Source organism: Arthrobacter sp. UCD-GKA (genome assembly GCF_001863355.1).
GTDB lineage: Bacteria > Actinomycetota > Actinomycetes > Actinomycetales > Micrococcaceae > Paeniglutamicibacter.
Window position 1 is genome coordinate 115,344 of the sequence record NZ_MOLR01000008.1, and the last position, 115,343, is coordinate 230,686.

96 protein-coding genes and 1 tRNA gene (2 of these 97 cut by a window edge) are annotated in these 115,343 nt (G+C 68.2%); 57 read left to right on the forward strand and 40 right to left on the reverse strand.

From position 1 onward, the window contains the following. Positions 1 to 553, forward strand: the 3' portion of a protein-coding gene (locus BLJ79_RS22970; protein ID WP_139194890.1) for a hypothetical protein. 164 nt of this gene lie to the left of the window's left edge; the window shows 553 of its 717 coding nt (coding positions 165-717); its start codon lies beyond the left edge, outside the window; it ends in the stop codon at positions 551 to 553. Between the two features lie 138 nt (positions 554 to 691). On the opposite strand, the gene BLJ79_RS22485 is transcribed toward BLJ79_RS22970, so the two are convergent. From BLJ79_RS22485 to BLJ79_RS14645, 4 genes are all read right to left on the reverse strand, one after another. Beyond that, positions 692 to 3,448, reverse strand: coding sequence for a WecB/TagA/CpsF family glycosyltransferase (locus BLJ79_RS22485; protein WP_175475487.1), 2,757 nt, complete (start codon positions 3,446 to 3,448; stop codon positions 692 to 694). Between the two features lie 74 nt (positions 3,449 to 3,522). After that, entirely contained in the window at positions 3,523 to 3,978 is a 456-nt protein-coding gene (locus BLJ79_RS14635; protein WP_071215497.1) for a VanZ family protein, read from the reverse strand. Next, the gene (locus tag BLJ79_RS14640; RefSeq protein WP_071215498.1) at positions 3,975 to 4,559 is read right to left on the reverse strand and encodes an acyltransferase; all 585 of its coding nucleotides are present in this window, start codon (positions 4,557 to 4,559) and stop codon (positions 3,975 to 3,977) included. Before BLJ79_RS14640 ends, BLJ79_RS14635 begins: the two co-directional genes overlap by 4 nt. A gap of 104 nt (positions 4,560 to 4,663) precedes the next feature. Beyond that, positions 4,664 to 5,329 (reverse strand): TetR/AcrR family transcriptional regulator, encoded by a 666-nt coding sequence (locus BLJ79_RS14645; RefSeq protein WP_071215499.1) that lies wholly within the window; start codon positions 5,327 to 5,329, stop codon positions 4,664 to 4,666. A 152-nt stretch (positions 5,330 to 5,481) separates the two neighbouring features. Here BLJ79_RS14645 and BLJ79_RS14650 point away from each other — a divergent pair. From BLJ79_RS14650 to sufU, 7 genes are all read left to right on the forward strand, one after another. Continuing rightward, positions 5,482 to 5,553: transfer RNA gene (locus BLJ79_RS14650), tRNA-Gln, on the forward strand. A 96-nt stretch (positions 5,554 to 5,649) separates the two neighbouring features. Then, positions 5,650 to 7,122, forward strand: coding sequence for a bifunctional UDP-N-acetylglucosamine diphosphorylase/glucosamine-1-phosphate N-acetyltransferase GlmU (gene glmU / locus BLJ79_RS14655; protein WP_071215500.1), 1,473 nt, complete (start codon positions 5,650 to 5,652; stop codon positions 7,120 to 7,122). A gap of 46 nt (positions 7,123 to 7,168) precedes the next feature. Beyond that, a complete protein-coding gene (locus tag BLJ79_RS14660; protein WP_071215501.1) occupies positions 7,169 to 8,149 on the forward strand; it encodes a ribose-phosphate diphosphokinase in 981 nt (326 codons plus the stop codon). Positions 8,150 to 8,457: 308 nt separating this feature from the next. Continuing rightward, positions 8,458 to 9,039 carry a 50S ribosomal protein L25/general stress protein Ctc gene (locus BLJ79_RS14665; protein WP_071215502.1) on the forward strand — a complete coding sequence of 194 codons (582 nt, stop codon included), beginning with the start codon at positions 8,458 to 8,460 and terminating at the stop codon, positions 9,037 to 9,039. A gap of 22 nt (positions 9,040 to 9,061) precedes the next feature. Further along, positions 9,062 to 9,646, forward strand: coding sequence for an aminoacyl-tRNA hydrolase (pth, locus tag BLJ79_RS14670; RefSeq protein ID WP_071215503.1), 585 nt, complete (start codon positions 9,062 to 9,064; stop codon positions 9,644 to 9,646). A 327-nt stretch (positions 9,647 to 9,973) separates the two neighbouring features. Further along, complete coding sequence (locus tag BLJ79_RS14675) at positions 9,974 to 11,317, forward strand: SufS family cysteine desulfurase (RefSeq protein WP_071215504.1); 1,344 nt, start codon at positions 9,974 to 9,976, stop codon at positions 11,315 to 11,317. Then, entirely contained in the window at positions 11,314 to 11,763 is a 450-nt protein-coding gene (gene sufU, locus BLJ79_RS14680) for a Fe-S cluster assembly sulfur transfer protein SufU (protein WP_071215505.1), read from the forward strand. Before BLJ79_RS14675 ends, sufU begins: the two co-directional genes overlap by 4 nt. 92 nt (positions 11,764 to 11,855) lie before the next feature. On the opposite strand, the gene nhaA is transcribed toward sufU, so the two are convergent. Both nhaA and BLJ79_RS14690 read right to left on the reverse strand, forming a co-directional pair. Beyond that, positions 11,856 to 13,208, reverse strand: coding sequence for a Na+/H+ antiporter NhaA (gene nhaA / locus BLJ79_RS14685; RefSeq protein ID WP_071215506.1), 1,353 nt, complete (start codon positions 13,206 to 13,208; stop codon positions 11,856 to 11,858). Positions 13,209 to 13,486: 278 nt separating this feature from the next. Continuing rightward, positions 13,487 to 13,984: a DUF2505 domain-containing protein gene (locus tag BLJ79_RS14690; RefSeq protein ID WP_071215507.1), complete on the reverse strand. Its 498-nt coding sequence runs from the start codon at positions 13,982 to 13,984 to the stop codon at positions 13,487 to 13,489. A gap of 173 nt (positions 13,985 to 14,157) precedes the next feature. Between BLJ79_RS14690 and mfd the strand changes: the two genes are divergently transcribed. Next, positions 14,158 to 17,772: a transcription-repair coupling factor gene (mfd, locus tag BLJ79_RS14695; protein WP_071215508.1), complete on the forward strand. Its 3,615-nt coding sequence runs from the start codon at positions 14,158 to 14,160 to the stop codon at positions 17,770 to 17,772. Between the two features lie 91 nt (positions 17,773 to 17,863). Here mfd and BLJ79_RS14700 read toward each other — a convergent pair whose 3' ends face one another. The 5 genes from BLJ79_RS14700 to BLJ79_RS14720 form a co-directional block, all read right to left on the reverse strand. Next, positions 17,864 to 18,301, reverse strand: a complete 438-nt coding sequence (locus BLJ79_RS14700; RefSeq protein WP_071215509.1) for a universal stress protein — start codon at positions 18,299 to 18,301, stop codon at positions 17,864 to 17,866. A 291-nt stretch (positions 18,302 to 18,592) separates the two neighbouring features. Next, a complete protein-coding gene (locus BLJ79_RS14705; protein WP_071215510.1) occupies positions 18,593 to 18,841 on the reverse strand; it encodes a hypothetical protein in 249 nt (82 codons plus the stop codon). Between the two features lie 51 nt (positions 18,842 to 18,892). Beyond that, entirely contained in the window at positions 18,893 to 19,576 is a 684-nt protein-coding gene (gene deoC / locus BLJ79_RS14710; RefSeq protein WP_071215511.1) for a deoxyribose-phosphate aldolase, read from the reverse strand. Between the two features lie 58 nt (positions 19,577 to 19,634). After that, entirely contained in the window at positions 19,635 to 21,380 is a 1,746-nt protein-coding gene (locus BLJ79_RS14715) for a phospho-sugar mutase (RefSeq protein WP_071215512.1), read from the reverse strand. A 53-nt stretch (positions 21,381 to 21,433) separates the two neighbouring features. Further along, the gene (locus BLJ79_RS14720) at positions 21,434 to 22,243 is read right to left on the reverse strand and encodes a purine-nucleoside phosphorylase (RefSeq protein WP_071215513.1); all 810 of its coding nucleotides are present in this window, start codon (positions 22,241 to 22,243) and stop codon (positions 21,434 to 21,436) included. A gap of 145 nt (positions 22,244 to 22,388) precedes the next feature. On the opposite strand from BLJ79_RS14720, the gene BLJ79_RS14725 reads away from it, so the two are divergent. Continuing rightward, on the forward strand, positions 22,389 to 23,795 hold the full coding sequence (locus BLJ79_RS14725; protein WP_071215514.1) for an NAD(P)H-quinone dehydrogenase: 1,407 nt from the start codon (positions 22,389 to 22,391) through the stop codon (positions 23,793 to 23,795). Between the two features lie 252 nt (positions 23,796 to 24,047). Beyond that, positions 24,048 to 25,445, forward strand: coding sequence for an MFS transporter (locus BLJ79_RS14730; protein WP_071215515.1), 1,398 nt, complete (start codon positions 24,048 to 24,050; stop codon positions 25,443 to 25,445). Positions 25,446 to 25,508: 63 nt separating this feature from the next. Here the strand turns inward: BLJ79_RS14730 and BLJ79_RS14735 are convergent, their stop codons facing one another. The 7 genes from BLJ79_RS14735 to BLJ79_RS14765 all read right to left on the reverse strand — a co-directional run bounded on the left by BLJ79_RS14735 (position 25,509) and on the right by BLJ79_RS14765 (position 35,064). Continuing rightward, positions 25,509 to 26,045 (reverse strand): DinB family protein, encoded by a 537-nt coding sequence (locus BLJ79_RS14735; RefSeq protein ID WP_217641915.1) that lies wholly within the window; start codon positions 26,043 to 26,045, stop codon positions 25,509 to 25,511. 177 nt (positions 26,046 to 26,222) lie between these two features. Next, positions 26,223 to 27,989 carry an acetyl/propionyl/methylcrotonyl-CoA carboxylase subunit alpha gene (locus tag BLJ79_RS14740; RefSeq protein ID WP_071215516.1) on the reverse strand — a complete coding sequence of 589 codons (1,767 nt, stop codon included), beginning with the start codon at positions 27,987 to 27,989 and terminating at the stop codon, positions 26,223 to 26,225. 211 nt (positions 27,990 to 28,200) lie between these two features. After that, positions 28,201 to 28,422, reverse strand: coding sequence for a hypothetical protein (locus BLJ79_RS14745; RefSeq protein WP_071215517.1), 222 nt, complete (start codon positions 28,420 to 28,422; stop codon positions 28,201 to 28,203). Between the two features lie 193 nt (positions 28,423 to 28,615). Further along, positions 28,616 to 29,329, reverse strand: a complete 714-nt coding sequence (locus BLJ79_RS14750; RefSeq protein ID WP_083411333.1) for a nucleoside triphosphate pyrophosphatase — start codon at positions 29,327 to 29,329, stop codon at positions 28,616 to 28,618. After that, positions 29,326 to 32,814, reverse strand: a complete 3,489-nt coding sequence (locus tag BLJ79_RS14755) for an MMPL family transporter (protein WP_071215518.1) — start codon at positions 32,812 to 32,814, stop codon at positions 29,326 to 29,328. The genes BLJ79_RS14750 and BLJ79_RS14755 overlap by 4 nt, the downstream gene beginning before the upstream one ends. Before the next feature lie 6 nt (positions 32,815 to 32,820). Then, complete coding sequence (locus BLJ79_RS14760; RefSeq protein ID WP_071215519.1) at positions 32,821 to 33,465, reverse strand: TetR/AcrR family transcriptional regulator; 645 nt, start codon at positions 33,463 to 33,465, stop codon at positions 32,821 to 32,823. Positions 33,466 to 33,666: 201 nt separating this feature from the next. Further along, positions 33,667 to 35,064, reverse strand: coding sequence for a dicarboxylate/amino acid:cation symporter (locus BLJ79_RS14765; RefSeq protein WP_071215520.1), 1,398 nt, complete (start codon positions 35,062 to 35,064; stop codon positions 33,667 to 33,669). Positions 35,065 to 35,298: 234 nt separating this feature from the next. On the opposite strand from BLJ79_RS14765, the gene BLJ79_RS23785 reads away from it, so the two are divergent. Next, positions 35,299 to 37,872: a helix-turn-helix transcriptional regulator gene (locus BLJ79_RS23785; protein WP_071215521.1), complete on the forward strand. Its 2,574-nt coding sequence runs from the start codon at positions 35,299 to 35,301 to the stop codon at positions 37,870 to 37,872. 517 nt (positions 37,873 to 38,389) lie between these two features. On the opposite strand, the gene BLJ79_RS14775 is transcribed toward BLJ79_RS23785, so the two are convergent. The 3 genes from BLJ79_RS14775 to BLJ79_RS14785 form a co-directional block, all read right to left on the reverse strand. Next, positions 38,390 to 40,057, reverse strand: coding sequence for a DUF885 domain-containing protein (locus tag BLJ79_RS14775; protein WP_071215522.1), 1,668 nt, complete (start codon positions 40,055 to 40,057; stop codon positions 38,390 to 38,392). Between the two features lie 226 nt (positions 40,058 to 40,283). Beyond that, a complete protein-coding gene (locus BLJ79_RS14780; protein ID WP_071215523.1) occupies positions 40,284 to 40,514 on the reverse strand; it encodes an acyl-CoA carboxylase subunit epsilon in 231 nt (76 codons plus the stop codon). After that, positions 40,511 to 42,124 carry an acyl-CoA carboxylase subunit beta gene (locus tag BLJ79_RS14785; RefSeq protein ID WP_071215524.1) on the reverse strand — a complete coding sequence of 538 codons (1,614 nt, stop codon included), beginning with the start codon at positions 42,122 to 42,124 and terminating at the stop codon, positions 40,511 to 40,513. The genes BLJ79_RS14780 and BLJ79_RS14785 overlap by 4 nt, the downstream gene beginning before the upstream one ends. A gap of 195 nt (positions 42,125 to 42,319) precedes the next feature. On the opposite strand from BLJ79_RS14785, the gene BLJ79_RS14790 reads away from it, so the two are divergent. The 7 genes from BLJ79_RS14790 (at position 42,320) to BLJ79_RS14820 (ending at position 51,125) form a co-directional block, all read left to right on the forward strand. Then, entirely contained in the window at positions 42,320 to 43,180 is an 861-nt protein-coding gene (locus tag BLJ79_RS14790) for an SDR family oxidoreductase (protein ID WP_071215525.1), read from the forward strand. 93 nt (positions 43,181 to 43,273) lie between these two features. Next, complete coding sequence (locus tag BLJ79_RS14795; protein ID WP_175475489.1) at positions 43,274 to 44,254, forward strand: biotin--[acetyl-CoA-carboxylase] ligase; 981 nt, start codon at positions 43,274 to 43,276, stop codon at positions 44,252 to 44,254. 226 nt (positions 44,255 to 44,480) lie between these two features. Further along, positions 44,481 to 45,110, forward strand: coding sequence for a hypothetical protein (locus BLJ79_RS14800; RefSeq protein ID WP_071215526.1), 630 nt, complete (start codon positions 44,481 to 44,483; stop codon positions 45,108 to 45,110). Continuing rightward, a complete protein-coding gene (locus BLJ79_RS14805) occupies positions 45,103 to 46,398 on the forward strand; it encodes an adenylate/guanylate cyclase domain-containing protein (RefSeq protein ID WP_071215527.1) in 1,296 nt (431 codons plus the stop codon). Before BLJ79_RS14800 ends, BLJ79_RS14805 begins: the two co-directional genes overlap by 8 nt. A 30-nt stretch (positions 46,399 to 46,428) precedes the next feature. Further along, a complete protein-coding gene (locus BLJ79_RS14810; protein WP_139194891.1) occupies positions 46,429 to 47,580 on the forward strand; it encodes a PP2C family protein-serine/threonine phosphatase in 1,152 nt (383 codons plus the stop codon). Between the two features lie 83 nt (positions 47,581 to 47,663). Next, complete coding sequence (ligA, locus tag BLJ79_RS14815) at positions 47,664 to 50,012, forward strand: NAD-dependent DNA ligase LigA (RefSeq protein WP_502686101.1); 2,349 nt, start codon at positions 47,664 to 47,666, stop codon at positions 50,010 to 50,012. Positions 50,013 to 50,096: 84 nt separating this feature from the next. Further along, positions 50,097 to 51,125, forward strand: a complete 1,029-nt coding sequence (locus tag BLJ79_RS14820; RefSeq protein ID WP_083411335.1) for an inositol monophosphatase family protein — start codon at positions 50,097 to 50,099, stop codon at positions 51,123 to 51,125. A 103-nt stretch (positions 51,126 to 51,228) separates the two neighbouring features. Here BLJ79_RS14820 and BLJ79_RS14825 read toward each other — a convergent pair whose 3' ends face one another. Then, positions 51,229 to 52,017 (reverse strand): glucosamine-6-phosphate deaminase, encoded by a 789-nt coding sequence (locus BLJ79_RS14825; RefSeq protein ID WP_071215529.1) that lies wholly within the window; start codon positions 52,015 to 52,017, stop codon positions 51,229 to 51,231. A gap of 70 nt (positions 52,018 to 52,087) precedes the next feature. Then, the gene (locus BLJ79_RS14830; protein ID WP_083411336.1) at positions 52,088 to 53,629 is read right to left on the reverse strand and encodes a glycoside hydrolase family 3 N-terminal domain-containing protein; all 1,542 of its coding nucleotides are present in this window, start codon (positions 53,627 to 53,629) and stop codon (positions 52,088 to 52,090) included. Between the two features lie 320 nt (positions 53,630 to 53,949). Between BLJ79_RS14830 and BLJ79_RS14835 the strand changes: the two genes are divergently transcribed. The 5 genes from BLJ79_RS14835 (at position 53,950) to gatB (ending at position 58,715) form a co-directional block, all read left to right on the forward strand. Next, a complete protein-coding gene (locus BLJ79_RS14835; RefSeq protein ID WP_071215530.1) occupies positions 53,950 to 54,474 on the forward strand; it encodes a GNAT family N-acetyltransferase in 525 nt (174 codons plus the stop codon). A 161-nt stretch (positions 54,475 to 54,635) separates the two neighbouring features. Beyond that, entirely contained in the window at positions 54,636 to 55,220 is a 585-nt protein-coding gene (locus BLJ79_RS14840) for a maltokinase N-terminal cap-like domain-containing protein (protein WP_071215531.1), read from the forward strand. 131 nt (positions 55,221 to 55,351) lie between these two features. Continuing rightward, entirely contained in the window at positions 55,352 to 55,648 is a 297-nt protein-coding gene (gene gatC, locus BLJ79_RS14845; RefSeq protein WP_071215532.1) for an Asp-tRNA(Asn)/Glu-tRNA(Gln) amidotransferase subunit GatC, read from the forward strand. A gap of 3 nt (positions 55,649 to 55,651) precedes the next feature. Then, positions 55,652 to 57,199 carry an Asp-tRNA(Asn)/Glu-tRNA(Gln) amidotransferase subunit GatA gene (gene gatA / locus BLJ79_RS14850; RefSeq protein WP_071215533.1) on the forward strand — a complete coding sequence of 516 codons (1,548 nt, stop codon included), beginning with the start codon at positions 55,652 to 55,654 and terminating at the stop codon, positions 57,197 to 57,199. A gap of 1 nt (position 57,200) precedes the next feature. Continuing rightward, a complete protein-coding gene (gene gatB, locus BLJ79_RS14855; RefSeq protein WP_286135432.1) occupies positions 57,201 to 58,715 on the forward strand; it encodes an Asp-tRNA(Asn)/Glu-tRNA(Gln) amidotransferase subunit GatB in 1,515 nt (504 codons plus the stop codon). Between the two features lie 124 nt (positions 58,716 to 58,839). Here the strand turns inward: gatB and BLJ79_RS14860 are convergent, their stop codons facing one another. Further along, positions 58,840 to 60,657, reverse strand: a complete 1,818-nt coding sequence (locus BLJ79_RS14860) for an HNH endonuclease signature motif containing protein (protein ID WP_071215534.1) — start codon at positions 60,655 to 60,657, stop codon at positions 58,840 to 58,842. Between the two features lie 108 nt (positions 60,658 to 60,765). On the opposite strand from BLJ79_RS14860, the gene BLJ79_RS14865 reads away from it, so the two are divergent. From BLJ79_RS14865 to BLJ79_RS14910, 10 genes are all read left to right on the forward strand, one after another. After that, positions 60,766 to 61,137 carry an ArsR/SmtB family transcription factor gene (locus BLJ79_RS14865; protein ID WP_217641916.1) on the forward strand — a complete coding sequence of 124 codons (372 nt, stop codon included), beginning with the start codon at positions 60,766 to 60,768 and terminating at the stop codon, positions 61,135 to 61,137. Next, positions 61,134 to 61,535, forward strand: coding sequence for a VOC family protein (locus tag BLJ79_RS14870; RefSeq protein WP_071215535.1), 402 nt, complete (start codon positions 61,134 to 61,136; stop codon positions 61,533 to 61,535). Before BLJ79_RS14865 ends, BLJ79_RS14870 begins: the two co-directional genes overlap by 4 nt. After that, positions 61,532 to 62,440 carry an aminoglycoside phosphotransferase family protein gene (locus tag BLJ79_RS14875; protein ID WP_071215536.1) on the forward strand — a complete coding sequence of 303 codons (909 nt, stop codon included), beginning with the start codon at positions 61,532 to 61,534 and terminating at the stop codon, positions 62,438 to 62,440. The genes BLJ79_RS14870 and BLJ79_RS14875 overlap by 4 nt, the downstream gene beginning before the upstream one ends. An 835-nt stretch (positions 62,441 to 63,275) precedes the next feature. Next, on the forward strand, positions 63,276 to 64,502 hold the full coding sequence (locus BLJ79_RS14880; protein WP_071215537.1) for an ROK family transcriptional regulator: 1,227 nt from the start codon (positions 63,276 to 63,278) through the stop codon (positions 64,500 to 64,502). A gap of 250 nt (positions 64,503 to 64,752) precedes the next feature. Then, the gene (locus BLJ79_RS14885) at positions 64,753 to 66,354 is read left to right on the forward strand and encodes a peptide ABC transporter substrate-binding protein (protein ID WP_071215538.1); all 1,602 of its coding nucleotides are present in this window, start codon (positions 64,753 to 64,755) and stop codon (positions 66,352 to 66,354) included. 114 nt (positions 66,355 to 66,468) lie between these two features. Continuing rightward, entirely contained in the window at positions 66,469 to 67,392 is a 924-nt protein-coding gene (locus BLJ79_RS14890) for an ABC transporter permease (protein WP_071215539.1), read from the forward strand. Continuing rightward, positions 67,389 to 68,372, forward strand: coding sequence for an ABC transporter permease (locus tag BLJ79_RS14895; protein WP_083411338.1), 984 nt, complete (start codon positions 67,389 to 67,391; stop codon positions 68,370 to 68,372). Before BLJ79_RS14890 ends, BLJ79_RS14895 begins: the two co-directional genes overlap by 4 nt. Position 68,373: 1 nt before the next feature. Further along, on the forward strand, positions 68,374 to 69,405 hold the full coding sequence (locus BLJ79_RS14900) for an ABC transporter ATP-binding protein (RefSeq protein WP_083411339.1): 1,032 nt from the start codon (positions 68,374 to 68,376) through the stop codon (positions 69,403 to 69,405). Beyond that, positions 69,392 to 70,459 (forward strand): ABC transporter ATP-binding protein, encoded by a 1,068-nt coding sequence (locus BLJ79_RS14905; RefSeq protein ID WP_286135433.1) that lies wholly within the window; start codon positions 69,392 to 69,394, stop codon positions 70,457 to 70,459. The genes BLJ79_RS14900 and BLJ79_RS14905 overlap by 14 nt, the downstream gene beginning before the upstream one ends. A gap of 132 nt (positions 70,460 to 70,591) precedes the next feature. Continuing rightward, positions 70,592 to 71,773, forward strand: coding sequence for a Gfo/Idh/MocA family protein (locus tag BLJ79_RS14910; RefSeq protein WP_071215541.1), 1,182 nt, complete (start codon positions 70,592 to 70,594; stop codon positions 71,771 to 71,773). Between the two features lie 130 nt (positions 71,774 to 71,903). On the opposite strand, the gene BLJ79_RS14915 is transcribed toward BLJ79_RS14910, so the two are convergent. After that, positions 71,904 to 72,812: a LysR family transcriptional regulator gene (locus tag BLJ79_RS14915; protein WP_071215542.1), complete on the reverse strand. Its 909-nt coding sequence runs from the start codon at positions 72,810 to 72,812 to the stop codon at positions 71,904 to 71,906. Between the two features lie 131 nt (positions 72,813 to 72,943). Here BLJ79_RS14915 and tdh point away from each other — a divergent pair, with 131 nt between their 5' ends. The 3 genes from tdh to BLJ79_RS14930 all read left to right on the forward strand — a co-directional run bounded on the left by tdh (position 72,944) and on the right by BLJ79_RS14930 (position 75,729). Then, complete coding sequence (gene tdh / locus BLJ79_RS14920) at positions 72,944 to 73,990, forward strand: L-threonine 3-dehydrogenase (RefSeq protein ID WP_071215543.1); 1,047 nt, start codon at positions 72,944 to 72,946, stop codon at positions 73,988 to 73,990. 49 nt (positions 73,991 to 74,039) lie between these two features. Continuing rightward, entirely contained in the window at positions 74,040 to 75,239 is a 1,200-nt protein-coding gene (locus BLJ79_RS14925; protein ID WP_071215544.1) for a glycine C-acetyltransferase, read from the forward strand. 259 nt (positions 75,240 to 75,498) lie between these two features. Next, on the forward strand, positions 75,499 to 75,729 hold the full coding sequence (locus BLJ79_RS14930) for a hypothetical protein (protein WP_139194892.1): 231 nt from the start codon (positions 75,499 to 75,501) through the stop codon (positions 75,727 to 75,729). A 147-nt stretch (positions 75,730 to 75,876) separates the two neighbouring features. Here BLJ79_RS14930 and BLJ79_RS14935 read toward each other — a convergent pair whose 3' ends face one another. Next, the gene (locus BLJ79_RS14935) at positions 75,877 to 76,137 is read right to left on the reverse strand and encodes a GlsB/YeaQ/YmgE family stress response membrane protein (RefSeq protein ID WP_071215546.1); all 261 of its coding nucleotides are present in this window, start codon (positions 76,135 to 76,137) and stop codon (positions 75,877 to 75,879) included. 774 nt (positions 76,138 to 76,911) lie between these two features. Between BLJ79_RS14935 and BLJ79_RS23790 the strand changes: the two genes are divergently transcribed. Further along, positions 76,912 to 77,385 (forward strand): hypothetical protein, encoded by a 474-nt coding sequence (locus BLJ79_RS23790; protein WP_286135434.1) that lies wholly within the window; start codon positions 76,912 to 76,914, stop codon positions 77,383 to 77,385. Between the two features lie 210 nt (positions 77,386 to 77,595). After that, a complete protein-coding gene (locus tag BLJ79_RS14945; RefSeq protein ID WP_071215745.1) occupies positions 77,596 to 77,820 on the forward strand; it encodes a helix-turn-helix domain-containing protein in 225 nt (74 codons plus the stop codon). An 89-nt stretch (positions 77,821 to 77,909) separates the two neighbouring features. Here the strand turns inward: BLJ79_RS14945 and BLJ79_RS14950 are convergent, their stop codons facing one another. Then, positions 77,910 to 78,572, reverse strand: a complete 663-nt coding sequence (locus BLJ79_RS14950; RefSeq protein WP_071215548.1) for a GntR family transcriptional regulator — start codon at positions 78,570 to 78,572, stop codon at positions 77,910 to 77,912. 169 nt (positions 78,573 to 78,741) lie between these two features. On the opposite strand from BLJ79_RS14950, the gene BLJ79_RS14955 reads away from it, so the two are divergent. The 9 genes from BLJ79_RS14955 to BLJ79_RS15005 all read left to right on the forward strand — a co-directional run bounded on the left by BLJ79_RS14955 (position 78,742) and on the right by BLJ79_RS15005 (position 87,901). Continuing rightward, positions 78,742 to 79,782, forward strand: a complete 1,041-nt coding sequence (locus BLJ79_RS14955) for a Rieske 2Fe-2S domain-containing protein (RefSeq protein ID WP_071215549.1) — start codon at positions 78,742 to 78,744, stop codon at positions 79,780 to 79,782. A gap of 5 nt (positions 79,783 to 79,787) precedes the next feature. Beyond that, positions 79,788 to 80,237: a hypothetical protein gene (locus BLJ79_RS14960; protein WP_071215550.1), complete on the forward strand. Its 450-nt coding sequence runs from the start codon at positions 79,788 to 79,790 to the stop codon at positions 80,235 to 80,237. Then, positions 80,234 to 81,277, forward strand: a complete 1,044-nt coding sequence (locus tag BLJ79_RS14965; protein WP_071215551.1) for a M14 family metallopeptidase — start codon at positions 80,234 to 80,236, stop codon at positions 81,275 to 81,277. Before BLJ79_RS14960 ends, BLJ79_RS14965 begins: the two co-directional genes overlap by 4 nt. 67 nt (positions 81,278 to 81,344) lie before the next feature. Next, a complete protein-coding gene (locus BLJ79_RS24070) occupies positions 81,345 to 83,126 on the forward strand; it encodes an ABC transporter substrate-binding protein/permease (RefSeq protein ID WP_502686102.1) in 1,782 nt (593 codons plus the stop codon). Further along, positions 83,123 to 83,926 carry an amino acid ABC transporter ATP-binding protein gene (locus BLJ79_RS14985; protein WP_071215555.1) on the forward strand — a complete coding sequence of 268 codons (804 nt, stop codon included), beginning with the start codon at positions 83,123 to 83,125 and terminating at the stop codon, positions 83,924 to 83,926. Before BLJ79_RS24070 ends, BLJ79_RS14985 begins: the two co-directional genes overlap by 4 nt. A gap of 45 nt (positions 83,927 to 83,971) precedes the next feature. After that, positions 83,972 to 84,943, forward strand: coding sequence for a PDR/VanB family oxidoreductase (locus tag BLJ79_RS14990; protein ID WP_071215556.1), 972 nt, complete (start codon positions 83,972 to 83,974; stop codon positions 84,941 to 84,943). Positions 84,944 to 85,285: 342 nt separating this feature from the next. Beyond that, complete coding sequence (locus tag BLJ79_RS14995) at positions 85,286 to 85,822, forward strand: ferritin (RefSeq protein ID WP_071215557.1); 537 nt, start codon at positions 85,286 to 85,288, stop codon at positions 85,820 to 85,822. Between the two features lie 361 nt (positions 85,823 to 86,183). Then, complete coding sequence (locus BLJ79_RS15000; protein WP_071215558.1) at positions 86,184 to 87,371, forward strand: TerC family protein; 1,188 nt, start codon at positions 86,184 to 86,186, stop codon at positions 87,369 to 87,371. Between the two features lie 44 nt (positions 87,372 to 87,415). Beyond that, complete coding sequence (locus tag BLJ79_RS15005; RefSeq protein ID WP_071215559.1) at positions 87,416 to 87,901, forward strand: universal stress protein; 486 nt, start codon at positions 87,416 to 87,418, stop codon at positions 87,899 to 87,901. Positions 87,902 to 87,974: 73 nt separating this feature from the next. Here BLJ79_RS15005 and BLJ79_RS15010 read toward each other — a convergent pair whose 3' ends face one another. The 5 genes from BLJ79_RS15010 to BLJ79_RS15030 all read right to left on the reverse strand — a co-directional run bounded on the left by BLJ79_RS15010 (position 87,975) and on the right by BLJ79_RS15030 (position 95,891). Further along, on the reverse strand, positions 87,975 to 90,719 hold the full coding sequence (locus BLJ79_RS15010) for an aminotransferase class I/II-fold pyridoxal phosphate-dependent enzyme (RefSeq protein ID WP_071215560.1): 2,745 nt from the start codon (positions 90,717 to 90,719) through the stop codon (positions 87,975 to 87,977). Positions 90,720 to 90,781: 62 nt separating this feature from the next. Continuing rightward, entirely contained in the window at positions 90,782 to 92,077 is a 1,296-nt protein-coding gene (locus BLJ79_RS15015) for a serine hydrolase domain-containing protein (protein ID WP_083411340.1), read from the reverse strand. A gap of 80 nt (positions 92,078 to 92,157) precedes the next feature. Continuing rightward, on the reverse strand, positions 92,158 to 94,152 hold the full coding sequence (locus BLJ79_RS15020) for a biotin carboxylase (RefSeq protein ID WP_286135435.1): 1,995 nt from the start codon (positions 94,150 to 94,152) through the stop codon (positions 92,158 to 92,160). Between the two features lie 173 nt (positions 94,153 to 94,325). Next, positions 94,326 to 94,796 carry a hypothetical protein gene (locus tag BLJ79_RS22975; protein WP_139194893.1) on the reverse strand — a complete coding sequence of 157 codons (471 nt, stop codon included), beginning with the start codon at positions 94,794 to 94,796 and terminating at the stop codon, positions 94,326 to 94,328. Positions 94,797 to 95,369: 573 nt separating this feature from the next. Beyond that, positions 95,370 to 95,891, reverse strand: coding sequence for a peroxiredoxin (locus BLJ79_RS15030; RefSeq protein ID WP_175475491.1), 522 nt, complete (start codon positions 95,889 to 95,891; stop codon positions 95,370 to 95,372). Positions 95,892 to 96,253: 362 nt separating this feature from the next. On the opposite strand from BLJ79_RS15030, the gene BLJ79_RS15035 reads away from it, so the two are divergent. From BLJ79_RS15035 to BLJ79_RS15045, 3 genes are read left to right on the forward strand one after another with little or no spacing between them, the layout of a single operon-like run. After that, the gene (locus BLJ79_RS15035; protein WP_175475492.1) at positions 96,254 to 97,246 is read left to right on the forward strand and encodes a pyridoxal-phosphate dependent enzyme; all 993 of its coding nucleotides are present in this window, start codon (positions 96,254 to 96,256) and stop codon (positions 97,244 to 97,246) included. Beyond that, a complete protein-coding gene (locus tag BLJ79_RS15040; protein WP_071215564.1) occupies positions 97,243 to 98,859 on the forward strand; it encodes an FAD/NAD(P)-binding protein in 1,617 nt (538 codons plus the stop codon). Before BLJ79_RS15035 ends, BLJ79_RS15040 begins: the two co-directional genes overlap by 4 nt. Further along, entirely contained in the window at positions 98,856 to 100,268 is a 1,413-nt protein-coding gene (locus BLJ79_RS15045) for an alanine racemase (protein ID WP_071215565.1), read from the forward strand. Before BLJ79_RS15040 ends, BLJ79_RS15045 begins: the two co-directional genes overlap by 4 nt. An 11-nt stretch (positions 100,269 to 100,279) precedes the next feature. Here BLJ79_RS15045 and BLJ79_RS15050 read toward each other — a convergent pair whose 3' ends face one another. The 3 genes from BLJ79_RS15050 to BLJ79_RS15060 form a co-directional block, all read right to left on the reverse strand. Further along, positions 100,280 to 100,678 (reverse strand): hypothetical protein, encoded by a 399-nt coding sequence (locus BLJ79_RS15050; protein ID WP_071215566.1) that lies wholly within the window; start codon positions 100,676 to 100,678, stop codon positions 100,280 to 100,282. Between the two features lie 72 nt (positions 100,679 to 100,750). Then, the gene (locus BLJ79_RS15055) at positions 100,751 to 101,365 is read right to left on the reverse strand and encodes a TetR/AcrR family transcriptional regulator (protein WP_071215567.1); all 615 of its coding nucleotides are present in this window, start codon (positions 101,363 to 101,365) and stop codon (positions 100,751 to 100,753) included. Further along, the gene (locus BLJ79_RS15060; protein WP_071215568.1) at positions 101,362 to 103,917 is read right to left on the reverse strand and encodes a PEP/pyruvate-binding domain-containing protein; all 2,556 of its coding nucleotides are present in this window, start codon (positions 103,915 to 103,917) and stop codon (positions 101,362 to 101,364) included. Before BLJ79_RS15060 ends, BLJ79_RS15055 begins: the two co-directional genes overlap by 4 nt. Positions 103,918 to 104,363: 446 nt before the next feature. On the opposite strand from BLJ79_RS15060, the gene BLJ79_RS15065 reads away from it, so the two are divergent. Beyond that, a complete protein-coding gene (locus BLJ79_RS15065; protein ID WP_071215569.1) occupies positions 104,364 to 104,627 on the forward strand; it encodes a hypothetical protein in 264 nt (87 codons plus the stop codon). A 63-nt stretch (positions 104,628 to 104,690) separates the two neighbouring features. Here the strand turns inward: BLJ79_RS15065 and BLJ79_RS15070 are convergent, their stop codons facing one another. From BLJ79_RS15070 to hutH, 4 genes are all read right to left on the reverse strand, one after another. Next, the gene (locus BLJ79_RS15070) at positions 104,691 to 105,296 is read right to left on the reverse strand and encodes a HutD/Ves family protein (RefSeq protein WP_071215570.1); all 606 of its coding nucleotides are present in this window, start codon (positions 105,294 to 105,296) and stop codon (positions 104,691 to 104,693) included. Between the two features lie 19 nt (positions 105,297 to 105,315). Continuing rightward, positions 105,316 to 105,972, reverse strand: a complete 657-nt coding sequence (locus tag BLJ79_RS15075; RefSeq protein WP_071215571.1) for a LysE family translocator — start codon at positions 105,970 to 105,972, stop codon at positions 105,316 to 105,318. A 70-nt stretch (positions 105,973 to 106,042) separates the two neighbouring features. Then, a complete protein-coding gene (locus BLJ79_RS23395; protein ID WP_071215572.1) occupies positions 106,043 to 106,465 on the reverse strand; it encodes a hypothetical protein in 423 nt (140 codons plus the stop codon). A 136-nt stretch (positions 106,466 to 106,601) separates the two neighbouring features. Then, positions 106,602 to 108,164, reverse strand: coding sequence for a histidine ammonia-lyase (gene hutH / locus BLJ79_RS15085; protein WP_071215573.1), 1,563 nt, complete (start codon positions 108,162 to 108,164; stop codon positions 106,602 to 106,604). Positions 108,165 to 108,304: 140 nt separating this feature from the next. On the opposite strand from hutH, the gene BLJ79_RS15090 reads away from it, so the two are divergent. The 5 genes from BLJ79_RS15090 (at position 108,305) to hutI (ending at position 114,477) form a co-directional block, all read left to right on the forward strand. Next, complete coding sequence (locus tag BLJ79_RS15090) at positions 108,305 to 109,006, forward strand: IclR family transcriptional regulator (protein ID WP_071215746.1); 702 nt, start codon at positions 108,305 to 108,307, stop codon at positions 109,004 to 109,006. Continuing rightward, entirely contained in the window at positions 109,003 to 110,682 is a 1,680-nt protein-coding gene (gene hutU, locus BLJ79_RS15095; RefSeq protein ID WP_071215574.1) for a urocanate hydratase, read from the forward strand. Before BLJ79_RS15090 ends, hutU begins: the two co-directional genes overlap by 4 nt. A 95-nt stretch (positions 110,683 to 110,777) precedes the next feature. Next, complete coding sequence (locus BLJ79_RS15100; RefSeq protein WP_286135438.1) at positions 110,778 to 112,049, forward strand: allantoate amidohydrolase; 1,272 nt, start codon at positions 110,778 to 110,780, stop codon at positions 112,047 to 112,049. Then, a complete protein-coding gene (locus BLJ79_RS15105) occupies positions 112,046 to 113,275 on the forward strand; it encodes a formimidoylglutamate deiminase (protein ID WP_071215576.1) in 1,230 nt (409 codons plus the stop codon). Before BLJ79_RS15100 ends, BLJ79_RS15105 begins: the two co-directional genes overlap by 4 nt. Continuing rightward, positions 113,272 to 114,477, forward strand: coding sequence for an imidazolonepropionase (gene hutI / locus BLJ79_RS15110; protein ID WP_071215577.1), 1,206 nt, complete (start codon positions 113,272 to 113,274; stop codon positions 114,475 to 114,477). The genes BLJ79_RS15105 and hutI overlap by 4 nt, the downstream gene beginning before the upstream one ends. 126 nt (positions 114,478 to 114,603) lie before the next feature. Here hutI and BLJ79_RS15115 read toward each other — a convergent pair whose 3' ends face one another. Then, positions 114,604 to 115,343, reverse strand: partial view of a glycosyltransferase gene (locus tag BLJ79_RS15115; RefSeq protein WP_071215578.1) — the 3' portion only. The gene runs 481 nt beyond the window's last position; 740 of the gene's 1,221 nt are visible here — the last part of the coding sequence; the start codon falls outside the window, past its right edge; the stop codon is at positions 114,604 to 114,606.

Genomic DNA, 115,343 nt, shown 5'->3' on the forward strand with positions numbered 1-115,343 from the left:
GCCACCACCGGCAGCCGTTGGCGGAAACACGCTGCGCGCAGATCCCGGGCGAACAGTCTATTACGCAGCAGTGGTGGAACGACGGTTCAACGGGGAGTCTCCGGAAAGTGTTCCTCGTCCGACCGACGCACCTCTTTATGGGACGGGGATTCGCAATGGATTTGCCGTGTATCTTCCGAACGCCGGGGGACAGTGGCAATCGAACTTCAACAAGCCCGTAATCAGGGTAGAAATCGTTGGTGAAGACAGCGCAGTTGTCCAGCTGGAGCTGGACCGCATCGTTCACAGAATTGAGGAACTGGCTGTGGAACCCCAGCAAACCATGGGCGTCAAGCCGGAAGCTTTCATCACAACGGAGATTTCGCCCGAAAGACCCACAATTGCGCACTTAGGTGTCAGGAACAGCCGGGCCGAAGTTGCGCTTCTCCTGCTCACCGTCGGGCTGGCCGTGGGAGTCGCGCATGTCGGCGACCGCCTCGGCGCATTTGCAAAACGTCAAAAGAGAGTCAGCGGCACGGCACCGATACCGCGTTTCGGTGCCCGGAGCATGTGAAGCGCACTTTTCAGACGGATCGCAGGCGACGCCCGTTTGGGCCCGTGCGCAGCCGATCCGCGGGGTCTTATCGGGTTTCTGGATTTTCAGTTGCCTGGCAACGACACGACGGAATTCCTTTGAAACATTGCCCCGGGGCTACGCCCGACTGCTCTCATCGCGCTCCCACGCGGCACGCGTTGAGCCGTCTGCGCCAGAAGAGAGGCGCCTCTGGTTGAGCCTGGCGCGAACCACAAACGACGCATAGACCATGGCATCGAATGCGCTCACGGGTCCGCGAACGGAGCCAATGAGCTGGCGTACGGTTCTCCTCGACCCGATGTCTCCGCTGCCCAGGAAAGTCGTCGGCACCGGTCCAACGGGATTCTTCGCGTTCGCCTGCTTCCGCACAAACTCCTGCTGTCCCCGGTAATTGCGTTGCAAGATCGCAAACAGGCTTTCGACAGTACGGGGGGGCACGACGCGAACCGGGGGAGTATGGAGAATCGCTTTCTCCCAGGACTCGAACTGCTGGTCAACGAAGAGATCATCGGCCGTCAAATCGGGGAACTTTCCGAATCTCGCATGTCCTGCCTCGGTCAACCCGTAGACACCGGCTCCCCACAGGGCCTGATTGGTCGCGGGGATTCTGCGTCGAGCCCGGTAGAACGATTTCACCGGGGCTGCTGCCTGCGAATCGTCGTATTCAAATGCAGGGCGAGCGGCCAGGACGTCGCTGTGCGCGAGTCTGTCCAAGACCATTTTCAGTGCCGTTGGAGTCATCTCGATGTCGGCATCCAGATAGATGCGGGGCCACCTGGTGGCAATCGCATCCGCTTCGTTCAATGCGGCAACCTTTGACGCTGCTTCGACCTCGATGACCCTGACACCAGCGAAGGACGAAGCAACCCGGAACGTATCGTCGGTGCACCCGTTGCAGGCGACAATGACCTCCACCGCCCCGGTCGACGCCAGCTCGGCCAGACACCCCAGGGTGCGTGCAATGACGGAGGCCTCGTTGTGGGCCGGGATGATGACGGTCCCGGAGGGGAAATCAGCGCTGGGTGACTGCTGGGCACCGGTGCTTGGCCGAGGCAGGCCGGCCCAGCTGTTCTCATCCAGCAAGGTTCTTAGGATCCCGCGCCGGCTGGGCTTGTAGGCGCGCAACGCCTCGGCCAGCAAGACCGCCGCGCGGAATCCGTTGGCGTAGCTTGTCCCGTGGTACTTGCGGATATAGCGGATGCGGTTGATCGACATCAACGCGTTCAAGGATGCGGACGAACCGGAGCCACCCATATGGTGGGTCATGCGCGCCGCGGGTTCGTACCAGATGCTCGCACCGCCTTCGCGGGCACGCCGGAAGTAGTCGACCTCTTCGGAATAGAGGAAAAACTGTTCGTCCCATGTACCCAGCCGTAGGACCAGCGATGACTCGATGAGCAACGCAGCCCCGGTGGCCCAGTCAATGCGGTGCGGATGCTGATAGCTCTCGGCATCGTAGTCCAGCTCGGACGCCCAACCGGGTCGGCCGGTGAACCTGGCTCCGAAAAGCGCGTCACCCACTGCCGTCGCGATGCTGGGTTCCCTGCGCAGCGACACGTAGGTCGCTCCGTCGGATTCCAGCAGCTGAGGCACGACGATTCCGGCACCCGAGCGGCGCATTCGATCCATGAGCATTGCGATTGCGTTGGGTTCGACGCGGAGGTCCGGGTTGAGAACCAGAACGGCTTCGCAGTCCCCGGCATGCCGCATCACGGCATTGAGGCCGCCGGCATATCCGAGGTTTCCTCCCGTGGAAACGGCCATGACGTCGTCATGTTTGGATAGTAGCTCGAGAGTCGCGTCGTTCGAGCCGTTGTCGGCGACCACGACGCGTAGGCACAAGCCTTTGGCTTGCTCCCGAAGACTCGACACCAGGTCCTCGACGGTGTCTTCATTGTTGTATGTGACGGCAAGAACGGCCACGTCGGCGTGTTCACCGAGTGCGACAAATCTCCCGGGAATCCCGGGCTCCCGGGAGAGGGACATCGGATCCTTGATGCTGCGTTCAGGGGTGTCCGAGTAGGGCTGAAATGCGGGTTTTGGTGCGGGCAGGAGCCGGCTTTCCTTCCTCAGCCGCAGAAGACTGGGTGGATCGTCCACCAGGTAGCGGCGAGCCAGCCGCCTGGGTTCAAGTGCCAAGCGCCAAGCCCACTCCATACCGTTTGCACTTGCCCAATTGGGTGCGCGTTGGATGCTTCCGGCAAGGAAATCCACGACTGCGCCAAAGGCCAAGAGGACGTTTGCGCCGGTGGCAAGGCCGTATTTGGCCATCCAGAGCTCTTGGCGCGGTTTGCCCAGCCCGACAACCAGTATCTGGGTGTGCGACGATCTGATGGACTCCGCCAACTCCAGCGAAGCGTGGTGGTCCACGAGATCCTTGCGGTCCGGTGCCCAATAACCGCTGACCTTGAGATTGGGGCGGTTTCTGGTGACGGTGCGGGAGAGAACCCGCTGAACCACGTAGGATCCGCCGAGGAAGCCGACGCTTAACCCTTCGTTCTCCGCCCGGTCCAGAAGTGGGCCGATGATGTCGCTGCCCGCGAGCCGGGGCCAGGTCTTTCCGGTCAACCGCGTTGCCTCGGCCACAAGCGGAGCGCCGTCAAGCAGAACTAGCCAATCATCTCCGTTGGTTCCGTGCTTCACCGACGGAGACGACTCCGAGGCAGGCATGCCCAGAGAGTAGTCCAGCGTGTCATACCAGCGCCCGAGGCGGCCGAATTGCGCAATATGATCCAGGTTGGCCGACACCACTGACAGCGGGCGATGGCCGGCATCTACCCGTTCGGAGGAACGCGCCCGTTCGGTGACCCGATCCAACGCGTCTTCAAGGTCCAGAAGGTCAACGATGACACCGACGAGATCGACCTGTTGCATTGCGCCCCCAAGGCAGTTCACGCTTGACCGGTACCCGGTACCGGTCCTCCCCATTTACTCCAATCTATGCGTTGTCAGGGGTAGTGAACAGGTGGCTTTGGGCCGATGCGTACTCTACTTTCCGTCAGGATCCACGTAAGTACCACGCCCAGGGCAGCCCCGAGTCCATTGCAGATGACATCGCGCACCGAACCGACCCGATTACTGAGAAAGACGAATTGGACCACTTCAACGATCAACGAGATGCTGACGCAGGCGAGCCACGAAGTGAGCCAGCGCCGATTCCTGAACCACAGCGGGACCAGTGCCCCCAGCGGCACGAAGAAGAGCACATTCGCGGCTGCCTCGACATGGCCGAACCGAATATCGTCTGTGAAGCCGTGCTGCTGCATCGAACGCAGGACTCCAGAAATGGCTTCCGGCAAGTGGAAATCCCCAATCTTGACGATGAAGGCGACGAACACCACTACAAGCAGGTAGGAAAGGATCAGAACGCTGACCCATCGTCGAGACGGCGTCCTCACGCTCATAGACGTTGCAGCCGGTCGTCGGATTCCAGATAGCGGGCCTTGGTCACGGGACATGTCCAGTGGCCGTCGTCAAAAGACAGGGGATGGCCGGCTTCGCCCACCCAGCCCACCCGCTTGGCGGGGACGCCGGCGACGATTGCGTAGTCGGGAACATCCTTGGTTACGACCGCGCCCGCGGCGATGGTCGCCCACTTGCCGATCCGAAGCGGTGCGATGCACACTGCCCGGGCGCCGATGGATGCCCCGGTCGCGATGCTCACCCCCACCATGTCCCAGTCGTCCCCTGACTTCAAGGAGCCGTCCGGGTTGATGGCGCGGGGGAACAAGTCGTTGGTCAGTACGACCGCGGGGCCGATGAAAACCCCGTCGGCCAGAACCGCCGGTTCATAAACCAGGGCATAATTCTGGATCTTGCATCGGTTACCCAAGCGAACACCGGGCCCGATGTATGCACCGCGGCCAACATTGCATTCGACACCCAGAACGGCATTTTCGCGAACCTGGGCCAGATGCCAAATATTGGTTCCGGCACCCAATGACGCGTCCGATGCGACGTCGGCACTCGGCTCAACATGAATCATTTCCATTCCCCCAAAGTCTGATTCGCTGCAGGACTCAGCTGCCTCTTTCCAACCATGGGCCAGAACGTAGCCGGGGTGCAAGAGCTTAGGGGGAATCGTGCCGCTTAGTTTTGTGCTGTCCCCTCGCCGAGGTGCTCGGTTTGGCCATCCCGCAAACCCGGTTCCTTGCGCAGTCCGGTCAAGCCGTACCAGGCAAGGTTCACCACGTGGGCGGCGACGGTCCGCTTGTCCGGGTGCCTGGCATCCAGCCACCACTGCGCCGTCATCGCGACCATCCCGACGAGCATCTGCGCGTAGATCGAGCCGTCCTCGGCGCTGAATCCCCGGTGGGTGAATTCGTCCGCCAGGATGTGCTCGACCTGTTCGGTCACCTTGGTCAACAACGTGGAGTACGTGCCTTCGGGCTGGGACGGCGGGGCGTCGCGCACCAGGATGCGGAAACCCTCCGTGCACTCCTCGATATAGGTCAGCATCGCCAGCGCCGCCTTTTCCAGGAGCACTCGCGAGGAGTCCTCCTCGCCGGAAAGCGACTCCGTGATCCGGTGCAGCAGCTCCCGGTATTCGTTGGTGACCACTTCCATGTAAAGCGCTTCTTTCGAGCCGAAGTGCTCATAAACCACGGGTTTCGACACGCCTGCGGCTCGGGCAATTTCCTCGATCGTGGTCCCGTCGACCCCTCGCATGGAGAAGAGATGGCGCGAAATGTCGATCAGCTGCAACCGGCGCTGTACTCCGGTCATGCGCGTGCGTGGGCGTGCGGTGGGGCTCATAGTGATCATGGTAACCACAGGTATGGCCTAAACGAGGCCTAGTCGCAGAGCTGTGACAAGTGGACTGACACGCACCTTTGTCCAAGTCGCATCCATGGCCCCAGTCGTGGCAGAATAGTTCACTGTGCCGGTGAGGCGAGCTCAACGCACATTCCGCCCTGGTGTAATGGCAGCACCCCAGCCTTTGGAGCTGTGGAGTATAGGTTCGAATCCTATGGGCGGAACACATCACCCATTGAATTTCCGGGAATTTTCCCGGGATAGAATGGTGAGGCCTGGCCCGGCCGGTCCGGCTAGCCAATGTACAGGGAGTACCAATCTTGAGCGTTCACGCCAACGCACCAGCCGCTGTCATCGTTCTCGCCGCAGGGGCGGGAACCCGAATGAAATCGGCAAAACCCAAGATCCTGCACSAACTCGGTGGCCGTTCCATGGTGGGGCACGCGCTGGCCGCGGCAGAGGGACTCCAGCCCCAAACGCTCGTTGCCGTGGTCCGCTTTGAGCGCGAACGCGTCGTTGAGCACCTTCTGCAGATCAAGCCCGATGTCATCATCGCCGACCAGGACGAAATCCCCGGCACCGGCCGAGCCGTGCAGCAGGGCCTCGAGAAGCTGGATCCGGCGCTCGAAGGCACCGTGGTGGTCACCTACGGCGACGTCCCGCTGCTGACCACCGAACTCCTTGGCGAACTCGTTGCCGCCCACGACCGCGAGGGCAACGCCGTCACCGTGCTCACGGCACTGCTTGAGGATGCCACCGGGTACGGCCGCATCCTGCGCGCCGAGGACGGGACCGTCACCGGCATCCGCGAGCACAAGGATGCCAGCGATTCCGAACGCGCCATCCGCGAAGTGAACTCCGGCATCTACGCCTTCGATGCGCAGGTGCTGCGCTCCGCACTGGCCGAGGTCACCACCGACAATGCGCAGGGCGAAATGTACCTGACCGACGTGTTGGGCATTGCCCGCTCCACCGGGGGACGGGTCGCGGCCGTCGTGACCGAGGATGCCTGGCAGGTCGAGGGCGCCAACGACCGCGTGCAGCTCGCCGCGCTCGGCAAGGAAATGAACCGCCGCATCCTGGAAAAGTGGATGCGCGCCGGGGTGAGTATCATTGATCCGGACAGCACCTGGATCGACGTCGACGTGGCCCTGTCCAACGACGTGACCATCAAGCCCGGGACCCAGCTCCACGGCAGCACCGCGATCGGCACCGACGCGGTCATCGGCCCCGACACCACCTTGGTCAACACTCATGTCGGCCGCGGAGCCAAGATCGTCCGCTCGGACGTCACCGACTCGTCCATTGCCGAAGGCTCGTCGGTCGGCCCCTTCGCCTACCTGCGGCCCAAGACCAACCTCGGCCCCGACGCCAAGATCGGCGCCTTCTACGAGACCAAGAACATCACGGTCGGCCGTGGGTCCAAGCTCTCGCACCTGGGCTACGCCGGGGATGCCGAAATCGGTGAATACACCAACATCGGTTGCGGCAACATCACCGCCAACTACGACGGCGTCAACAAGCACCGCACCGTCATCGGATCGCACGTGCGCACCGCCTCCAACACCGTGTTTGTCGCCCCGGTCACCATCGGGGACGGCGCCTACACCGGTGCCGGTGCCATCGTCCGCAAGAACGTTCCGGCCGGGGCCCTTGCCCTATCCGTGGCCCCGCAACGCAACACGGAGGGCTGGACGATCACCAAGCGTCCCGGTTCCGCCGCCGCGGAGGCCGCATTCAGGTCCGCACTGGATTCCGGCGCAGCCGCCGAGTCCGCGGACCAGGTCAAGTAACCCTCCACATCATTTCCGATCCCCGTCTGAGTGAGAAAGCGATCCCATGAGCGAACTAAGCTATAACGTCGATAAGAAGCTGGTGCTGGCTTCCGGGCGTGCCCACCCGGAGCTTGCCGAAGAGGTGGCCGCGGAGCTGGGCACCGAGCTGCTCCCGATGAGCGCCTACGACTTTGCCAACGGGGAGATCTACGTCCGCTCCGGCGAATCCGTCCGTGGCAAGGAAATCTTCGTCATCCAGGCACACCCGGCCCCGCTGAACAACTGGCTCATGGAACAGCTGATCATGGTCGACTCCATGAAGCGTGCCTCGGCCCGGCGCATCACCGTGGTGGCCCCGTTCTACCCCTACGCACGCCAGGACAAGAAGGGGCGCGGCCGCGAGCCGATCTCCGCCCGCCTGGTCGCCGACATGTTCAAGGTTGCCGGCGCGGACCGCATCATGAGCGTTGACCTGCACACCGCGCAGATCCAGGGCTTCTTTGACGGCCCGGTCGACCACCTCTTCGCCATCCCGCTGCTCGCGGACTACATCCGCGGAGTGGTCGGCGATGACCCGGTCACCGTGGTTTCCCCGGATACCGGTCGCGTCCGCGTGGCCGAGCAGTGGGCCGAGCGCCTCGGCGGCGCCCCGCTGGCCTTCGTGCACAAGTCCCGCGACCTGACCGTCCCGAACCAGGCGGTCTCCAAGACCGTCGTGGGCCAGGTCAAGGACCGCACCTGCGTGCTCATCGACGACATGATCGACACCGGCGGAACCATCGCCGGCGCCGTGAAGGTCCTCAAGGACGCCGGTGCCAAGGACGTCATCATTGCCGCCACGCACGCGGTGTTCTCCGACCCGGCCGCGCAGCGCCTGGCCGAGTCCGGTGCCCGCGAGGTCGTGGTCACCAACACCCTGCCGATCCCGGAATCCAAGCGATTCGAGACCCTGACCGTGCTTTCGATCGCACCCCTGCTGGCCCGCGCCATCAAGGAAGTCTTCGAGGACGGCTCGGTCACCAGCCTCTTTGACGGCGACGCCTAACCAGCTGCCCTTGCCGCGACGGCAAGTTGTCCTCGGGCCCCTGTGCTGCTCCGTTCCCGGAGCGGCGCAGGGGCCCGAGGCCGTTTGCGGCCCGGAGCGATGAACAACCGCCAATTTCTGTCAGAAGCCCGGTTCCTGCTAAAATACTTACTTGTGCCCAGGCGAGGGAACTCCATGCAAATGGAGGGCCGTTATCGACGAGGCTAGAAACGCACTTAGCGTCCTTCTCCTTCGCAGGAATCGGATGATGATGCTTCTAGGCCCGAGCGGGGCAGGAAACAATCAATCATCTTCCACAGGAGAACACCATGGCTAACACCATCAAGCTTGACGGCGAACTGCGCACCGACTTCGGTAAGGGTGCCGCACGCCAGGCACGCCGCGCCGGCAAGATCCCGGCAGTCATCTACGGCCACGGCACCGACCCGGTCCGCGTCCTGCTCCCGGTCGCCGCAACCACCCTTGCCGTTCGTGGCGCCAACGCCCTGCTGAACATCTCGGTCGAGGGCGAAGACACCATCACCCTGGTGAAGGACATCCAGCGCCACGCACTGCGCCAGACCGTCGACCACCTTGACCTGCTGATCGTCAAGAAGGGCGAAAAGGTCATCGTTGAGGTTTCCGTCCTCATCCAGGGCGACCTGACCGCCGGTTCCTCCCTGTCGCTTGACCACCCGGTCATCGCCGTCGAAGCAGAAGCCGTTGCACTGCCGGAGCACGTTGTTGCCAACATCGCCGGCCTGCCGGCAGGCACCCAGGTCCTCGCCTCGGACCTGCTCCTCCCGGAGGGCACCGCACTGGCCATCGAAGCCGACGTCGTCGTTGCAACCATCGACGCCGCAGCAGTCGAGTCCGAAGAGGATGCAGCGTCGGCAGCTTCCGCCGAGTAATCATCCTCATATTGGTTCTCGCATGACTAGAGAAACCTGGCTTGTAGCCGGGCTCGGCAACCCCGGGCCCGGCTACGCGCATAACAGGCACAATGTTGGCCAAATGGTCCTCGACGAACTGGCCTCCCGACTCGGGGGGAAGTTCAAGACGCACGCCTCCCGCGCCCAGATCCTCGAGGGGCGCATGGGAATCGGCGGCCCCCGTCTCGTCCTGGCAAAGCCGATGACCTACATGAACCTCTCGGGCGGCCCCGTGGCCAACCTGGCGAAGTTCTTCGGCATCGACCCCGCCCACGTCATTGCCGTGCACGACGAGATCGACATCCCCTTCGACACCGTCAAGCTCAAGCTCGGCGGGGGAGAGGGTGGGCACAACGGGCTGCGCGACATTTCCAAGGCCCTGGGCACCAAGGACTACCTGCGGGTGCGCGTGGGCGTGGGGCGGCCCCCGGGCCGCATGGAGACCGCGGACTACGTGTTGAAGGACTTCTCGAAGGATGAAAAGAAGGACCTTCCGTTCCTGACCGACACGGCGGCGGACGCCGTGGAGGAATTGGTGAACCACGGGCTGGAAGTGGCGCAGCGCAAGTTCCATGTTGCGCCATAAGAACGTGAATGGTTCGGTGAAACATCTTGCGTGATTTCTGCGATTTGGTCAACGATCTTGCGACTCATACACTGTTCTAGTGCCGTTTCGGCCCCAAATCGAGGGGTCGGCAGCGGGAGGCCTCCGAGACTGGGCCACCCCCCCACCCGCTGCCGACCTCTTTTTTGTGCCCGGGAACGGGCCCGTGGTGCAGTGGTAAGGGTCCACTTATATGCCTTGGGGGCCAGGACGTGGGAGAATTAGCGAAGCAAATGATGCCGTATTCAAGATGCGGCCCGCGAAGACCGCCGCCCGACGGGCGAGGATGCACCCGCGGGCACATCCGGCATGGAACAACCTTCGGAGGATCCCAACGTGTCCAGTGCTTCGCCCACGACGCAAGATACCCTTCCCCGGCACCTGGATGACGTGGAGGTCTCCCGACTGCGGGCCGACTTCCCCATCCTGGGGCGCAGCGTCAACGGTGTTCCGCTGACATACCTGGATTCCGGGGCCACCTCGCAAAAACCAAGTTGCGTATACGAAGCCGAACAGCACTTCTACGAGAACTTCAACGCGGCGGTCCACCGCGGGGCCCACTCGCTGGCCGTCGAGGCCACCGACGTCTTCGAGCAGGCCCGCACGGATGTCGCCGGCTTCATCGGCGCCAAGGACAACGAGGTCATCTGGACCTCCAACGCCACCGAGGCGCTGAACCTCATAACCTATTCCTTCGGCAACGCCAGTGCCGGCCTCGGGGGAGAAGCCGCCCGGGCCTTTGCCCTGGGCGCCGGGGACGAGATCGTCGTCACCGAGCTCGAGCACCACGCGAACCTGATCCCGTGGCAGGAATTGGCACTGCGCACCGGCGCCACCCTGAAGTACATTCCCGTGGATGAGTTCGGTGCCTTGCGCATGGACCTGGCCGGGAAGATCATTACCCCGGCCACCAAGGTGCTCGCCTTCACCCATGTCTCCAACGTCCTGGGCACCGTGACCGATGTCCCCGCACTGGTGGCACTGGCCCGCAACGTCGGGGCGCTGACCGTCCTTGACGGCTGCCAGTCGGTCCCGCACCTGCCGGTGGACGTCAAGAAGCTCGACGTGGACTTCATGGCGTTCTCCGGGCACAAGATGCTCGGCCCCACCGGGATCGGCGGGCTGTACGGCCGCGCCGGGCTGCTGGACGCCATGCCGCCCTTCCTCACGGGAGGCTCCATGATCACCTCGGTGACCATGGAGAAGGCCGAATACCTGCCCGCCCCGATGCGCTTCGAGGCCGGCACCCAACGGATCTCGCAGGCCCACGCCCTGGCCACCGCCGTTTCCTACCTGCAGGAGGTCGGCATGGACCGCATCGCCGCCTGGGAGGAACTGCTGGGCGAGCGCATGCTCACCGGCCTGGGAGCCATCCCCGGCGTGCGCGTCCTGGGCCCGGACCGGGGGGCAGCCCGCATCGGTACCGCGCCCTTCGTCGTCGAAGGCGTGCACCCGCACGACGTGGGCCAGTTCCTGGACTCGCGCGGCGTGGCCGTGCGGGTTGGGCACCACTGTGCCCAACCGCTGCACCGCGCGCTGGGCGTCGTCTCCAGCACCCGTGCCAGCACCTACCTTTACAACACCACCAGCGACATCGACCGCCTGCTCAACGCGGTGTCCGATGTGCGCGGATACTTCGGAGTCGGCAAATGAGCGATCTGGACCAGCTGTACCAACAAATCATCCTGGACCATGCCAAGGCCCGGCACGGTGCCGGGTTGGTCGAGGCGCCCGAGGGCGTGGCCAGCGGCGAATCGATGCAGCACAACCCGGTGTGCGGTGACCACATCCGCCTGCGCATCCAGCTTGAGGGCAGCACCGTGAAGAACGTTTCCTGGGAGGGGGACGGCTGTTCGATCTCGATGGCCTCGGCCTCGGTGCTCAGCGAGATGGCCGAAGGCATTGAACGGGATGAATTCATGGTCATCCTCGACGAGTTCCGCGAGCTCATGCGCTCGCGCGGATCCCGGGCCGGTGACGAGGAAGTCCTGGGCGACGGAGCGGCCTTTGCCGGGGTCTCCAAGTTCCCCGCCCGGGTCAAGTGCGCCATGCTCTCCTGGGTGGCCGCCGAGGCAGCCCTGTTGGCCGCCAACGGCTAGGAGCCACGCCCCCGTATGGCAAAGGGCCGGGTTGGCGGGCCGCAGGAGATCCTGTGGCCCGCCAACCCGGCCCTTGTTCGTGCGCAGTCGGGCTAGGCGTTGTTCTCCGGAGCCTGGAAAACATCCGGGATGCCGTCTTTGTTCTCGTCCCTGGCGGCGCGTTCGTTCACCTGGCGGTAGCGGCGGTCGCGTGGCCGCAGCCAGATTGTGCCGAGGATCGCTGCCAGCAGGGACCCTGTCAGGATCGCGACCTTGGCATGGTCGTAGTGCGGCGAAGCCAGGCCGAAGGACAGCTCCGACACCAGCAGCGACACGGTGAAGCCGATTCCGGCCAGGAACGTCACGCCCAGGAGGTCGCCCCACTTGGTGTCGGGATCCAGGTTGGCCTTCGACGACCGGGTCACCAGCCAGGTGGCGCCCAGGATGCCAATGGGCTTGCCGAAGACCAGTCCGAAGACAATGCCCCAGAGCACCGGGTCGCCCAGGGCCGAGGCGAAGCCCTCGGCGCCACCGACGGCCACGCCAGCCGAGAAGAACGCAAAGACCGGGACGCAGAAACCGCTGGAGAGCGGGCGGAAGCGGTGCTCGAATTGCTCGGCCAGGCCCGGCTTGTCGATTTCATGCTTGTTCTTGCGCAGCACCGGGACACAGAAGCCCAGGACAACGCCGGCAATGGTCGAGTGGATGCCCGAGCCGAAGACCAGGGCCCAGCTCGCGATGCCCAGCGGCAACAGGATGACCCAGGGTGCCCAGAGGTTCGCGGCAAAGAACCTCGGCCACATGTGCGTGAGGAATGCGTAGAGGCCGATGGGCGCGATCGCCATCAGGAGGTACGGCGGGCGCAAGTCATCGGTGAAGACGAAGGCGATGATGACAATGGCAATCAGGTCATCGACCACCGCGAGCGTCAGCAGGAAGATGCGCAGCGGGGAGGGCAGGTTCGACCCGATGACCGCAAGCACCGCAACCGCAAAGGCGATGTCGGTGGCGGTGGGGATGGCCCAGCCGCGCAGGGTTTCCCCGCCGGTGGAAGCATTCAGGGCGGCAAAGATCAGGGCCGGGACCAGCACCCCGCCGAAGGCCGCCGTCACCGGGACGATGGCACGTTTCATGTCGCGCAGGTCCCCGGCGACGAATTCCTTTTTCAGCTCCAAGCCGACCAGGAAGAAGAACACCGCCAGCAGGCCGTCTGCGGCCCAGTGGCCGAGGGAGAGGTTCAGGTCGATGCCGAAGGCCTGGAAACCGACGGTGAAGTCGCGCAGGGCGAAGTAGCTGTCGGATGCGGGGGAGTTGGCCCAGACCAGCGCCACGACGGCGCCGATGATCAATACGAGGCCGCCAACGGTCTCCTTGCGGAGGATCTCCCCGATGCGCAGGGACTCGGCGTAACTGCCGGGGCCAAAAACCGTCTTGGATTTCGGCGTGGGTGTGGGGGTTTGGCTCATGGTCTACTTCGTTTCATTTCGGGGACGCTGAAGTTATCGCCGACCAGACTTCCCGGCACACCAAGAACTACACTAACGCCTAAACGTGTCCCGATGCACACCGAGGCAACCGCATGACCTTCAGAACAGGGTGCTTCGTGGCCGCTGGCTGCATCGCCGGGGTAATCGTGGAAGACGACAGGACCGGTGCCTGACATGCCTTGACGGGCACGCACGCACCGGTCCCGGGGAGGGCACCAGCCCACCGAAGAAATCGGCGGATTGGTTTGGCCCGATCCCTAGACGCGTTCGATCCAGGAGGACACCTTGGCGCCCTGCAGCGCCAGCGCCTTGGAGATGAACGGCTCGGCGGCCGAGGCGATCTTGCCGCCCACGAACGGGATGGAGGAGGACACGGTGGCTTCCACGCCCAGTGCGGAGCCCGCATCGGTGGCCTTCAGCGACTCGGTGCCGGCGACCGAGACCGGCAGCGATCCGACGGTGACCTTCAAGGTGGCCTGGCGCGAGCCGTCGGCGGCGGGGGCGGACCAGGACTCGACCTGGGTGACGTCGACGGTCTGGCCGACGAACTTCCGGGCGATTTCCGGGGCCCGGTCGGTGGGCAGGGTGCGCACCGTGGTCAGGGTGAACGCCGCGGCGGTGTCGCCGGCGACCTCGAAGCTCTTCAGCGTGCCGCCAACCAAACCGGTCAGGTGCTCGGCGAAGTCGCGGTCTGCCAGCGTGGCAATGACGGCCTCGGGGGCATGGATCAAATCAGTGGTGGCGTTAAGGGCCATGGGGCAAAACTCCGTAAAATAGATTGGCCGAACCAAATGTTCTTGCAACCCCACCAGCGTACCGGGCATGGGCGCGCGCGGCGGTACGCTTGAATGGCGCACCCCGGGACCCGGCATGGATCTCGGGTACTTGTGTTGTGCGCGTACCCGGTCTTCGGAAAGGACCCCACTCGATGGCGCTTCACGGCCTGCGCACCGCCCTGCGAGAAGACATTTCCTTTTCCCGCGTCAGATCCAATGCGGCCACGACCTATGCCGCCCGCGCCAACGAGCTGGAGATCGCGGCCCCCGCCGGGATGCGCGCGGTCATCACCGCCGAGGCCGTCGAGGCCCTGCGCACCAAGGTCGCCGGCGGCCTGCTGCTGGCGGTGACCGCCACCGGCCGCGAGGCCGAGGAACTGGTGGCCGGGCTGCACGGGTTCCTGCCCGCCGACGCCGTGGCGGAATTCCCCTCCTGGGAAACCCTGCCCCACGAGCGGCTCTCCCCGCGTTCGGACACCGTGGGCCGGCGCCTGCACGTGCTGCGCCGGCTGGAAACCCGGGATCCTTCCCTGCAGGTCATCGTCGCCCCGATCCGCGCCGTCATCCAGCCACTGGTCGCGGGCCTGGGCAAGCTGGAACCCGTGGAGCTTGCGGTGGGGGACGAATACGAGTTCTCCGCCGTCGTCCGGGCCCTGGCCGACGCCGCCTACGCCCGGGTGGACATGGTCACGCACCGCGGCGAATTCGCCGTGCGCGGCGGCATCCTCGATGTCTTCCCGCCCACCTCCAACCACCCGGTGCGCATCGACTTCTTCGGGGACGAGATCGAGGCCATGCGCTACTTCTCGATCGCCGACCAGCGCTCGCTTGAGGGCGACGCGCCCACAGCGATCCAGGCCCCGCCCTGCCGCGAGCTGCTGATCACCCCGGCGGTGATGTCCCGGGCCGCGAAGCTGCAAACCCAGATGCCCGCCGCACGCGACATGCTCGCCAAGATCGCCGGAGGCGTCGCGGTGGAGGGCATGGAGTCCCTGGCCCCGCTGCTGGTCGATGCCATGGTCCCGCTGCTGTCGGTGCTGCCGGCCGAATCGATCGCCGTGGTCATGGAACCCGAACGGGTCCGGGCCCGGGCCCACGACCTGGAAGCCACCAACGCCGAGTTCCTGGCCGCCGCCTGGGCCACGGCCTCCGACGGCGGGGCGGCACCCCTTGACCTGTCCCAGGCCCAGGCGCAGGCCGCGGTGGACGAACTTGAGGCCGGGAACTTCACCTCCCTGGCCGCGACCCGCACCCATGCGCAGGCCGCCGCGGTGTCCTGGTGGTCGCTGACCTCGCTGGGATCCGACACCGAGCTGTTGCCCGAGGCCGACTCGATCCGCATCAACGCCCGCGAGCCGCGCGGCTACCAGGGGGATGTGGCCGAGATGCTCGAGTTCATCTCCGGGCGCATCAAGGACGACTGGTCGATCGTGGTGGCCACCGACGGCCCCGGTCCCGCCCAGCGGCTGGCCGAGCTCTTCCACGACGCCGACATCCCCACCCACCGCATCAATTCCCTGGACGAGGCGCCCACCCACGGGCTGATCGAGATCACCACCGGCCAGGCCGGGCGCGGGTTCGCCCTGGATTCGCTGAAGCTCGGCTTCCTCACCGAGGCCGACCTGCTGGGCCGCTCCAGCGCCTACGCCCCGCGCGGGGCCAAGCGGCTGGCGGCCAAGCGCCGCAACGCCGTGGACCCGCTGACCCTCACCGAGGGCGACTTCGTCGTCCACGAACAGCACGGCATCGCCAGGTTCGTGGAGCTGATCGCCCGAAAGGTTGCCGGCGGGGCAGATGCCAAGCGCGAATACCTGGTCCTGGAGTACGCGCCGTCCAAACGCGGGGCACCGGGGGACAAGCTCTTTGTCCCCACCGACCAGCTGGACCAGGTCACCCGCTACGTCGGCGGGGAGGCCCCGACCCTGTCCAAGATGGGCGGCTCGGACTGGTCAAGCACCAAGTCCAAGGCGCGCAAGGCAGTCAAGGAGATCGCCGGGGATTTGATCCGGCTCTACTCCGCCCGCATGGCGTCCCGCGGGCACGCCTTCGGAGCCGACACCCCCTGGCAGTCGGAGCTGGAGGAGGCCTTCGCCTACGTGGAGACCCCCGACCAGCTGACCACCATCAACGAGGTCAAGGCCGACATGGAGCGCGAGATCCCGATGGACCGGCTGGTCTCCGGGGACGTGGGCTTCGGCAAGACCGAGATCGCGGTGCGCGCCGCGTTCAAGGCCGTGCAGGACTCCAAGCAGGTCGCCGTGCTGGTGCCCACCACGCTGCTGGCCTCCCAGCACCAGCAGACCTTCACCGAGCGCTACTCCGGCTTCCCGGTGCGGGTCAAGACGCTCTCGCGCTTCCAGAGCGCCAAGGAGTCCAAGGACATCATCGAGGGGCTGAAAAACGGCACCGTCGACGTGGTCATCGGCACCCACCGGCTGCTTTCGGACACCGTGCAGTTCAAGGACCTGGGCCTGGTGGTGGTCGACGAGGAGCAGCGCTTCGGTGTCGAGCACAAGGAACAGCTCAAGAAGATGCGCACCAACGTGGATGTGCTGTCCATGTCCGCCACCCCCATCCCGCGCACCCTGGAGATGTCCCTGACCGGCATCCGCGAGACCTCCACGTTGGCCACCCCGCCGGAGGAGCGCCACCCGGTGCTCACCTACGTGGGCCCGCGCACCGACAAGCAGATCTCCGCGGCCATCCGCCGCGAGCTGATGCGCGACGGGCAGGTCTTCTTCGTGCACAACCGCGTCTCCTCCATCGACAAGGTCGCCGCCGAGCTGCGCGAACTGGTCCCCGAGGCCCGGGTGGAGGTGGCGCACGGCAAGATGAGCGAGTCCCGGCTGGAGAAGATCATCCAGGATTTCTGGGAGAAGAAGTTCGACGTGCTGGTCTCCACCACCATCATCGAGACCGGCCTGGACATCTCCAACGCCAACACGCTGATCGTGGACCGGGCCGACAACTACGGGCTGTCCCAGCTGCACCAGCTGCGCGGGCGCGTGGGCCGCGGCCGCGAGCGGGCGTATGCCTACTTCCTGTGGAACGCGGAGAAGCCGCTGGGCGAGGTCGCCCTGGAGCGGCTCAAGGCCGTGGCGGCGCACAACGAGCTCGGCTCGGGCTACCAGCTGGCCATGAAGGACCTGGAGATCCGCGGGGCGGGCAACCTGCTCGGCGGGGAGCAGTCCGGGCACATCGCGGGTGTCGGCTTCGACTTGTACCTGCGCCTGGTGGGCGAGGCGGTTGCCGACTTCAAGGGGGAGTCCGACGAGAAGACCGCGGAGATGAAGATCGAGCTGCCGGTCAACGCGCACCTGCCGCACGACTACGTGCCCGGTGAGCGGCTGCGCCTGGAGGCCTACCGCAAGATCGCCGCGGCGACCGACTTCGCGGCCCTCGACGACGTGCTGGCGGAGCTGGTGGACAGGTACGGGCAGCCGCCGGCCCCGGTGGTGAACCTGTTGGAGGTCGCCCGGATCCGCATCCGCGCCCGGGCCCTGGGCCTGACCGACGTGGCGATGATGGGCAACGCCATCAAGTTCGCCCCGGCGGCCATCGCGAACCTGCCCGACTCGCGCCAGCTGCGCCTGGCGCGGATGTACAAGGGCGCCGCCGACAAGCCGGCGCTGAACGCCATCACCATCCCGAAGCCGAAAACCTCGGCGATCGGCGGCAGGGACCTGGTGGACGAGCAGATCCTGGAGTGGGTCTCGTCCGTGCTCTCCAACATCTTCGAGGTCGAGGCACCGCGCGCCAAGGCCTGATTAGTGCCGGACACGCCGATGCCGGGCGGGCCTGCCCCTGGTGGGGGCGGCCGGCCCGGCATCGGTGCCTGTCGGGTCCGCGGGGCGGTTCCTAGGCGGTGGCTGTTTCGCCGTGGTGGATCAGCACCGGGCACTTGGCGTGGGCGGCCAGCGAGCTGGACACCGAGCCCATGACCAGGCCCTTGAAGCCGCCGCGGCCGCGTGTGCCCAGCACCAGCATGGCCGCGTCCTTGGAGGCCTCGATCAGGTTGGGGGCCGCCGGGCCCATGGTGACCTCGCGTTCCAGGTTGGCCGGGACGTTCTCGCCGAAGGCCTCGGTGATGGACTTGTCCAGTGCGTCGCGGGCGTCCTGCTCCGGCGCCCACTCCGGGGTGTAGTCCTCCAGCGCGATGCGCGGCAGCCACGAGGAGAAGGCCACCAGGTCGTGGCCCAGGGATGCGGCCAGGGACGCAGCATAGCGCAGCGCGGAAATCGATTGCGCCGAACCGTCAATGCCGACAACGATCTTGCTGCGGTCAGTTTTTTCCATGGTGAAACGCTCATTTCCTCAATCGGGGAAGGCTGGTCCAACGGGGCCCAAGGGTCCCGTTGGGTTCATCATACCCTCGCCCACCAGTGATTTTCTACGAATTGTAGAATTTCGGCGGTGAAGCTTCACGCTGCCGGGACACCCGATTCCGGTCCCGCGGGCAGCACTGGCGCGGCGCATGCAAAAAGGAGGCCGGGGCGCCACCAACACCAACGACCGTGCACCTGCTGGCGCGCGGGTCTGGATGCTGCGTGGCGCTCCGGCCTCCTTCGGAGAAAACCGTGCGGGAGACTAGTCCCGCTGCGAAGCGGTCTTCGACGGGTTCTTGTCCGACATGCCCAGAATGTGCTGCGGGATGCCGAAGGCCAGGATGGCCAGCACGAAGCAGGAGATGCCCGGGATCCAGGCGTTTTCCAGCGTCCAGAACGACAGCGAGTAGAGGCAGCCAAGGAACAGGATGAAGAACACCGCGAAGGCGATGAGGTTTCCGGCCAAGCGGCCCTGGCCCGAGTGGGCTACGTTCTTGCCGTTCGAGTACACAGCGATTCTCCTAAAATGGTCTGGTTTCAATGCGCGTTCGAGGGTGGGTGGTCAGTAGCCCTCGGCGCCTTGTTCACCCTCCACAATAGCAACTCCGGAGCTGGAACCAAGACGCGTGGCCCCGGCATCGATCATGGCACGGGCGGTTTCCAGCGAGCGGACCCCGCCGGAGGCCTTGACGCCCAGGTCCGGGCCGACGGTTGCGCGCATCAACGCCACGTCCTTGAGCGTGGCGCCGCCGCCGCCAAAGCCAGTGGAGGTCTTCACGAAGTCGGCTCCCGCACGCACCGAGGCGCGGCAGGCCAGGATCTTTTCATCGTCGGTCAGCATCGAGGTTTCGATGATGACCTTCAGGATCGCCCCGCCCTCGTGCACGGCGTCGGCAATGGCGGAAATGTCGGCCACCAGTGCCTCCTCGTCCCCGGCCTTGGCCGCGGCGACGTTGATGACCATGTCGATCTCGTTGGCACCGTCGGCGATGGCCCCGCGGGCCTCGAAGACCTTGGACGCGGTGGGGGTCGCGCCGAACGGGAAGCCGATCACCGAGCAGGTCAGCACCCCGGAACCGGCAAGTGCGGCGCTCACGGTGGAAACCCAGATCGGGTTCACGCACACGGACTTGAACTTGTACTTGGCGGCCTCGGCGCAGATGCGTTCGATGTCGGCGCCGGTGGCATCGGCGTTCAGGATCGTGTGGTCGATGTACGAGGCGATATTGGTGTCGTTGGTGCTCATGGCGTGTGTATCAGGCTCCTGGTCGAGATGAAGGAAAGTCGGGGTGTGGGGGAGCGGGTCACCGGCGGAGCAGGTCCGCAAGTTCCTGCTTGATGCGCCCCAGCGCCCCGGTGGCCGCGGCACGGGCCGCCGGAAGCCCGGCGGGGCCGGCTACGGGGGTGATGGTTTCAAGGTAGCACTTGAGCTTGGGCTCGGTTCCCGAGGGGCGCACGATCACCCGGGTGTTGGCCGCGGTGGCAAAGAGCAGCCCGTCGGTCGGCGGCAGGTTCGCCCCCAGCGACAGGTCCTCGAACCCGGTGACCTCTTCCCCGCCCAGGGTGGCCGGCGGGGCCGAGCGCAACGCGGCCATCATGCCGTCCAGCAGCCCCAGGTCCGCCACGCGCACCGAGAGCTGGTCGGTGGTGTGCAGCCCGTGGGCCAGCGCCAGGGCATCGAGCACCTCGGGCAGCGAGGATCCGGCGGCCTTGAGCTCGGCGGCGTAGTCGGCCAGCAGCAGCGCCGCGGAGAGCCCGTCTTTGTCGCGCACCAGGGCCGGGGCCACGCAATAGCCCAGCGCCTCCTCGTAGCCGAAGGCCAGGTGCGGCACGCGGGAAATCCACTTGAACCCGGTCAACGTGTTCTCGTGCGCCAGGGAATGGGCCGCGGCGATGGAGGCGAGCATGCGCGAGGAGACGATGGAGTTGGCCAGCACCGTGCCCGGCGCGGCGTTCGCGGCGGCGCGGTCGCCCAGCAGCCAGCCGAGCTCGTCCCCGCGCAGCATCCGCCAGCCGGTGCCCTCGAACTTCACCGCCGCGGCGCAGCGGTCCGCATCGGGGTCGTTGGCGATGACCAGGTCGGCGTCGGTGGCCCCGGCCAGCGCGAGAGCCAGGTCCAGGGCGCCGGGCTCCTCCGGGTTCGGGAAGGCGACGGTGGGGAAATCCGGGTCCGGCTCGGCCTGCTCGGCCACCAGGCGCACCCGCGAGAATCCCGCCTGGCCCAGGGCCTGGGCCATGGTGTGCCCGCCGACCCCGTGCATCGGGGTCAGCACGATCCGCAGGCTTTCCCGCGCCGCCGCCAGCGCGTCGTTTCCCGTGCCGCCGGCCCGGGGCACCACCGAGGCGATGGCATCCAGGTAGGCGCCCTCCACGTCCCCGGGCTCCCCGGCGCCGGGCAGCACCTCCCAGCCGTCGGCGGCCAGCGCGATCTCCGCCATGGGCTCGTCGTGGTTGATCCGTGCGGCGATCTGCGCATCGACGGGAGCGACGATCTGCGCGCCCTGGCCCCATCCGGTTTCGGCGCGCCCGCCGAGGTAGACCTTGTAGCCGTTGTCCGCCGGCGGGTTGTGGCTGGCGGTGACCATGATCCCGGCTTCGGTGCCCAGCTCGCGCACGGCCCAGGCCAGCACCGGGGTGGGCAGGGCGGCGGGCAGCAGCTGCACCTGGATCCCGGCGGCGGTGAGCACCGCGGCGGACTCGCGGGCAAAGGCGTCCGAGTTGTGCCGCGCGTCGTAGCCGATGACCGCGCGCGGCACGTAGGCGCCGTCGGCCGCAGCGAGCAGGACGCGTCCGATGCCGGCGGCCGTGCGGCGCACCACCATCGAGTTCATCCGGTTCGGCCCGGCACCGAGTTCAGCGCGCAGCCCCGCGGTGCCGAAGGCCAGGTTCCCCGCGAAGCGGTCCGCCAGCTCGGCGTGTGCGTCCCGGTCCCCGGCGGCAACCTTCGCGCACAGGGCCCTGAGCTGCGCGGCGGTGGCCGCGTCGGGATCCTGGCGGGCCCAGGCGGCGGCGCGATCCAGCAAGGCGGTGTCCGGTGCGGGGCTGCTCATGTGGTTGGTTTCCTTTGTGCGGCGGGTTCGGGGTGCGTGGTGCTTGGTGGCGGCTAGAGCTTGGCGACGATGTCGGCCAGAAGCGCGGAGATCCGCGGGCCGGCGGATTGGCCTGCCTCGATGACCTCTTCGTGGCTCAGCGCGGTGGCGGAGATGCCGGCGGCCAGGTTGGTGACCAGCGAGATCCCGAAGACCTCCATGCCCGCGTGGCGTGCGGCGATGGCCTCCAAGGCGGTGGACATGCCCACCAGGTCGGCGCCGATCACCTTGGCGTAGCGCACCTCGGCGGGGGTCTCGTAGTGCGGTCCGGTGAACTGCGCGTACACGCCCTCGTCCAGGGACGGGTCCACCTGCCGGGCCAGGTCCCGGATGCGCGGGGAATACAGGTCGGTCAAGTCCACGAACGTCGCACCCTCCAGCGGGGAGGTGCCGGTGAGGTTGAGGTGGTCGGAGATCAGCACCGGGGTGCCCGGGGTCCATGCGGGGTTCAGCCCGCCGCAGCCGTTGGTCAGCACCAGGGTCTTGGCGCCCGCCGCGGCGGCGGTGCGCACCCCGTGGACCACCGCGCGCACGCCCTTGCCCTCGTAGAAGTGGGTGCGCGCGCCGAGCACCAGCACGCGCTTGCCGCCGGCGGTGAGCACCGAGGAGATCGTGCCCACGTGCCCGGGCACCGCGGCTGCATGGAAGCCGGGAAGCTCGGTGGCATCGATGCGGTGGGTGGTTTCGCCGACCAGGTTCGCCGCCTCGCCCCAGCCGGAACCGAGCACCAGGGCAATGTCGTGGGTCGGGACGCCGGTGAGTTCGGCGATCTTGGCGGCGGCGGCGTTGGCCAGGTCAAAGGGGGCGGATTCGTTGTTGATCACGGGGTTAAACCTACCGGCGGAACCCCGCCTTGTCAGGTGGGAGGGGCCCGGTGCCGCCGGCCCGCCCCGTGCGCGGCCGATTGCCGTCCGTGCCCCAGCGTGTGCGTTGTGCACTTAACCGCGCGGTAGGGAAGAATGGGGGATCGTGAGTGCACAACGCGATTTCAATTCCCCCAGGCTTGTAATTCTCGGCGGTGGCCCCGGTGGCTACGAGGCCGCGATGGTTGGCGCCCAACTCGGCGCCCAGGTCACCATCGTCGAACGGGCGGGGATGGGAGGCTCGGCCGTGCTGACCGACGTCGTCCCGTCCAAGACCCTCGTGGCCACGGCCGACGCCATGCGCCGGGTGGTCGGGGCACGCGAATTCGGCGTCCAGCTCGGGGATGCCAATGCCGTAGCCGTGGCCGACCTCTCGGTCATGAACGCCCGCCTGCTGGAGCTGGCCCGCGAGCAGTCCTCGGACATCCACGTGGGCCTGGAGCGCGTCGGGGTGCGCGTGGTCATCGGCGAGGGCAAGCTGCTCGACGCCTCCCGGGTCGAGGTCTCCCGTGCCGACGGCAGCACCGAGACCATCGAGGCCGACGCGCTGCTGGTTTCCGTTGGCGCCCACCCGCGCGAGCTGCCCACCGCGATTCCTGACGGGGAACGCATCTTCAACTGGACCCAGGTCTACAACCTCAAGGAAATCCCCGAGCACCTGATCGTCGTCGGTTCCGGTGTCACCGGTGCAGAATTCGCCTCGGCCTACAACCTCTTGGGCACCAAGGTCACCCTGGTCTCCTCGCGCGACCGCGTGCTTCCCGGCGAGGATGCCGACGCCGCCGAGGTCCTCGAGGAGGCCTTCAAGCTCAACGGCGTCAACGTCGTGGCCAAGTCCCGCGCCGAAGCCGTGGAACGCGACGGCGACACCGTCAGGGTCACCCTGGGCGACGGCCAGGTCATCGTGGGCAGCCACTGCCTGGTGGCCGTCGGCTCGATCCCCAACACCGCCGGCATCGGGCTGGAGGAGGCCGGCATCAAGCTCTCCGAGTCCGGCCACATCCAGGTCGACGGCGTGTCGCGCACCACCGCCACCAACGTCTACGCCGCGGGCGACTGCACCGGGGTGTTCGCGCTGGCCTCGGTCTCCGCGATGCAGGGCCGCATTGCCATGGCGCACCTCCTGGGCGACTCGGTCAAGCCGCTGAAGCTCAACGAGGTTTCCTCCAACATCTTCACCTCCCCGGAAATCGCCACCGTCGGCGTCACCGAGCGGATGGTCGACGAGGGCAAGTACCAGGCCGACATCATCAAGCTGGACCTGGCGACCAATGCCCGGGCCAAGATGATGAACGTGACCCAGGGCTTCGTGAAGATCATTGCGCGCCGCGGCTCCGGAACCGTCATCGGCGGCGTGGTGGTCGCCCCGCGCGCCTCCGAGCTGATCTTCCCGATCGCGTTGGCGGTGCACAACAAGCTGCACGTCGATGACATTGCCGAGACCTTCTCGGTCTACCCCTCGCTTTCGGGCTCCATCTCCGAGGCGGCCCGCCGCCTCCACGTCCACCTCTAGGGACCTTCCGCCGGTACGCCGGAACCGTGGCCGAACCGCCGCAATGTGCGCCAACCTTGGGGCCCGTTGCGGCGGTTCGTTCCCTTTAAGCCCGGGTTCGGGGCCGCCCCCCGTGGCATGCTGGGGGCTCGGAACGGGTGAGACCCACAGTACACTTGTCCAAATAGTGGAAGGACTGTCCGAAGGGTGGACGTCCAGCCTAAACTTGACTCCTAGTAACTTGCAGGAACCCACCAAGAGAATCACGAGCCCATGTCCAACAAGACCGCGGTCGTCGCACCGAAGGAAAACACACGCGGACGCGTGTTGTTTGCCAGCCTCATCGGCACCACCATTGAATTTTTCGACTTCTACGCCTATGCGACCGCATCGGTGCTGGTTTTCCCGACGCTGTTCTTCCCGAACGCCTCGAACGTCAACGCGATCCTGTCCTCGTTCGCGATCTTCGGCGTGGCCTTCGTGGCCCGCCCGGTGGGCTCGGTGCTCTTCGGGCACTTCGGCGACAAGATCGGCCGCAAGGGCACCCTGGTGGCCTCGCTGCTGCTGATGGGCATCGCCACCTTCCTGATCGGCTTCCTGCCCCCGGCGCAGGGAAACTTCGTGGTGCTGGCGCCGCTGATGCTGGTGCTGCTGCGCTTCGCCCAGGGCCTGGCCCTCGGCGGGGAATGGTCCGGTGCCGCGTTGCTGGCCACCGAGAACGCCCCGGCCAACAAGCGCGCCATCTACGGCACGTTCCCGCAGCTGGGCGCGCCGATCGGCTTCATCATCGCCAACCTGATGTTCGTGGGCCTGCAGCTGGGCCTGACCCCGGAGCAGTTCATGTCCTGGGGCTGGCGCGTGCCGTTCATCCTCTCGGCCGTGATGGTGGCCGTGGGCCTGTGGGTCCGCCTGAAGCTGGTCGAGTCCGTGGCCTTCACGAAGGTCGTTGACCAGAAGAAGGTCGCCAAGTCCCCGTTCAAGACCACCATGAAGTACCACTGGCGCCCGGTGCTCGCCGGCACCTTCATCATGCTGGCCACCTACGTGCTCTTCTACCTGATGACCGCCTTCACGCTGACCTACGGCACCGCCCCTGCCACCGTCGAGGCCGCCCGCGCCGCGGCCGAGGCCAAGGGCAAGGTCTTCGACGCCGCTGCCGAGGCCGCCTTTGCCCCGGGCCTGGGCATCGCCCGCCCCGAGTTCCTCACGATGCTGATCATCGGCGTGGTCTTCTTCGGCATCTTCACCATGGTCTCCGGGCCGCTGGCCGAGAAGTTCGGCCGCCGCAAGTTCCTGATGTACGTGACCGGCGGCATCCTCGTCTTCGGCCTGGCCTGGACCCTGATGTTCGGCCCCGGCAAGGGCGCGGCCATGGTCGGCCTGGTCGTCGGCTTCACGCTGATGGGTGCGACGTTCGGCCCGATGGCCGCCTACCTGCCCGAGCTGTTCCCGTCGAACGTGCGCTACACCGGCTCGGCCATCGCCTACAACATGTCCTCGGTCATCGGCGCGGCACCGGCCTCGTTCGTGGCCATCGCGCTGTGGCAGTTCGGCGGCGGCAACACCGTCTGGGTCGGCGCCTACCTGGCGCTCGGCGCGGTGCTCACGCTCGTCGCCCTGTTCCTGACCAAGGACACCAAGGACGTCGACTACGAGAACAACGTCTCCTAGCGACAACTGCCGACGCTGCCCGCCCTCCCCACGGAGGGCGGGCAGCGTGCGTTGACGCCGGGGCTACTCGCCCACGGTCCCGTCGAGGCATTCGCGCAGCAGGTCCGCGTGTCCGTTGTGCCGGGAGTACTCCTCGATGAGGTGCACCAGGATCCAGCGCACAGACACCATCCCGTGGTGCCCGGCCTCCACCGCACGCTCCAGCGGCTCCGAGCCCAGTGCGGCATCGGCGAAGGCCGTCTCGGCCTTCCAGGCGGCGAGGGGCAGCTCCACCATCCGGTCATCGGGCTCCGGGAAGTCGAAGTCGGTGTCGTTTCCGTCCGGGCCCCAGTACAGCGGCGGCGCCGGGTCGCCGGCCAGGCACGTGCGGACCCAGAATCGTTCCACATCGCCCAGGTGCCGCACCAGGCCCAGTAGGGACAACCCGGAGGGCAGCACCGCGCGGGTGCCCAGCGCCGTCGCGGTGAGCCCCGCGCACTTGAGCTCCAGGGTGCGGCGCTGGTAGTCCAGGAACGCCAGCAGCGTCTCGCGCTCGCTGGCGCACGGTGGCGGGTCGGTGCGCGGGTCCGGTGCGCCCGCCGCCTTCATTTCTGCCGTCATGGCCACCAGCCTAGGGCCCGTCACCCGTTCCGTGGGCGAAGGCCCGCTCGGATGCCCGGCGGGAACCCGGCGCCACCGCGCCGGCCCAACAAGGGGGTGGCCGGGCAACGCAACGGGGCGGCCCGGCCTTCGCATGGAAGACCGGGCCGCCCCGTTCGGTGCGGTGTGCGGGCGTGGTCAGTCGCCGATGGAGGCCAGCACGGCCCCTGCCGAGACGGTGTCGCCCGGAACGGCGCTGAGCCCGGAGACCACGCCGTCGCAGTGCGCGGTCAGCGGCTGTTCCATCTTCATGGCCTCCAGGACCACGATCAAATCTCCCTCGGAGACGGTGTCACCGTCGGCCACGGCCACCTTGACGATGGTGCCCTGCATGGGGGAGACCAGGTCCGCCCCGGAGCTGCCGGCGGCGGCGGTGGAACGCGAGGAGCGCTTCTTCTTCCGCGTCTTGCCGTTGGACGAGGAGGACACGGTGCCCAGGGACGCGGGCAGCACGACCTCCAGGCGCTTGCCGCCGACCTCGACGGTGATGGCGTTGCGGCCCTCGTCCTCACCGGGGGTGCCGGCGGTGGCGGGGTCCCAGGCGGGGATCTCGTTGGAGAACTCGGTCTCGATCCAGCGGGTGTGGATGGAGAACGGGCCCGACTCCGGGGTGAACGCCGGATCGGCCATCACTGCGCGGTGGAAGGGCAGCACCGTGGGCATGCCCTCGATGCGGAACTCGTCCAGTGCGCGGCGGGCGCGGGCGGCGGCCTGGGCGCGGGTGGCGCCGGTGACGATGAGCTTGGCGATCATCGAGTCGAAGTTCCCCGAGACGGTTTCCCCGGCCTCGACGCCCGAGTCGATGCGCACGCCCGGCCCGGTGGGCAGGTTCATGGTGGTGATGGTGCCCGGCGCCGGCATGAAGCCGCGCCCGGCGTCCTCGCCGTTGATGCGGAACTCGAAGGAGTGCCCGCGCACCTCGGGGTCGGTGTAGCCCAGCTCCTCGCCGCGGGCCAGCCGGAACTGCTCGCACACCAGATCGATGCCGGTGACTTCCTCGGAGATGGTGTGCTCGACCTGCAGGCGGGTGTTGACCTCCAGGAAGGAGATGACCCCGTCCTGGCCCACGAGGAACTCGCAGGTGCCCGCTCCCACGTAGCCGGCCTCGCGCATGATGGCCTTGGACGCCTCGTAGAGGCGGGCGTTCTGCTCGTCGGTGAGGAACGGCGCGGGGGCCTCCTCGACGAGCTTCTGGTTGCGGCGCTGCAGCGAGCAGTCGCGGGTGGAAACCACCACGACGTTGCCGTGCGCATCGGCCAGGCACTGGGTCTCCACGTGGCGCGGGGCATCCAGGAAGCGTTCGACGAAGCACTCGCCGCGCCCGAAGGCGGCAACCGCCTCGCGGACCGCCGAGTCGTAGGACTCCGCGATCTCCTCGCGGTTGCGCACGACCTTGATGCCGCGCCCGCCGCCGCCGTAGGCGGCCTTGATGGCCAGCGGCAGCCCGTGCTCATCGGCGAAGGCCAGCACCTCGTCGGTGGATGCGACCGGGTCCTTGGTCCCGGGCACCAGCGGTGCGCCGACCTTTTCGGCCAGGTGGCGGGCCCGGACCTTGTCGCCGAGCTGGTCGATGGCCGACGGAGGCGGGCCGATCCAGGTCAGCCCTGCGTCGATGACGGCCTGGGCGAAGATGGCGTTCTCCGCCAGGAATCCGTAGCCCGGGTGCACCGAGTCCGCGCCGGAGCGCTTGGCGACCTCGAGGATCTTGGTGATGTCCAGGTAGGACTCCGCGGCGGTGGAACCGCCCAGGGAGTAGGCCTCGTCGGCCAGGCGGGAATGCAAGGCATCGCGGTCCGGTTCGGCGTACACGGCAACCGATCCAATCCCCTCATCGCGGGCGGCGCGGATGATGCGTACGGCGATTTCTCCGCGATTGGCGATGAGAACCTTCGTCAACTGACTCATGGCAGGGGTTATCTCCTTAAATATGCTCTTGTGGAGCCTACCTGCGTTTGTGGGATGTGCACCCCCAAAACCCCCTGTGTCGGGAGTAGGTCGTGATTTCTTTGTAGGAGTTCTACAAGGGACCGCCGTTGCGGCAACTGCTGCGGCACGTGTTGCGAAGCGGCCCGGAGCCGCCCGTTGCGGCCGGTGGCTCCCGCGGCCCGGGAGGCGCCTATGCCTGCGCCCGGGCCTTCCTTCGGCCGGCGGCGCTCGTTGATGCCCGCGCCGCGCCGAGCATGGCCCCCATCGAGGAGCCCATGGCGACCATTCCGGCGCTGTCCTTGAGCAGCCCGCAGGCGACCAGGACCGCCATGCAGGCGATTCCCGCGGCGAAGTCGGTCCAAGCGTACTGCGCTCCGTAGCTGCGGCCCTGGGTGCTGTTCCTGGTGTCCATGGGGGGGTGGTCCTCCTGGTTGGCGTGTTCACCAAGCCCAGAAAATACTTTCCATTGATGAAAGTAGTTTCTGGAATTATTTCAGGTCCCGTCGCGCGAGGGACCTGTTGCGGGCGTTCGGTGCCTACCTTGGCGGGTTAACCGCCCGAGGGGCCCGCACCGGTGCGGGCCCCTCGGAGCGTGCAAGGCGTGGCTAGACCCAGACGTCGGAGATCGACAGCCCGGCCTCGTGCAGCAGCTCGCGCAGCGTGGCCACGTTCAGCCCGATCACGGTGTGCGGGTTGCCCTCGATGCCTCGGATGAAGGCCGCCCCGCGCCCGTCGATGGTGAACCCGCCGGCGCACGGCAGCGGCTCTCCGGTGGCAACGTAGGCGGCGATCTCCTCCGCATCGACCTGCTCGAAGTCCACGCGGGTGGAGGAGACGGCGCCGATGGTCGCCCCGGACCCGCCGTCCTCGTCTTCCTCGGAGCGGTTGTCGATGAGCCAGTGCCCGGTGTGCAGGATCCCGGACTTCCCGCTCATCGCCGCCCAGCGCTCGGTGGCGACTTCCGCGGTGTGCGGCTTGCCGTAGATGACGCCCTCGAATTCGAAGACCGAGTCGCAGCCCAGCACCACCGCACCGTCGGCCTCATCCGTGGAGGCGACGTCCTCGGCCTTGGACTTGGCCAGCAGCAGCGCGGTGTCCGCCGGGCCCAGCTCGCCGAAGCGCTGGACGGCGCTGGCCAGTGCCGCGTCCTCGTCGACCGCGGAGACCTGGACGGCGAAGTCGATGCCGGCGTCGGTGAGCACCTTGGCCCGTCCCGGGGAGGCCGAGGCCAGCACCAGCAAGGGCAGGTCCTCGGGATTCTCGATTTCACCGCGCGGATCGGTGGCGGCGTTGGCGCTGGGGTTCAGGTTCTGGCTCATGCATCAACCGTATCCCGGGCCGAGGGCGCCTGCGGCCCGTGCCCGTCGCCGCGGCCCGTATCCGGTGCCCCGGACCCTTCCTGCCCGTCGGCGGCGAGCGCGGCGATCTTGGCGCCCTCCACGTCCACGTCCGGCAGGATCCGATCCAGCCAGCGCGGGATGTACCAGGCGCGGTGCCCCAGCAGGTGCATGATCGCCGGGGTCAGCGTCATGCGCACGATGAACGCATCGAAGAGCACGCCGATGGCCAGCGAGAACCCGATGGCCCGGATCATCGTCAGGTGCGAGAACACGAACCCGGCGAACACCGAGGTCATGATCAGCGCCGCGGCGGTGACCACCGGCGCGGAGTGGGCGAAGCCCGAGCGCACCGCGGCGCGCGCCGGCTGCCCGTGCGCGAAGGACTCGCGCATGCCGGCCACCAGGAACACCTGGTAGTCCATGGCCAGCCCGAACAGGATGCCGGTGAGCAGGATCGGCAGGAAGCTCATGATCGGCCCCGGCACGTTCACGTCGAAGAAGCCGCCCAGCCAACCGAACTGGTAGACCGCGACGGTGGCGCCGAAGGCGGCCAGCAGCGAGAGCAGGAAGCCCGCGGTGGCCAGCAGCGGCACCACGACCGAGCGGAAGACCAGCAGCAGCAGGACCAACGAGAGCCCCACGACGATGCCGATGTACATCGGCAGCGCCTCGGCGAGCTTCTCCGAGACGTCCACCTGCGCGGCGACCTGTCCGGTCACCGCAATGTGGGCACCGGTCGCCTGCTCGATTCCCGGGGCCGCGTCGCGCAGCGCGTGCACCAGGGCCTCGGTTTCGGCGCTGGCCGGCCCCGCATCCGGGATCACCTGGATCGCTCCGAGGTTCCGCGCGTCGTTGACCTGCACCGGGATCGCCGCCACGACGCCCGGGATGTTGCGCACGGCGTCGGCAACATCGAGGTTCGCCGCATCCGCGCCGCGGGCATCCAGCCCGGCCGGCAGGTCGGCAAGCACTAGCAGCGGGCCGTTGTAACCGGCCCCGAACGCGTCGCTCATCTGCTCGTACGCCTTGTAGGCGCCCGAATCCACCGGTTCGGCGCTGCCGTCGGGCAGCGCGGTGCGCAGCTGCAGGGCCGGCAGTGCCACGATGGCCAGGAGTGCGATGGACGCGATGGCGGCGATCCACGGGCGGCGGGTGACCACCGCGCCCCAGCCGCGGTTGCCCGCGTCGTTGCGCGGGGCCCGGGTCTGCGCCGCGCCGGCCGCATCCCGGCGGGCCCAGGCCCCCTTGGACACCAGCTTCGTGCCGATGAACCCCAGCAGCGCCGGGGTCAGCGTGATCGCGATCAGCACCGCCATCATCACGGTGAACGCGGCGGAGAAGCCCAGCACGGCCAGGAACGGGAGCCCCGGCACGGCCAGCGCGGACAGGGCGATGACCACGGTCAGCCCGGCAAACACCACGGCGTTGCCGCTGGTGCCGGTGGCCCGGGCGATGGATTCGCCCAGCGGCACGCCCTCCAACAGCTGGCGGCGGTGCCGGTGCACGATGAACAGCGAGTAGTCGATGCCCACCGCCAACCCCAGCATCAGCGCCAGGGCAGGGGTGATCGAGGCCATGTCGATGAGCGAGGACAGCGCGAGGGTTCCGCCGACGCCGGCGCCCACGCCGAGCACCGCCATGAGCAGCGGCAGCCCGGCGGCGACCAGCGTGCCGAGCATGACCAGCAGCACCGCGGCGGCCACGGCCAGGCCGATGATTTCCGCGGCCCCGAAGATCGAGGAAAGGTCCTGCAGGATCTCCTTGGAGAAGAGCACCTCGACGCCGGCGGCCTCGGGCGCCGCGGCAATGGACTGGATGTCGGCGCGCTGCGCGGTGGAAAGCGCGTCGGTCGAGCCGACGAAGGTCACGTGCGCCACGGCGGTGGAACCGTCCGCGGAGATGAAGCGCATGCCCGCCGAGGCGCCGGCCTGGCGTTCGGCGAACGCCAGTTCGGCGCGACCCGCGGCCAGGTCCTTGGCGCCGGTCTCAAGCTTCTCCTCGGCGTCGGGCAGCGCCGCGGTCTTCTCGTCCACGGTCTTTTGCCCGGCGAGAAGCTTGGCCTGGTTCTCCTCGATGGTCTTCTGGCCCGCGGCCAGCTTGGCGGCATTGGCGTCGATCTCGGCCTGCCCGGCACTCAACTGCGCCCGGCCGGCGGAGATCTTCGCCGCTGCGGACTGGATCCTGGAGCGGTTGGCGGCCAGCTCCTTGGCCCCGGCGTCCAGTTTCGCCTTGGCTGCGGGAAGCTTCGCGGCGCCCGCCTCCAGCTCGGCCTGCTTGGCCTTCAGCGTCGCCTGCCCTGTGGCCAGTTCCTTGGCCCCGGCATCGAGCTTCGCCTTCGCGGCGTCCAGGGCCTTCAGGCCCTCGAGGCCCTGGGTGACCTGGGCGAGGGTGCCTTCCAGGGATTCCTTCTGCTTGAGCAGCTCGGATTTTTGCCCGTTCAGGGTTGCGAGCGTTTCCTCGAACGTGGCGATGTCCTGCTCGGCGGCCTGCTTCTTCGCGTCGGTGTCGGCGTTCGTGAGCGCCGTCTTCGCGGCTTGGAGTTGCTGCTTCGTCCCGGCGATCAGGGTGTCGAGGTCCTTGATTCCCGCATCCAGCGTGGCCAGCCCGGCGGTGGCCTGCTGCTTGCCGGCTGCCAGCTGCTTCTCCACGGTGGCGCGGGACTGGCCCTTGAGGATGGCCTTCATGCCGGCGTCGTGCTGCGCCCGTCCGGTTGCCAGGTCCTTGGCGGCGGTATCGAGCTTGGCCTGCCCGGTGGCCAGTGCCTTGCGGCCCTCTGCGATCTGCTTGGCCCCGGCCTGGTACTCGCGGTTGCCCGCGTCCCACTTCTTTTGCCCGGCCGCCAGCTGACTCTGCCCGCTCTTGAGCGCGGCGGCGCCGGTGGCCAGTTCCTTGGCCGCTGCATCGAGCTTCGCCTGTCCCGCGGCCAGTTGCGTGCGGCCTTCGGCGAGTTCCTTCTTGGCATCGCCCAGCTGCACGCGCCCGGAGTCGAGGCCGTCCTGCGCCTCGGCCAGCTGCTTCTTGCCCTCGGCCAGTTGTTTCTTGCCGTCGGCCAGCTGCGTGGCGGCGTCGTCGAGCTTGGCCTGCCCATCGGCGAGATTCGGCCTGGCCTCGTCGAGCTGTTTTTGCAGCGCGAAGGGCTTGGCGACCTCGGTGATCTCGGACTGGGAGGCCAGGTCTTCCAGCGAGGATTCGATGGCCCGGTGCTGGGCGGGGCTCAGCACCTCGCCGTCCTGGGTGCGGAAGACGATGGACCCGGTGCCGCCGGCCAGCTCGGGCATCTCGACCTTCATCCGGTCCAGCGTGCGCTGGGTTTCGGTGCCGGGGATGGTGAAGGTGTTGGACAGCTTGCCCATGAAGGCGCCGGCGCACAGGCCGATGGCCAGCAGCAGGACGGCCCAGATGCCCACCACGGCCCAGCGCCTGCGGTAGGCCAGTGCACCCAGTCGGTAAAGGAAGGAAGCCATGGTCTTTTAGGCCTTTCGTGTGTGCTGTGCACGTTGTTGCAGGGAGGGGAAGCCGTCGCGCAATTGGGCGATGGCCTCGGCGAGGGTGGCGCGCAGCAGGTGCGTGCGGCGCGGATCGGCGGGGTCCGGGGTGGCGGCGAGTTCGCGGGACCACTGGGCGAAGGCGGCCTTGCCGGCGCCGATGACGCAGTGGGCGAAGACCGTGGCGGCCAGCGGGGTGCCCTGCGGTGCGCGGGCGGTGATGATCCCGGTGAGCGCCTCGGCGCAGTCGTTCCACGCCTCCAGCTGCATCCGGGCCATCTGCGGGTGCTCGGAGGCCAGCAGGTACAGGTTGGCGATGGGCTCGAGCAGTGCCGGGTCCACGAGGGATTCGACCGTCGTCACCGCGGCGGAGAGCAGGTCCAGCTCCGGGTCCAGCTCGTCGAGCACGGCCACGGCGTTTTCCAGCAAGAGCTTGGTCGGCTCGTTCAGGGCCGCCTCGATCGAGGGGAAGTAGTTGAAGAAGGTGCGGCGGGAGACCCCGGCGGCGTCGGCAACGGACTCGGCGGTCAGTGCGGCATAGCCGGCGGATTCCAGTTGGGCGAAGGCCGCCTGGACGATGGCTGCCCGGGTGGCGGCCTTGTTCAGTTCGCGCCGCGAGGGCGGGGGCATGGGGGAGTGGCTCACCTTTCTACACTACGTGCAAACTTGCATGCCGTGCAATTTTATTGGCGATTTCCCGCCGGCCCCATGACAGGGGGCAGTTCCCGGGCACAACAAAGGGCGGGCCGCCCGGCGCCCGGGGATGTTGCATCCCGGGAACCAGGCGACCCGCCCTGGTGAAAAAATCGTGACTACCGCACGGCGTTGCGGCTAATTGGCCCGGGCAGGCTGCGGCTCGCGCGCCTGGGCGTCGGTGGCCGCCTTGAACTCGTCGTTGAACGGGTCGCCGTGGCGCGGTGCGTTGTACAGCTCCTCGTCCAGGATGCCTTCGCGCTTGGCGACGATGGCCGGCACCAGGGCCTGCCCGGCGACGTTCACCGCGGTGCGGCCCATGTCAAGGATCGGGTCGACGGCCAGGATCAGTCCGACGCCTGCCAGCGGCAGTCCGACGGTGGACAGCGTCAAGGTCAACATGACCACCGCGCCGGTGGTTCCGGCCGTGGCTGCCGAGCCCAGCACCGAGACCATGGCGATCAGCAGGTAGTCGGTCAGGCCCAGGTCGATGCCGAAGAACTGGGCGACGAAGATCGCGGAGATCGCCGGATAGATCGCGGCGCAGCCGTCCATCTTGGTCGTGGCGCCCAGCGGCACGGCGAAGGAGGCATAGCCCGAGGGCACGCCCAGGTTGCGCTCGGTCACGCGCTGGGTCAGCGGCAGGGTGCCGATGGAGGAACGGGAGACGAAGGCCAGCTGCACGGCGGGCCAGACGCCGGAGAAGTACTGCTTGATGCTCAGGCCGTGGGCGCGGACCAGCACCGGGTAGAGGCCGAAGATCACCAGCGCCAGGCCGATGTAGATGGCCAGGGTGAACTTGCCCAGCGCGCCGATGGTGTCCCAGCCGTAGGTGGCCACGGCGTTGCCGATCAGGCCCACGGTGCCCAGCGGGGCCAGGCGGATGATCCACCAGAGGACCTTTTGGATGACGGCCAGGGTGGCGGCGGAGAAGTCCAGGAACGGGCGGGCGGCGTCGCCCACCTTGAGTGCCGCGATGCCCACGGTGATGGCAATGACCAGCACCTGCAGCACGTTGAAGCTGAGCGCGGTGGTCACATCCCCGCCCTCTGCAACCTTGGTCGTTGCGCCGAGGCCCAGGAAGTTCGACGGGATGAGCCCGATCAGGAATGCCCACCAGTCGCCGGTGCGCCCGTCGTATTCGGGAGGGGCGCTTTGTCCGGTGCCGGCGCCGGGGCGAAGCACGGTGCCCAGCACCATGCCGATGACTACCGAGATGGCCGAGGTGATGGCGAACCAGAGGATGGTCTGCCAGGCCAGGCGTGCCGCATTGGTCACCTTGGCCAAGTTGGCGATGGATGCCACGACCGCGAAGAAGATCAGTGGGATGACCGCCGCCTTGAGCAGCGAGATGTAGCTGGACCCGAGCGTGGCCAGCGTGGTGCCCAGTCCGGTCGGGGTGTCCGCGGTGTGGCCGGTGTACTTGGCCAGCAGGCCAAGACCAAGACCCAGGACCAGGGCAATGATGATTTGCGGGCCGAATGCGGTGGCCCAAGCGGGGATGCGCCTCGTGGGCGTCGTATTGGAGGTAGTCACGCTACGAAGCTAGGCGGTGGACCATAGCAAAGGATAGCCAGTATTGAGCAATGTTACGCAAAAGTCCTCCCCAGCGGTTTATTGCGGGGATTTTGTGTTCCATTACATAGCGGTGCGCCCCGGTGTTAAGCTGATCTTTCAAGCAATCGGTTTGTATGTTACTTGTTCGTGCCCGCGGTAAATGCAGGACGCAGGGCCCGATGAATCGCAGCTGGGGAACGGAGGCCGGAACGCATGATCTGGGGAAAATTCGACGACACGCTGTCCAGGCCACGCCTCGAGCGCCTGCTTGACCAGGCGGTGGCATCTTCGGCAGTGATCGCCAGGGCACCGCGCGGCGCAGGCAAGCGCGTAGCCGTTCGCGACTGGCTGTCCCGGCGTGACCCCCAGGCCCGGAGCTGGAGCTGGATCAATTGCAGGGAGCTCGAGGAGCCGCTGGACCTCGTGCTGGCCAAGCATTATGAGGCGGCCGCCGACCCGGACTCGCACCTGGTCGTACTCGAGGACTGCACCGCGGCGTTCAACGGCCGCCTCACCGGCTTCGTGCAGCAGATGGCACGCGAGCATCCCGGGCGACGCGCGCTGGTGCTCACCACCGAATACCTTGACCTCGAGCGCCGGCGCACGCTGCTGCCGTTCGAAGTGGCCGTGGTTCCGCCACATGAATTCCGCTTTACCCCAGATGAGGCGGCGGACTATTTCCGGGGTAGCGCGCTCGAGCGTTTCGCCGAGCCGTTGTGCCTCGATTTGTGCGGTACACCGCAACTCATGCGCATGGCCAAGCTCCGGGCGCAGACCATGCGCGCTCCGGAGCCGGCGCAGGCGCGGGTCAAGCAGGGCAAACACGCTTCGCCGCTGGGCCCGCCGATGCCAGCACTGCTGGAACTGGACCCGCCGGCCCGGGCGTTTCTGGCCGAAGTGAATGCCGCGGTGGACCGCGACCTGAAGGCGATGCTGGAAAGCGAAGCACTCGAGCCCGGACAGCTCGACTTCCTTGCGGTGCTCGCCGTGCCCACCATGGTGCCCCGGGCGTTGCTGCCGCTCGTGGCCGAAAACCACCTCGCGGCATGGTTGCCGGATTTGGAGAGCAGGGGCCTGGTCTATCGCTCGTCGCGGAACCCCGATGAGGAATACTGCCTGCACCCCGTGCTGCGCCGGGTGCTGACAAGCACCTACCTGGCCTCGGACAAGGACCGGCTGCGCTCGCTGCACCGGATTTGCGCACGGTACGAGATGACCCATGGGTCCGCATTCCGGGCGCTGCGCCACGCGTTGGCCGCGCCGGACCACCAGCTGGCCTCCGACATCCTGCGCATGCATGCGGACGAATACCTCGAGGGGGAACTGGGCACCCGCGGGTCGGTGCTGCTGGACGAACTGCCCCTGACGGTGCTGGCGCGGTACCCGCTGCTGGCCATCTGCCTGGCGATCGCCTACAGCGCGACCGGGAAATTCAAGCTCAAGACCCTGGAACTGCTGGCCCTGGCCGCCACCGGCGCGCGCACGGTGGGGCGCAATGCCCCGCCCGCGGACAAGATGGTCATGGTCCTGATTGAATCGGTCGCGGCGAGGCTCAGCGGCATCGGCGAGCTGTCGGTCAAGACCGCACGCAGCGCCCTCGCGCTGCACCGCGACATGGCCCCGGCGCAGCGCGACGACCTGGGGCCGTTCGAGGGTCCGATGCTCGTCCAGCTGGCACTGAGCCTGCACGCCGGCGGTGCCCACGATGAGGCGCTCATCGCCGCCGAGCTGGGGGTCTCCGCAGACCAGCGGCACAACCGTGTCGACAACGACCATTACGCAACCACGGTCCAAGCCTATTTTTATACGCTCAGCGGGGACATCCACAAGGCGTCGGCACTGCTGGCCGAGTCCTTGCCCGAGCACTGGTCCAATCCCGCCACCAGCGCCTACTTCGCCACCCCTTTCAGGGCCGCGTCCTTCGTGTGCGCCATGGAGGAACAGCGTTTCGAGGATGCCGCACGCTGGGTGGAACTGCTGCGCATCGACCAGCACAACAACGAGTTCTGGCCGGCCATCCGGTTGGCCGAGGCGATACTGGCAGTGGTCACCGGCGAAACGACGGCGTCCCTGGTGCGGATGCAGGGCTACCTGGTGCGCGAACGCGAACAACCCGTGGCCCAGAAGTACGGCAAGCAGATGCTGGTTTCGGCCTCCTGCCTGCTGAACCTGGCGGTGGGTGATCCGGTCAATGCGTTGAAGGTCGCCGCCAAGTCCGTCTCGGAGACGTCCCGGACCTTGATGCAGGCGCGCGTGCGTCTGGCCCAGGGGGATGCCGCGGAGGTCCTGCGGCTATGCACCTCGCTGGGAGCGGTCGTGCAACCGCGCACCCGCTTCCAGCAGGCGGTCCTGGTTCTGGCCGCAACCCTGCAGCAAAACAACCGCCCCGCCATCGGCGGGGCCCTGCGCATGGTGGCCGCGCTGAGTGAGGAATACGGCCTGGGCATGGCCCTGAACCTGTTGCCCGCTCCGGACCTGGAACGGATACTCGCCGAAGCCAGGGAACTGGGCATCACACTGAAGGTCGAGACGAACACCGTCTCGAACATCCCCGGCGGCCTGGGCCGTGCGGTGCTCAGCGCCCGCGAACTGGCGGTGCTGGGGGAGCTGGTTTCAACCGGGAGTGCTGCCGAGATCGCCGAGCGGCAATTCGTCTCCGTGAACACGGTCAAGAGCCAGTTACGCAGCATCTACCGGAAGCTGGGGGTGTCCGACCGCGCCTCCGCACTGGAAGCGGCGCGCGTGCAGGGACTGATCCCGAGCAAGGACGTCGAAGCGGCCGATTAGGAAAGGGCGGACTGTCGGTCCGGAAGCGGCGAGGTCCGCAAGGTGAAACCCGAAGGGTTCGGGGGTGCATGCGGTGCCCGGGGCGGGGGCAGGGTTTCCACCAAACACAACTCGGAGCATTCCCCCCAATCGGCACCGATGCAGCCCCCAAGCAATGCATCCATGCCGCACTGCGAACTTCCCCAGCGGTTAACGCTTTTGTACGCGAAGTGGAGTTTTCCGGTTTCCCGGGTTGTGGTCACCTCGACGTGTTCTGCAGCAACATGACCAACTATCGCAGGTAATCAAGAGGGATATCAGTGTCGGTGCGCGGTTTCACCCTTGCCTTCACCCTCAAACCAACGCAAATGGATAAAAGGTCCGGCACGGTATCCGAAGCGGATGCAAAACGCCTAATCAGGCTCCAAAATTTCGTCAGGACGGGATTCGGTGCCAAGATGCCGCCAAATCGGTGCCCGGCCTTCAAGCCAGCGGCCGGGCACCGGTTGTCCGAATCGGGGGAGGAAAGGATCCCGGGCTACGCCAGCAGGGCCCGGCGCAGGGTGTCCAGTCCCACCGAACCAAGCCCCAGCGCCTGGGTGTGGAACGCCTTCAGGTCGAACCGGTCCCCGGCGCGGGCGGCACGCTCGTCGCGGATCTGCTCCCACAGGCGCTGCCCGACCTTGTACGCCGGCGCCTGGCCCGGCCAACCCAGGTAGCGGGTGAACTCGAATTCCAGCTGTCCGGCCGAGATGTCCAGGTTCTTTTCCAGGAAGGCGAAGCCCGACTCGCTGTCCCAGCTCCCCGAACCCCAGGCCTCGGGAATCTGAAGCCCCAGGTGGACGCCGATGTCGAAGACGACGCGGGCCGCACGCATCCGTTGGGCATCGAGCATGCCCAGGTAGTCGCCCGGATCCGCCAGGTACCCCAGGTCGTGCATGAGCCGCTCGGCGTACAGCGCCCAGCCCTCGCCGTGACCCGAGACCCAGCAGGCATGCCGGCGCCAGTCGTTGAGCGTGTCGCGGGACATGACGGCGGTGGCCACCTGCAGGTGGTGGCCCGGTACGCCCTCGTGGTACACGGTGGTCAGCTCGGACCAGGTGGTGAACTGGTCCTCGCCCTCGGGCACCGACCACCACATGCGGCCCGGGCGGCTGAAGTCCTCGGAGGGCCCGGTGTAGTAGATGCCGCCTTCCTGGGTGGGGGCGATCATGCACTGGATCCGGTCCATGGGGGAGGGGATCTCGAAGTGCGTGCCGGCCAGCGCCAGCAACGCCGCGTCGGACTTCTCCTGCATCCAGGCCTGCAACGCGTCGGTCCCGGCCAGCTGGCGTGCGGGGTCCTGGTTCAGGATCTCCTTGGCCTCGGCGATGGAGGCTCCGGGTCGGATCTGGTCGGCCACCCGCTCCTGCTCCTTGATGATGTTCGCCAGTTCATTCACGCCCCAGGCGTAGGTCTCCTCCAGGTCGACCGCGGCACCCAGGAAGCGGCGGGACATCAGCGCATAGTATTCCCGGCCCACGGCGTCCGTTTCCGGCGCCAGCGGCAGCAGCTCCGACTCGAGCATCTTGGCCAGGCGCAGGTAGGCGGCGTTGGCGGCCGCCGCCCCGCCGGACAGGCGCTCGCCGAGTTCGGGGTCGATCTTCGTGCCGGCGGCCGCCAGGGCGTCGAAGAAGCCGCCTTCCTTGGCGTACTCCCGTCCCTGGCTGATGACGATCTTCACCTGCCGGGAGGCTGCGACCAGTCCGCGGGCTGCCGAATCGCGCAGCGAGGCGATGTACCCGTCCATCGCGGCGGGCAGGTTGTGCATGCGCTCGGCGATGAACCCGTAGTCGGAGGAGGTCTCCTGCGGCATCAAATCGAAGATGGCGCGCAGGTCCTGGGCGGGGGAGGCGATGTTGTTCAGCTCGGTGCGCCGGGTTTCGGCGATCTCGATGTCCAGCCCGAGGCGCTCGTTCATCGCGTCCAGCGTGGTTGCATCGATCGCGTCCACCGGGGCCAGGGGCTCGAGCTTGGCCAGCGCCTCGCGGGCCGCGGCGGTCTGGGCCGCCACGCCGGAAGGGGAATAGTCGGAATAGGCGGCCTCGCTGCCGGGCAGGCCCAGCTCGGTGGCGAACTCCGGGACGAGCTCGAGCAGGCGGGCGAAGTACTCGTTGGCGACGGCATCGATGGCGCTGGGGGTGCGCACGGCTGTGGTGTTGGTCATGGCACCAGCCTAAACGCTTCTGAAAGCGTTGTTGAAGATATTCCACGACCAATTTCGCGTTGTAGGCGGCGCTGGGCACTCCGGGCAGCACCTCGGGTCCGGCGTCAACGCACCGGATTCCAGACAAAAGGGGCGGTGCGTGGCACGCAGGGTGAGCCTGTGTGCCACGCACCGCCCCCGCAATGCCGTTGGCGGTTCCCCGGTGGGTGGGGGTCCGGGTGCCTGGCTAGTGCCGCCCGACCTTCCATGGCAGCGGAGCCCCGGCCAGTTCGCGGCGCCGGCGGATGCGCCCGCGGCGCAGCTCCGTGCCCGAGGGCATCGACGCGGAGGAATCCTGGGACACCAGCGCGGAAACGACGGTGGCCAGGGCCGCGACTTCCTCGGCCGTGGGGTTCCCTCGGGTGATGGACAGCGCCGCGGCCTGGGCGTCGGGATGCATGTTTCGGTCGCCGGTCACAGCGGGATGTTCCCGTGCTTCTTGGCCGGAAGCGAGGCGTGCTTGTCGCGCGTGGCGCGCAACCCGCGCACGATCTGCAGGCGGGTCTCCGAGGGTGCGATGACCGCATCGACGTAGCCCAGCTCCGCGGCCTGGTACGGGTTGAGCAGCTCGGCCTCGTAGCCCTCGATGATCGCGGTGCGGCGTGCCTCCACGTCCCCGCCCTCGGCGGCTACCGTTGCCAGGTCGCGGCGGTAGAGGATGTTGACCGCTCCCTGGGCGCCCATGACGCCGATCTGCGCGGTCGGCCAGGCCAGGTTGATGTCCGCGCCCAGCTTCTTGGAGCCCATCACGATGTAAGCCCCGCCGTAGGCCTTGCGCGTGATCACCGTCAGCTTCGGCACGGTGGCCTCGGCGTAGGCGTAGAGCAGTTTGGCGCCGCGGCGGATGATGCCCTGGAACTCCTGGTCCTTGCCCGGCAGGAAGCCCGGCACGTCGACCAGGGTGAGCAGCGGGATGTTGAAGGCGTCGCAGTTGCGCACGAAGCGGGCGGCCTTCTCGGAGGCGGCGATGTCCAGCGTTCCGGCGAACTGCATCGGCTGGTTGGCGACGATGCCGATGGTGGCGCCCTCGACGCGGGCGTAGCCGATCATCACGTTCGGCGCGTAGAGCGACTGCATTTCCAGGAAGATGCCGTCGTCCACGATGTGCTCGATGACCTTGCGCATGTCGTAGGGCTGGTTGGCCGAGTCCGGGATCAGCGTGTCCAGTTCGAGGTCCTCGGCGGTCAACTCGAGCTCCTCGTCGAACTCGGTGGCCGGGGCGTCGGAGATGTTGTTCGAGGGCAGGAACTCGAGCAGTTCCTTGCAGAACTCGATCGCATCGGATTCGTCGGTGGCCAGGTAGGTGGCGGTTCCGGTGGTGGCGTTGTGCTGGCGCGCCCCGCCCAGGGTCTCCATGTCCACTTCCTCGCCGGTGACGGTCTTGATCACGTCCGGGCCGGTGATGAACATGTGGCTGGTCTTGTCGACCATGATCACGTAGTCGGTCAGCGCGGGGGAGTACGCCGCGCCGCCGGCGCTCGGGCCCATGATCAGCGAGATCTGCGGGACCACGCCCGAGGCGTGGACGTTGTTGCGGAAGATGTCGGCGAACATCGCCAGCGAGGCCACGCCCTCCTGGATGCGGGCGCCGCCGCCGTCGAGGATGCCGACCACGGGGCAGCCGTTGCGCAGCGCGAATTCCTGCACCTTGACGATCTTCTCGCCGTTCACCTGGGACAGCGAGCCGCCGTAGACGGTGAAATCCTGCGAGTAGACCGCCACCTGGCGCCCGTCCACCGTGCCGTAGCCGGAGACCAGTCCGTCGCCCAGCGGGCGTTTCTTGTCCATCCCGAAGGCGGAGGTGCGGTGCACGGCCAGGGCGTCGAACTCGACGAACGAGCCTTCGTCCATCAGCATCTCGATGCGCTCGCGGGCGGTGTGCTTGCCGCGGGCGTGCTGCTTTTCGATCGCGTCCTGGCCCGAGGGTGCCTGGGCGAGGGCCTCGCGGCGACGGAACTCGGCGATCTTGCCGGCAGTTGTCGACAGGTCGATCGATTCCGTGGCGTCAGCGACGCGGCTCTGGGTCATCCCATGGCTCCCTTGAAGTAGTTACGTAGTAGGAAAGGCACAACAACCATGCCACCTTGGCCAGTCTAATGAGGCTCTGGGCGCTTCCGTGTGTAGGAAAGCTACAAAATCGTGTCGCGTCGAGGGCCAAGTCGTCCATAAAACAAGTTACTCGTGAGTAGCTTTAGTGCCGCGGGTTCCCGTAATGTGGCTCACATGAGTGAATCGAACCGCGGGAAGATCGCCGCCAACGCCATGCCCCTGAAGGGCAAGACCATCCTGATGAGCGGGGGCTCGCGCGGCATCGGGCTGGCCATCGCGCTGCGCGCGGCCGCCGACGGGGCGAATGTCGCCATCATGGCCAAGACCGCCACCGCGCACGCGAACCTCGCCGGAACCGTGTTCACCGCCGCGGACCAAATCACCGCCGCCGGGGGCCATGCGCTGGCCATCGTGGGGGACGTGCGCAACGACGAGGACGTGATCTCCGCCGTCGCGCAGGCAAAAGAGCGTTTCGGCGGCATCGACGTGGTGGTCAACAACGCCTCGGCCATCGACCTGTCCAAGACCGACGAGGTGTCCATGAAGAAATACGACCTGATGATGGACATCAACGTCCGCGGCACCTTCCTGCTGTCCAAGACCGCGCTGCCGCACCTGCGCGAAAGCGCCAACGGGCACATCCTCACGCTCTCCCCGCCGCTGAACCTGGACCCCAAGTGGGCGGGCATGCACCTGGCCTACACCATGGCCAAGTACGGCATGAGCATGACCACCCTGGGGCTGGCGCAGGAGCTGCGCGGCAGCGGGATCGGGGTGAACTCGCTGTGGCCCGCCACGCTGATCGACACCGCCGCGATCCGCAACATGCCCGGCGGGGAGCAGCTGGTCAAGGCGGCCCGCTCGGCAAGCATCGTGGCCGATGCCGCCCACGCGATCCTCACCTCGGACGCGCGGGCCTGCAGCGGGAACTTCTTCACCGACGAGGCCGTGCTGGCAGCGGCCGGCACCACCGACCTGTCCGGATATTCCATGGGGGCGGCCGAATCCGACCTGATCGGCGACATCTTCCTCTAGGAACCCGCCGGTGGCCGCAGCCGAATGCCGCCGGCGGCGACGGACCGCCGGCTCCGTGGCGAATGCCGAGAAAGACTGACTAGTCTTGGGTTCATGAGCAACCCACAGGGCCCCGGGCCGGAGCACGAAACGAACAGCGCCTTCGAGATCTCCGATGCCGACCGCGCGCCGCTGGATGCCGCCGCCCTGCGCCGGGGCATGGCCGCGGCCGGCCTGGGGGAGCTGTGGATTTCCGAGCACACCGGGTCAACCAACGACGACCTGGCCGCACGCGCCCACGGTGCGGACCTGGCCAACCTGTCGGTGGAAACCACCGAGCACCAGATGGCCGGGCACGGGCGGCTCGGGCGCGGCTGGCAGACCCCGGCGCGCAGCGCCCTGGCCACGTCCATCTACTTCCGCCCGGGCCCCGGGTTCGATTCCTCGGGCCTGGCCTGGCTGTCGATGCTCTGCGCCGCGGCCATGGTGCAGACGCTGCGTGAGGACGCCTCCCTGGCCGCCGGGCTGAAATGGCCCAACGACGTGGTGGCCAAGGGCAGGAAGGTGTGCGGCGTGCTGGCCCAGCTGGTCATGCGGCCCGACGGCCCGGTGGTCGTGGTCGGTGCCGGGCTGAACGTGAGCCTCACCGCCGCCGAGCTGCCGGTGGACACCGCCGCCAGCCTGGGGATGCTGGGTGCTGCCACGCTCGATCGCACCGCGCTGCTGGACGGCTACCTGCGCCGGGTGGCGCAGCTGTTCCGGACCTTCGAGACCGCCGGCGGGAATGCGTCCGCCAAGGCCCGCTACGCGGCGGGGGCCGGGACAACGGACGCGGAAACCCCTGACGCAGAAGCCCCGGACGCCGAAGCGCCCGAGGCGCCGGAAGCCACGCTGCGCGAGTTGGTGCGCTCGGTCATGGTGACCATCGGGCACCGCGTCGATGCGCACCTGCCCAACGGCGCGGTGCTGCGCGGCACCGCCATCGACCTGGACGCCGACGGATCGCTGAAGGTGCGCGAGGACGACGGCACGGTGCACAGCGTGATGGCCGGGGACGTGACGCACCTGCGCCGCTCCGACGGCTCCTACGCCTAGAGCTCCCGGCGTCGGGGCCGCCCGGCGGGCGTTCGCGAAATCGCCGGCCGGCCGGTGCCTCGAACCGGCGGCACAAGTCCCCGGACGCCGAAGCAATGCGGCCAATGCAGGGCACATCACGCAACGATGTGCGGTGCCCGGATCCGAAACGTGGGTGCACTGGCCCTACCATGGAAGGAGCAAGACCGGCACGCACAACCGGTGTGTGGGTTGAAGGAGCCGGGACGTGAAATTGATACTGGAGAAGCGCGAGCGGGTCCTCGTCAAGACCCGTGCGCACCGCCGGGTGCTGCGTGGGCCGCTGCTGCGCTTCCTGCTCCTGGTCGCCGGCACCTGCTACCTGCTGGGCCTGTTGCTGCGCGAGGACCTTCCCGGCTGGGTCATCGAGGCGCGCCCGCTGGCGCTGGCGCTGCTGGCCGTGGTGTTCGCCGTGCTGCTGGTCATCTGGTGCCTGCGCCCATGGATCCGCTGGGCCAACAGCTTCATCTACCTGACCACCGAGCGCATCGTTACCAAGCGCGGACGCCGGGCCGCGGGGCAACATTCCATCGGGTTGTACGCAATCCACGATATCGTTGCCGTGGTGAGACCCAATGCGCCGCAGCTTGCCCCCGGGACGCTGACCCTGGTGCTGGCCGAACAACGTTTCAACATCCCGCACGTCCCGGCGGTGGCCCGCATGCGCGGATACTGCATCGGGGCGATCGGTGCACTGCCGCACTTCCCCCGGGTCGATGGTGTAAACATGGAAGAAGCCGACGGCAGCGGGCCGCCGGCGAAGCCGACGAACGAAGCGCCCCACCAGCATGACCAGCAACACCCCCACGAACGAAGAGAATGGACGCAGCATGAGTGAGCGGTCGCCGGCGACGGGCACCCAACCCGCCGCGCCCACCGCTGCCCGCGACGCGGCACGTGCCCAGCGCCATCCCGCCGAGGCGCCCGAGACCCCGGCGCCCGAGGGCAACGGCGCGGCGCACCCGGCCACGGCCCACCCCGCCACGGTGCACCGGGCGGCGGAGATCGAGCCGGCGCTCGATGACCCGCTGGCCGAACTGGTCGAGGCGATGAAGCGCCCGGACCAGGTCGACGGGTCCACCCCGGAACCCGCACGCGACGCCGTCCGCGAACTGGAGCGGCGCCTGCTGGGCGCCGACCGCACCATGCGCCGGCGCGAAATGGCCGCCGGGGCCGGCGTCTCGCTGCTCTCGGCCCGCAAGATCTGGCGCGCCATGGGCTTCCCGAACCTGGGCGACGAAGAGGTCTTCTTCACCACCGTCGACCAGGACGCGCTCAAGCTGATGCTCAACATGGTCCGCGACGGCATCCTCACCGAGGAAACCGCGATCTCGCTGACCCGTTCCATCGGCCAGATGACCGACCGCATGGTGGTCTGGCAGGTCGAGGCACTGGTCGAGGACATGGTGCAGAACCAGAAGATGAGCGACCCCGAGGCGCGGCGCAACCTGGTGAACCTGCTGCCCGAGCTCATCTCGCCGCTCGAGGAGCTGCTGGTGTACTCCTGGCGCCGGCAGCTGAATGCCGCGGTCCACCGCCTGGCCGTGCGCGCCGAGACCGGCCTGGCCGCCTCCGCCGAGGGCCGCGACGGCTCCGAGGACGACGCCCCGCTGCCTTTGGCCCGCGCCGTCGGCTTCGCGGACCTGGTCTCCTACACCTCGCTCTCGCGCCGGATGAACGAGCGCACCCTGGCCCAGCTGGTGCAGCGCTTCGAATCCAAGTGCGCGGAAATCATCTCCATCGGCGGCGGCCGGCTGGTCAAGACGGTCGGCGACGAGGTGCTCTTCGTGGCCGAGACCCCGCAGGCCGGCGCGCAGATCGCCCTGGCGATGTCCCGGGAGTTTGCGGCCGACGAGCTGCTGCCCAACACCCGCGTCGCGCTGGTCTGGGGCCGGGTGCTTTCCCGCCTGGGCGACATCTACGGGCCCACGGTGAACCTGGCCGCGCGGCTGACCTCGCTGGCCGAGCCCGGCACCGTGCTCACCGACGAGCTGACCGCCTCCACACTGGCCGGGGATGCCCGCTTCGTGCTGCAGCCGCAGGAAACCACCTCGGTGCGCGGCTTCGGCGACATCAACCCGGTGCTCCTGGCACCGGGCACCGGCTCGGGGCTGGTGCTGGACTAGATGCGCTTCGGATTCGGGCAGGTTCATGCCGTGGCGGCAACCGACATCGGGCTGCGCCGCGCGGTCAACGAGGACGCGGTGCTCGAGGCCGGAACCATCTTTGCGGTGGCCGACGGCATGGGCGGGCACGAGGCCGGCGACCTGGCCTCGCGCCTGGGCATCGGGACGCTGAACGAGATCGCCGCCGGCCCCTGCGAGGCCGGCGACCAGCCGACGCTGCTGCCGCACGCCCGCGACGTGCTGGCGCAGGTCACCGCGGCCGATGTCCGCATCCGCCAGGCCATCGGGGCCCGGGGCGGAACCACGCTGTGCGCGCTGGCGCTGGTGCGCGTGGAGGACGACGGCGGCACCTGGCCGGCAGAGACCGCCGGCACCCCGGCCACGCCCGAAACCTCGGCCCTTCCAGCTATCGACGGTCCCGCCGGGCATGGCCCGGGCACCACCGAGGCGCTGCACCTGCCGCTTCCGGCGCTGGGCACCCCGCGCTACCTCTCCAGCACCCGCGAATCCAACGATCCGGCCGCATCCCGGGATTCCCAGCAAGCAGGCGACGGGCCCGAGGCAGCGGCGGCGGCCGACGCACCAGCCGAACACCCGCAAGCCGAACGCCCGCATGCCGACCCGGAACCCACCACCGATGTGCTCCCGCGCGCGCAGGCCGACGCGGCACTGGCCGCCGGCGCCGTGCCGCCGGCGGTTGCCGCCACCTCCGCGAAGGTCACCGAGATCCCGCTTCCGGGGGCCGGCACCCCGGCGGAGGCCGACGAGGTCCGGCTGATGCTGCTGAACGTGGGGGATTCGCGCGGCTACCGGCTGCGCGCCGGCGTGCTGAGGCAGCTGACCCGCGACCACTCCGCGGTCCAGGAACTCATCGACGGCGGCATCATCACCGAGGCCGAGGCCCGCATCCACCCGCAGCGCAACCTGATCACCCGGGCGCTGGGCGCCGGCGGCAACTCGGTCCCCGACACCCAGTTCCACCACCCGCGCCCCGGGGACCGCTACCTGCTGTGCACCGACGGGCTCACCGGCGAGGTCGAGCACGCCGCCATGGAACACATCCTGGCCAACACCCCGGACCGCACCGAGGCCGTGGGCAGGCTCATCGATGCCGCCCTGGCCAGCGGCGGACGGGACAACATCTCGGTGGTCATCGTCGATATCGAGGGCCCAGCGGCCTGATCGGGCGCACGCCGGGCACGACGCGCCACACGCGCGCCGCCCCCGGGCACCAACCCGGGGACGTTCTGGGGCAAAATGGAGGGGTGAGCCACGAAGAACCGACCCCGCAGCCCGAGACGCACCAGCCCGTTGCCGCCCGCCCGCCCGAGGAAGCCGACGCCCTGGCCGAAGCGCTCGAGGCCGAGGCCGTGGTCCCCGACGAGGCCCTGCGCACCGAATACCAGCAGCTCACCGACGAGGTCCGCAAGCACCGCGCCGCCTACTACAACGACGACGCCCCGCTGATTTCCGACGCCGAGTTCGACAAGCTGTTCTCGCGCCTGGAGCTGCTCGAGGCGCAGCACCCCGAAATCGTCGCCAACGACTCGCCCACCCAGGAGGTCGGCGGCGAGGTCTCCGCGGCCTTCGCCGAGGTGGTCCACCTTTCGCGCATGTACTCGCTGGAGGACGTGTTCTCCCTGGAGGAGGTCACCGCCTGGGGCGAGAAGACCGCGGCCAACGCCGCGCTGCGCGCCGCCGGGCACGAGCTGAAGTGGCTCTGCGAGGTCAAGATCGACGGCCTGGCGGTGAACCTGCTCTACCGCAACGGCCAGCTGGTGCGCGCCGCCACCCGCGGGGACGGCACCACCGGGGAGGACGTCACGCACAACGTGCTGACCATCAAGTCGATCCCCACGCAGCTGGCGGGGGAGAACTGGCCCGAGGAGGTCGAGGTGCGCGGGGAGATCTTCATCCCCTCGGACGCCTTCGCCGCCTACAACGAGGCGCTCATCGAGGCGGGCAAGGCCCCGCTGGCCAACCCGCGCAACGCCGCGGCCGGCTCCATCCGGCAGAAGGACCCCGCGGAAACCGCCAAGCGCCCGCTGCAGATGTTCGTCCACGGCTTCGGCGTGCGCGCTGGCCTTTCCGCCGCCACGCAGTCGGAAACCTACGCGCTGATGGCCTCCTGGGGGCTGCCGGTCTCCCCGTACTCGCGCGTCGTGGACACCCTCGAGGAGGTGCTGGCGTTCATCGCCGAGAACGGGGAGCACCGCCACGACCTGTTGCACGAGATCGACGGCATCGTGGTGAAGACCGACTCCTTCGAGATCCAGCGCAACCTCGGCTTCACCTCCCGCGTCCCGCGCTGGGCGGTGGCCTACAAGTACCCGCCCGAGGAGGTCAACACCAAGCTTTTGGACATCCAGGTGCAGGTCGGGCGCACCGGCCGGGTCACCCCCTTCGGCATCATGGAGCCGGTGCTGGTCGCCGGGTCCACCGTGGAGCGCGCGACGCTGCACAACCAGGACGTGGTCAAGGCCAAGGGCGTGCTGATCGGCGACACCGTGATCCTGCGCAAGGCCGGGGACGTGATCCCGGAAATCGTCGGCCCCGTGCTGCCGCTGCGCGACGGCACCGAGACCGAGTTCGTGATGCCCACGCACTGCCCGTCCTGCGGGACGGCGCTGGCCCCGGCCAAGGAGGGCGACGTGGACATCCGCTGCCCCAACGCCGAATCCTGCCCGGTGCAGCTGACCGAACGCGTCGCCCACCTGGGCGGGCGCGGCGCCTTCGACATCGAGGCGCTGGGCTACGAGGCAGCCCAGGCGCTGACCATCGGCCCGGGCGAAGACCCGGCCGAAAACGGCGGGGTCATCGTCCCGGCCGGCCCCGGCCCGCTGCGCAATGAGGCGGCGATCTTCGATTTGGCCGCCGGCAACCCGGATCCCGCGCTGCGCGAGACCCTCGCCGACGTCCAGGTGTGGCGCGAGATCCGCACCAAGGGCGAGGGCACCGGGAAGTTCGCGCTGGTCCCGTACTTCTACTCCAAGGCCACCGCCAAGAAGCCCTCGGCACCGACCCGGACCACCGAAAAGCTCTTCGAGGAGCTGGAGAAGGCAAAGGCCAAGCCGCTGTGGCGGGTGCTGGTCGGGTTGTCCATCCGGCACGTGGGGCCCACCGCCTCGCGCTCGCTGGCCACCCGGTACGGGTCAATGGACAAGATCATCGAGGCGCTGGAGGCCGAGGGCGCCCGCGAGGCGCTGGCCGAGGTCGACGGGGTCGGCGCGATCATCGCCGACGCGCTGATCGAGTGGTTCTCCGTGGACTGGCACCGGGAGATCATTGCTGCCTGGGCCGCGGCCGGGGTATTGATGAAGGACGAGCAGGACGAATCCATCACCAAGCACCTGGAGGGGATGAGCATCGTGGTCACCGGCACGCTGCCGACCTACAGCCGGGATGCCGCGAAGGAAGCGATCATCATCCGCGGCGGCAAGGCCGCCGGGTCGGTCTCCAAGAACACCGCCTACCTGGTGGCCGGCGAGGCCGCCGGTTCGAAGCTGGACAAGGCGGTCGCCCTGGGCGTGCAGGTGCTCGACGAGGAGGGCTTCGTGCTGCTGCTCAACGGCGGACCGGAGGCCGTGGAGGGGCGGCCCAACCCCGAGGCCTAGCGCCGCGGGCCCACGCCGGCCCGGCCCGCAATCCCGGCCGTCCTGTTCGCAGGTCCCGGTCCCGACGTCACCAAGGAGCAGCACATGAGCACCAACCCCAAGCACAAGCAATCGGCACGGGGTGCCGCCGAGCCATCCGAGGCCCAGGACCCCTCGCTGCGCCGCCAGCTGCTGGCCGTGGCCCGCGAGGCGGCCGCCGCCGGGGCCGCGGTGCTGGCCGAACGCGGACGCGGCCGGGTTGCCGCGGACACCAAGAGTGCCGCGGGCGACTGGGTCACCGACTTCGACCGCCGGGCGGAAATGGCGGTGCGCGACGTGATCGCAGCGGCCCGCCCCAACGACGCGATCACCGGGGAGGAGTATGGCCGCACGGTGCCGGCGGACCCCTCGGGCTACCGCTGGTCCATCGACCCGCTGGACGGCACCGCGAACTTCGTGCGCGGCATCGTGTACTACTGCACCTCGGTGGCGGTCTTCGGGCCGCTCGACGAGAGTGCGGCGGCAACGCCCGCCCGGAACAGCCCCGATGAGGCCGCGGCCGATGCACCTGCGGTCCCGGGGCACCCCGCCGCACCCACCGGCAACTCGCTGGCCGCCGACGCCGCGGCCATGGATGCGGGCACGCACGGCTGGCTGGCCGCCGCCGTCAACGCCCCGGCGCTGGGCACCGAGTACTACGCCGCCGCCGGGGACGGTGCCTGGCTGGTGGACTCGACGCTGCATGTGGGCTCCGACGCCCGCCGCGGCGGCAGCGCGACCCGGGCGCAGCGGCTGTCCGGCGGCGACAAGGAGGAGGCCGGGCGCCTGCTGGCCACCGGTTTCGGGTACGACGCGGACCGCCGCCAGTTCCAGGTCGGCGCGCTGCTGGGATTGATGCCCGGGTTCGCCAATGTGCGGCGCATCGGCTCGGCCGCACTGGATCTGTGCCTGGTGGCCGACGGCACGCTCGATGCGTATGCGGAGTACGGCACCCAGGAATTCGACTGGGCAGCCGGCGCGCTGGTCGCGGCCGAGGCCGGGCTGCCGGTGCTGCGCCCGCGCACCGACCCGGGCTGGCAGGCCGCCGGCCACCTGGACTTCGACGCGCTGCCCAAGGAGCAGCCCGCGTCCTAGCGCAGCGAACACGCAAAAGCCCGCCGCTTCCGTGGACCACGGGTGCGGCGGGCTTCGTCGTCGGCCCCCTTGCGGGGCCCGGCGCGTGCTGCCGGGCGAAAGGCTAGATGCCGAACTGCAGGCCGGCGGCCGAGTCGTCGTAGTAGTCGCGGTTCTTCAGGCCCGCGGCGGCGGCCTCGTCGAGCACCACCACGGCGTCCGGGTGCAGCTGCAGCACCGAGCCGGGGCAGGCGGAGGACAGCGGCCCCTCCAGCGCGGTAGCCACCGCGGCGGCCTTGTGGCTGCCGGTGGCGACCATGACCACGCGGCGGGCCTCGAGGATGGTGCCCAGGCCCTGGGTCACCGAGTGCGTGGGGACCGCGTCGATCCCGTCGAAGAAGCGGGCGTTGTCCTCGCGGGTCTTGGAGGAGAGGCGCTTGATGCGGGTGCGGGAGCGCAGCGAGGAACCGGGCTCGTTGAAGCCGATGTGGCCGTTGGCGCCGATGCCCAGGATCTGCACGTCGACCCCGGCGGCGGCGATGGCCGCGTCGTAGGCGGCGGACTGCGCACGGATCTGCTCCTCGGAATCCCCGAAGCCGTTGGGGGTGAACAGGTTTTCCTCGCGGATGCCGATGACCTCGCACAGCTCGCGGACCAGGGTCTGGCGGTAGGACTGCTCGTGGGTGCCCTCCAGTCCGACGTACTCGTCCAGCGCGAAGGCCAGGGTGTCGCCGAAGTCGACCTCGCCGCCGGCCACCGCCTTGGCCAGCTCGCCGTAGAGGCCCAGCGGGGTGGACCCGGTGGCCACGCCCAGGACGGTGTTGCCCTCGGTGCGCGAGCGCAGCCCGTCAAGCACCGCCTCGGCGGCGAACTTCGCGGCTTCCTCGGCGGTGGCGGCGATCAGTACTTCCATGTGTGTGTTCCTTCAAGGTGGTGCGGGAAAATGGGCCAGCGGTGCGGCCGTGCGGGCATGCATGGCGAACCTAGAGCGTATCCCGATCACGGCCGGGCATTCCAGCCGGGTCCGGGGCCAAAAGCCCGACCAGCGCCTGCGAGACGGTGCGCGAGGCGCCGAAGGTCACCAGGTCCGCCCCGCCGCGTGGCCAGCCGCACTCCACCACGATGAGCGTGCGGGCATCGGCGCGCAGCCCGTCGGCGATCTGCCAGATCCGGTGGTCCGCATCCAGCCCGCGGCCGACCAAGGCGATCTTCGCCGACGGGTCGGCATGCTTCAGGGTGCCCGCCGCTCTGGCGGAGGCCGGGCCCCACAGGACGTGCCCGACGGCCGGGTTCGCTTCGCTGTCGACCTGGATGAGCAGCGGTGCGGCAGGGTCCGCCAGCCAGGCGCGCGCTGCCGGGCCGACGTCGAAGGCGGCGGTGATGGCCGCGGCATCCGGGACCGCTCCTGCGGTGATGGCCGCGGGAACCGGGGAACCGGCCGTCCGAGGCCGGTAGGCGGCGCCCAGCACCGCGACGCGCCTTGCGGCGTCCCGAAGCCGGGCGGCCTGCAGGTCCCCGGCGTACACGGCATCGACGATGGCCCCCAGGATCCCCGCGTAGCGCTCCGCGGAGGTTTCCGAGCCCAGGCAAAGCAGATCGGCGCCGGCGGCCAGGGCCCGCACCGCTGCGGCCTGGATGCCGGTGATCGCGCTGGCCCCGGCCATGTCCAGCGCATCGGTGATGACCGCACCGGTGAAGCCGAGCTCCCCGCGCAGCAAGTCCTGCAGGATCGCCCTGGAGAACGTTGCGGGGTTTTCCGCGTCGAGCACCGGGACCATGATGTGGCTGGTCATGATGCTTGCGGTGCCCGCGGCGATCGCGGCGGCAAAGGGCACCAGCTCGCGGGTGCGCAGCGTGTGTGCGTCCACCGCGATGGTGGGCAGGGCCAGGTGCGAGTCGGTGGCGGTGCCGCCGTGGCCCGGGAAGTGCTTGGCGCACGCGGCGACCCCGGCCCGCTGCAGCCCGGAAGTGAAGGCCGCGGTGTGCCGGGCGACCAGGGCGGCGTCGGCACCGAAGCTGCGCACCCCGATGACCGGATTGGCGGCGGTGGAGTTCACGTCCGCGTCCGGGGCCAGATTCAGGTTGAAGCCCAGCGCCACGAGTTCCGCGGCGATGGCCGCGGCCGAGGCCTCGGTAGCGGCGGTATCGTCGATGCGCCCGAGGACCGCGTTGCCCGGCTGGTTGGAACCGGTGAGGTAGTGCAGGCGGGTGACGTCCCCGCCCTCCTCGTCCAGGGCCAGCAGCACCGTGGGGGAGGCCGCGCGCAACTGGGCCGCCAGCGTTGCCAGCTGTGCCGGGGAGGCGAGGTTGGTGCCGTAGATGCACACCGATCCCACCCCAGCGGCCAGCGCGTCGGCGATCCAGCCAGGCATCCGCGTGCCGGTGAACCCGGGCATCAGCGTGGCCGCGGCCAGGGTGCGCAGCCGGGCCTCACCGGGCCGGGGCGGGGCCTTGGCCGCCGTCGGCGGCGTGGTGGCGATGAAGCCCTCCGGCAGGCGGAATGGAGCGGGGGTTCCGGACGACATCAGCGCAGCACCACCCGGGAGCGGCCGCGGGCGCAGGGGTGGGGGTGCAGGCGTGCGCCCGGGCGGGGCGGGGAACACCGAGACGTGCGTGGATTGGTCATGCCAACCAGCCAACGGCACCAACGGGCAAAAGACCAGAGGTCCGGGATCGTTGCTGCAGGATCGACGCGGTGACGCAGGCACGGTGCGACGGCGCCGCGGGGCGGGGACGGGGTGGGTCGGAGGGGCACCGCGTCCGCTGTTGCCTCCTGGGTGAGGTTGGCAACAAGCTGCCGTCGCCGGGTGCCCGGCGATGGCGCGGGCTGGCACACTGGAAGGTGATGACTACCGCAACCCTCGCACCCGCCGGCACCCTGTTGATCCGTCCGGCCACCGCAGCCGACTACCCGCACATCGCGCGGATCACCGTGGACTCCTACCTGCACGCCGGACATTTCGACGACCCGGACCACGAGTACCTGCAGTTCGTGCAGCAGGTCGCCAAGCGCCATGTCGAATCCGAGATCCTGGTCGCCGAGCGCGACGGCGTGGTCATCGGCTCGGTCACCCTGGTGCGCCCGGGCAGCGAGTATGCGGACATCGCCCTGGAGGGCGAGCTGGAATTCCGCATGCTGGTCGTCGACCCGGCCGTGCAGCGCTCCGGTGCCGGACGCGCCCTGCTTGGCGCGGTGATTGCCCGCGCCCGCGAGCTCGAGGACGTGCACACCGTGTCGCTGACCACCGGCGGGCACTGGGTCGCGGCCCGCGCACTGTACGAGGCCGACGGCTTCATCCATGCCTCGGCGCGCGACTGGTACATCCCGAACACCGAGATCGTGTTGGTCGTCTACACCCTCACGCTCTAGCGCCCAGTACTTGGCGCCCGCCGCCTCACAGTGTGTGACGCGGTTCCGCTCGCCGACGTGGGCCGATTCGATAGGGTTGGGGCCACGGCCGGGCTGCCGCCGCACGGGCGGGCGGCCTTGGGCTGCCGGTTCCATCCGTCGACGTCGTGCAGGAGCGCAACATGAGCGAGATTTTTGCCACCACCATGGATCCCACCAAGCACCAGCTGATCGCGGCGTGGTTGCCGCGCCAGGAATGGTTCGCCGGCGAAGGCGAGCCGGTGCTCCAGACCCTCGGCGGCTTCCGGCTCGATGACCCGGCCGGCGAGGTGGGCATGGAATTCATCGTCGTGGCCGACACCGCACCCGCAGAGCCGGTCATCTACCACGTGCCGCTGAGCTACCGCGGGGCGGAGCTGCCCGGGGCCGAAGCATCGCTGCTGGGCACCAGCGAGCACGGGGTGCTGGGCATGCGATGGATCTACGACGGCGAGGGCGACCCGGTGTGGCAGGCGCAGGTGCGTGCGTTGCTGGCCGGGGACGCGGCTGCGCAGCACCAGAACATCTCCCACACCCTCGAGCCGCTGGTGGGCGTGGACCGCACTGCCGGCCACGGAACCGGCGAGGCTGCCGGAAACCGCAAGACCACCGTGATCCGCCACCCCGCGGCCGGTGGCGCGGGCTCGTCGGGCGCCGCGGCGTGGGTCAGCTCACCATGGACCGAAGCCGGTGCGCCGGTGCGCGGCGCGGTCATCGAATTCTCCTAGCCGCAAGGCGCCCCGGCCCCGGGAAGACCGGGGCCGGGGAGGGCCCGGCGGGCGGGCCGCGCGAAGCCATTGGCAGGGTCCGGGCGTACTAGACTAGGGGGGAAACCCCATCCGCCCACCTAGGGAGATACATGTCTGCCATCAGCCGTGAGGACGTTGCGCATTTGGCGCAGCTGGCCCACATCGAGATGAGCGATGCCGAGCTGGACAAAATGACCGGCGAACTCGGTGTCATTGTCGAATCAATCGCGTCGGTCTCCGAGGCCGCCTCGGCCGACGTCCCGGCCACCACGCACCCCATTGCCCTGTCGAACGTCTTCCGCGAGGACGTCGTGGGTCCGACGCTCACCGCCGAGGAAGCGCTGATGAACGCACCGGACTCCGTCGACACCCGCTTCAAGGTGCCGGCCATTTTGGATGGAGAGTAATCCATGAACCAGATCATCCAACTTTCCGCCACCGAGCTCGCGGCCAAGCTGCGCGCAGGCGAGATCACGTCCGTGGCCGCCGTGCAGGCACACCTGGACCGCATTGCCGAGGTTGACGGCGGGGAGCGCGGCATCCACGCCTTCCTGCACGTGAACACCGAAGAGGCGCTGGCCGTGGCCGCCGAGGTCGACGCCATCCGCGCCGCCGGCGGTACCGACGCGCAGGCGCTGCACCCGTTCGCCGGCGTGCCGATCGCCATCAAAGACCTCATCGTCACCAAGGGCCAGCCCACCACCGCGGCATCGAAGATGCTCGAGGGCTGGATGAGCCCCTACGATGCGACCGTGATCGAGAAGATCCGCGCCGCGAAGCTGCCGATGCTGGGCAAGACCAACCTGGACGAGTTCGCGATGGGTTCCTCCACCGAGCACTCGGCCTACGGCCCGACCCGCAACCCGTGGGACCTGGACCGGATCCCGGGCGGCTCCGGCGGCGGCTCGGCCGCGGCCGTGGCTGCCTTCGAGGCGCCGCTGGCCCTGGGCACCGACACCGGCGGCTCGATCCGCCAGCCCGGCGCCGTCACCGGCACCGTGGGCGTGAAGCCGACCTACGGCGGGGTCTCGCGCTACGGTGCCATCGCCATGGCCTCCTCGCTGGACCAGATCGGCCCGGTCACCCGGACCGTGCTTGACTCCGCGTACCTGCACGAGCTGATCGGCGGGCACGACGCCGCCGACTCCACCTCGCTGAACGAGCCGGTGCCGGCACTCATCGCCGCCGCCGAGCAGGGCGCCTCGGGCGACATGACCGGGGTGCGCGTGGGCGTCATCAAGGAGCTGCAGGGCGAGGGCTACGAGGCCGGAGTCCAGGAGCGCTTCGACGAATCGCTCGAGGCGCTGCGTGCCGCGGGTGCCGAGATCGTCGAGGTTTCCTGCCCGAACTTCAAGTACGCACTCGGTGCCTACTACCTGATCATGCCCTCGGAGGTCTCCTCCAACCTGGCCAAGTTCGACGGCGTGCGCTTCGGCACCCGCGTGCTGCCCGCGGAGGGTCCGCTGACCATCGAACGCGTCATGGGTGCCACCCGTGCCGCGGGCTTCGGCGACGAGGTCAAGCGCCGCATCATCCTGGGCACCTACGCGCTTTCCGCCGGGTACTACGACGCCTACTACGGTTCGGCGCAGAAGGTCCGCACGCTGATCCAGCGCGACTTCGACGCCGCCTTTGAGCAGGCCGACGTGCTGATCTCCCCGACCAGCCCGACCGTTGCCTTCGAGCTGGGCTCGAAGACCGACGACCCGCTGGCGATGTACCTCAACGACGTGGCCACCATCCCGGCGAACATGGCCGGGATCCCGGGCATCACCGTGCCCGGCGGCCTGTCCGAGGGCCTGCCGGTCGGCATCCAGTTCCTGGCCCCGGCCCGCGAGGATGCCCGCCTGTACCGTGCCGGAGCGGCACTTGAGAAACTGCTGGAAGACAAGTGGGGCGGCCGTCTGCTGGACCAGGCCCCCGAACTGTCCGCTGCCACCACCGGAGGGGTTGCCTAACATGGCCATGCACCAAGAAGAACTTGTCGACTTCGACGTCGCCCTGGAAAAGTACGATCCGGTGTTGGGCTTCGAGGTCCACGTCGAGCTGAACACCAAGACCAAGATGTTCTCCTCCGCACCGAACGTGTTCGGCGATGTGCCCAACACCAACGTCACCCCGGTGTGCCTGGGCCTGCCCGGCGTGCTGCCGGTGGTCAATAAGACCGCGGTGGAGTACGCGATCATGATCGGCCTGGCGCTGAACTGCAAGATCGCCGAGCGCTGCGGTTTCGCCCGGAAGAACTACTTCTACCCGGACACACCGAAGAACTTCCAGACCTCCCAGTACGACGACCCGATCGCGTACGACGGCTGGATCGACATCGAGCTGTCCGACGGCGAGGTCTTCCGCGTGGAGATCGAGCGCGCGCACATGGAAGAGGACGCCGGAAAGCTCACCCACATGGGCGGGTCCACCGGCCGCATCCAGGGCGCCGACTACTCGCTGGTCGACTACAACCGCTCCGGCGTGCCGCTGGTCGAGATCGTCACCAAGACCATCGAGGGTGCCGGCAAGCGCGCCCCCGAGCTGGCCAAGGCGTACGTCGCGGCGATCCGCGAAATCGTCAAGGCCCTGGATGTCTCCGATGCGAAGATGGAGCGCGGCAACGTGCGTTGCGACGCCAACGTCTCGCTGATGCTCAAGGGCGCGGAGAAGTTCGGCACCCGCACCGAGACCAAGAACGTGAACTCGCTGCGCGCCGTCGAGCACGCGGTCCGCTTCGAGATCGAGCGCCATGCAGCGGTGCTGAACTCGGGTGAAGCCATCGTGCAGGAAACCCGCCACTGGCACGAGGACACCCGCACCACGACCTCGGGCCGCCCGAAGTCCGACGCGGACGACTACCGTTACTTCCCGGAGCCGGACCTGGTTCCCGTGGTGACCACCGTCGAGTGGATCGAGGAGCTGCGCTCCCGCCTGCCCGAGCCGCCGGCCGAGCGCCGCAAGCGCCTGCAGGCCGACTGGGGCTACTCGGACGCCGAGTTCCGCGACGTGGTCAACGCCGGCGTCACCGAGCAGATCGAGGAAACCATTGCCGCGGGCACGACCGCTGCGGTGGCCCGCAAGTGGTGGATGGGCGAGATCGCCCGCCTGGCCAAGAACGCCGACAAGGACGTTGCCGACCTGGGCGTCACCTCAGCCACGATCGTCGAGCTGAACTCGCTGATCGAGTCCAAGAAGATCAACGACAAGATCGCCCGCCAGGTGCTCGAGTTCGTGGTTGCCGGCGAGGGGACCCCGTCCGAGGTCGTTGAGAAGCGTTCGCTGGCTGTCGTCAACGACGACTCGGCCTTGGGTGCCGCGATCGACGCCGCCATGGAGGCCATGCCCGACGTGGTCGCCAAGGTCAAGGGCGGCAAGCTCCAGGCCATCGGCGCGCTGATGGGCCCGGTCATGAAGGCCACCCGCGGACAGGCCGATGCCGGCCGCGTGCGCGAGCTGGTGCTCCAGAAGCTGGGCATCGAGGGCTAGTCCCCGTTTTCCGCTAGAGACGGCGTCGAGTCCCGGTCATCCACTGTGTGGGGGACCGGGGCTCGACCTCGTTAAGGATGGCTTTTGCCGCATGGACGGCCTGGCCGCAGAACGTCTGTTGGGCTCAGAACAGTGGCGGGTTGCTGTTGAACTGCCGCCAGTAGGTGTTGCGTCGCGGTCGTTGCTCGGGGTCCATGAATTTGGGCAGGATGACGGAGAAGAGCCCGTCGGCATCCCGGACCACGTCGATGAGTCCGGTGTGCTTGGCGTGATGGTGGTTCGAGCAAAATGGTCTGCCCTCGTCGATTTTGGTGGATCCGCCCTTGGCCCATTCGTCCTCATGGTCGATCTCGCAGTGCTCCGGCGGCACGGTGCACCCCGGGAAGATGCRCCCGCCGTAGACGGCAAGGATTGTCTTGCGCATGTAGTCGGGGAAGTAGCGCTGCTCGGTGCCCAGATCCAGGATCCGGCTCTCCCCGTTCATTGTGATCGGGATCGCCCCGCCAACGCACAGGGCATGCCTGAGTTCGGCCGGGGTGTATTTCTGCCCGTGCAGTGTGAGCCCGGATTGCGCCGCCCGGCCTTCGAGCTCGGCCAGCGTCGTGATGATGAATATTTCCGGTGAGGGAAGCCCCGCTGTCCTGGTTCCCTTGGGTGGCCCGCCATTGGTCTTGAGCAGATTCATCAAACCTTGGAGATGCCGCTGCGGTGGAGTGAGGCCGTCGGAGCCGTATTCGGTGTTGTTCATGGCTTCCAGGATGTTGGCTTCGGAAGGCACCGGGTCCAGGGTGAGCTTGTCGGCCTCGGCGGGGTCGGTCAGCGGGAGGCCGGTTGCAGGATCGACCAGGAAGTCGGGGAAATCCGGGAGTGAAGGTGCGGTGCCGGATTGGGTGCCGTTTCCGTCCTCGGGGGTGGCAGCATGAGAACCGTTGGAACCGTTGGAAYCGTTGGAACCGTTGGAACCGTTGGAACCGTTGGAACCGTTGGAAGCATTGGAGGCCTCGGCACCGTTCCAAAGGTCCCGTGCCTGCTGGAGCAACGTGTCGCGGTCCCCGGCCTTGGTGCGCGGGTTGTCCATTTGGGCAAAGAGCGCAAGCAGGGTCTCGGCGTCGGCCGCCCGGACCCGCAGCAGGAATTCGGCGATTCCGGCGTTGGTGCCGCGGTAGAACGCACCAAGTTTGGCGCGCAGCACTTCCTCGGAAGGTTCCTTGACGCCGCCGGCGAGCTCGACCCCGATGGCATTGAACAACTTGTTGGTGCTGCGGGGGTCTTCTTCCCGCACGGAGTCGGCCACCTGGGCTTCTAGCCGGGCGGCAAGCTCCCCGGCGTTCGGATACTGCTTGATCTCCGGGTGCAACCGCTCCAGCTTMTTGGCGGCCTCGGCAAGCTGGTCCGGCGAGGCCTGGCCGCCCGCGAGTGCCTCGACCAGCAACGGGAATTGTGGAGGCTGTTCGATGCCGTGGACATCGGTGTGCGGGAAGAATCGGGTGGCGGCCTGCACGCGGTCGCGGGCCTCAATGAAGCCGATGCGGAAGGTGCGCTGCAGGAACTCGGTGGTGTCCTTGAAGGTGGGGCGCCCCTTCGGCGGGGTGGCGGGGGCTTCGGGCACATCGATGGATCCGTCGATGTAGGAGGGCGGGTCCGCGAGGCACCGGTTGATCCCGACGAGGGTGTCCTCGGGCAGCTCGTGGACCAGGGTGCGCTGCGCCAGGTCGGTGGCCGAGAGCTGGGCGAATCCGGTGGCTCGGTGGGTGCGTTCGACCACCTGGACGAAGTAGGCCGCGTCCGTGGGGGAGCTGGTGTGCTCGGCGATGCGCGGCCCAAGTTCGTCGAGGGCCAACGCCAGTGCGGTGTAGGCGCGCAGCTCATCGTCCGGGGTCGCTGGGTACCTCGGATCCTCGCGGTTGCCCGCGAGCAGGGCGATGGCTGCTGCTGTGGTCATGGTTCAAGCATGCGCCCCCGGGCGCGGCGGTGGGACGGTGTGCGCGGGGATGTGGATAACGTGGGCCGGGTCTTGACAGGCAAGCGGTCACTTGCCTTAATGGTGGATGTGGAAGAACTGTTGAAGGCGCTGGCGGACCCGACCCGGGCGGTGATCCTGGACGAGCTGGTGGAACACACCGGCCAGACGCTCTTTGAGATCTGCAACCGGCTGTCGTCGCGGCATGGCATCAACCCGAGCCGGCAGGCGATCTCGCAGCACCTTCAGGTGCTCGAGGCGGCCGGGCTGGTGCGCAGCGAACGCTCCGGGCGTTACAAGTTCCATTACGTGGACACCGCGCCGTTGCTCCGGATCACGGAGCGCTGGCCGAACGCCGGGCGGCAGGATTCAACAAGGGAAGCCGACGGCATCGGCGGCACCACGGACCCGGGCGTGCCGCGCGCGGGCGCATTGCCGGCATCGAAAGGGAAAAAACCATGAGGATCAATCTAGCCAGCGTCCTTGTCAGCGACCAGGCCAAGGCGCTTGAGTTCTACACCACCAAGCTGGGGTTCGTGAAGAAGAACGAGGTGCCGATGGGCGAGGTTTCCTGGCTGACGGTCGTGTCGCCGGAGGACCCGGACGGGGTGGAGCTGGTGCTGGAGCCGGACAGCCACCCCGCCGTGCGGCCCTTCCTCGACGCGCTGGTGGCCGACGGAATCCCGTTCACCTCCTTCGCCGTCGCCGACGTGCAGGCAGAATACGAGCGGCTGGTGGGCCTGGGCGTGCAGTTCACCCAGCCGCCGACCGCCATGGGGCCGGTGACCACCGCAGTCTTCGATGACACCTGCGGGAACCTGATCCAGATCGCCGCGATGGTCCAGGCGCCGGGGGAATGACCCCCACGCCCGTGCCCGATGCCGACGTGGCCGTCGATCCGGGGCTGGTGCGGGCCCTGTTGTGCGCCCAGCACCCGGATCTGGCCCGGCTGGAACTTCGGTTCGCCGACGACGGCTGGGACAACGTGATCTACCGGCTGGGAGACGAGCTGGCGGTGCGCCTGCCACGCCGGGACATTGCCCATGCGCTGCTGCTCAACGAGGTGCGCTGGCTCCCGTTCCTGGCGCCGCGGCTGCCGCTGCCCGTTCCGGTGCCGCTGCACCGCGGCAGGCCGGGGGAGGGCTACCCGTACCACTGGGCGGTGGTGCCGTGGCTGCCCGGTTCCAGCGCGGCCTTCGTGGGAGCGCAGGTGCGCGACGGGTACGCCGGGGAACTGGCCGCGTTTTTCCGGGCGTTGCATGTTCCGGCCCCGGCCGATGCCCCGCGCAACCCGGTGCGGGGAGTGCCGCTGCGGGATCGGGACGCGGCGCTGCGCGGGCGGTTGGAGGCGGTGGAAGAGCCCGAGCGCGCGGCACTGCTGGCTATCTGGGAGCGGGGAATCGCCGAGGTCCTGCACGCCGGTCCGCGCTTGTGGCTGCACGGGGATCCGCACCCGCACAACATGCTGGTGCTCGATGCCGAGGGCACCGGGAAGTCCCGGCTGGGCGCGGTCATCGACTTCGGCGATATGACCGCGGGGGACCCGGCCAGCGACCTGGCCGTGGCTTGGCTGCATTTCAGCGCGGCGGGGCGCGCGGAGTTCCGGCGGCAGCTGGAGAATCATCGGCTCTATTCGCCGGGCACCTGGGAACGGGCCCGGGCCTGGGCGGTGAACTACGCGGTGCTCATGGCCGGGCTGCCGGTGGGTGATCCCCTGCATGGCGTGGGGGTCCACGGCATCGGGCAGCTGCTGGCCGAGGTTTAAGCGGTCCGAATGACGTGGTTCCGATCGGATCGACCCGGCACCGCGACAGTTCCCGGACCCCGGCGCGAACGCGGGGGTTGCCGGCCACGAGCCGGCGCAGATCCCGCCGGGATTGCGCGGAAAAGTATCCGGGCAGGAAGAAGACACCGGTCATGCCGGCGAGCAGAGCCAGCTGGTGCCCGGCGTAGGCGGGTGCCCCGCGGCTCGTGCCGTCGAACTGTGTAACCAGCTCCATATGCACGGTGGCGCACAGCGGAACGCCGGGCACCGCGACCATGATCCATTTGCCGGCGACGCTGCAGTTGGCATGCACGGTGGCGACATGGCTGGCCTTGGGCGTGGATTAATTGACGCGGCGCGAGAGGTACGGGCCCCACCTGGCAGGGACACGGGGGCAGGAACAACTGCGACGGGGCGCCGGGCAGCGCATCGAAGGTGGCCAGGTTGGCGAGGGCGGCGCAGGCCAGGGCGATCCCGTCTCGGCCGGGACAGCGGCAGGCATCCGGGGACCGCGCCGGTGGGCCGGTGCGTGTCGTGGAGGTTGGGAATATCCCGGTTGCGCTTGCTCCGCGGGGGTCCTCGGCGTCGGGTCGTCCATGCGTGCCTCCTGGTCGGGCCGGAGTACGTGGCGGTGGACGACAATGTTTCATGAAGCCCGCGAATTTCGGTTTCGGCGGATGCGCTGGGTAAGGTCGGAAAACCGTTCCCGGTGTGATGCGCTTGACGTGTTCCGTGTCGCAACCGCCCTGGGGGAGCCACATCCCGCATTCCGCGGCCGCCGGGTGCAGCTCGGCGACCGGCGCGGAACGCCGAACCAAGAGAAAGTGTGCCTGGAATGCAGATACGCGAACAGGATCCGGGGACCGGGCCACGCAACGGACGCGGGCATCGAGGAGACGACCTGCGCCGGCTGAACACCGCGGCGGTCATGAAGCACGTCTTCGGCCACCCGGGGCTGTCCCGGTCCGAGATCGCTGCCCACCTTGGCCTGAGCGCAGCCTCGGTCACCAACATCACCTCCACCTTGCTGGAGTCGGGGCTGCTGCGGGCCCTGCCCTCACCGACCGGGGCGCAGGGACGGCCGCGGGTGCCCCTGGAAATCGGCACGTCCGCACTGGTGCTCGGGATCCACCTGGGGCCGCGCACCGCGGGCGTGGTGTTGATGGGGCTCGACGGCGTGGGCCATGCCTCCGTGCTGGTGCCCCACGCCGGAATGGGCCCGGCCGAAACCATCGACCGGGTGGTTGCCGCGGCCCACCGGCTGGTCGCGGACCACGCCCGGGACAGGCCGCTGCTGGGGACAGGCATCGCCACCGGCGGCATCGTGGACCGGCATGCGGCGGTGATCATCGACAACCCGGGTGCGGGCTGGCGCAACGTGCGCATGACGGAGCTGCTGCGCGGGCGGCTGCCCTCCCCGGTCATCGTCGACAACAACGCGCGGGCAGCTGCGCAGTCGGAATTGCTCTACGGCCACGGGCAACGGACCAGCGACTTCGTCTTGATGGTCATCACCGCCGACATCGGGTCGGTGATGGTCGACGACGGGCGGATCCGAGCCGGGTTCAGCCAGACGGCGGGGCAGATCGCGCACCTGCGGGTCAGCGACCGGCCGGTGCCGTGCTCCTGCGGCAAGACCGGCTGCCTGGCGGTGATGGCCTCCGATGACGCGGTCGCGGCCGAGGCCAGGGATCGCGGGCTGGGAGGCGCGCAGAACATCGACCACGTGCTGGAACTGGCCGGGGCCCAGGACCCGGTGGCCATCGAGGTGCTGGAGCAACGCAACCGCTACGTCGGCCGGGCGGCGAGCCAGCTCATCGACATCCACGACCCCGAGCTGCTGGTCGTGGCCGGCACACCGGCCGAAACCCCGGCGGTCTTCGCCGCCCTGGTGGCGGAGGTGGCCCGGCGGGCCCATGCGGGTTCCGGCGCCGCGGGCCGCGTCGTGCTTTCCTCGGACCATGTTTTTTCGCTCTCGCTCTTTGCCGCCTCCACGATGGTCGATGCGGTCCTCAACGATCCGCTGGGCCACGCGCTTCCCGAAGGCCTGTTGAACCCCTAGGCAACGCGGGTTTCCCGACGCAGCCGGCGGGGTCGGGGCAAGCCGTCCGGCAGCTGCCCGAGCCGTGCGCCGGAGCGCAAATGCCCGATGCCATCCGGCGGCGCTCTGAGGATTTATTGACACATGGTGCCGCATCTGGTTTATTTTAGAGCGTGAAATAAGTTGGTGAGGTCGATCACAGCATGTGGTTGCCTGGCCAACACCGCCACGCAGGCGGAGTAACACGGGTCATTCGTACACGAGGAGCATCATGTCGAAGAAGAAGTTGATAGCCGTTGCAGCGGCATCCGCAGCGTTCATGCTGGTAGCCAGCGGTTGTTCGGCGGGAGCCGGCGCCGGGACGGCGGGCACCGCGGCGGATGGCGCCAAGCGCCTGTCGTTCCAGCTTGCCGAACCAACATCGCTGGTTCCGCACGAGTCCCCGGGAAGCCAGGTCGGCATGGCGACCTGCGCGAACCTCATGGAGGTCAACGTCGAGACGCAGGAGCTGGAACCGCTGGCCGCCAAGTCCGTCACGAGCCAAGACGCCACCACCTGGAAGATCGCGTTGCAGGAGGGCTGGACTTTCCAGGACGGCACCCCGGTCACCGCCGATTCCTTCGCCAAGGCCTGGTCCAAGACCGCCACCGGTTCCAACGCCTGGCAGGGCAACGGCAGCTTCGTCTCCTTCGCCGGCTACAAGGACCTGAACCCGACCGACGGCTCCAAGCCGAAAACCGATTCGCTCTCCGGAGTGAAGGTCATCGACGCGAACAACCTCGAGGTCACCCTCAATGCGCCCAACGCGGACTTCCCGAAGGTGCTGAGCACCTCGCCGCTGTGCCCGTTGCCCGAGGTCGCCTTCACCGATGCGAAGGCCTATGAGGAGAACCCGGTCTCCAACGGCCCGTACAAGTTCGTCTCCTGGAACCACAACCAGGAAGTCGTGCTGGAAAAGTGGGACGGCTTCAAGGGCGCAGCAGGTTTCTCCGGCGGGGCCGACAAGCTCGTGGGCCAGATCTACACCGCCGTCGACGCCGCCTACACGGACATGACCGCCAACAACCTGGACATGATCCGAAACGTGCCCGCGACCATGGTCTCCAAGGCCAAGAGCCAGCTCGGCGAGGAATCCCTCTACGAGGTCAAGACCGGCTCCAAGCAGTACACGCTGCAGATCCCCGACTATGTCAAGGGCCTTCAAGACCCGGACCTGCGCCGCGCCATCTCCATGTCGATCGACCGTGATGCCATCGCCGCCTCGCTGCTGCAGGGCTACGCCACCTCCTCCGACTCGCTGGTACCGCCGTCGCTGGATTCCTACAAGGAAGGTTCCTGCGCTTCGTGCACCTTTGACGCCGCCGGCGCCAAGGACCTGCTGAAGAAGGCCGGCGGATTCGACGGCACCCTGATCATCGAGCACACCTCGACCTCGGACGTGCAGCTGGTCCAGGCCATCTCCAAGCAGATCCAGGACAACCTGGGCATCAAGGTCCAGCTCAAGCCGATGCTGGGCACCGAACTCGAGGCCCGCCGCAACAACCAGAAACTCGAGGGCGCCGTCTTCGGCCTCTGGGGCTGGTCGTACAAGAGCTCGGACCAGTACCTGAGCCAGTACGAGACCGGTGGAGACGGCAACGTGACCACCGGCTACTCGAACAAGGCCGTCGACACGCTGCTGCGCTCGGCCCGCGGCGAGCAGGACGAAGCCAAGTCGGCCGCGCTCTACGCGCAGGCCGAGGCACTGATCATGAAGGACATGCCGGCGATCCCGCTGTTCATCCCGACGGACTTCGGCCTGCACACCAAGTGCGCCGTGATGAACGATGCCCAGGGCGACCTGCAGTTCTACCGCGCCGAATACGGCTGCTAAACCAGCACAACACTTGCAGAGTGGTGCGGGAGCGCCGGACATTAGACGCCGGCGCCCTCCGCACCCCCGTGCGGAGGCGGACCCCTCGACGGGGCCGCGAAAGGAAGCAGTTGCATGCTCGGCTACACAGTACGCAGAATCCTGCAGATGGTCCCGGTGGTCCTGGGGGCCACCTTCATCATCTACGCCCTCACTTTCCTGATGCCCGGGGATCCGGTGGCGGCCCTGACCGGCTCCCGCCCGCTGCCCGAATCCACGGTGCAGCAGATCCGGTTGGCCTACCACCTCGATGACCCGTTCCTGGTCCAGTACGGCAACTACATGCTCGGGCTGCTGCAGGGGAATTTCGGCATCGACTTCTTCGGACGCCCGGTCCTTGGGCTGATCCTCGAGCGCCTTCCGGTCACCTTCGCCCTGGCGATGACCGCCTGGGTGCTGAAGCTGGCCATCGGCCTGGCCATCGGCGTCTACGGCGGCCTGCGCAACGGACAGGCCGGAGACCACTTCGCGCTGGTGTTCACCGTGATCTTCCTGGGCATCCCCGGGTTCGTCATCGCCCTGGGCGCCCAGACCGTCTTCGGCGTGCAGCTGGGCTGGGTCGATCCGGCCGGCATCCGCGCCGGCTGGCCGCTGGCCTTCATCCTTCCGGCCCTGGTCATGGCGATCGAGGCCTCCGCAGGCCTGGCCCGGCTGACCCGCACCTCACTGGTGGACGTGCTGCGCGCCGAATACCTGCGCACCGCCCGGGCCAAGGGGCTGTCCCCGCGCCGGGTCGTCTGGGGCCATGCCCTGCGCAACGCCATGATCCCGGTGGTCACCTACCTGGGCCTGTCCCTGGCGGGCATGCTCGGCGGAGCGGTGATCATTGAGGCGATCTTCAACATGCCAGGCATCGGAGGATTGATGGTCACGGCCATCAACAACAAGGAGGGCACCGTCGTGGTGGGCATCGCCACGATGCTCGTGCTGGTGTACCTCGTCTTCAACCTGCTCGTGGACCTGCTCTACGGCATCATCGATCCAAGGGTGCGGATATGAGCCAGAACACCGAAACCACCCCGGGCACCGCGCCGGCAACCGACCCGTTGGCACCGACCAACCCGATCACCGTCCCGTCGGGCATCAGGCCCCCGGCCGGCCCGCCGGCACCGGCCGCGTCCTTCCGGCGCAAGCCCGCGAAGAAGGTCAACCGCGGGCCGGTGTGGCTCAAGCCCCGCTTCCTGGTGTCCGGCACGATCGTGGCGCTCATGCTGCTGATGGCCGCGTTCCCGCAGCTCTTTGCCGGGTTCGGCTCGGACCCGACCGCCAATTGCGACATCATGAACACCAACCAGGCGCCCAGCCCGGAGCACATCTTCGGGATGGATATCCAGGGCTGCGACTACTACACCAACGTGATCTACGGGGCGCGGGCCTCGATCCTGGTCGGCATCGTGGTCACCGCGATCTCCTTCGTCATCTCCGCGCTGCTCGGCTCGCTGGCCGGCTACTTCGGCGGCTGGGTCGACACCCTGATCTCCCGCGCCTGCGACATGGCCTTCGGCCTGCCGTTCATCCTGGCCGCGATCGTGGTGCTGCAGCTGTTCTCGGAGCGCACCGTGTGGACAGTCATCTTCGCCCTGGCCCTGTTCTCCTGGCCCGGCGGGGTGCGGTTCATGCGTTCCTCGGTGATGGAGGTCCGCAACCGGGAATACGTCCAGGCCTCCAGGTTGTTGGGTGCCGGCAACGGGCGGATCATCGCCAAGCACATCATCCCCAACTCGCTGACGCCGCTGCTGGTGCTCCAGACCCTGGGCATCGGCGGGGTGATCTCCGCCGAGGCCGGGCTGACCTTCATCGGCATCGGGCTCACACCGCCCTCGGTGTCCTGGGGGCTCCAGCTGGCCGCGGCGCGCGAATACATCTCCGCGGCCCCGCACCTGCTGATCTTCCCCGCGATCTTCCTGACCATCACCGTGCTGGGCTTCGTGCTCTTTGGCGAGGCCATGCGCGATGAGTTCGACCCGAAAGGCAAATAGCATGGGCATCCACCAACATGCGAACCCCGCAGCCGATGCCGCCGACGACGTGCTGCTGCGCGTGAAAGACCTTGAGGTCGAATTCAACACCTCCAAGGGTGTCGCCACCGCGGTCAACGGCATGAATTTCGAGGTCAAGCGCGGGCAGGCGCTGGGCATCCTTGGCGAATCCGGTTCCGGGAAATCCGTGACCGCCCGCGCCATCATGGGGATCCTGGACATGCCCCCGGCCCACATCCCGCGTGGCGAGATCCTCTTGGAGGGCGAGGACCTGCTCACCGTCAACCCCAGGCGCCACCGCCAGTTGGTCGGCTCGCGGGTCACGATGGTCTTCCAGGATGCGCTGACCGCACTGAACCCGGTCCACCCGGTGGGCCGGCAGATCGGCGAACTCTACCGCGTGCACCGCGGCTACTCCCGCCGGGACGCCAAAGCCGCGGCCATCAAGATGATGGACAAGGTGCGCATACCGGCGGCCGCGAAGCGGGTGAACGACTACCCGCACCAGTTCTCCGGCGGCATGCGCCAGCGCATCGTCATCGCCATGGCGCTGGCTCTTGACCCGGTGCTGCTGATCGCCGACGAGCCGACCACCGCCTTGGATGTCACGGTGCAGGCGCAGATCCTCGAGCTGCTCAAGGAGCAGCAGGAGGAACGGAACATGGGGTTGATCCTGATCACCCACGACATCTCCGTGGTCAGGGAGGTCACGGACCAGGTCGCGGTCATGTACGCGGGACGGGTCGTGGAGCACGGGCCCACCGCCGAGGTGCTCTCGCGCCCCGGCCACCCGTATTCCCGCGGCCTGGCCGCCTCGATCGCCGGGGAGGAGCTCAAGGGCCGGCGCCTGCCGGCGATCCCCGGCACGCCGCCGGACTTGCTGCACCTGCCGGTCGGGTGCTCGTTCGCCAACCGCTGCGCCTTCGCCACCGAGGCGTGTGCGGCCTCCGTCCCCGCACTGGAATTGATCGACGAGGCACGGCATAGCGCCTGTTTCCACACTTCGGAGGTCCTGGCCCATGCCAACGCCTAGCACCAGCACGCAGACCCTGCCGGGAATGGCGAACCATCCGGCATGCACGCCGTTGATGGAAATGCGCGACGTGAAGCAGCACTACGCCGTGCACCGCCACCTGCCCATCGGCCCGCGCAAGTTCGTCAAGGCCCTGGACGGAGTCGACCTGTCCGTGCACGCCGGGGAGACCTTGGGCGTGATCGGCGAGTCCGGCTGCGGCAAGTCCACCCTGGCCCGCGTGATGGCCGGATTGGAGAAGCCCACGCAGGGCCAGGTGTTTTTCCGCGGCGAAGACATCAACACGCTGCGCGGGGACGAGAAGAAGGAGATGCGCCGGAACATCCAGTTGATCTTCCAGGACCCGTACTCCTCGCTGAACCCGCGGATGACGGTGGAGCAACTGGTCTCCGAGCCCTACGAGATCCACCCCGAGGTGGCCCCGAAGGCCGGACGCAAGGCCAAGATCAAGGAACTGCTCGAACTGGTCGGACTGAACCCCAACCACTCCGACCGCTACCCGCACAACTTCTCCGGCGGTCAGCAGCAACGCATCGGTATCGCCCGCGGCATCGCGCTGAACCCCAAGATGCTCATCTGCGACGAGCCGGTTTCCGCGCTGGATGTCTCGGTGCGCGCCCAGGTGGTCAACCTGCTCGATGACCTGCAAAAGGAACTGGGCCTGTCCTACTTGTTCATCGCCCACGACCTGCAGATCGTGCGGCACATCTCCGACCGGGTCGCGACCATGTACCTGGGCCGCGTCGTGGAGCTGGGGACCTACTCGGATGTCTATGACTCCACCGCGCAGCCGTACACGCGGGCATTGATGTCCGCGGCCCCGGAACTGCGCAGGAACGACGGGAACGACCGGGAGAAGATCATCCTGCAGGGCGATCCGCCCTCGCCGATCGACCCGCCGGCAGGCTGCAGGTTCCACACCCGCTGCCCCATGGCCCAGGCGATCTGCGCGACACGGGAACCGGAGCTCATCGCGGTCGGGGACAGCCATGAGGCGCGCTGCCACTTCGCCAAGGACCTCGCGGCCGAATTCGTCCAACGCGCGGGCGCCTGAACAAACACCCGCCCTGCCACCGGACCAGCACGCCGATCTACCCACCCCGGGTTCCAGGGGACCCCGGCACCGCCGACGACGGCCTCCCTGCGGGCGGCCGCCGCCAACAAACTTGCACAATGAAGGAGAAAAATCGTGGATCTCAAGGTAGGTGTCGTCGGCTTCGGCCTGCGCGCCGGACTCTACAAGCACGCACACCGCCCCGGCGAGGGCTCGGTCGTCACCATGGTGTGTGACACCTCCGAACGCGGCCGCGCCGATGCCGCGGCCAAGCTGCCCGAGGCCATCATCACCGCGGACCTGGACGAGCTGCTGGGCGCCGGCCTGGATGCGGTGCTGGTGCTGACCCCGGACAACCAACACGCGGTGGTCGCCCAGCGCACCCTGGATGCCGGCATCCCGACGTTCTGCGAAAAGCCGCTGGATGTCACCCTGGAAGCAGTGGACGAGCTGCTCGAAACTGCGTTCCGCACCGGCACCAAACTGTACGTCGGGCACAACATGCGCCACATGCCGGTGGTCCGCCAGATGCGCGAGATCATCGAAACCGGTGCCATCGGCGAGGTCAAGGCCGTGTGGTGCCGCCACTTCGTGGGCAACGGCGGAGACTACTACTTTAAGGACTGGCACGCGGAGCGCAAGAACACCACCAGCCTGCTGCTGCAAAAGGGCGCCCACGACATCGACGTGATCCACTGGCTCGCGGGAGGCTACACCGCGTCGGTCTCCGCCGTCGGCGACCTTGCGGTCTACGGGGACGTCGAATCCCGCCGCGACAACACCGACCGCCGCATGTGGGACTGGTTCTCGCTGGAGAACTGGCCGCCGACCGACCAGAAGGACCTGAACCCGGTCATCGACGTGGAAGACATCTCGATGATGCAGATGAAGCTGGACAACGGCGTGCTGGCCTCCTACCAGCAGTGCCACTTCACCCCGGACTACTGGAGGAACTACACGGTCATCGGCACCGCGGGCCGCCTGGAGAACTTCGGGGACGACGCGGGCAACAAGATCAAGGTGTGGAACACCCGCAGCCAGACCGGCTACGTGGAGGCGGACCTCGAGGTCGAGATCGAGGCGGCCGACGGGGGGCACGGGGGTGCGGATCCGCGCCTGATCGCCGAGTTCCTGCGCTTTGCGGCTTCGGGCGGGCCGACCGAGACCTCCCCGGTTGCCGCACGCGCGGCGGTTGCCGCGGGCGTGCTGGCCACCGAGTCGTTGCGCACCGACGGGTCGGCCAAGATCGTTCCTGCGCTCAGCGGGGATTTGCTGGCCTACTTCGCGGCCAACCAGGAGCGCGTAAACGCCTGAGGCGGCCCGGTGCCCGGCCGGACAACCGCTGCCGGCGCACCAGTCCCAAGGGGAGCGTCCCTCCACCGGCATCCGGGGGGAGGGGCGCTCCCCTTCGGCGTTTCCGGCCCGGTGCCGGGGCACCGGAGGGTCAGTCGCCGGTGAGCTCGGCCATGGCCCGGCCCATGGCGGTGGCCACCAGCTGCACGCTGCGCCGGTGCATGGATTCGGGCCGCGCCAGCAGGTCGATGCGCCGGCGGTTGGCGATGCCCTCGAGCCGGCGCAGCACCACGTTCTCGCCCAGCGCGGCGCCGGCGGTGTAGCGCGGAATGATGCCGATGACATCCCCGGCCGCGACCAGCGCGGCGACCGTGGCGTAGTCGTTGATCCGGTGGATGATCTCCGGGGCGGCACCGGAAACCGCGCTGATGGCTCCGAGCACGTCGGCCGGGGAGAAGCCCTCGCGGCTGACCACCCAGTGCTCGCCGACCAAATCCGCCGGGCGCAGCGTGTCCTTCGCCGCCAGCCGGTGGCCGGCCGGCAGGGCGATGTCCAGGGGCTCGTGCGCGAGCGGGGTGACGACGACCCGGTCGGCGGGCCAGTGCGGGGTGTGGTCCATGCGGTGGGCCAGGACCAGGTCGTAGCGGGCGGTCAGCGCCGGGAAATCCTGCTGGGCCACGTCCTCGTCGAAGAACCGCGGCGCGGGGAAACCGGGTGTCGCGAGCTTGCTCAGCAGCGGGGCGAAGAGCACCTGGCCCACGGAGTGGAACCCGGCCACGGAAACCGGTGCGGCGGCGCTTTCCTGGAACTCGCCGATCGCGGCCCGTGCCGCGGCCAGCGAGGAGACCACCGTGGCGCCGGCGGCCGCCAGCACCTGACCGGCCTCGGTGAGCACCAGGTTCCGGCCCTCCTTGCGGGTCAGCGGGACCTGGATGTTGCGCTGGAGCAGGGCCAGCTGCTGGGAAACGGCCGAGGGCGTGACATACATGGCGCTGGCCACGGCCTTGACCGAGCCGAGGTCGCCGAGTTCGCGCAGGATCTGCAACTGGTGGACTTCCATGTAGTCAATCCTAAATCGTTGATTGAGAAACATGCGTATCTTCTAAGGTGTCTATGTCGGGTGCGAGATGCCAGACTGGAGGCGAATCGTCCATGAAAGGCGCGCCAGGTGGCGCAATTGAGGAGCCATCGATGAAGGCACTGTACAAGTCCGGGCCCCACGCCGGATTCGAGCTGGTTGACCGCCCCGAGCCCGTGACCGGCGACCGCGACGTGAAGATCCGCGTGATGACCGCAGGCATCTGCGGCACCGACCTGCACATCCAGGCCTACGACGACGCCGCCAAGGCCATGATCAAGGCCCCGATGATCCCGGGCCACGAGTTCTACGGCGAGGTCGTCGAGGTGGGCGACGAAGTCACCGACGTGAAGATCGGCGACCGCGTCTCCGGCGAGGGCCACGTGGTCTGCGGCATGTGCCGCAACTGCCGCGCGGGCCGGCGCCAGATGTGCATCAACACCGTCTCGGTCGGCGTGCAGCGCGACGGCGCCTTCGCCGAATTCGTCGTCATTCCCGAGACCAACGTCTGGGTCCACCGGGACCCCTCGATCACCCCGGAACTCGGCGCGATCTTCGACCCGTTCGGCAACGCCGTGCACACCGCGCTGTCCTTCCCGCTGGTCGGCGAGGACGTGCTGATCACCGGTGCCGGGCCCATCGGCCTGATGGCCATCGCCGTGGCCCGCCACGCAGGCGCCCGCAAGATCGCCATCACCGACATCTCGCCGCAGCGCCTGGAACTGGCCCGCGGCATGGGCGTGGACCTGGCCATCGACGTCTCGGCGACCCGCATCAAGGACGCCCAGCGCGAACTGGGCATGCGCGAGGGCTTCGACTTCGGCATGGAAATGTCCGGACATCCCACGGCGCTGCCGGAAATGATCGAGAACATGAACCACGGCGGGCACATCTCCATGCTTGGCCTGCCCTCCAGCTCCATCGACATCGACTGGGGCAAGGTCGTCACCCACATGCTCACGCTCAAGGGCATCTACGGCCGCGAGATGTTCGAGACCTGGTACGCCATGAGCGCCATGCTCACCTCCAACCCGGTGCTGCGAGAACGCGTCGCCTCCGTGGTCACCGACTACCTGCCGGCCACCCAATGGGAAGCCGGCTTCGACGCCGCGCGCTCCGGCCACGGCGGCAAGGTCGTCCTGGACTGGACCGTCTTCTAGAGATCCCCCAAGCCTCTTCCACATTCCCGCGACTTTTAGGAGAAGCACCGTGTACACCACCATGAAGGACGAGCTGGCGGCCGAACTGGCCCAGCTGCGCACCGACGGCCTGTTCAAGTCCGAACGCCACATCGACTCGGCCCAGTCCAACCGCATTTCCGCCGGAGAGCTCGGCTTTAGCGCCAAGAAGGTGCTGAACTTCTGCGCCAACAACTACCTGGGCCTGGCGGACGATGAGCGCATCATCGAGGCCGCCAAGAACGCCATGGACACCCGCGGCTTCGGCATGGCCAGCGTCCGCTTCATCTGCGGCACCCAGGACCTGCACCTGGAACTCGAGGCCGCGGTCTCCAAGTTCCTGGGCACCGAGGACACGATCCTGTTCTCCAGCTGCTTCGACGCCAACGGGGGCGTCTTCGAGTCGCTCTTCGGCGCCGAAGACGCCATCATCTCCGATGCGCTGAACCACGCCTCGATCATCGACGGCATCCGCCTGTCCAAGGCCGCGCGCTTCCGCTACGCGAACCAGGACATGGCGGACCTGGAAACCCAGTTGCAGGCAGCCGCCGCATTGAACGACGGCAAGGGTGCCCGCCGCACCATCGTCGTCACCGACGGCATCTTCTCAATGGACGGCTTCATCGCCCCGCTGGGAGCCATCTGCGACCTGGCCGACAAGTACGGCGCACTGGTCATGGTCGATGACTCCCATGCCGTGGGCTTCATGGGCGCCACCGGCGCCGGCACCCCGGAACATGCGGGTGTCTCGGACCGCGTGGACATCTACACCGGCACCTTCGGCAAGGCCCTGGGCGGCGCCTCGGGCGGCTACGTGGCAGGCCGCGGCGAGATCGTGGCGATGCTGCGCCAGAAGGCCCGCCCCTACCTGTTCTCGAACTCGCTGGCCCCGGCCATCGTTGCCGCAACGCTGAAGGCGCTTGAGCTCGTCGAGGGTTCGGGCGAACTGCGCGAGAAGCTCTTCGAGAACGCCGCGCACTTCCGCCGCCGCATGACCGAGGAAGGCTTCGACCTGCTCGACGGCGAGCACGCCATCGTTCCGGTGATGTTCGGCGATGCCGTCAAGGCCGCCGAAGTGGCCGGCAAGATGCTGGAGCAGGGCGTCTTCGTCACCGCGTTCAGCTTCCCGGTGGTCCCGAAGGGCGCCGCACGCATCCGCGTCCAGCTCTCGGCAGCACACTCGGCCGAGGACATCGAGGCCTGCGTGCAGGCGTTCGTCGCCAGCCGCTAAATGCTCCAAACAGGTATCGCCCGCATTCCCTGTCATGGGGGAGTGCGGGCGATACCTGCTTAATCAATCAGCGGCAAACGATCCGCCAACTTCTTGATGCCTAGCCTTTTCCCAGCGTTGATCCTGCCTTGGACTTGGTGGACTTGCTCGAAGAGTTCGAGGCAAGCTTCGATCCGGCCTTGGAAAGCGCGGCCTTTGACGGCGTGGACGACTTACCCATGTTTCACCGCCTTTCCGGAGTTCCCTGCCACTGGTGCAGATGGAGCACACCGTATCGGGCGGTGCAGACATTTTGGGGTTGGAAGTCCAGAACGATCAATTACTCTACGGCGCGATCAAACTGGATGTAGTCCAGGGAGACGTAGTCTGGCGCCGTGAAGTGCGCGGTGAAGCGATGCGTTCCGCGTTCAAGGTAGCGATGGCCCCAATCCTGGCGTTCGAAGTTCCTGTTGTGTGTCGTGTTCCGGATGGCGGCGGGTTCGACGTCTGAGGAAACGCGGCCCGAAACCGCGTAGAGGCCAGGGACGGTGATGTCGACGATGCCCCGGACCCGGTGGAAAATGACGGAGGCACCCGCATTGATAAGCCAATGCAGGTGCCTCGCTCATTCCTCGTCCGGGGCAGTGCCCCGGGGCGGTCACCGAACGGAGTTGCGGCGAGAAGCCAGGCCCTCGGCGGTGCCAACGAGCAGGACCGCCGCGATGACGGCCACGACGAATCCCAGGACATTGAGTTCGAAGATGTTCCCGGTGCCCAGCAGACTGGCAATCACCCCGCCGATGACGGACCCGGCAAGTCCCAGCAGCAGGGTGACGAGCAGGCTCAGGTTCTGCTTGCCGGGCTTGATAAGCCGTGCAAGTGCGCCAATGACGAGTCCCGCGACGATGAATCCGATCATGTTTCCGGCCTTTTCTCTAGGTTGTGGGTGCAGCGCGGTGGCGGCTTCACCACTTTCGACCCTAGAGCATGCCTCTCCCGCGCGCGGTCAACCATGCGGCGGAAGCCCATGGGACATTCCCCACGCGGTGTCGCCCCGCCCGTGGGTGTGGCGACACCGTGGACGCGCGGTGCGAACGGTGCCCGGCATAGCGGTTACCCGGTGGTGAGGTCCCAAGCAATAAACGGTGAAGCATGGGAAGGTGGCTCTCAGGGATGGCACGAACCTGGATCTCCAGACCCCTGCGGTGGACATGGACACATGGAGGTCGCCGGAGAGCCTTCGCTGGTCCTTCAAACACATGGCAGAGATCCTGACCACTGCGGAAACCTCCCGGGGGAGCGGTGGCCGGCGCGCTGTGCGACGCCGGAAGGCTTGGCCCGGAGGGACAGCTGACCGACTGCCTGCCGGAACTGGTCGAAACCGGATAGGCCGGGGCAATGGGCACCGGCTGCTGGACATGAGCTCCGGCATCAACTTCTCCGAGAACTACCTGGGCCCGGCCGCCGGGATTCGGAAGCTGGAGGAGGCGATTGGCTGGGCCGCCTCCAATGCTCCCGGACCCACCGGCATGTTCCCGTTCCTGCGGACCCTGGAGCGCAAGACCGCCCACGGCGGCGTCTTCGACTACCGTTCCTGCGAGACGGACATGCTGGGCTGGATCGGCGAGGCCGCCGCGGGCACCCCCATGGACGCGCTGGTGTGGGCAGGATCGGAGCTGAATCGGACGCCTCCATGGGTATCGACAAGTTCGGCACCGGGGTCTTCGGCGGGGGAATCAACGCTACGCTGCGCGACATTGCCCGTTTCGGGTCGCTGTTCCTGGGCGACGGGCTCTCCCCGACAGGCGAACGGGTGCTCTCCGGCGAGTGGTTCGGGCAGACCCTGGCCGAAGCACCGGATTCACGCGACGCCTTTGCCGACATCCCGGGAGACAACACGATGCCCGGCGGGATGCACCGCAACCAGATGTGGTTCCCCTATGCGGGCAGCGACGTGGTGCTTTGCCTGGGCATCCACGGCCAGCTGGTCCACGTCAACCGCCTTGCCGGGGTGGTGGCGGTCAAATTGTCGACCTGGCCGGTGCCGCAGGATCCGGCCAGGCTCTTTCCCGTCCTGCGCGCGTTCGAAGCGATTTCCGCCGCACTTGTGGTGGAGGCCGAGACCGCGTCCGCCCCCGTGCCAAAGGAACCGGCACCCGCGGGGTAGCCGGATCCCGCAGTCCCTCGCCGGGGGATGGGTCCGTGACGGCCGATTCCGGGGTCCGAGCCGGAAAACTGCGGCCCAAACGCAACTCAAGACCGTGGTGCGGCCTTCGCCATGCGCCTACGATGGAATCAATCTTGCCCATGCGGCGGATGATGCACATGGGGTCGGTTGTTTCATCTGGGGATGAAGGCGCTTCGATTGGGGGACGAAATGGTGGACCTTGCGAGGTTTGAGGACGCACACTACCTGACGGTGGCAGAGGTCGCCTTGGCGATGCGTGTTTCGAATATGACCGTCTACAGGTTGGTCCATGCGGGGGAATTGCCGGCCGTGCGATTCGGGCGTTCCTACCGCGTTCCGGCCCAGGCGGTGAAGGAATACCTGGGTTCTGAGCAACATGCGGCAGATCCTGGCCACCATCCCCCGGCCGACTGACATCGATGGGGCGTTGTTCGCGATGACACTGGATCCTGCCGGGCGGGGGCAACGAACCGCCTAGGCATATCCATGACTGACCTCGCGGTTCACCCGCGGGAGGGAAGTGCCTGCGGGTCGATGTCGCCGGCGTCGTGGCAGTAGCCCAGGACCCGGATGATCGTTTCCAGGTCGCCCGCGGGCAGCGCCTCGAGGATGTCGCGGTGGGCCCGTGCGATGGAGGCCTGGTGTTCCGGCCCCAACTGGTAGGCGCGGGTGATCCGCCGCTGGATCGGGTGTCCCCAGATGCTTCCCAGGGTCTCGCGCAGGTATTGGTTGGGGCAGGGGTCGATGAGCCTGAGGTGGAATTCCTTGCCAAGGCGGAATTGCTCCTCCGCATCGGTGGGTTCCACCGTCTCGAATTCGTCGATGAGCGCCCGCAGCCGCACAAGTTGCGCGGGGGAGTGCCTGCCGATGGCCTGTGCCATCGCCAGCTGCTCTAGGTGGTAACGCACCTCGAAGACGTTGTGCACGTCTTGCGCCGTGAGGTCGTTGACCACGTACCCGCTCCCCGGCACCAGCGTGGCCAAGCCCTCCATTGCGACTTGGGCCAGGGCGTCACGCACCGGAGTGCGTGAGACGCCGTATTGGGCGGCAACCTGTTCCTGGACCAGTGCGGTTCCCGGCTTCAGCGCGCCGCTGACGATTTCGGAAGCGATTTGTTCGTGGACGCGCACCGCCAGTGGTCTTGCGTCGTGGACTCCCGTAGCCATGCGTCTCCCTGAAAATGTTTCGTCGCGGTTCCCAGCAGTCTAGCGTGTGGTTTTCACTCCGCTCCGCGGTGCTGGTGGCGCGGGTCACAAAAAACCCTTGACCCATCTGTATCCACTGTATACGGTGAATACAATCAGTGGCGTTCCACCTCCCGACAAAGGAAAAAACATGTATGTCTTGAACACCTGGTACGTGGCGGCCTGGAGCAGCGAGGTCGACCGCAAGCCGGTCAAGCGGGTAATCTGCGAGCAGCCGATCGTGCTCTTCCGCACCCAGAACGGCACGCCGGTGGCCCTGGCCGACCGCTGCGCCCACCGCGCCTTCCCGCTCTCTGAAGGCCGCACCGTCGGCGATTCCATCGAGTGCGGCTACCACGGGTTCACCTACGGCGCGGATGGGATGTGCACCAAGGTCCCCGCGCAAAGCACCATCCCCGAACGCGCCAAGGTCCGCAAATACCCGCTGGTGGAAAAAGACGGCTGGATCTGGGCCTGGATGGGGGATGCGGACCTGGCCGACCCCGCGGACGTGCCGGACACGCACTGGATGACCGACCCCGGGTGGGCCACCGTCACCCATTCGTTCCACTTCAAGTGCCGCGCCGGGCTGATCCACGACAACCTGCTGGATCTGACCCACGAATCGTTCCTGCACCAGACCACCGTGGGCGACGACTACATCTACGAGCACGGCATCACCGTGGAGGTCGAAGGATCGGTGGTCAGCGTCGACCGGCTGATGCCCTCCGTTCAGGCACCGCCGCTGTACGCCGACACCATGGACGCCCGCGGGCTGTTCGACCGCTTCCACTGCACCGAGTTCTTCGTGCCCAACCTGCACGTGCTGCACTCCGGGATCACCGGGGAAGGCAAGCCTCGCGCCGAGGGCTACCTGATCAAGGTGCTCAACGGCATCACCCCCATCGACGAGCACAACTCCTGGTACTACTACGCCTTCAGCCGCAACTTCGCCGTCGATGACGCGCAGGCCACCGAGGACCTGCGTGTGGGACTGAACACCGTCCTGCAGGAGGACGCCGATGCCCTGGAAGCCCAGGAGATCGGCATGCAGTCCCGCCCTGACGGCGAGTTCGACGTGCTCATCGCCCAGGACGGCGGCGTGGCCAAGGCCCGGCGCATCCTGTCCACGCTGGTCAAGCGCGAGCAGGCCGCCGCCGCGGACCGGCCCGTCGCCGGCGCAAGGGCCTAGTCGCCATGTGGATGCTGGTACGTGCCGATTCGCAGGACGACTACTGGGAAGCCGGGCAGGGGCAACGCACCCTTGCCGCCTGCCCGGACACCGACGAGCGCGGGGATCCCTGGCGCTGGACCGCGCGGCTGGCCGAGGATGCGTCCGGGCCAGAGGTGCTCATCGAGGCGGACCCCGACTACATCGGGGTGCAGACCTCCGTCTACGCCGACGGACACAGCGGGGTCGCCGAACGCCCCGCCGGACACCAGATGGTGGTGACCTCGCTGCACGGACAGGTGCTGGTCGCGGCCGTGGACGGGCCGTGGGAACGCTGGCTGAACCCCGGGGACGTGTTCATCGTGGAGGGCGAGGACGACGAGTCCCTGCGCATCTCGCTGACCGTACCCGAGGCCCGGGTCTCGGTCACGATGCTGGCCCCTCGCCGAGCCGCGGCCCTGAGGTGGGTACCGTGAGCGCCGGGACGGCGCCGGCGCGGCCGCTCGCACCGGTCGGCGCGTCCTTCACCGGGATCGACTTCTCCGCCACGGGCAAGCAGCTGGGCTACGGACACGTGGTGCACTCGGACAACGTGCACGATGGGGCGATCATCCCGGTTCCCGTCGCGGTGATTTCCTCGGGTCCCGGGCCTGTGGCCCTGCTGGTGGCCGGCACCCACGGAGACGAATACGAGGGGCAGGTCTTGGCCCACGAGCTGATCCGTGAACTGGATCCGGCCCGGCTGTCCGGCACCGTGATCGTCGTGCCGGCGGCCAACTCGCCGGCAGTGCGCTCCGCGGCCCGCGTTTCGCCGATCGACGCGGGAAACCTGAACCGCAGCTACCCGGGCCGTGCCCAGGGCGGGCCCACCGAGCAGGTTGCCGCGCTGATTGCCGGTGCCCTGCTGCCGCGCGCCGACTTCGTGATCGACATGCACTCGGGCGGATCGAACTCGACCTACTTGCCCTGTGCCTTCATCTACCGCGGCCCCGACGAAGAGCTGTGGCGGGCGAAGCTTCGGGCCTCCCGGTTGCTGGGCCTGCCGTACGTCATGGTGGTCGCCCCGCTGCTGGAGCCCGGCTCGCTGTCCAGCGCCGGGGACCAGGCCGGGGTCCTCACGATTTCCACCGAGCTTTCCGGGTCCGGGACCGTTGACCGGCATGCACTGGTGGCCATGCGCCGCGGCATGCCGCGCCTCTTGGCCGACCTGGGGATCCTCAACGGGGCCGCCGAGGCTCCGGTGGAGGCCGAACCGCAGTGGATTGAACTGGTGCCCGAATCGCCGGTAACTTCCACGGCCGCCGGGCTCTTTGAGCCGCTCGTCGACCTGGGGGAAGCTGTGAGCGCCGGGCAGCCGGTGGCACGCGTGCACTTCATCGACGAACTGGACCGGCAGCCGCGTGCCTATCATGCCCGGCTTGACGGGGTGGTCGCGATCATGCGCCGACCCACGCTGGTGGCCCCGGGCACCCACCTGCTGCACGTTGCACCGCTGCTCGATCCCGACTCCCTCTAGTTTCTCCCGTTCTCCCACCACGCCCGGCGCCCTTGGCAGCCCGGACACCACCGAAGAAGGACAGAAAATGATCTCGCACCGCACCACGCGTTTCCTGGCCGCCGGCATGCTGCTCGTCTTGGCATCCACCGGCTGCACCACCGTCTCGCAGGCCGAATCCACCCAGGGCTCCGGCGCGTCGGGTTCAGCGTCCGCCGTGGCCTTGGGCGTCAACGAGGCCGCCCGGGCCCTGCTCCCGGCAGACATCCGCGAGGCGGGGGTACTGCGCATTGCCTCGGACCCGACCTACCCCCCGTTCGAGTTCTACGACACCGACAACAAGACGCTGATCGGCTGGGACGCCGACATGGGCGACGCCATCGGCGCGGTGCTGGGCCTGAAGGTCGAGCATGTTCCGGCCACCTTCGACACCATCCTGCCCGGCCTGCAATCGGGCAAGTACGACCTGGGCATGTCCACCTTCAGCGTCACCGACGAACGCCGCAAGGCCGTGGACTTCGTCCCCTACCTGCAAGGCGGTACCGGATTGGCCGTGGCCCCGGGCAATCCGCAGAAGTTGAGCGTTGACGCGACGAGCCTGTGCGGCAAGGCGGTAGCCGCACAGAAGGGATCGATCCAGTCCCTGGACCTCCGGCCGCGTCCAAGGGGTCATGGCGGACTCGGTCTCCCTGGCCTACCAGGGCAAGCTCGCCGGCGGGAAGTTCGAGGTCGCGCAGGGCCCCGACTACGAACCGGAACTCACCGGCACGGCGCTGGGCAAGAAGAGCGAACTGCTGCCTGCCGTCCAGGCAGCCACGGCAGCGGTGTTGGAATCCCCGACGTACGCAGAGATCAACGCCAAGTGGGGTCTGCCGGCCAGCACGCAGATCACCCCGGCCGATGTCGTGCTGAAGTAGCGATGGAGATGGCTCCCATGACCCTCATGACCGAACCCAAGAAGACCGCGGCCGCGGTTGACGAGTACAGCATCGTCAAGGCCAGGCACCCGGGGCGCTGGATTTCGGCGGCGGTGATCGTGTTGCTGGGGTTGCTGTTGGCCCGCTCGGTGGTCACCAACCCGAACTTCGGGTGGGAGACCGTCGGGATGTACATCCGCGACGTCTCCATCGTGCGCGGCATCGGCATCACCCTGGAACTGACCGCCGTCTGCATGCTCATCGGCATCGTGCTGGGCGTGGTGCTGGCCGTCATGCGGATCTCGGCGAACCCGGTGGTGCGCACCGCGGCCTTCGCCTACGTGAACTTCTTCCGCGGCACCCCGGTGCTGGTGCAGTTGCTCTTTTGGTACAACCTGGCCGCGCTCTATCCCTCCATCACCTTCGGCATCCCCGGGGTGGATTTGGACGCGAATGCGATGATCACGCCGCTGACCGCCGCGATCCTGGGGCTGGGGCTGAACCAGGCGGCGTACATGTCCGAGATCGTACGGGCCGGCATCCTTTCGGTGGAGCACGGCCAGTCCGAGGCGGCCGGGGCACTGGGCATCAACCGGCTCCAGACCATGCGGCGGATCATCCTGCCGCAGGCCATGCGCGTGATCATCCCGCCCACGGGCAACGAAACCATCGGCATGCTCAAGACCACCGCCCTGGTCTCGGTCATCTCGGTGCCCGAGCTGCTGTACTCCGCGCAGATCATCTATGCCCGCAATTTCGAGACCATCCCGCTGCTGATGGTCGCCAGCATCTGGTACATCGTGGTCACCTCGATCCTGAGCGTCGGGCAGTTCTACCTGGAGCGCCACTACGCCAGGGGCGGGCAACGCAGCCTGCCGCAGACCCCGTGGCAACAACTCAAGCGGTTCATGCGGGTGCACGACCCGCTGACCCTCAAGGGAGCGAAGAAATGAGTGCGACCATCCTGGAAACCGGCGCCACGGCCACGGCGCCCGCGCCGATGATCAAGGCCGATGCTATCCGCAAGAGCTACGGCCGGCTGGAGGTGCTGAAGGGCATCGACCTGCAGGTGCAGCGCGGGGAGGTGGTGTGCCTGATCGGTCCTTCCGGGTCGGGCAAGTCGACGCTGCTGCGCTGCATCAACCACCTGGAAACGATCGAGGGCGGGCGGATGTGGGTGGACGGGGCGGTGATGGGCTATGACCTGAAGGGCACCAAGCTGCACGAGCAGCCGCACGCGAAGATCTGCCGCAGCCGGGTGGAGATCGGGATGGTGTTCCAGCACTTCAACCTGTTCCCGCACATGACCGTGCTGGAGAACCTGATCGAGGCGCCGCGCCTGGTGCTGAAGGAGAAGCGCTCGACCGCGACGGCGCGGGCGCTCGCCCTGCTCGAATCGGTGGGGCTGGCCGACAAGGCCAAGGCCTACCCGCGGCAGCTTTCCGGCGGCCAGCAGCAGCGCGTCGCGATCGCCCGGGCGCTGTGCATGCGGCCGAAGGTCATGCTCTTCGACGAGCCGACCTCCGCCCTGGACCCGGAGCTGGTCGGCGAGGTGCTCAAGGTCATGAAGGACCTGGCGGCCACCGGCATGACCATGGTCGTGGTGACCCACGAGATGAACTTCGCCCGGGACGTCGCGGACCGGGTGGTGTTCATGGACGACGGGCATGTAGTGGAGCAGGGCCCGGCACGGGACGTCATCGGCAATCCACAGCATGAACGCACCCGCGCCTTCCTGGCCTCGGTCCTCTGACCCATCCACCCATATATCCACGCATCTTCGAAAGGGCACACAACGATGTCGACCCTGGAATTCTTTGAAACCGAAGTCCACCGCATCACCAGCGAATCCGACGGCGTCCTGTCCCTCGAGCTGAGGCACCCGCTGCGACGGGCGCTGCCCGAGTGGAATGCAGGGGCACACCTTGACGTGCTGCTGCCTAACGGGTTGATCCGGCAATACTCCCTCTGCTCGGATCCCGGCCAACGGGATTCGTGGCGCCTGGCGGTGCTGCGCGAACCGGCCGGGCGCGGCGGATCGGCCTACGTGCACGACGAATTGCGTCCCGGGACCAAGATCCAAGTGCGCGGACCCAAGAACAACTTCGCCCTGGCACCGGCACCGCAATACGTGTTCCTGGCCGGAGGCATCGGCATCACCCCGCTCCTTCCCATGGTTAGGGCCGCTGCCGCCGGGGATCAGCCCTGGCGACTGATCTACATGGGCCGCAGCCGCAACAACATGGCTTTCCTCGACGAGCTCGCTGGCTACGGGGACCATGTGCACATCCACGCCGACGACGAGAACGGCTTCTATCCCCTGGCCGACCTCCTCGCCGATCCGGTTGCGGACTTCCACGTGTATACCTGCGGTCCGGGTCCGCTGCTGAAAGTGATCGAATCCCTGGCCGGGGGATGGCAGGACCCGTCCCGCCTGCACTTCGAACGCTTTGCCGCGGACCCCGGGTCGGCCGGAGCGGCCGTGGCACCGCACGAGGGCGACCACGAATTCACGGTGCAGGGCACCGACGGGACGGAGGTAAGCGTCCCGGTAGGGGTGAGCATCCTGCAGGCCTTGGAGGATGCAGGCATGAGCCCGCTGAACTCCTGCCGCGAGGGGATCTGCGGCACCTGCGAGACGCCGGTGCTCTCCGGGGAGATCGACCACCGCGATTCCCTGCTCTCGGATCAGGAGCGTGAGGCCGGGGACACCATGATGATCTGCGTGTCCCGGTGCAAGGGCAAGCGCCTGGTGCTCGACCTGGGCTAGGCGCTGTAGGGGCGCCCGCACTTTGTCGAGCGACCGTGGCCGTCGAATTCTTGGCGGAGGGGAACCGCATGGCGACATTGCCAAAGCGGGGGAGCTGGGTGCTTGCATCCCGTGCTGCCGGATTCGTCCCGGGAGAAACCGTCCCGGGGCGGTACAAGAAGATGCGCTTCCGCGGTTCAAAGGGGCGGCAGATCGTCGCTCCACCGAGGTCACTGGGCTTCCCGGCCCCTTGACTAGGCAAGCGGGGGCGGGGAACCTCGAACTAGGCACTCTGTCGGTTGCGGCCCGGTGGGTTGAGAACCGGCGGACCCCAACCGAGCACACCCGGCCAAGGAGAGCATCATGAGCACGAAGTTCAACGACATGCTGACGGACCAGATCGGCAACGAGTTCGCCGCCTCCCAGCAATACATTGCCGTCGCTGTCTGGTACGACGGCAAGGACCTGCCGCAGCTGGCGAAACACTTCTACCGCCAATCCCTGGAAGAACGGAACCACGCCATGATGATGGTCCGTTACATGCTGGACCGCGGCATCAGGGCCAGCATCCCGGGCGTCAAAGCGGTGCGCAACGACTTCGAATCGGCGGAGGATCCACTGGTGCTGGCGCTCGAGCAGGAACTCGAGGTCACCGAGCGGATCAAGGAGCTCTTTGCCCTGGCCCGTGCCGAGGACGACCCATTGGGCGAGCAGTTCATGCTGTGGTTCCTCAAGGAGCAGGTCGAGGAGGTGGCCTCGATGTCGACGCTGCTGAACGTGGCCCGGCGGGCGAGCAACCTCTTCGATGTCGAAACGTTCCTGGCCCGCGAGTCGGTGGGGGATTCAGGACAGTCCGGCGGATCGGGCGGGACGCCGGAAGCCGCCGGAGGGGCGCTCTAGGCCAATCCGCAGCGGCCGAGGAAATTTCCTTCCCGGGGACACCGAACTGGACGATTAATCCCTTCATGCGGTGATTCCACGCGCCGGTACAGGCGTGCGGACGCGTCCGCAGGCCTGTACCGGTTCCGTTAAACGGCCAGCGATCCTGCGGCCCCGTCCGGAGAAGGGGTCCGAGGGCCTCTCGCAGCTCAGAAGGGGTTAACAAACGACCAGTCCAGATGCTACTTTTGTGGCAATGGACTTGCTGCGTTGCTAGTCACCGCGGATTCGGCCACGGCCCGGAAGGGGGTGTCTTGGCTCAGGCTCGGCAACGCAGCCCACGGCGCCCGACCCGCGCACCGCCGTCCGAAAGCAGGGACCCATGAGCGTTTCACCCCTTATCTGGGGCATCACCATCGTCGCCATTCTTGCCCTGCTCGCCTTCGACTACTTCTTCCACATCCGCAAGGCCCACGTGCCCACGCTCAAGGAAGCCTCGATCTGGTCATCGGTCTATGTGGGGATCGCCATCCTGTTCGGAATCCTGGTCCTGGTCTTCGGCGGGACCACGATGGGCTCGGAGTACTTCGCCGGCTACATCACGGAAAAGGCGCTGTCGGTCGACAACCTGTTTGTCTTCCTCATCATCATCGCCAGCTTCCGGGTCCCGCGCGAGGACCAGCAAAAGGTGCTCCTGTTCGGCATCGTGTTCTCGCTGATCGCCCGGACCGGGTTCATCTTCCTGGGTGCGGCGCTGATCAATTCCTTTGCCTGGGTGTTCTACCTCTTCGGCCTGATCCTGCTGCTCACCGCCGGCAACCTGCTCAAGCCCGGGGACCACGCGACGGACCAGTCGGACAACTTCATCATGCGCCTGGCCAAGAGGTTCCTGCACACGACCGACCACTTCGACGGCGACAAGCTGTTCACCATGCACCACGGCAAGCGGGCGCTGACCCCCATGCTGCTGGTCATGGTGTCGATCGGCGGCACCGACATCCTGTTCGCGCTTGACTCCATTCCCGCGATCTTCGGCCTGACGCAGAACGTGTACATCGTCTTCACCGCCACCGCCTTTTCGCTGATGGGGCTGCGCCAGCTGTACTTCCTGCTCGATGGCCTGCTGGACCGCCTCATCTACCTCTCCTACGGGCTGGCCGCGATCCTGGCGTTCATCGGCATCAAGCTGGTGCTCCACGCGCTGCACGAGAACAACCTGCCCTTCGTCAACGACGGCGAACCCGTCCCGGTCATCGAGATCACCACGGGACTGTCCCTGGGCTTCATCATCGGGGTGCTGCTGGTGACGGTGGTTGCCTCGCTGCTGAGCAAGGCGGGCAAGGCGCAGACGGCGATCAACAGTGCCCGGCGGCATGCCGTTGAATTCATGGACCTCGGCTATACCGCCGATCCCGCCGAGCGCGAGCGGGTCTACCGGCTGCTGACGCAGGAGGAGGCGCAAATCCATGCGATGGACCTGAAATACCGCAACAAGGCCAAGGACGTCGACAAGATCCGCGCGCTGGTGGCCGAGGCACACCGGCAGCACGATGAGTACCTGCAGCAATAGCCATTGCCCGCGGGCAGGAATCCGACCAGCAAGGAGAAACGACCATGGACAGCGAAAACCCCTTTGGCGCAACACCTACCATCCAGCCGGCAGCGGCAGGAAGCATCGTCGTGGGGCACGACGGGTCCGCGGGAGCGCAGCTCGCCCTGGAGATGGCCGTGGAACTTGCCGGGCAGTTGGCGCTGCCGGTGGTCGTCGCCCGGGCATGGTCCATCGTCACGGCACCGAAGCCGGCACAGTGGACCTCCGGATACGTCCCGCCGTTCGAGGAGTTTGCCGCCGCGGTCAAGGACGAGATGGAGCGCGACGCGCGTCCCGTCGCCGAGAAGTTCCCCGGCGTCGAGATCAGCTACAGCCCGGCGCATGCGCCGGCGCTCAAGAGCCTCGTCGCCATCTCGCACGACGCGCGCATGCTGGTGGTGGGGACGCGCGGGCGCGGGGGACTGAAGGGGATGCTGCTGGGATCGGTCAGCGAGCAATGCGTGCGGCACGCAGCCTGCCCGGTGCTGGTGGTGCGGCCGCGGTCCTGAGGCAGTGGCGCCCGGCCACCGGAGGCCGATCGCCACTGCCTGCCCGTTGCCCCTTCGGGCATGGGTTTTGGTCTCAGGATTTGGGGTTCGGGACCTCGTTGATGACCCGGTAGCCGAGCTCCGCGTCGAAGCCGTGGATCTCCCGGGTGTCCAGCGCCTCCATGAAGGACAGGATCTGACGGGTGAACACCTGCCCGGGGACCAGGACCGGGAAACCCGGAGGGTAGGGGGTGACGAATCCGGCGGAGACCACCTCCTCGCCAGCGGCCACCCGCTCATGGAGCTCGCCGGGCATCAGGTAGCCGCAGGAACCGGTTTTGTAGGTGGTGAAGTAGGCGCTGCGGATGTCCCCGTCGATGGTGTCCGCGTCGCTGCGGAACCGCTGCGCAAAGCGGCTGAAGTCCGGCAGCGGCGGCGGGGAGGCGACCATGCCGGCGACCCTGGCGTCGCGGGCCGCCAGGGCGTGCGGGGACATCTCCGCCCGCTCGGTCTCGAAGTGCTCGGCGAGCTTGAGCAGCACGTCGATCAGGTATGCGACAGCGCTTCGCGAGGTGCCGATGTTGGTCATGAACAGCACCGTGTTCCGGGAAGTCTTGTTGACCTGGATCCCGTGGCGGTCCATGAGGTACTTGTGCTTGAAGGTGTCCCCGTCGACTCCGGTGTTCCCGACGTGCAGGGTCAGCCGGCTGGGATCCATCACGAACTCGTCGGTGCGCCAGGCCTCGTCCATCGCGGCGATCCCGTCGCGCAGCGGCATCGGCCGGGTGGTTTCGCGGAACTCCTCGGGGATCAAGTCGCAGGTGCTCAAGACCCGGAAGTACTTCTTCAGCAGCGGGTTCCGGGCCACCGCCTGGGCCACCGACAGGGCCAGGTAGGCCTGGCGCTGGACCAACTCGTAGCCCTCCAGCTCCGCCTGCCGCCGGCCGATGTCCAGCGAGGCAAGAATCTGGTAGTTCGGCGAGGTCGAGGTGTGGGTCATGTACGCGGCCTTGAACGTCACCTCGTTCAGCTGCGCGAAGTCCTGGTCAAAGATGTGGATCATCGAGCCCTGGCGCAGCGCTGTGAGCGTCTTGTGCGTGGATTGGGTCGCGTAGACCCGCAACCGGGCGGCCTCCGGGTCCGGGAGCAGCCGGGTGGACAGCCACGCCTCGTCGTCGGCCGGTTCCCCGGTCACCGGATCGAAGAGCGTCGCCCGCTGGGCCTTGGCGGCGGCGATGTAGGCGGGGTCCTTGAAATCGGCAACCAGCTTGGCGGCCGCGGCCATCGCGGTGCGCCGCCGGTAGATCGGGTGGAAGCCGGCGAACGCGAACCAGGCCTCGTCCCAGAGGAAGACCAGGTCCGGCTTGATGGCCAGGCATTCGGCCATGACCCGCTCGACGTCGTAAACGATGCCGTCGAAGGTGCAATTGGTCAGCGTGACCATCTTGACCTGGTCCAGCCGCCCGGCCCGGCGGTAGTCCAGCAGCATCGACTTGATGGTGCGCAGCGGCACCGCCCCATAGAAGGCGTACTCGTTCAGCGGGTAGGCGTCCACGTAGGCGACCTGCGCGCCGGCGAGCATCAGCGCGTAGTGGTGGGACTTGTGGCAATTGCGGTCGGCGATGACCACGTCGCCGGKGGCCAGGATCGACTGGTGCACGATCTTGTTGGCCGTGGAGGTGCCGTTGGTGACGAAGTAGGAGCGCCGGGCACCGAAGGCGCGGGCCGCCAGCACCTGGGCGTCGCGGATGGTGGAACGCGGCTCCAGCAGCGAGTCCAGCCCGCCGGAGGTCGCGGAGGTCTCGGCGTGCAGCAGGTTCATTCCGTAGAACTCGCCCATGTCCTTGATCCACCGGGAGTTGACCACCGAGCCGCCGCGCGAGACCGGCAGCGCGTGGAAGACCGCGGCGGGCTTGCGGCTGTGGGCCTGCACGGCGTCGAAGAACGGGGTCTTGTAGCGTGCCGCGACCCCGCCCAGCAGGGACAGGTGCAGTTCCATGGACTCCTCGCGGCGAAAGAGCCGCGCAAAGCGCCGGTTCGCCAGCCCGGCCAGTTCCTCGATGGACACGTCCGCCACCAGAAAGAGGTCCAGTTCCGGGCGCAGTTCCTTGAGCTTGTCGGCCAGCGCCAGGATGCGTGCCTTGGGCGGATAGGAGGCGATCGCCGGATCCAGGAAATTGTCCAGGTACCGGCGCAGGTCCTCTCCCGGGGTGTGGCGGGCGGTGACCCCGAATCCGGGGCGCAGGATGCACGCCTGGATGGTGGGGTTCAGCAGCACCGCGATGATCGCGTCCTCGAGGGAGGGGACCACGTTGATCTGGTAGGTGAAGGCGTCCGATTCCCGGCGCTGGGCGGCCATCTCGGCGACGAGTTCCTCGCGCACCGTTGCCGAGATGTCATCGATGACCAGCACCTCGAAGCGCGGGCGGCGATCGGCAACGGCCGGGACGGCCGCGTCCAGCGGTTCGTCCAGCGGTTCGGCCGCGGGATCGGGGTCGGGCAGTTTCGCATCGAGCTCGTGCCGGAAACGGGCGAACCCGCGGGTCACGGTCTCGATGAGGGCCAGTGCCGCGGCGAAGTCGGCTTGCCGGATCCGCGCCGCGAGCTCAAGCACGTGCGCCTTGCCGGGAACCGCCCAATAGGTCTCCACGGCCTCCAGGACGTGCAGCTGGCGGGTGACCTCGGCCAGCAGGCCCGGCTCGACGGCATGTTCGCCGCCGCCCGGATCCGTGGGGGCCTGAAGCTGCTTGGCCGCGTAGCCCAGGTACTCCCAGGCGTCGGTGCGCAGCCGCCAGACGCTGGAAGGTGTTGCAAATTGGTCGTGCTCGATGATCGCCATGGGCGCTGTCACTGCTGTTCCGTTTCTCGAAGGCGTGCCCAAGCGGGCCTCGCGGGTAGAGCTCAAGCTGGTGCTCCCGGGACTCCCGGGGCGGAGGGATGGGGTTTTTCGCGCGGGGGGACGGAGAAAAGCGGCAGGTAGGACTGTCGCTCGGCATGGTGCTCGGCGGCGAGCACCGCGGAAACCGCATCGAAGGCGCGCAGCGTGGCAAAGAGCTTCGCGGCGTCCTGCGGGTAGGGCCATGCGGAGAGCTTCACGGCCACCACCTGGGCGGGGCGGTTGATGTAGATCATCTGTCCGTGGATGCCCAGAGCCAGCAACACGTCGTTGCCCGCGTAGGGGAACCACATCTGGTTCCGGTACATCCCGCCGGGCATCCGGTTGTCGCCCGGGCTGTTGGTGAACGCGGCCCGTGAGTCCGGGGCCCCGGCCAGCGTCTGGGAGATCCAGGAGCGGGAGAGCACGCGCTCGCCGGAGGGCGCCACCCCGTCATGCAGGTACAGCGAACCGAAGCGGGCCAGGTCCCGCAGCGTGGCGTTGATGCCTCCGTCGAACATGCCGGTGCCGAACTGGTCGGTGCCGATCGAGGCGTTGTGCTCGGCGCCGAGCTTGCCCCAGAGCAGGTGGGAGAGCAGCATCGGCATGGGTGCCCGGGCCGCGGCCTCGCAGACCCAGCCGAGCATGTCGGTCTCGCAGGACCGGTACTCGAAGACCCCGCCGTGCCCCCATTTCTGCCGCAGCGTCTTGAGGTACGGGTACATCCCCACCGGTCCGGGGCGCACGGACGGGGCCCAGCCGATCGCCTCCTCCAGCATCCGCACCTCCGCGTGCGGATCGAGGTATTCCTCGGAGAACGCAATGCCCGAGCGCATGTCCAAGAGGTGCCGCACCGTGGCCCCGGCATAGCCGGTGCCGGCCAGCGCCGGGATGTAGTCGGTCAGCGGAGCCGCGGTGTCCAGCAGCCCCGCATCATGCAGCACCCCCGCCACCGTTCCGACCATCGACTTGCTCACCGACATCAGCAGGTGCTCCGTGCTCGGGAGCATCCCGCCGAGGTAGGACTCGGCGAGCACGTTTCCGCGGTGAAGCAGCATCCAGGCGTCGGTGTTGGTTTCCGCCATGACCGAGGCCACGGTCATCGGCGGCTCGCCGGGGTAGGCGGCGGGCAGCACGATGGGACCCAGGTCCCGGGGCGCGCACGGCAGCACCGACACCGGGGTGGTCCCGCGCGAGATCAGCGCGGTGGGCAGGAACTCGGAGATGTGTTGGAAGGACCAGCGCAGGTTGTGCGGCAGCTGCCAGTTGCCCACTCCCACACCCGCGGCGGGGGCGCCGTACCCGGGGTCAGTTCCCAGCACGGCTGCCCCCGCCGCCGGCGGCGCCGCATCGGTGCGGCATCAGGGACGCCGCCGGTGTGCGGCGTCCGGATTCACGGGTGTTACCAACGCGACTGCACCCCGATCCCGGTGCCGTCCGCGTGGACGTTCACCTCGACGACGCCGTCGGAGCGAATCTCCTGCTCCAGCACGGCGCCGCCCAGCGGCAGCCCGGCGAAGCCCGCCCGGATGGAGTCGATGAAGTGCCGGGCGCGGATGCTCAGCTGCCGCGACCCGTTGCGCTCGACCTGCAGTCGCCCCTTGGTCACCAGGATGCCCAGGTCCCCGCCCTTCCAGCGGTAGTCACCCGGCCCGTAGACGCGCAGGAAGAACGCCTCGGACTCGTTCTGCAACATGTGCCAGTCCATGGCGGCGCGGCCGAAGACCAGGGCGCCGTTGGCGTCGAGGTGGTACTGGCCGGTGGCCGGGGTGGCGGTGAGTAGCTCGAGGGTCTCGGAGGTTTCCTTGATGACCATCTGGCTCCACACATCGGCCCCGGCGAGCGCTTCCCAGCGCTCGTTGATCTCCTCGATGTCCAGCTCGAATTCCACGTCCATGTACTCGAGTAGGTGGAAGAGGAACAACGGGACATCGGCGTAGGCGCCTGCGGTGACGTTGGTGATGGCGCTGGCCCCGGAAATGCGCGGGTTCAGTTCGCCGAGGTAGACCTCGTCGGAATCGGTGTCCACCAGCACGTCGACCTCGAAGAAGCCGCGGTAGCCTTCCTTGGCCAGGCGGTCGCCCATGCGCTTGACCAGTTCCGTGGCCCGGGTCCGCTGCGAGTCGGTGAAGACGTCGGGGTGCATCTCGTTGCCGCACCAGCCCCCGGGGTACGGGGTCAGATCCGCGTGGCCCGCCAGCTCGGTGAGGAACGGGCCGACCAGGGTGCCCGAACGGGTCAGCACCGCCTCGACGGCCACCGGCAGGTTGTTGATCCGGCGCATGATCTTGATTTCCTCCCCGACGATCCCGGAGCCGTGCTTCTCCCAGTCCGCCTCGGAGTTGATGAAGAAGGTGGTCTTGCCCGAGTCCCCGTAAGGTGTCTGGACGACGAGTTCGTCGCCGAGCCCGGCGGCATCGGCGGCCGCGCGCAGCGTCTTGTAGTCGCTGCCGGTGCCCAGCACGTTGGGCACCGAGGACACCCCGGCCTCGTTGCCCAGGACGGTGGTGGTGATCTTCGAGTCGAGCCGGTGGCGCAATGCGGCCGAGGGCAGGATCAGGTCGTAGCCCAGCTCCTCGCAGATCTGCTCGGTCTCCGTGTCGAAGAAGACCATCGCGACCTTGGGACGCACCCCGGGACGCAAGTCCTTGGTCATGCGAGCGCGGACCTCGGGGTTCAGCAGCAGCCAGTTGTTGATTTCCTCGCCCGAGCCGAACTCGCGGTAGGGCTTGTGCGCGGGGGTGAAGACCCGTGGGTGGGCGCCGTCCCAGGCGTCGTAGTAGCTGACGTAGGTGAAGTTGCGGACCCAGCGGTCCAGGCCCAGCAGGTTGAACGGGGTGGCTCCGATGAAGAAGATCGGTACGTCGTTGGTGCGGAAGAAGTGGCGGACCTCGGAGATGTTGCGCAGGGTGTGCGGGAGGGTCGGGCACGGAACGGTGGAGGCGAAGGCCGCGTCGGTGCCGACGGTGGCCTCGGGGGCCTCCGGACCGGAAGGGGTGGCGCGCGGCATCGGCTCCGCCACCGGGGTTGCCGGCTTGGTTTCTGCGGTGCCGATGGCAGGGGTTTGTGGCTTGGTGCTCGGGGACGTTGCCTCGGGCGTGAGCGCCGCAGTGTCGATCGACGCTGTGGCGGCAGCTCGTGCCGGTGCCGTCGCGGCAGGCGTGGTCGCAGCCGGTGTTGCGGCGTGGCCCGAGGTAGAAGCCGGGGTGCCGGGGACCGCTGGCGCCTTGGTGGTGGTGTCGCCGGTGGTCGTCGTGGTCCGGGGGAGGGCCGCGGCGGAACCCGGGGAAGCAGCGGTTTCCGTGGGCTTGGTTTCCGTGCTCTTGGCCTCGTCGCTCGGGCCGGCGAAGATCGGCGAGGTAGCGGGCTTCGTGGTCGTTGTCGCTCGCGGGGGCACGGCAAGGGGCGGTGAAAGCTTGGCGGCGGGCTTCGCCTCGGTGGTCTTGGGCTCGGCGGGCTTGTCTTCGCTGGCCTTGGCTGCCGAGGGCTTCAGACCGGTGGTCTTTGCGGAGGACGTCGTGGCGGGTGCCGTGGCGGGCTTGTCTTCGGTGGCCTTGGCTGCCGAGGGCTTCAGMCCGGTGGTCTTTGCGGAGGACGTCGTGGCGGGTGCCGTGGCGGGCTTGTCGCGGAGGACGTCGTGTCTGGTGCCATGGCCCTTGCCGTGGCCGGCTTATCTGCGGGGGCCTTGGCCGCTACCGGCTTCACGCCGGCAACCTTGGCTGCCGGTGTGGTCGCGGTCCTTGCAGCGTTGGGCTCCGCTTTGGCGGCCTTTGTTGCCGCCGGCTTCTGGGCTACTGTCTTTGCGGCTGCGCCGGTCCGCGACGCCGACGATTCCGTGGCCTTCTTCGCTGCCGCTGCCACGGTCTTGGCCGCCGTGGTTCGTGTCGTGGGAGCGGCCCCGGGCGAGGTCTGCGCCGCGGATTCGGCGGGAGTGGCCTTGGACGCTTCAGGGGTCTTGCCGGTCACGGGTGTGGCCACCCGCTGGTCGAGCTTGCTTGGCTGGCCGATTTTCTTGCCGGTAGTGTTCGCGCGTGCGGTCATGGCCCTACTCCTTTGTTGGGGGAAGAGGTCGAATCCCGTGGTGGAGGACGCCTCCGGCGTGCCCGATTCCCGCATGCAGCGCGCCTTCAAGCGAGAAGCACGGCGGCCATCAGGCAAAACCGTGGACATCGTCCTCCGCGTCGGGCCCGGGGCGGCTGCCCAGGACCTTCCATTGCGGATTCACCCTTTCCTTCGTCAAGTCCAGCCAACGTAAGTGGGGCAGGTGAACGACGTGTGTACGACAGGTGTTGGTCTCGTGCGGCGGATTTTGCCACCCGTGGCGCAGACCCGGGCTGTCCCGGGCCGGACGCTGCCCGGGATGCGGGCAATATTCCGGAAAAACGTCCTCCGACGTGGGGTGACGTGGGCCTCATGGGCGTCCCGCCGGTGCGCCTTCCGGGGTGTGGGGGCGACCGGCCGAGATGGAATCGATGTGTCGTCGGCGGAATCGAGGATGGTTAATAATCCGTAAGAATTCCGAATGTGACCTGTGGCAGGCCTGAAGACACTCGCGGGAAAGCCCGGCGCCGGTACGGACCTGCCATGCCATGGGTCGAACGGTGGGGGCGCCGGCTACCTGCTGGTGCGGAGCCGATTGATCAGGTCGCGCGGATGCGCCGCCGCTTCGGTGATGCCGAGGAAGGCGTGGGTGATCAGGCGCTCGCGCACGACCAAGGTGCTGCGGACGTGGAGCAGCTCGCCGTCGAAGCCGAAGGTCGGCAGGCCGCACGCGGTGGCCAGCACGAAGCCGGGATCCGAAAGCAGCGGGTAGGGCAGGTGCAGGCGTTCGGCGGCCTCGCGCTGGTAGTCCGTCTCTTGGCTTGACAGGCCAAGGACGCGGTAGCCGATTGACGCGAAGTCGGCGGCGAGGTCGCGGAATTCGCAGGCCTCCGGGGTGCAGCCCTTGGCGCCGGGAACCAGCGACCACTCTGGCGGTTCCACACGGTCCGGGCGCCCGGTGCGCGGATAGATGAACAGCACGAAGGAGCCGGTGGCGAAGTCCATCGGCCCCATGGTTTCCCCTGTGGTGGACGGCAGGGAAAGCAACGGGAATTGCTCTCCGACCAAGTGCTCGGCGGGGATGGTTGTGGGCATGTCCATCATCTTCCCACGCCGGGCGCCGGCGCAGCCGTTGACGGCTTGCCTGCCACTGCCCCCACCACACGGCTTGGTGCCTCCGGAACCTGTGCCCGGCCAACCTCCGGCCGCGTCGAACACCTGCTTCCTGCGAATTTCCCGGGGAAAGTCGATTCCGTCGATATTTCCTGTTCAGAACCTCTGCCCCGCTCCTAGACTGGCCACAGCCGCAACCGGCCACCACGGGTACGTCCGTGATGTCGGTTTCGGCGTTCCCCACGCCGGGGCGTGTCAACGGATGGCCCCGGCTCCAGCCCGGTCCCATCCGTTCCAGGGCCACCGGGCCGGATGATCTGTCCAACCAGATGCAAGGAGCGAACATGTACAGCGACGGAACGCTGAACCCGATGAAATCCCCGACGGCCAAGCTCAATCGCCTCTTCGAGGACTCCGGGAGGGAGGTCTTTGCCAAACTGGACCTGCTCCAGCTCTCGGGCAGCACCAAGGAGCGAACTGCCCACAGCCTCATTGAATCCCTCATGGCTTCCGGGCGGGTTCAACCCGGGGGCCTGATCGTGGAATCGACCTCCGGGAACCTCGGCATCGCGCTGGCCCGGCAATCGGTGGTCCGGGGCATCGGGTTCGTGGCGGTCGTCGACGAGAATGCCAACCGCTCGGCACTCGAGATCATGCGCGCCTACGGGGCCAGGATCGAGCTGGTGCCAACGCCGGCCGACGGCAACAAGCTCGCCGCACGGCGGCAACGGGTCCAGCAGCTGCTGAACGATATCCCCGGGGCGGTGACCACCAACCAATACGGATCTCCCGCCAACCCGGACGCGCACTTCAACACGACGATGCCCGAGTTTATGGAGGCCGTGGGCGGGCGGCTGGACATGCTGTTCGTGGCCACCAGCACCACCGGCACGCTCCTGGGCTGCCAACGGTACCTGCGCCAACACCATCCGGAAACCACGCTGGTGGCCGTGGACGCCGTCGGTTCGGTGTTGTTCGGCGGCGAGGAAGGCCAGCGGCGCTTCCCGGGGCTGGGCGCCGGCATCGTGACGGAGCTGTCCCTGCAGGCGGACCCCGACGTGGTGTGCAGGATCGAGGAGATCGAGATGGTTCGCGGGTGCCGCAAGCTGGCCCAGCGCGAGGGGATCCTGGCAGGCGCCTCCACCGGTGCCATCGTGGCGGCCATGGAACGGCACATGCCCGGCCTCGGGGAAGGCTCGCGCATCGGCTTCCTGGTCCACGATTCGGGCGTGCCGTACCTGCACACCGTCTATGACGACGACTGGGTCCGCAACAACCTCGGCCACGAGCCGGAACCAAGCACCCTGGACCAGGTGCAGGGCACCAGCACCCGATGACACGCATAGCCTTCATCGGGGGAGGGCCCAAGGCCCTGTTTGCGCTGCTGGAACTGAATGACCGATGTTCCCCCGGGGGAAGCGAAGGCCCGGTCGTCGATGTCTTCGACCCCTACCCGCCCGGTGCCGGGCGGGTCTGGCAGGCCGGCCAGCCCAGGCACGTGCGGTTGAACGTGGCGGCGGGAATCATTGACGCCACATCCGCCGAAGGAGACGGATCCTTCGCTTCCTGGGTGGCCCGGGTCGAGCCCCGGTACGGCACCGAACCCTACCCGCCCCGGGCCGTGGTCGGCAGGTACCTGCAGGAGCGGTTCCGGACCCTGGCCGAAACCGCCAACTTCCCGCTGGCCCACGTCCCGGCCCGGGTCACGGGCGTGGCACGCGCCGGGGATCAATGGGAAGTGGCCAGCGACGCCGGGACACGGTTCTACGACGAGGTGGTGCTGGCGACCGGCCACGGACTGCCCGGCGAGGCCCCCGGGCCCCGGCTTGCCGGCGCGCGCAACCCGGAGGCACTCATCGGGGACTACGGCGCGCTGGGGGAGGCAGCCGTCCCGGCCGGAAGCACGGTCCTGGTCCGGGGTGCCGCACTGACCGCCTACGATGCGGTGCTCATGTTGACCGAGGGCCGCGGCGGGCACTGGATGCCGATCGAGGGGGCCGGCGGCCCGACGCTTTGCTATGTCCCAGCCGGCCGGGAACCTGGAAAGATCACCATGGGATCGTTGAGCAACCTGCCCATGGAACCCAAGCCCGCGCAGGTGCCCGAAACGATCAACCGGTGCCTGGACGCGTACCGGGACCAGGTCCTGGCGTGGGGCGCCGGCCTCGCCTCCGGCCCGGGCGGGCCCGGCGCCCGATACACCGGGCTCTTCGGCGTCCTGCTGACCTGCGCCATGGAATGCGCGCAACTCTCCGGGGCACCGGCCACGCCCCTGGCCCTGTGGCGCACGGCCCTGACCGGGCGGGCGGAACCGGGACGCGGCACCGAAACGGCCGCCGAACACCTGCGCCGCAGCATCGCGATGAACCGGGGGCACACGGTCCCGGGCACCGAGTGGATCTGGGGCAGGGTCTGGTCGGGGCTGTATCCCCAGCTGGTCCGCGCGGTCTGCCGGGTGCGCTGGGACCCCGCGCAGGCGCGGGTCTTCCGGCGCGTGGCCAGGTCGCTGGAGCGCCTGGCCTTCGGGCCTCCCGAAATCACGGCCTTGAAGCTGCTGGCGCTCTTCGACTCCGGACTGCTGGAACAAGGCGTATTCCCGCCACACCAACCGGCCGACACGCTGGTCATTGATGCCCTCACCCCGCCTCCCGGTGTCTTGGCGGCCCCGGCACCCGGCGGAGCGGCCTTCTCGCCCGTGATGGCGGGCCTGCTGGCCGCCGGGGAGGTCACGGTGCGCGCGGGGGAAACCGGGTTGTTGACCGACACCGATGGAACCTGCCTCGATGCACGCGGCAACCGCAACGAATCCCTGGCCGCGCTCGGACGCCCCACCGAGGGCCCGACGCTGGGCCACGACACCCTGAACCGCTCGCTGCACGACGAACCTGTGCGGTGGGCCCGACGCATCGCAAGGCAACGGCTGCCCCAACACCTTGGAGAACGAACATGAAACCCCTGATGCACGGAACGCTCCCGCTCACCGCCCGCCTGGAACCCTGGATGGAGGCCCTGCTCGCCGACCCCGCCGGGTGCCGGGAGCTGATCGACGCCTACGGTTCCCCGGTGAACCTCCACGACTTCTCCGCGCTGGGGCGCAACGCCGACGAGCTGCGTGCCGCGGCCGCCGGGCACCGCGTGGATTTCCGGGTGTACCTGGCGCGCAAGGCCAACAAGACCATCGGCGCCATCGATGCGGCGGTGGCTGCGGACTGCGGGATCGACGTGGCCGGCTTCCACGAACTCGACCAGGCCCTGCGCTGCGGCGTGGACCCCGATCAGGTCATCGTCACCGCGGCCGTGAAATCCCGCGAGCTGCTGGAACTGGCCCTGGACAACGGCGTGGTGGTGAGCCTGGACAACCGTGACGAGGCCGAGGACCTCCTGGCGGTCGCCGCCGCCCGCGGGGTGCGGGCCAGGGTCGCGCTGCGCCTGGCCTCGGCCAACCCCCAGCTGCCGCCGACCCGCTTCGGGTTGCGGGCGGATCACTGGCTCGCGTTCCTGGGCGGGCACCACGACACCTCCGGGCTGGAGGTCGCCGGGATCCACTTCCACCTCAACGGCTACAGCGCCGAACATCGCGCCCTGGTGCTGGCCGAATCCCTCCGGCTCGTCGATGCGCTGGCCGGGTTGGGGCATGCACCGGGATTCATCGACATGGGAGGCGGCATCCCGATGTCCTACCTGGACGACTCCGGGCAATGGACGGCGTTTTGGGAGGCGCTCGCCGGCCAGCCCGCCGGCAGCGAGGACATCACCTGGAAAGCCGATTCGCTCGGGTCCGTGGGAACGAACCCGGGCACCGGCGTCTACCCCTACCACCAGGAGCTGGTCCGCGGACCGTGGCTCGATGCCGTCCTGGGCTCCCGGCCCGCCGGAGCCTCGGAAACCATCGCCCAGCTGCTGGTGGCGCGGAACCTCCAGCTGCGCTGCGAACCGGGGCGTTCACTGCTGGACGGGTGCGGCCTGACCCTGGCCGCGGTGGCCTTCGGGAAGGAACGCAGCGACGGGGTCCCGCTGCTGGGCCTGCACATGAACAGGACCCAGTGCCGCTCGACCTCGGCGGACTTCCTGCTGGACCCGATCCTGCTGCACGCGGCCGGGCCGCGGCGGGCCCGCGAGCCGTTCAGCGGGTTTTTGGTGGGGGCCTACTGCATCGAGGAGGAGCTGATCCTGCGCCGGCGGTTCGAGTTCCCCCAAGGGGCCGCCCCGGGGGATATGGTCGCGTTTCCCAACACCGCGGGCTACCTGATGCACATCGTGGAAAGCGCCTCGCACCAATTGCCGCTGGCGGTGAACCTGGTCCGGGAGGGGAGCGGTTGGGTGCCCGACCGGATCGAGGAGCGGGTGTTGCGCGCCTGAGCCCGGGGGCGCTATTCCTGCCCGGTGCCTGGCGTGTGCACGCGGGCGGACCGGGCGGCCCGGCGGTGCCGGCGCCAGCGGACGGACTTGGAGGTCGCGAAGGTGGCCAGGGTGGCGAGGAAACCGAGGATTCCGCCGAACCAGGAGCCGAAGACCAGTGAGATTCCGCGCATGTCCAGGCCCTTGCCCTCGGAGAGGCCCGGGACATAGGGCGGCGGGAACACCGCCCCGACGGCCATCCCGGCGAAGAGCCCGTAGACGATCGAACCGAGGCATCCCAGGAACATGTACCAGTCCAGTGCCCTGGCACCGCGGCGCACGTGCACGTAGGTCCCGATGGCCACCAGCGGCAGTGCCGCGGCGAGGCAGAGCACCCAGAAGGCGACGAGCTCGAAGTCGTTGTAGTCCATGGCTGCCGTTCCCCGTTCCTGGTTGGCGGTGAAGGGGCAATCCTATCCGGGCCGCCACAGGGAACCGGCGGCTCAGCCCGGCTGGTGCGGGAGCGTGCCGAAGAGCGGCAACAGCACCTCGTCCACGAAGCCCGCGAGCGTGCCTTCGTCCAGCGGTTCCCCGCGAAAGAGGAAGTGGTTGCGCAGCAATGCGGCCCCGACCTCCAGCCGGGCGGGGGTCACCGCTCCGTCCGGGACCTGGCCCCGTGCGCTCGCGCGGCGCAGCACCTCGGCCATCAGCTGGCGGTTCCTGCCCTGGGAGCGGGCCCGCAGCGCCTTGCTTCGTTCGGCATCCGGAAGCGCCTCGGCGAGCATCCCGCGCATTGCCTCCCCGGCCGGGCCCCGCAGCGCGGCAGCGCCCAGGCGGAGGGCCGCGAGCAGGTCGCCACGCAGCGCGCCGGTGTCGGGCAGGGATTGCGGTGAAGGTGCCAGCGTGTAGACGGCGTCCATGACCAACGCCGCGCGGGTCTGCCACCTCCGGTACAGCGAGGCCTTGCTGGCACCGGCCCGCTTGGCGACCGCCTCCATCGTCAAGGCCGGGTAGCCGTGCTCGGAAAGCTCGGCCAGGGCCGCGACGAGGATGGCCTCTTCCAGTTCCTGGCCGTGCCGGCGCGGCAGCGTGCGGTGGTCCGGGGGCTGCGTTTTCATGCCGTGGCCGCTGCCTGCGCCGCGAGGGTGATGCGCCCGCGCGTCCCGTCCACGGTGACCTGTTCCCCGTCGGAGATCACCGCGGTACCGTTTCCGGTCCCCATTACGGCGGGGATCCCGTACTCGCGCGCCACGATGGCCGCGTGCGAGGCCACGGAGCCGGTGTCCACCACCACGGCGGCGGCCCGCCGGAACAGCGGCGTCCAGGCCGGGTTGGTGTAGGGGCACACCAGGATCTCGCCGTGCCCCAGCCGCTCGAAGTCGGCGGCGTCGCGGATAATCCGGGCCACGCCGGTGGCGGTTCCCGAGCCCGCCGGGGTGCCGGTGGCCACGGCATCCGAGGCGGCCGCGGCATCCGAGGCGGCCGCGGCGGGGAAGAACACCGAAGCGTCGAACATCGGCACGCCGGCGAGCTCGGCGCGCTTGGCCGTGCGCGACCTCACGGCGGCACGCAGCCGCTCGGCCTGCCCGGCGGGGATGGCCGCGGCGTCGAAGATCCCGGTGAGTTCCTCCCAGCGCAGGTGGAAGACCTCCTCCGGTTCGTGCAGCACCCCGGCTGCCTGCAGCCGGGCCCCGATCTGCAGCAGTGAGCGGCGCAGCACCGGCAGCGCGGCGGTGAAGTAAAAGTGGGTGTCCTCGCGGAAGGCCACCGCTTCCCGGGCGGCCTGGACCCAGGCGCGGGCGAGTTTGGCCAGGCGCGGGCCGCGCAGCAGCCGGTGTTCCAGCAGCTTCTCCAGGGCGGTGGCGGAGCGCGAATCCGCTGCGGCGTCCGCGACCGGGGCGCCGGCCAGGGACAGTGCCATGCCCAGCACGATCTGCGGGGACTCGGCCAGGGTCGGCGGGCTGACCAGCAACGGGGAGGTGGTTTCGCGGCGGCCGAACTCGGACAGGAACGCTTCCAGCCGGGCGGCGAATCCGGAGAGCCGCGGATCCCGCGACAGCGCGAGGGAAACCTGTTCCGCGTCGAGTCCGGTGAGTGCCCCACGCAGCTGCGGGTCGGCCCGCAGCTCGTCGGCAAGCCTGGCCAAGGCCTGGTTGGAATCCTCGGTGCGGGTCCTTGCGCCGCCGAGCAGGTCGGCGACGAGCGTGCGGCGGCCCAGCACGGTGGTGAGCACGACCAGTCGCGCCAGGGCAAGCCCGCTTCCGGGCAGGTAGTCGATCCGCAGGTCCCGGCAATAATCCTGGGTGGCCATGGCCCGGGCCGGCACATCCAGGAGCTTGGCCCAGGGCAGCGCCGCAAGCTCGAGGGACTCGAGCGCGTCGACCTCGGCGAGGAAGGCGGCCTGCCGGGGATCGGCTGACCAGTTCGCGGGCTTGAAGCGGCGGGCCTTGCGGGCCAGCTTCGCCGGGGTGAGCAGCATGCGCGGGGTGGGGCGCGGGGACGGCGGGACCAGGGCAACGACCACCCCGTCCTGCTCGCGCAGGTAGTTGGTGAAGGCGCCCTCCAGCCCGAAGTGGTGGGCGATCTCGCGCATCATCTCGGCCGGTCCGTGGGCGACCTGCGTGGTCATGTCCAGCGGGTAGGGCCGCACGGGAAAGTACTCGGCCAGGATTGCGCCCTGCAGGCGGCCGAAGCGTCCCAGGGGTGCGGTGGGCACGGGCAATGCGGTCATGGGCCGGGCCTGCACGATCCAGGTCTTGCCGCCGGAGATCGCCCATTCGATGTCCTGCGGGCGTCCGAAATGCTCGGCGATGGTGCGCGCATGCCCGGCCAGGGACGCCAGTTCCTCGGCGGTGAGCAACGCGCCGTCCAGGTCGGTGCCGCCGGCCGGTGCCGCGTCCCGCGTCGCCGCCGTGTGGGCCACCCCGCCGCCGGCAGTCGGGCGGATGGCGACCTCGCCGCGTCCGGGCTTCCATTCCAGCAGCTTCCCGCCGGTCTCAAGCACATAGTGGTCGGGGGTGACGAGGCCGGAAACCACGGCCTCGCCCAGTCCTGCGCCGGCGTCGATGAGGATCCGGTCCCGTGCCCCGCTGAGCGGGTCCGCGGTGAACATCACCCCGGCCGTGTCGGATTCGACCATCACCTGAACCACCACGGCGATGCGGACCTCGTCCGGGCTGATCAGGCGCTGGCGCCGGTAGTCGACGGCGCGGTCGGTGAACAGCGAGGCCCAGCAGCGGCCCACCGCATCGAGGACCGCCTCGGCCCCGACGACATTGAGGTAGGTGTCCTGCTGGCCGGCGAAGGCGGCCCCGGGAAGGTCCTCGGCCGTGGCGCTGGAGCGCACCGCGACCGGGAAGCTGTCCCCGAGCCGGCGGTAGGCGGCCGTGACCGCCTGGCCGATGTCCTTGGGCATCCCGGTGGACAGGATTGCCTCGCGCAGGGCCGCCGGTGTGGTGCCCGGGTCCGTGAAGAGCGCCTGCAGCCCGGCGAGCTGCGCGGCCTGCGCATAGGCGTCTGTGGTGAGAACGAATCCGTCGGGCACGGGCAGCCCCGCGCGCATCAGCTCGCCGAGGTTTGCCGCCTTGCCGCCAACCGCGGGGAGGTCTGCCGAGCCGAACCCGGCCAGCGGTGCAACGGCCACGGGGCGGGAATCCGTCGTGGAGCCCATGTTTTCTCCTGGGGAAATGGTTCTGCGCCGCACGGCCGGAACCGGAACGTGTTAGAGAACTATGCGTTCTCTAAATGTAGACCCCGGGACCGGATGGATGCAACGGCCTGGCCCAGGGGTTCCTGCCCGTTCCAGACAGGGACCGATCGCGGGGTGTTTTCCCGTGCCGTTCAGCGGACCGGGCGGGCGCGGCCGATGGTGATGCCGCCATAGGAGATGCGGCCGGTTGCCTGCAGGGTCTCCGTCGGATTCCCTGGAGTCGAAGCGGTGGCCGTGAGGTTGCAACGAACCTCGGAGGTATTCGCAGATCATGTGCGAGGCGTTGGCTGCGCACCCGGCCTGAAGGGCCGGCTTGAAAAACTTGCCGCCGCATTGCACGGCGTGGCAGAAATCGGCGGGGCATGGTGAAGACTTGGGGGACACCCGTGATCGACTGAAGGAAGCACATGATCAACCTCAAGCAGGACGCCGAAGGATTCGTTCGGATGAACCGGCACTTTCCCGAAAAGATGACCCTGATGGTCACCTTCGCCGACGGGACCCAGGAAGAGGTCAGCGGCCGGAGGATGAACGAGCTCTATGACGCGGCCCTGGCAGATTTCCGGCTGGGGAACAACATGGACGCCAAGGGCTTTTCGCGCTCGCCGGTGAAGATCCACCGCAAGAACGCCGTCGGGTTCGTCCCGGTCTCACCGGGTCTCACCAAGTAGTCGAAAGCCCGGGCGGGGTGGGTCGTCGGTCCCGGGCAACGTCGCCGCTGCCGGCGCCGCGAGTTACGGGAGGTCCAGGGAGACCACGGCCATGAAGCCCCGGCCGGAAATGCGCGGGGAGTCTTCTTCGCCGCCAATGACGGTGTCACGCAATTGAAGTGGCCCTTCGGTGTCGGCGTGCCGCACGACGGCCTGGCCCTGCAGCAACACACCGAACTGGGCGCCGAACAGGTGCTGCTCGCGCTTCTTGGACAGCTCCACGATGCGCACACTGCCCCGCACCGCTCCGGCCCGGGTGATCAAGTTCAGCGCCAGCACCTCGCCGGTGGGCAGCGCGGCGGTGACCGCGCTGCCGCCGGAGAACCTCAAGGGCCGCAGCGCCTCCACCGCTTGGGCGGTTCCGTCGACGGTCAACTCGAGCAGTTCCCCGGCGACCACCGTGAGCGTGCGGTCGAACCCGTCGTAGGGGGTGAACTCCCCGGCACGCTCGATGGAAGCAACGCTCAGGCGCCAATCCCAGCTATTGCCCTCGGCGGGCAGCAAGCCCGCATCCGGGCCCAGCCTTCCGGCAACGATTTCCCGCACCTCGCCGTGTGCCCATTTCCTCTTGGCGGAATCGGCAAGGTGCAAGACGGTGCCGGTGGCCAGAGCGCGGTTCGTGGTAGTCATGGTAAGAAGTCTAACGGGGCTAGAGGAAGGCCCCGATGAGCACCACGACGCCCATGACGGCCAGGGCCGCGGACGAGACCCGCTCGAGCCAGATGCCCACGGTCGGGCTCTTGAACCAGGCCATGGCGCGGGCGGCGATCGCCGCCAGCATCATCATGTAGGCGCCGCCCATGAGCGCAAACACCGCACCGAGCAACAGTGCGGAACCAAGCATGTTGGACCCGACGGGGATGAACGGCGGCATCAGAGCCAGGAAAAGCAGGCCAAGCTTCGGGTTCAGCGCCGAGGACAGCATCCCGGCGCGCAGGGATTGCAGGATGCTGAATTCGGTTTCGGCGGCGGCCGCGGAGCGGGTGGCGGTGCGGGCCGTCGCCGCCGATGCCCCGGCCAGGAAGCGTGCCTTGACCAGGGAGCCGAGTCCAAGATAAAGCAGATAGAGGCCGCCGACGATGGCGATTGCCTGGTGGATTGCCGGGTAGGTCTGCAGCAGTGCTGCCACTCCGAGTCCCGCAAGCGCTGCCCAGCCCATGATGGAAACCATCATTCCCAGCGCGGCGACGACCCCGTTGCGCGGGCGGTTCAGGGCATAGCGAAGTGTCAGGAAGGTGTCGGGCCCCGGGGCAAGCACCACGACAAGGGCGACCCCGGCAAAGCCAAGGAGAGATGAAAGCGGCATGAAACCATTATCTGGCTTGGTGGGTTGCGAAACGAAACGGGGCCCGTGGTGGTGGGCAGGGTCTCCAGTGTTACCGCTGCACGGTGAACGAGACGGAATAGGCGGCGCAGGATCCTTCGGTGCCGCATCCATCAAGTGGACTGCCCGTGACCAGGACGGTGGCATCTCCTGCCGGAAAGTCCTTGGGAATCCGGACCCGGGTGCTGAACGATCCGTCCTGGTTCACGGGGACCCGAATCGAAACCGGCGGCCACGCCGGGGGAACCACGGAAATCAGGGTGAGCCCATAGGTCGTCTCCGGCCCGTAGCCCAGGTTGCAGGTGGCCGAAGGCGCACTGACCACGAGACTCGCACCGGCTTCGACGGCAGCCGCACTTGCAGACATCGGTTCGGGAAGGCAGGGGTTCGACGAGGCGCATCCGGAAACGAGGAAGCTTCCGGCCAGGCCCAGGATGCCCAGGTCAGCAAGAACCTGCAGTCGCGGTGTGGGCATGGGACCTTCCTCGGATGACCGGGTGGAGGCATCCCGATCGTGGGGCCAACGTCCTCTTTGGATCACTGTAGCCCGGTGGCTGCGGGGTAGGAATGGTGGTCGTACCGCGCAGCCACCGGCTGCAGGCCCCGGCGAATCAGGCCAGGGGAGTCTCGGTCACCGAGTTGGCCGCGGCCAGCAGTGAACCGTCGCTCACCATCTGGAAGACTGCCTCGATCTCGGGGGAGATGAAGCGGTCGGTGCCCGGGCCCTGGACCTTGGTGCGGATGGCTTCGCGCACCGCGGTGATGACCGGGGAGGACTTGGACGTTTCCAGCCCGCCGTCGCGCATGTCCAGGGCGCGGGCACTGGTGAGCAGCTCGATGGCCAGCACGCGGGCCAGGCCGTCGATGGCCCGGCGCAGCTTCAGGCCGGCATGCCAGCCCATGGAGACGTGGTCCTCCTGCATGGCCGAGGACGGGATGGAATCCACGGAGGCCGGGACGGCCAGGCGCTTGAGTTCCGAGACGATGCCGGCGGCGGTGTACTGGGCGATCATGTGCCCGGAATCCACGCCCGGGTCGTCGGCCAGGAAGGCGTTCAGGCCGTGGTTGCGGGAGGTGTCCAGGAACCTGTCGGTGCGCCGTTCGGAGATCGAAGCCAGGTCCGCCACGGCGATGGCCAGGAAGTCCAGCACGTAGCCGATAGGGGCGCCGTGGAAGTTGCCGTTGGACTCGACCCGGCCGTCGACGGTGACCACCGGGTTGTCGATGGCCGAGGCCAGTTCGATGGCGGCGACCGATTCGGCGTGGGCCAGTGTCGCGCGCACCGCGCCGTGGACCTGGGGCGCGCAACGCAGCGAGTAGGCGTCCTGCACGCGGGTGAACTTGTGGGCTCCGGCCTTTTGCTCGGCAATCAACGTTGAATCGGCAAGCACGGTGCGGATGTTCGCAGCGGCGTCGCGCTGGCCCGGGTGCGGGCGCAGGGCGTGCAGGTCGGCGGCGAAGACGGCATCGGTGCCCAGCAGGCCCTCGACGCTCATGGCCGCGGAAATGTCGGCGATCGAGGCCAGGCGGCGCAGGTCGGCTGCCGCCATCAACAGCATGCCCAGCATGCCGTCGGTGCCGTTGATCAGGGCCAGGCCTTCCTTTTCGGCCAGCACGACAGGCTCGATGCCTTCCGCAGCCATTGCCTGCGCGGCGTCGAGCAGAACTCCGTCGGCATTGCGGACCTTGCCCTCGCCCATCACGGCCAGTGCGCAATGGGACAGCGGTGCCAGGTCCCCGGAACAACCGAGCGACCCGTATTCCCCGATGACCGGGGTGATGGCCGCGTTCAGCAGCGCCGCATAGGTCTGCGCCACCACCGGGCGCACCCCGGTGCGCCCGGTGGCCATGGTGGAGAGGCGGTTGAGCATCAGCCCGCGCACGATTTCCCGGTCGATCTCGGCGCCGGAGGATGCGGCGTGCGAGCGGATCAGCGAGCGCTGCAGCTGGGTACGCAGCTCGATCGGGATCTGCTTGGTGGCCAGGGCACCGAATCCGGTGGACACCCCGTAGTGCGGAACCGTGTCGGTGACCAGTGCATCTATGACGGCGCGCGAGTCGGCCATCGCCGCCAGCGAATCGCTGGACAGCTCGACCGGGACCAGATGGCGGGCCACATCCACGACGTCGGTCGGGTTCAGGGCTCCGGTTGAAACGATGACGGTGGGGGCCATGGGGATGTCCTTTCGGGAACAAAATGTGGCGAATGCTTGCCATTGGATGAAATACACGTTTCAATAAGTGAAACGCAGTGAGTGCCAAAGGGCAACCCCCAGGGCAGTTTTACCATCAAATTCCGACATTGGAGATCACCGTGGCCGAACCGTCAACCCGCACCGTGGAGCGGGCCCTGCAGCTGCTGGGATCGGTCTGCGACGCCGGTTTCCTGACGCTTGCCGATGCCGCACGGGGAACCGAACTCTCGGCATCCACCGCGCTGCGCCTGCTTCGCACGCTGGAATCCACCGGCTTCGTCCGCAAGGACGACGAGGGCGCCTACCGGCCGGGACTGCGCATCGTGCAGCTCGGGGCCCAGGCCCTGAGCCATGAATCGATCATCTCCCTCGCCGAGCCGGCGCTGGATCGGATCGTGGAAGCCACCGGCGAATCGGCCTACGTGAACGTCCAGGCCCACCACGGGCCCGGCGGGGACCACGGGCTGTACATCGCCATGCGCGAGGGCACCCACTCGGTGCGCCATTCCTCATGGGTCGGGCGAACCGTCCCGATGGAGGGCAGCGCCTCGGGCGCGGTGCTCTCGGGCAAGACCCCCCAGGCCGGGTACGTGGTGGTGGACCGCGGCGTCGAAGCCGACGTCACCGCCATTGCCGCGCCGATCGCCGTCCAGACGCACGCTCCGGACGGAACCACCACCGGGACCCGGGTGATTGCGGCGCTGAGCGTCGTGGCCCCCAGCTACCGCATGAACCCCGAAAAGATCAGGACCATCGGCGAACTCGTCGCCGCCGAGGCCCACAACGTGTTGACCGCATACCAACAGGAGAACCAGCCATGAGCTTCACCCAACATGATCCCTCCCGCGTCATCCGTGCCCCCCGCGGCACCAAGCTGACCGCCAAGAGTTGGCAGACCGAGGCCCCGCTGCGCATGCTCATGAACAACCTGGACCCGGAGGTCGCCGAGCGCCCCGAGGACCTGGTCGTCTACGGCGGCACCGGCCGCGCCGCCCGCTCTTGGGAAGCCTACGACGCGATCATCAAGACCCTGACCGACCTGGAAGAGGATGAGACCCTGCTGGTCCAGTCCGGCAAGCCGGTCGGAGTCTTCCGCACCAACAAGTGGGCCCCGCGCGTGCTGATCGCCAACTCCAACCTGGTCGGCGACTGGGCCACCTGGCCCGAGTTCCGCAAGCTCGAGGCCGAGGGCCTGATGATGTACGGGCAGATGACCGCCGGCTCCTGGATCTACATCGGCACCCAGGGCATCCTGCAGGGCACCTACGAGACCTTCGCCGCCATCGGCGCCAAGCGCTTCAACGGCACCCTGGCCGGCACCTTGACCCTGACCGGCGGCTGCGGCGGCATGGGCGGCGCCCAGCCGCTGGCCGTCACCCTCAACGGCGGCGCCTGCCTGATCGTCGATGTTTCCGAAGAACGCCTGCGCCGCCGCCTGGGCAAGCGCTACCTGGACGACGTCGAGCTGGACCTGGATGCTGCAATCGCCAAGGTCACCGCCGCGAAGAACGAGGGACGCGCCCTGTCGGTGGGCTATGTCGGCAACGCCGCGCAAGTGTTCCCGGAGCTGCTGCGCCGCCAGCAGGCCGGGACGGTCTCCTTCGACATCGTCACCGACCAGACTTCCGCACACGATCCCTTGAGCTACCTGCCGATTGAATACACCATCGAGCAGTGGGATGCCGAGGCCAAGGCCGACGAGGCCGGCTTCACCAAGAAGGCCCAGGCCTCCATGGCCCTGCACGTCGAGGCCATGGTCGGCTTCCAGGACATCGGCGCCGAGGTCTTCGACTACGGCAACTCCATCCGCGACGAGGCACGCCAGGGCGGATTCGAGCGCGCCTTCGAGTTCCCGGGCTTCGTCCCGGCCTACATCCGCCCGCTCTTCTGCGAGGGCCTGGGCCCGTTCCGCTGGGTGGCACTTTCCGGCGACCCGGAAGACATCCGCGTCACCGACGAGGCGCTGAAGGAACTCTTCCCCGAAAACGATCACCTGCACCGCTGGCTGGATGCTGCCGCCGAGCACGTCGAGTTCGAAGGCCTGCCGGCACGCATCTGCTGGCTGGGCTACGGCGAACGCCAGAAGGCCGGCCTGCTGTTCAACCGGCTGGTGGCCGAGGGCAAGGTCTCCGCGCCGATCGTGATCGGCCGCGACCACCTCGACTCCGGCTCGGTGGCATCCCCGTACCGCGAGACCGAGAGCATGTTGGACGGATCGGACGCGATTGCCGACTGGCCGCTGCTCAACGCGCTGACCGCCACCGCCTCCGGTGCCACCTGGGTCTCAATCCACCACGGGGGAGGGGTCGGCATCGGCCGTTCCATCCACGCCGGACAGGTCTCGCTGGCCGACGGCACCGAGCTGGCCGCGGCCAAGCTCGAGGCACTGCTGACCAATGACCCGGGCATGGGAGTCATCCGCCACGTGGACGCCGGCTACGAGCGCGCCATCGAGGTCGCGCAAGAGCGCGGCGTGCGCATCCCGATGTCCGAATAGCCCGATCCGTCCTTGGGGTGCGGGCAAGATTGCCCACACCCGGCCGCACCACCCTCCCGGCCCCCGGGCCATAGCCGAAAGAGATGACACACCCTGTGAGCACCGTAAATTCCTTGCTGGCGGCAATCGAAGACATCGGCCGCGACGCCAAGCGCGGCGGTTATTCGCGCCCCGTGTATTCGGCCGCCGAAACCACGCTGCGCGAATGGTTCATCGCCGAGGCCACCGCCCGGTCCCTGGAGGTCTTCACCGACGCCAACGGCATCATCTGGGCCTGGTGGGACATGCCCGGATCGGCCAGGGACGAGGCCTCGCGCCGCGGCGCATTGGTCACCGGGTCGCACCTGGATTCGGTGCCCGGCGGCGGGGCATTCGACGGCCCGCTGGGCGTGGCCAGCGCGCTTGCCGCCTACGACGAGCTCGCCAATCGCGAGCGGGCCGGCTCCCTGGTGCGCAACCGCGCCCTGGCCATCACGGTGTTCCCCGAGGAGGAAGGCTCGCGCTTCGGCGTGGCCTGCCTGGGCTCGCGGCTGCTCACCGGCGCCATCGACCCGGCCCGCGCGCTGAACCTGCGCGACGAAGCCGGCAATACGTTCGCCGACGTGGCCTCCGCCCACGGACTGGATCCTGCCCGCATGGGACGGGACGACGCGGCGCTGGCCCGCATCGGGGACTTCATCGAACTCCACGTGGAGCAGGGCAAGGGCCTGAACTCCGAGGCACACACCGATCACGCCGGGCGCGGCCCGGCCGTCGCGGTGGGCGACACCATCCTGGGCCACGGCCGCTGGAAGCTGTCCTTCTCCGGCCAGGGCAACCACGCCGGAACCACGCTGATGGCCGACCGCTCCGACCCGATGATCGCCGCGGCCCAGACCATCGTCGCTCTCCGGCAGGTCGCCGCGGCGCAGGACAACGCCCGGGCCACCGTGGGCCGGCTCGAGCCGGTGCCCGGGGGCACCAACGTGATCGCCTCCCGCGTGGATATGTGGCTGGACGTGCGCCACCCGGATGACGCCGTGACCGCGATGCTGGTGGAAAAGATCCATGGGCAGGCGCAGAAGCTGGCCGCCTTCGAGGGCTGCAGCGTGCAATTGACCGAGGAATCCTTCTCCAACACCGTGCACTTCGACTCGGGGTTGGCCCGCTCGCTGGCCAACTCGGTGCGCCGCCTGGTGCCCGACGCCCCGCTGCTGCCCACCGGCGCCGGGCACGACGCCGGGGTGCTTGCCGCTGTGGTCCCCTCGGGAATGCTCTACGTGCGCAACCCCTCGGGCATCAGCCACTCCCCGGAGGAACATGTCGAGGACGACGACGCCGCCGCGGGCGTGCTGGCGCTGGCCGACGCCCTGGAAGACCTGCTGTGAGCCGGGAAACCACCCGGGTCCCGGCCCCGGTGAATGCGCACTCGCACGCCTTCCACCGGATCCTGCGCGGGCGCACCCACCAGGGTGCCGACGGCGGGGCCGGGAACTTCTGGACCTGGCGCGAGCAGATGTACGAGGCCGCTGCCGGGCTCACCCCGGCCGGCTACCAGCAGCTGGCCACCGCGGTGTACGCCGAGATGGTGGTATCCGGATGGAGCGCCGTGGGCGAATTCCACTACCTGCACCACGACGTGGGCGGCGCCCCCTACACGGGGGAGGCCGAGCACGGCATGGAGCTCGCGCTGGCCCGCGCCGCGAAGGCCGCCGGGATCCGCCTGGTGCTGCTGGACACCTGCTACCTGCAGGGCGGGCTGGATGCCTCCGGCGCCGTGCTGGGGCTCAACCAGACCCAGGAACGCTTCTCCGATGGGGATGTCGCAGGCTGGCTGGAACGCCACGGGTCGCTGGCCGCAGCCTTGGCCGGCATCGACGCGGGCGAGGGGCTGGTGTCCCTGGGCGCTGCCATCCACTCGGTGCGCGCCGTCCCGCCGGCGGCCCTGGAACGGATTGCCGCGGGGCTGGATCCCGCGCTGCCGCTGCACGTGCATCTTTCCGAGCAGCCGGCGGAGAACGCGTCCTGCCAGGCGGCCTACGGGCTGAGCCCCACCGGGCTGCTGGAACGCTCCGGCCTGCTGGCGGCGCGGCTCTCGGCCGTGCACGCCACGCACCTGTCCAAGGCGGACATCGCCGCGCTCGGAGCGGCGCGCGCCGGCATCGTCATGTGCCCGAGCACCGAGGCGGACCTGGGCGACGGGATCGGCCCGGCCCGCGAACTGGCAGACGCCGGGGCGGTCATCGCCCTGGGCAGCGACCAGCACGCGGTGCTGGACCCCTACCTGGAGCAGCGCGCCCTGGAGCACGGCGAGCGGCTGCGCACCGGTCAGCGCGGGCGTTTCTCGCCCGCGGAGCTCTCCGCCGCCGCCCGAGAGGGAGGCCTGCGCTCGCTGGGCCTGGGGAAGAATGACGACTACCTGGAAGTGCGCACCGACAGCGTGCGCACCGCCGGGTCGCGCACCGCCCAGCTCCCGCTGACCGCCACCGCCGCGGACATCGTCGAGGTCCACATCAACGGCCGGCTGGTGGCCCGCGACGGCATCCACACCAGGCTGGGGGACCCGGCCGACCTCTACGCAGCCTTTTTCACCGACCACCGGGAGTTTTCATGAGCACCACGCTGATCACCAACCTGTCCGAGGCCTTCACCTCCAATGCCGCCGCCACGCTCATCGAGAACGCGGCGATCCTCATCGACGCGGAGAAGATCGCCTGGATCGGGAAGGCGTCCGACGCCCCGGCGGCCGACACCGTCATCGACGCCGGATACCGGGCCGCGCTGCCGGGCTGGGTCGACTCGCACAGCCACCTGGTCTTCGCAGGGGACCGCAGCCGCGAATTCGTGGCCCGCATGGCCGGGCAGGACTACGCCGCCGGCGGCATCGCGGTGACCACCGCCGCCACGCGGGCGGCATCCGACTACGACCTCACCCGCCTGGTCATGGGCCGCGCCGCCGAGGCCCTGGCCGGGGGAACCACCTACCTGGAAACCAAGACCGGCTACGGGCTCAACGTGGAGGAGGAAACGCGGCACGCCCGCATCGCCTCCACCGTGGTGGACAAGGTGACGTTCCTGGGTGCCCACCTGGTTCCGGCCGACATGGACGCCCAGGAATACACGGACCTGGTCTGCGGGGAGATGCTCGAGCGGGTGGCCCCCTACGTCCAGTTCGCCGACGTCTTCTGCGAACGCGGGGCCTTCAACGAGGCCCAGTCCCGCCAGGTGCTCACTGCCGCCCGGGATGCCGGGCTGGGATTGCGCGTGCACGGGAACCAGCTGGGCCCCGGCCCCGGGGTGCAACTGGCCGTGGAATTCGGCGCGGCCAGCGTGGACCACGTGAACTACCTGGATGCAGCGGATGTGGCGGCACTGGCCGGTTCCTGGAGCCGCTGGGATCCTGCCACCCGCAGCGGTGTCGCCGGGACGGTGGCAACGTGCCTGCCGGCCTGCGACCTCTCGACCCGCCAGCCTTTGGCCCCGGGTCGTGAATTGATCGACGCGGGCGTGCAGATTGCCCTGGCCTCGAACTGCAACCCGGGCACCTCCTACACCTCCTCGATGTCTTTCTGCGTTGCCACGGCCGTGTTGCAGATGAAGCTGAGCATCGAGGAAGCGGTCATCGCCGCGACCTACGGCGGGGCGCTCGCCCTGGGCGTGCAGGATGAGGTCGGCACCCTGGAAGTGGGCAAGCGCGCGGACATCCAGCTGCTCAACGCCCCCTCGGTGGCACACCTGGCCTACCGGCCGGGGATGAACCTTTCGGGCCCGGTGTTCCGGGCCGGGAAGCTGGTCGCGGACAAACTCCCGGGATAGGTGTGCATTGTCGGTGCAACTCCCGCTTTTGGTTGCCGGCGGGTCGGAGGATCACCAGCAGTATCCATGGTGGTGGTTGGAACGGGTGCCGGCGGAATCCAACGGCGCGGTCGTTTTCCGTATGGACTACATCCGCCGAGCGGCATCGCGAAGCGCGGAAACCACCGGAGCAGTTCCGTCTTCCGTTGCGAGCGCCGCGGCGACTTGGCGTGCCTTGGCGGCATAGGCCGGGGTTGTGGTGGCCTGCTTGATGGCGGTGGCCAGCCGTTCGGTGGTGAGGTGTTTGTAGGGAACCGATTGGGGGCCTGCACCGAGGGACGTGATCCGGGCGGCCCAGAACGGTTGGTCGGTGTAGATCGGGACACTGACGGTTGGGATCCCGGCGCGCAACCCGGCCGCTGTGGTCCCCGCTCCGGCGTGGTGGACCACCGCCGCCATCTGCGGGAACAGCCATTCGTGGGGAACGGCTCCGACGCCAAGAGCATTGGGACCGGTGATGCCTTCCGCACCCTGCAACACCGCTCGGACGCCGGCGCGGCGAATCGTGTCGAGCATGAATTCGGCGTCCATGGCCTCGCTGCTGCCAAAACCGATGAAGACCGGGGGCGGTCCGTCGGCGAGGAATTCGAGCAGCTCGGTGGACGGGCGCCAACCTGGATCGGTTTCCGGCCACCAGTATCCGGTCACCACGAGTCCTGATCGCCAGTCCAACGGTGCCGGAAACACGGTGGGACTGAATCCGTGGAGTACGGGACGGTTGGTTTTTCGGCGGAGCCGTTCGCTGCCGGCCCGTGATTTTTTCGCCAGCCCGAGGGACTGCCGGATGCGTGCGCTCGGGAGGTCGTAGGGCGCCCTGCCGGCGGACA

Bases quoted from the DNA above. Each gene is read 5' to 3' on its own strand.
- BLJ79_RS14870 (WP_071215535.1), top strand. From the start codon at position 61,134: ATGAGGATCAATCTAGCCAGCGTCCTTGTCAGCGACCAGGCCAAGGCG.
- BLJ79_RS15050 (WP_071215566.1), bottom strand. From the start codon at position 100,678: ATGGACTACAACGACTTCGAGCTCGTCGCCTTCTGGGTGCTCTGCCTC.
- BLJ79_RS14700 (WP_071215509.1), bottom strand. From the start codon at position 18,301: ATGGAAAAAACTGACCGCAGCAAGATCGTTGTCGGCATTGACGGTTCG.
- BLJ79_RS14830 (WP_083411336.1), bottom strand. From the start codon at position 53,629: ATGTCGTCCGGAACCCCCGCTCCATTCCGCCTGCCGGAGGGCTTCATC.
- BLJ79_RS14735 (WP_217641915.1), bottom strand. From the start codon at position 26,045: ATGACGGCAGAAATGAAGGCGGCGGGCGCACCGGACCCGCGCACCGAC.
- BLJ79_RS23395 (WP_071215572.1), bottom strand. From the start codon at position 106,465: ATGCCCACACCGCGACTGCAGGTTCTTGCTGACCTGGGCATCCTGGGC.
- BLJ79_RS24070 (WP_502686102.1), top strand. From the start codon at position 81,345: ATGATCTCGCACCGCACCACGCGTTTCCTGGCCGCCGGCATGCTGCTC.
- BLJ79_RS14755 (WP_071215518.1), bottom strand. From the start codon at position 32,814: ATGGCTTCCTTCCTTTACCGACTGGGTGCACTGGCCTACCGCAGGCGC.
- BLJ79_RS14880 (WP_071215537.1), top strand. From the start codon at position 63,276: ATGCAGATACGCGAACAGGATCCGGGGACCGGGCCACGCAACGGACGC.
- BLJ79_RS14885 (WP_071215538.1), top strand. From the start codon at position 64,753: ATGTCGAAGAAGAAGTTGATAGCCGTTGCAGCGGCATCCGCAGCGTTC.
- BLJ79_RS14875 (WP_071215536.1), top strand. From the start codon at position 61,532: ATGACCCCCACGCCCGTGCCCGATGCCGACGTGGCCGTCGATCCGGGG.
- BLJ79_RS15045 (WP_071215565.1), top strand. From the start codon at position 98,856: ATGAAACCCCTGATGCACGGAACGCTCCCGCTCACCGCCCGCCTGGAA.
- BLJ79_RS14995 (WP_071215557.1), top strand. From the start codon at position 85,286: ATGAGCACGAAGTTCAACGACATGCTGACGGACCAGATCGGCAACGAG.
- BLJ79_RS14895 (WP_083411338.1), top strand. From the start codon at position 67,389: ATGAGCCAGAACACCGAAACCACCCCGGGCACCGCGCCGGCAACCGAC.
- gatC (WP_071215532.1), top strand. From the start codon at position 55,352: ATGTCTGCCATCAGCCGTGAGGACGTTGCGCATTTGGCGCAGCTGGCC.
- BLJ79_RS14820 (WP_083411335.1), top strand. From the start codon at position 50,097: ATGAGCACCAACCCCAAGCACAAGCAATCGGCACGGGGTGCCGCCGAG.
- BLJ79_RS14690 (WP_071215507.1), bottom strand. From the start codon at position 13,984: ATGGCCCTTAACGCCACCACTGATTTGATCCATGCCCCCGAGGCCGTC.
- BLJ79_RS14785 (WP_071215524.1), bottom strand. From the start codon at position 42,124: ATGACCCAGAGCCGCGTCGCTGACGCCACGGAATCGATCGACCTGTCG.
- hutH (WP_071215573.1), bottom strand. From the start codon at position 108,164: ATGGCCCCCACCGTCATCGTTTCAACCGGAGCCCTGAACCCGACCGAC.
- BLJ79_RS14960 (WP_071215550.1), top strand. From the start codon at position 79,788: ATGTGGATGCTGGTACGTGCCGATTCGCAGGACGACTACTGGGAAGCC.
- BLJ79_RS14660 (WP_071215501.1), top strand. From the start codon at position 7,169: ATGAGCGAACTAAGCTATAACGTCGATAAGAAGCTGGTGCTGGCTTCC.
- BLJ79_RS14990 (WP_071215556.1), top strand. From the start codon at position 83,972: ATGTCGACCCTGGAATTCTTTGAAACCGAAGTCCACCGCATCACCAGC.
- BLJ79_RS23785 (WP_071215521.1), top strand. From the start codon at position 35,299: ATGATCTGGGGAAAATTCGACGACACGCTGTCCAGGCCACGCCTCGAG.
- BLJ79_RS15000 (WP_071215558.1), top strand. From the start codon at position 86,184: ATGAGCGTTTCACCCCTTATCTGGGGCATCACCATCGTCGCCATTCTT.
- tdh (WP_071215543.1), top strand. From the start codon at position 72,944: ATGAAGGCACTGTACAAGTCCGGGCCCCACGCCGGATTCGAGCTGGTT.
- BLJ79_RS14890 (WP_071215539.1), top strand. From the start codon at position 66,469: ATGCTCGGCTACACAGTACGCAGAATCCTGCAGATGGTCCCGGTGGTC.
- BLJ79_RS15030 (WP_175475491.1), bottom strand. From the start codon at position 95,891: ATGCCCACAACCATCCCCGCCGAGCACTTGGTCGGAGAGCAATTCCCG.
- nhaA (WP_071215506.1), bottom strand. From the start codon at position 13,208: ATGAGCCAAACCCCCACACCCACGCCGAAATCCAAGACGGTTTTTGGC.
- BLJ79_RS15005 (WP_071215559.1), top strand. From the start codon at position 87,416: ATGGACAGCGAAAACCCCTTTGGCGCAACACCTACCATCCAGCCGGCA.
- BLJ79_RS14635 (WP_071215497.1), bottom strand. From the start codon at position 3,978: ATGAGCGTGAGGACGCCGTCTCGACGATGGGTCAGCGTTCTGATCCTT.
- BLJ79_RS14675 (WP_071215504.1), top strand. From the start codon at position 9,974: ATGGAACAACCTTCGGAGGATCCCAACGTGTCCAGTGCTTCGCCCACG.
- sufU (WP_071215505.1), top strand. From the start codon at position 11,314: ATGAGCGATCTGGACCAGCTGTACCAACAAATCATCCTGGACCATGCC.
- BLJ79_RS14825 (WP_071215529.1), bottom strand. From the start codon at position 52,017: ATGGAAGTACTGATCGCCGCCACCGCCGAGGAAGCCGCGAAGTTCGCC.
- BLJ79_RS14795 (WP_175475489.1), top strand. From the start codon at position 43,274: ATGAGCAACCCACAGGGCCCCGGGCCGGAGCACGAAACGAACAGCGCC.
- hutU (WP_071215574.1), top strand. From the start codon at position 109,003: ATGAGCTTCACCCAACATGATCCCTCCCGCGTCATCCGTGCCCCCCGC.
- deoC (WP_071215511.1), bottom strand. From the start codon at position 19,576: ATGAGCACCAACGACACCAATATCGCCTCGTACATCGACCACACGATC.
- BLJ79_RS15075 (WP_071215571.1), bottom strand. From the start codon at position 105,972: ATGCCGCTTTCATCTCTCCTTGGCTTTGCCGGGGTCGCCCTTGTCGTG.
- BLJ79_RS15065 (WP_071215569.1), top strand. From the start codon at position 104,364: ATGATCAACCTCAAGCAGGACGCCGAAGGATTCGTTCGGATGAACCGG.
- BLJ79_RS14930 (WP_139194892.1), top strand. From the start codon at position 75,499: ATGGAGCACACCGTATCGGGCGGTGCAGACATTTTGGGGTTGGAAGTC.
- BLJ79_RS14985 (WP_071215555.1), top strand. From the start codon at position 83,123: ATGAGTGCGACCATCCTGGAAACCGGCGCCACGGCCACGGCGCCCGCG.
- BLJ79_RS15070 (WP_071215570.1), bottom strand. From the start codon at position 105,296: ATGACTACCACGAACCGCGCTCTGGCCACCGGCACCGTCTTGCACCTT.
- BLJ79_RS14640 (WP_071215498.1), bottom strand. From the start codon at position 4,559: ATGATTCATGTTGAGCCGAGTGCCGACGTCGCATCGGACGCGTCATTG.
- BLJ79_RS15040 (WP_071215564.1), top strand. From the start codon at position 97,243: ATGACACGCATAGCCTTCATCGGGGGAGGGCCCAAGGCCCTGTTTGCG.
- BLJ79_RS14740 (WP_071215516.1), bottom strand. From the start codon at position 27,989: ATGAGTCAGTTGACGAAGGTTCTCATCGCCAATCGCGGAGAAATCGCC.
- mfd (WP_071215508.1), top strand. From the start codon at position 14,158: ATGGCGCTTCACGGCCTGCGCACCGCCCTGCGAGAAGACATTTCCTTT.
- BLJ79_RS14915 (WP_071215542.1), bottom strand. From the start codon at position 72,812: ATGGAAGTCCACCAGTTGCAGATCCTGCGCGAACTCGGCGACCTCGGC.
- BLJ79_RS14905 (WP_286135433.1), top strand. From the start codon at position 69,392: ATGCCAACGCCTAGCACCAGCACGCAGACCCTGCCGGGAATGGCGAAC.
- gatB (WP_286135432.1), top strand. From the start codon at position 57,201: ATGGCCATGCACCAAGAAGAACTTGTCGACTTCGACGTCGCCCTGGAA.
- BLJ79_RS22485 (WP_175475487.1), bottom strand. From the start codon at position 3,448: ATGCAACAGGTCGATCTCGTCGGTGTCATCGTTGACCTTCTGGACCTT.
- BLJ79_RS14950 (WP_071215548.1), bottom strand. From the start codon at position 78,572: ATGGCTACGGGAGTCCACGACGCAAGACCACTGGCGGTGCGCGTCCAC.
- BLJ79_RS15060 (WP_071215568.1), bottom strand. From the start codon at position 103,917: ATGGGCTCCACGACGGATTCCCGCCCCGTGGCCGTTGCACCGCTGGCC.
- BLJ79_RS15055 (WP_071215567.1), bottom strand. From the start codon at position 101,365: ATGAAAACGCAGCCCCCGGACCACCGCACGCTGCCGCGCCGGCACGGC.
- BLJ79_RS14730 (WP_071215515.1), top strand. From the start codon at position 24,048: ATGTCCAACAAGACCGCGGTCGTCGCACCGAAGGAAAACACACGCGGA.
- BLJ79_RS14760 (WP_071215519.1), bottom strand. From the start codon at position 33,465: ATGCCCCCGCCCTCGCGGCGCGAACTGAACAAGGCCGCCACCCGGGCA.
- BLJ79_RS14935 (WP_071215546.1), bottom strand. From the start codon at position 76,137: ATGATCGGATTCATCGTCGCGGGACTCGTCATTGGCGCACTTGCACGG.
- BLJ79_RS14835 (WP_071215530.1), top strand. From the start codon at position 53,950: ATGACTACCGCAACCCTCGCACCCGCCGGCACCCTGTTGATCCGTCCG.
- pth (WP_071215503.1), top strand. From the start codon at position 9,062: ATGACTAGAGAAACCTGGCTTGTAGCCGGGCTCGGCAACCCCGGGCCC.
- BLJ79_RS14790 (WP_071215525.1), top strand. From the start codon at position 42,320: ATGAGTGAATCGAACCGCGGGAAGATCGCCGCCAACGCCATGCCCCTG.
- BLJ79_RS14745 (WP_071215517.1), bottom strand. From the start codon at position 28,422: ATGGACACCAGGAACAGCACCCAGGGCCGCAGCTACGGAGCGCAGTAC.
- BLJ79_RS14955 (WP_071215549.1), top strand. From the start codon at position 78,742: ATGTATGTCTTGAACACCTGGTACGTGGCGGCCTGGAGCAGCGAGGTC.
- BLJ79_RS15035 (WP_175475492.1), top strand. From the start codon at position 96,254: ATGTACAGCGACGGAACGCTGAACCCGATGAAATCCCCGACGGCCAAG.
- BLJ79_RS14900 (WP_083411339.1), top strand. From the start codon at position 68,374: ATGGGCATCCACCAACATGCGAACCCCGCAGCCGATGCCGCCGACGAC.
- BLJ79_RS14665 (WP_071215502.1), top strand. From the start codon at position 8,458: ATGGCTAACACCATCAAGCTTGACGGCGAACTGCGCACCGACTTCGGT.
- gatA (WP_071215533.1), top strand. From the start codon at position 55,652: ATGAACCAGATCATCCAACTTTCCGCCACCGAGCTCGCGGCCAAGCTG.
- BLJ79_RS14805 (WP_071215527.1), top strand. From the start codon at position 45,103: ATGAGTGAGCGGTCGCCGGCGACGGGCACCCAACCCGCCGCGCCCACC.
- BLJ79_RS14945 (WP_071215745.1), top strand. From the start codon at position 77,596: ATGGTGGACCTTGCGAGGTTTGAGGACGCACACTACCTGACGGTGGCA.
- hutI (WP_071215577.1), top strand. From the start codon at position 113,272: ATGAGCACCACGCTGATCACCAACCTGTCCGAGGCCTTCACCTCCAAT.
- BLJ79_RS14715 (WP_071215512.1), bottom strand. From the start codon at position 21,380: ATGAGCAGCCCCGCACCGGACACCGCCTTGCTGGATCGCGCCGCCGCC.
- BLJ79_RS14750 (WP_083411333.1), bottom strand. From the start codon at position 29,329: ATGAGCCAGAACCTGAACCCCAGCGCCAACGCCGCCACCGATCCGCGC.
- BLJ79_RS14645 (WP_071215499.1), bottom strand. From the start codon at position 5,329: ATGAGCCCCACCGCACGCCCACGCACGCGCATGACCGGAGTACAGCGC.
- BLJ79_RS23790 (WP_286135434.1), top strand. From the start codon at position 76,912: ATGGGTATCGACAAGTTCGGCACCGGGGTCTTCGGCGGGGGAATCAAC.
- BLJ79_RS14775 (WP_071215522.1), bottom strand. From the start codon at position 40,057: ATGACCAACACCACAGCCGTGCGCACCCCCAGCGCCATCGATGCCGTC.
- BLJ79_RS14840 (WP_071215531.1), top strand. From the start codon at position 54,636: ATGAGCGAGATTTTTGCCACCACCATGGATCCCACCAAGCACCAGCTG.